Origin of the sequence: Rhizobium mayense (genome assembly GCF_030272705.1) — a bacterium.
Classification (GTDB): Bacteria; Pseudomonadota; Alphaproteobacteria; order Rhizobiales; family Rhizobiaceae; genus Rhizobium; species Rhizobium mayense.
Genome location: NZ_JARFYM010000001.1, coordinates 283950 through 399292, shown reverse-complemented (window position 1 = coordinate 399292; position 115343 = coordinate 283950). Strand labels below are relative to the sequence as shown.

Below are 115343 nucleotides of genomic sequence, written 5' to 3'. Positions count from 1 at the left end.
CTTGCCGCCCGCCTGCTCTGCGGTCGCGCGATAAGAGGCCGGCGTGCGGTTGCCGTTCGGGGTGAGCTGATCATAAGTCGGCTCATAGGCATTGAAGGCCTGCAGTGCGCCGAGATAGGTCGGCGCGGTGACCAGCGCCGTATCCTTCGGCGACAGGAAAAGCTTGCCGAGATAATCGAGACCCTGTTGCGAACCGGAGACGATGAAAACGTTCTCAAGCTCGCAGGGAATACCAAGCGCGGCCATCTGGCCGATCAGCCATTCGCGCAGCGGCTTGTAGCCTTCGCTGACCGAATATTGCAGCGCCGCATTGACGGCCGGACCGGAAAAGATGTCGGCGTAGGCCTGCTTGAATTCCTGGTCCGGAAACAGAGCCGGATCGGGAATGCCGCCGGCGAACGAGATGATGTCCGGACGCTCCAGCAGTTTCAGCAACTCGCGGATTTCGGAGGCGCGCATACGGCTCGAGCGTGTCGCAAAGATATTTGCCCAATTTAACATGGGGATTCCTCGTAATTTTTTGTCTTTGTGCCACAAGATCACGCAACAAACGATAAGTCAATAATACTGACCTAATTTGTTTGTAACGATGACATTCTCAAGGCGATTTGTAGTCAAAGGGGTTCAGAACAGTAGCGGGAAAAGTCGAAAAATCGCCGATATCGCGGGTAACGATCGTGAGATTATGAACCGATGCAGTTGCCGCTATCATTGCATCGGCAATCAGCGTCGGCGATTTGCGATGCATGAATTGCGCCCATTGGATCATGCACGGCGCATCTAGGGAAATAACCCGGATCCCGAGCTGCAAACTATCCAGCCAACGCGTGAGTTCTTTTGCCTTTTGGGGATCGGTTTCTCCAGTCAATTCGATACCGCGCTGGATCTCGCCGATCGTGATGGAGGAAATCGCAAGGTCGTCACTCCTGACACTATTTATCCAGGCAAGTACCGCACCATGGGGTTTTACCCTGCGCAATTCCGATACCACATTCGTATCAAGCAAATACAACTGTCAATTCTCACCCAAATTGATGTCCCGCCAGACCCATTCCTTGCGAGACGGGATATCGAGTTCGAATCTCGGCTCCGGTGCGAGAAGCACGTCCTTGGCGGACGGCTTGGCTCGCTTGTTCAGCGCTTCCCACTCGGACACGGAAACAAGCACAGCTTTGGGTTCGCCTCTCTTTGAAACGAGCTGCGGTCCTTCCTCCAACGAGGCGTCAAGCATTTCGCTAAATTTCGCTTTGGCATCCTGAACCGGCCATTGGCGCATGGCGTCCTCCATCTGACTAGATTAAAGACTAGTTATCTTCGAAATGCGAATCAAGATCAAACTTGCGAGACGCGACCCCGCTCCGATACTTAAGTTGATGGCCGAATTGGAACACGCATGACAAGCAATGACCCCACATCCTCATTCTATGACGACAACGCTGCCGTCTACGCAGTGCGCGACCGCAGCCTGCCGCAGCGCCGGCTCGACGCCTTTCTGAATGCACTTCCCGCCGGCGCGTCGATTCTCGAACTGGGCTGCGGCGGCGGTCAGGACGCAGCCTACATGATCTCACGCGGCTTCAACGTCACGCCGACAGACGGCTCAGTGGAAATGGCCAGGCAGGCCGAAAAGCTGATTGGCAAGCCAGTGATCGTTCGAAGGTTCGAAGGGCTGGAAGACCATCAAGTTTACGATGGCATTTGGGCCGAAGCATCCTTGTTGCATGTGCGGCGATCGGATCTTCCCGAAATATTCGGCCGCATCCACAAGGCCCTGAAGAACGACGGCATATTTCATGCCAGCTTCAAGGCGGGAGAAGCCGAGGATTACGATAGTTTCGGCCGATATTACAATTATCTCTCGGCCGGCTGGCTCAACGATCTGCTGATCTCGACCGGATGGAAGGATATTTCGCTCAACGAAACCGATGGCGGTGGCTACGATGGCAAACCGACAAAATGGCTGCGGATGAGAGCCAGGAAAGGCATTTGATCGGCTATGTGGGCCGCAAACACCCCTGAAACGTTCAGGGCCGAGGAAGTCTCCCTCCTCGGCCCTTTTCATTGCGGTATAGACCCAAAGAGGCTTAGTTGACAGCCTTGTCGACGAGCTTGTTCTTGCCGATCCAGGGCATCATGCCGCGCAGCTTGGCGCCGACTTCTTCGATCTGGTGGCTGTCGTTGTTGCGGCGGATACCCTTGAAGCGGGCAGCACCCGAGCGGTATTCCTGCATCCATTCCGAGGTGAACTTGCCGGTCTGGATGTCCTTCAGGACACGCTTCATCTCGGCCTTGGTTTCAGCCGTGATGATGCGCGGGCCGGAGACATATTCGCCCCACTCGGCGGTGTTGGAGATCGAGTAGTTCATGTTGGCGATGCCGCCTTCATAGATCAGGTCGACGATGAGCTTCACTTCGTGCAGGCACTCGAAATAGGCCATTTCCGGAGCGTAGCCGGCTTCAACCAGCGTTTCGAAGCCGGCGCGGATGAGCTCGACGAGACCGCCGCAGAGAACGACCTGTTCGCCGAAGAGGTCGGTTTCGCACTCTTCGCGGAAGTTGGTTTCGATGATGCCGGAACGCCCCCCGCCGACGCCGCAGGCGTAGGAGAGCGCGAGTTCAAGCGCATTGCCCGAAGCGTTCTGATGAACGGCGACGAGGCAGGGAACGCCACCGCCCTTCTGGTATTCGCCGCGAACCGTGTGGCCCGGGCCCTTCGGAGCGATCATGACGACGTCGACAGAAGCCTTCGGCTCGATGAGGCCGAAGTGAACGTTGAGGCCGTGCGCGAAAGCGATCGCAGCGCCGTCACGGATATTCGGAGCGATGTCAGCCTTGTAGATGTCGGCCTGCAGCTCGTCCGGAGTTGCCATCATCATCAGGTCGGCCCAAGCGGCAGCTTCGGCAACGGTCATGACCTTGAAACCATCGGCTTCGGCCTTCTTGACGGTCGGCGAACCAGCCTTCAGCGCGATCGCTACATTCTGCGCACCGCTGTCCTTCAGGTTCAGCGCATGGGCGCGGCCCTGCGAACCATAACCGATAACGGCGACCTTCTTCGACTTGATGAGGTTGAGATCGGCATCACGATCGTAATAGACGCGCATTGTTTGTCCTTCCCTTTGCTTGTCTGGGTACAGATTTCGAATCGTCAGACGGTCGCTGTCGCTTCCGCCAATACCTTTTCCGTGCCGTAAAGCCTGAGGAAGGCGCTGACCGCCTTCTCCGCCTGACGGCTGGTATCTTTCAAACCGGGCTCGCCGAGCAGCATGCGAACGTGCAGATCGGAAACGATGAGCCCATAAAGCGTATGATAAGCCTCGTCGGCATTCATGAAGCGCAGCAGCCCTGCCCGCTTGCCGGCATCGATCAGCGCCATCGCACGGCGGTCGATCTGCCGTCGGCCGCGCTCGAGCAGAAGCTTGCCAAGCTTCGAGCCGTCGCGGTTCGATTGACCGATCGCCAGACGGTTCAACGCCAGCGACACGTCGCCGGCCAAAACCTCCAGAAGATCGCGGGCGAAAATGACGAGATGGTCATGCAGGCTCGCCGCCGTCAAACGCTCGCCGTTGCGCTCGAATGTGCGCACCTTGCTCGCCTGATAGGCAATCATCGCCGATAGCAGACCGTCGCGGTCGCCGAACCATTTATAGAGACTTTCCTTGGAGCAATTGGCAGCGCGCGCGACACCCGAGGTCGTCAGCGCCTTTTCGCCGCCATCGACGAGCAGACGCAACGCCTGTTCCAGAACGGCGTTCTGGCGCGGCGAAAACTCGCTCGACTGTCCTGCTTCGCTGAGCACGATGGCCTCTCCCAAATGCGTACCGTACGGTACGGTTCGCGGCCGGTTATGACTGAGGGCGAAGCAGGCGTCAAGCGGAATTCGTTGCTGCACCGCGTCAATAAGATGAATGGATTATTCTGCGGCGACTGGACTCCGCATGCTTTCGACGTCCTTCAGCGGCGGCAGACCATAGAGGCGGCTATATTCGCGGCTGAACTGCGACGGGCTCTGATAGCCGACACGATGGCCGGCGGAGCCGACATCCAACTGCTCGACGATCATCAATCGCCGCGCTTCATGAAGCCGAAGCTGCTTCTGATATTGCATCGGCGACATCGCGGTCACCGCCTTGAAATGATGATGTAGCGAGGAGACGCTCATGCCGACGCGCTCCGCCAGCTCTTCGATGCGCAGTGGCTGGACGAAATTGCCGCGAATCCAGGCCACTGCCCGAGCGACCTTGTTGCTCTGGCTCTCCGCCATGGCGATCTGCAACAGCCGCGGCCCATCCGGACCTGTCAGCAGGCGATAGAGGATTTCCTGCTCGATCAGCGGCGCCATGGCCGGAATATCGTCCGGTCGGTCGAGCAGCCTCAGCAGGCGCAGTGCGGCATCAAGTAGTTCCGGCGACGCCTGATTGACCGCCAGTCCGCGGATGCCTTCCGTTGTCATTGCCTGGCGCGGAACACTGACGCGCGACAGCAGCTCATTCAGCCGTTCGCTTTCGAGCATCATGGAGAAGCAAAGATAGGGCGTATCATTGGCCACACCGGTAATCTGCGTCGAAACCGGAAGGTCGAGCGCCGTCAGGACGTAGTGGCCAGCGCCGTAATGATAAGTATCGGCGCCGACGGTCAGGCTCTTGCGTCCTTGAACGACGACTGAAAAGGCCGGTCGGTAAGCCCGATGCTCCAACGGGGTCTCCATCGATTGCCGGTGTAGGGTAAGGCTGGCGATCGGCGTGGTTGATTCTCCATCCCGCGCGGCGAAACGGGCAATGATGGACGCGAGTTCCTGATTGGGATTGAAGGCAAGAGTCATACGCAACCAACTGTTTTCGGGGGCTTGTCGAGGCTTATCTAGGTGTCCGTCCATCCCTGCGAAAGGGCGCCCGTCAATCAGATTCGCAGAATCGTACACAAAGCTTGCAGGATCGCTCTAACGCTCTCGCCCGGTTCCGGTGCATAAGTCGGCCACCCACTTTTCCATCCCTCACCCAAAGCCAATCCTAACAAAAAGGAAGTCTCCCATGGCTATTGCAAAGGGCTATGCCGCAACCGACGCGTCCAAGCCGCTCACCCCCTTCACCTTCGAGCGCCGCGAGCCGAACGAAGACGACGTCGTCATCGCCGTCCAATATTGCGGCGTCTGCCACTCCGACATTCACCAGGCGCGCAACGAATGGGGCGGCTCGAAATACCCGATGGTGCCGGGCCACGAAGTCGCCGGCCTCGTCACCGCCGTCGGTTCCAAGGTAACCAAGTTCAAGATTGGCGACCGCGTCGGCGTCGGCTGCTTCGTCAATTCCTGCACGACCTGCGCCACACGCGATCTGGACTATGAACACTACATGCCGGGCCTGGTCCAGACCTACAACGACGTCGAAGCCGACGGCGAAACGCCGACCTATGGCGGCTATTCCGACTCGATCGTCGTCAAGGAAGGCTATGTGCTGTCCTTCCCCGACAATATTCCGCTGGATTCGGGCGCTCCGCTGCTGTGCGCCGGCATCACGCTCTACTCGCCGCTACGTCACTGGAAGGCCGGCCCCGGCAAGAAGATCGCCATCGTCGGCATGGGTGGTCTCGGCCATATGGGCGTCAAGCTGGCGCACGCCATGGGCGCTGACGTGACCGTTCTCAGCCAAACATTGTCGAAGAAGGAAGACGGCTTCAAGCTCGGCGCCAACCACTACTACGCCACCAGCGACGCCGAAACCTTCAAGACGCTTGCAGGCAGCTTCGACCTGATCATCAACACGGTCGGCACCGCCATCGACTGGAACGCCTACCTGAACCTTCTGAAATACGACGGCAGCATGGTGCTCGTCGGCGTTCCGGAACATGCCGTACCGGTTCACGCCTTTTCGCTCATCCCCGGCCGCCGCAGCCTCTCGGGCTCGATGATCGGTTCGATCAAGGAAACCCAGGAAATGCTCGACTTCTGCGGCGAGCACAATATCGTCGCCGAGATCGAGAAGATCAACATCCAGGAAATCAACGAAGCCTATGAACGTGTTCTGAAAAGCGACGTTCGCTACCGCTTCGTCATCGACATCGCCTCGCTGGCCTAAGTCTGATAAGGGTGGCGTCCTGCCGGGCGCCGCCCTTTTTCATTCCTCGCGCATGGTTTCCCTTTGCGTGATCAGCCGGGCGCTGTGCTGACGGCTGATATAGATCCACAGCCAGCTCCAGGCGACGGCGAAGCGCCAGCGCGTCCCGATCAGGAAGTAAATGTGGGCGAGGCCCCAGACCCACCAGGCGATCCAGCCCCTAAGCTTGATCCAGCCGAAATCGATGATTGCAGCACTTTTGCCGATCGTCGCAAGACTTCCCTGATGATAATAGTGAAATGGCCCTGGCGCCGGCTGGCCCGATAGCTTTGCCCTTATCACCTTGGCGACGTAAGCGCCCTGCTGCTTGGCGGCCGGCGCGATACCCGGCACCGGGGTGCCATCCTGGCGCATCACCGCCGCCGTGTCGCCGATGATAAAGATATCCGGCTTACCTGGCGTCCTCAGTTCCTTGTCGACCACGACGCGACCGGCGCGATCGGCGGGAACGCTCAGCCACTTCGCTGCCGGCGAAGCCTGCACGCCAGCGGCCCAGACGATCGTGCGGCTTGGGACGAAGGTCTCTCCGATCGTCACGCCCTCCTCGGTGCAGGATGTAACAGGCTTGCCGGTGCGGACTTCGACGCCCAGCTTTTCCAGCGCCTTATGAGCGTAGGCGGACAGCCCCTCGTCAAAGCTTGGTAGAACGCGCGGCCCGGCTTCGACAAGGATGATCCTGGCCTTTGTGGTGTCTATATTGCGGAACTCCTTCGGGAGAGTCGTTCTGGCCAACTCGGCAATGATGCCGGCAAGCTCGACGCCGGTCGGCCCGGCGCCGACGATGGTGAAAGTCAGCAGAGCGTCGCAAGTGGCGGGATCACTCTCCAGTTCCGCCCGCTCGAAGGCCAGCAGAACGCGCCGGCGGATCGTCGTTGCGTCCTCAAGCGTCTTCAATCCCGGCGCCACCGGTTCCCATTCGTCATGTCCAAAATAGGCATGGGTCGCGCCTGTCGCCAGCACAAGCGTATCGTATGCTATCGTCTCGCCGCCTTTCAGCGTCACCACATGTGCCTGGCTGTCGACCCCGACGACTTCCGCCAGCAGTGTCGTCACCTCCGGACGATCGCGGAAAAAGCTTCGGATCGGCCAGGCGATCTCGGACGTGGCGAGCAAGGTAGTGGCGACTTGATAGAGCAGCGGCTGGAACAGGTGATGGTTACGCCGGTCGATCAGCGTGATGCGGACCGGAGCTCCCTTGAGATCGTTGACGAGCTGCAAGCCGCCAAACCCACCTCCGACGACGACAACGTGATAATCCTGCATAACGACACCCCGCATCCGTTTTATCTTCGCGAACGTAGGGTTGAAGACGATAGCCAGCAACCATCTTTTATGCATGGCACCCGTGCGGGCGCGCGAGCCAAATGACCGGAATTTGGTAGTAGAATGGCGGCTTTCGGGCGCAAAGCGGACAGGTGATTGACTACTCGCAAGTCGGCCATATTTGGGTCCTTCACCGTCGATGTGATCCAAACGATCTGGAATGGGCTCAAATATATACGAGGCAGGAATATGGTACCAAACTACTGAGGCCGCCCAATCGATTGGGCGGCCTCACATGATAGAGCGGCCAAGCTGAGGCAGTTACTTGGCGAGTGCAGCCTCTTCGATGACGGCTGCAATCTCCTTGGGGAATACAACCAGTGACGCATGACTCCCAGGAACCTCGGTTACCTTGGCCTTTATCCGCGCCGCCATCATTCGCTGAGCCTCTGGAGCATTCACGCGGTCCTTCGTGCTGATGACGAAATAGTTCGGCTTGAAGTGCCATGCGGCTGTGTCCACTGGGGCTTCGAACGCCGTGTGGTTCAGAGGTAGCTGATTGGCGGCAAGTTTCTCGGCAATTTTCAGCGGCAGTTCGGGGGCGACGAATTCCGGAAAGGTCTTTTGATCCAGATAGAGGTTACCCTTGTCGTCCGGATGAATGGACTTCGCGCCCTCAGTTGCCGGACCGGACTTGGCGAGCGTTGCAAGGGACTCGCCGACATCCGGGGCAAACGCCGATACGAATACCAGCGACTTCACCTTGGGGTCGTTACCCGCTTCGGTAATGACAACGCCGCCCCAAGAGTGACCTACCAGAACGGTCGGACCGTTCTGTTCTGCTATCGCTTTTTTCGTCGCGGCCACTTCAGCGGCAAGGGACGTAAGCGGATTTTCGACGAGGGTGACCTTATAGCCCTTGGCGGTAAGAATATCGGCGACGGGCTGCCAGCTTGTCTGATCGACGAATGCGCCGTGAACGAGAACGATGTTGTGTGCCGCCCCCTTCGGAAGTTCGCTTGCGGTGGCGGACACGGCAAAAGCAGCGCCGGCGAGCAACGTTGCTGCAGCAGTCATAATGAGAGAACGCATTCTATTTTCTCCAGGAATAATGGAACCGACGCACGCTTCCAGAGGAAACAGGCGTTTCAGCAAAGTCGCGATACTGCTGTTGCGGTCGATTGCGAACTCGATCCAATGAGCGCCGATGCCCGAGACAGAAAGCAATTTTCGTTGTATCGCTACATTTGAGAACTAGAGGAAAATATCTTGTCACCCCATGACGGCAACAACGGAGTTTTTGCTCCAGCGTCCGATGTTGCAACGCCGACAGACCTGTTGTCAGATATCCTGCGTTTCGTGCAACTGAAGGGCGAGCGAGTATTTACAGCCGAATGCGCGCCCGGATTCAATATCGTTTTTCAACCCAGTTCAGCATGTCTCCACGTCGTCCAGGAAGGCGACATTGACGTCTATATCGAAGACGACCCACCGCTGCGATTGTCCCGGGGTGACGTTTTCGTGCTGCTACGTCCGATCAGGTACGCCTTGGCCTGTCCCAGCAAAAGTTGGCGCCAGGCCAGGCATGAACTTGTAGTCGACGGATCGGGCGTAAGAGTGGACGTGCTTCGAGATGGTATCGGGCCAGTGCGTGCAAGAACGCTCAGCGCGACGTTTCAGTTCGAGAACGGTTGTGGCTTGCAGCCTGCCATGAGCTTGCTGCCGAACTATATCCATGTCGAGAAAAACACCGATCAATCCGCCGTTCTCATCCGCGACGTCGCCCAATTCCTGGTTTATGAAAAGGAGGCGCAGGAGCCGGGCGCGGCCCTTATGATCTCACGCGTCATCGATATTCTGGTTATCCGATGTATCCGTACGTGGTCGAAATTACAGGGCGGAAAGCAGGGCTGGATCGGTGCGTTGGCCGATGCCAGGGTAAGCCGTGCACTGTCGGCGCTTCATCGAAACCCAAGCCGACCCTGGTCGGTGGGGGACTTGGCTTCAATTGCTGGAATGTCACGCTCTCGGTTCGCAGAGGTGTTTCTGGCTGCTGTTGGCGAACCCCCTCTACGATACCTTCATGGTTGGCGTCTGGCTGTCGCGTCAGACCTATTGCGTAAATCGAATGTACGCATAGGAGATATTGCTCGCCATGTCGGCTACGACTCCGAGGCGGCGTTCAGCCGGGCATTCAAGACATTATATGGCCTGTCGCCGAGCCATGTGCGTTCAAGCAGAACGAATTGATAGGCTAATGCAGGTGATTGTCCCGTTGCCGAGTAGACTCTCGCACAATGACATCCATCCGCCCGAATGACCGCAATTGGCGCAAAGTTTCCGTCATTATGCTTCGCTAGACTTGGAGGCAGTTGTTACATCGTTCCACAAACGAGATCGCTTCACTATTCGGCATAGCCGACCGGGATCGTTACGCCGCTTTTCAACACTTCCATGGAGATCGACGCTGAAACGTCGAAGAGCTCCACTCGGCGCACGATCTTCTTATAGATGACGTCGTAGTGCTCGACACGCGGCAGCACGATTTTCAGGATGTAGTCGTAATTGCCCGTCAGCCGATGCGCCTCGACGATTTCGGGAATGTCACTGATCGCCTTCCGAAAAATTTCGATCCATTCGTCGGCATGATGCGCGGTCTTGATCAGCGCATAGAGCGTGGTCGGCACTCCCATTTTCTCGCGGTCCAGTACGACAATGCGCCTGGCTATATGGCCGCTTTCCTCAAGCCGTTGGATACGCCGTGAGCAGGCAGAAACCGAAAGCGCCACCCGATCGGCAAGGTCCGTCACCGAGATGCCGGCGTCGGTCTGCAAAAGATCGAGAATCTTCCGATCGCGTTCGTCAAGCATTGGCGCCCATCTCCATAGTGACGCGGAAATTTTGTGCATTATCGCACATATACGCAAAACTTTGCATCACTGATCGAAAGAAAGACAAAGATTGCAAACACCAAGCGGGTGAAATGTCTCAATATTCTGCTATTCCTTATTAAGAACGGAGAACAGCAGCATGCGCACTATCGGCCTGATCGGCGGTATGAGTTTCGAGAGTTCGGCGGTCTATTATCGCCTTATCAATGAGATGGTTCGTGACAGACTGGGAGGCCTCGCCTCGGCTGAAGTGCTGATGTATTCCGTCAATTTCGAAGAAATCGTCGCCCTCCAGAAGGCCGGACGCTGGGACGACGCCGCCGCCCGTCTCGGCGATGCAGCGCTTCGCCTGCAGATCGCCGGCGCCGAATGCGTGCTGATCTGCACCAACACCATGCATCTGATCGCTCCGGAAGTTGCCGCTCGCGTCTCCATCCCGTTGATCCACATTATCGACGAGACGGCCGCCGCGCTGAAAGCCGCCGGCCGCTTCAAGCCGCTGCTGCTTGCCACGCGCTACACGATGGAGCACGGCTTCTACACCGATTGCATGGCCCGCAACGGCGTCTCCGTCATGGTGCCGGGCGCTGAAGACCGAACAGTTACCCACGACATCATCTTCAACGAACTCTGCGCCGGCATCGTCAAGGACGAGTCGCGCCGGAAACTGATGGTGATCATCGAGCGCGCCAAAGCTGAGGGCGCCGATAGCGTCATCCTCGGCTGCACCGAGATCTGCCTGATCCTTGACCCGAACGCGCTCACCCTGCCGGGCTTCGACACCACGGCGATCCACGCACTGAGTGCCGTCGATTTCGCTCTCGGCAGCGAAAAAGCGGCCGCTAGCCGGGCCGCTTGATCAAGCCAAATTTACTTGACTGAGTCAAATAAATGGTGGACATCGTCTCTTATATTTTAAGGAGATGATGTCCATGCTTGATATTATGGAATTCGCGACCATCGACGCAGTCCGCGACTTTAATCGCTTCTATACCAATTTCCTCGGCGTCCTGAACAAAGCCTATCTCGACAGCCCTTACGCCTTGACCGATGTCCGCGTGTTGTTCGAAATCGGTTCCCGTGGGGGCGTCGCCGCCTCGACACTGACGCGGGACCTGCATCTTGACCCCGCCTATCTCAGCCGCATTCTGAAGCGCTTTCGCGAAGACGGCCTGGTCGAAACCAAGCCCGATCCGGAGGACCTGCGCAGCCAGATCATAACGGTCACCGGCAAGGGACGGGCGCAGTTCCATGAATTCGTCCGCCGCTCGCGCGCCGAGATCGCCGGGCATTTCGACGCACTGGCCATCGGTGAGCCGGAACGTGTCGTCGAGGCGATGCAGACGATACGGGCCGTACTCAACTCAAGCGCCAACGCCATGCCCGCCGCCATCATCCGCGCCCATCGTCCCGGCGATATCGGTTGGATTGTGCAAAGTCAGGGGCGCTTCTATTCCGAAGAATTCGGTTGGGATATGCGTTTTGAAGGGTTGGTCGCCGAGGTCGCCGGGAAATTCCTCTCCAATTTCAACCCGCAGAAAGATCGATGCTGGATCGCCGAGCGGGGGGGACTGAATGTCGGCTCCGTCATGGTTGCCGACGGCGGTGACGGGATCGCAAAGCTCCGATTGCTTTACGTCGACAAGGCGGCGCGAGGTCTCGGCCTTGGCAAACTGCTGGTCGGCGAATGCATCCGTTTTGCCCGCGACGCCGGTTATCGCCAACTGTCGCTGTGGACCAACGACATCCTCGACACCGCCAGAGGCATCTATATTCAAGCCGGTTTCCGGCTCGTCTCCGAGGAAAAGCATCGCATGTTTGGCCCGGAATTGAATGGCCAGACGTGGGTTCTGGATCTTTGAACCAGATTGCGCGGCATCACGTCTTGTTGCACTGCAAAAATTCCTCTTGATTTGGAAACGATCATTTCCTAAACAATCTGCATGACGACACACATGCAGGACATTTCCCCGAAGCTTCGCGGTCGCCCGCGGGAATTCGATGTGGACGCAGCGCTCGATGCGGCGCTGCGGGTCTTTTCCGAGCGCGGTTACTATGCCGCCTCGATTAGCGAATTGACCGAGGCCATGGGACTGACCGCAGGCAGCGTCTACAAGGCGTTCGGCGACAAACGCGGCGTGTTCCTGGCCGTGTTCGATCGCTATCGCCATGTGCGCCAGCAATTGATTGATGAGTCTCTTGCCAAGGCCCCAAACGCGCATGAAAAGCTGCGTTCATTGGTGGCGTTCTTCGCTGAGGCTTCATGCGGCGAAATCGGCCGCAGAGGCTGTCTCGTGGTCGGCAGTGCGATCGAGCTTGCGCTTTTCGATAAGGAGGTCGCCAGCCGTGTCAGCGTAGCTTTCGATTTCGACGAGCGGCGCATCCGGGACCTCATTCTTCTGGGTCAGGCGGATGGGTCCGTGTCAAAGCATATCGACCCTGAAAGCACCGCCTGCACCTTGCTTGCCCTTACGAAAGGCATGCGCGTGATCGGAAAGACCGGTCGCAAAACCGAACATATGCTCGCCGTCGCCGAGACGGCCATGAAACTGCTGAACTGATTTTTCACAAGAATTTTGGGGGATCGCCTCCCCTGCCCGCATCAAGGATCATGACATGCCCGCAACCGCCGCCGCCAGACGGGAGAGCGCCTCGCTCCCCGAAAAGACCATTTCGCCGTTGATGACGTTCATGTTTGCCGCCGCTTGCGGGCTGGTGGCCGCCAATCTCTATTATGGCCAGCCGCTGGCCGGCCCGATCAGCCAGGCGCTCGGCTTCACGCCGGCGGCGACTGGTCTGATCGTGACGCTGACGCAGATCGGTTATGGCCTTGGTCTGCTATTGATCGTCCCGCTCGGCGATCTCGTGGAAAACCGCAGGCTGGTGTTGACGCTGATCGGCCTTTCGGCCGTAGCGCTCATCGGCGCCTCCTTCGCGTCGTCACCGTCACTTTTCCTGCTTGCCTCGCTCTGTATCGGCATTGCTTCCGTTGCAGTCCAAGTCCTCGTGCCGTTCGCGGCCCATATGGCGCCGGACGCCAGCCGCGGCGCGGTTGTCGGCAATGTCATGAGCGGCCTGCTTTGCGGCATCATGCTGGCCCGTCCGGCGGCGAGCTTCCTGTCGGAGCTCTCCTCCTGGCATGCGGTCTATATCCTCTCCGCGGGCGTCATGATCGGGCTTGCCGTTATCCTCCGCGCGGTCCTGCCGACCCGCATTCCTCATACCAAGCTGCACTATGGCCAACTGCTCTCGTCCATGGGCCATCTCGCACTGCGCACGCCGGTGCTGCAGCGCCGCGCCCTCTATCAAGCCTGCATGTTCGGCGCCTTCAGCGTCTTCTGGACAACGACCCCGTTGCTGCTCGCAAGCCCGGCTTTCGGCCTGACGCAGAATGGCGTTGCCCTCTTCGCACTCGCTGGTGCCGCAGGCGCGGTCGCTTCGCCGATAGCCGGCCGTGTTGCCGATCGCGGCTGGACCAAGCTTGCCACCGCCTTCGCCATGGTGCTCGCCATCCTCGCCCTCCTCATCGCTCATGCCTCCGGAAGCGGCTCGCTGCTGGCACTTGCGACATTGACGCTTTCCGGCATCCTGCTCGATTTCGGCGTGCAGACCAATCTCGTGCTTGGCCAGCGCGCCATCTTTGCGCTGAGCGCCGAACATCGCAGCCGCCTGAACGGTCTCTACATGGCGACATTCTTTACTGGCGGCGCGCTCGGCTCCGCAATCGGCGGCTGGGCCTATGCCACCGGCGGCTGGAATCTCGCCTCGTGGATCGCCGTCGGCTTCCCTGTCGTGGCGCTGCTCATCTTCTTGACGGAACGGCAGAAGTGATTCGGCAGCGAAAGGGCGCGACCCGGCTCCGATGGGGCCGCGCTTAGTCCTGCGATTGATCGAAACGGACGCGTGCTGCGCGCACGGCGTCGTGGTTGGCTTCAGCCCAATTCAGGAGCTGCGCCAGGGGCCCATAGAGCGAACGACCGAGATCGGTCATGCGATATTCAACGCTTGGCGGTTTGGTCGGAAACACCTCGCGGTCGATATAGCCGTCGCGCTGCAGGTCGCGCAGCGTCTGGGTTAACATGCGCTGCGAAATATCGGGCACCATGCGCCGCAGCTCACCAAAACGGTAAGGACGCTGCGCCAACGCTTCCAGCAGCAGCACCGACCACTTGCCACCGATCTGCGAGATCAAATCCCGCACCGGGCAATTGGTAAAATCGAGTTTGCTGATATCGACGACGCGCGGCGGAGCCTCTGTATTGCGAAGATTGACGACGGTGCGGGCGCTCATGGCGGGGCGGTTCCCTTTTGGTAACGTAGAGCCAAAAAACTGCCTTCTTTACAGGCCGAAGTCAATTCCTATTCTAGCGCTAGTCTCTTTTTGAGAGTAACAAAACCCTCGCAAGTCCGCGGCGGTAGAACAAGGATAAAGACATGAGCAGCACCCTTCTCGTCACCGGCGCCGCGGGCCACCTCGGCCAGCGCGTCATTCATCACCTGCTGGAGACATACAAGCTTGCGCCCGGCCGCATCATTGCCGCCACCCGCAGCCCGGAGAAGCTGGCAAGCCTCGCCGCCAAAGGCGTCGTTACCCGCAAGGCTGATTTCGATGACGCCGCCACCCTGCCGGCAGCCTTTGCCGACGTCGATCGCCTGTTGATCATCAGCACCGACGCGCTCGCCGTCCCCGGTCAGCGCCTGAAGCAGCACACGACGGCCGTCGAGGCCGCTAAGCAGGCTGGCGTTAAACACATCCTTTACACCTCGATGCCGGCACCGGAAAACTCGCTCGTCAGCTTCGCACTCGACCATCTCGGCACGGAAAATGCCATCAAGGCCAGCGGCCTCGGCTATACGATCCTGCGCAACGCCTGGTACTTCGACAACTACTTGATGGGCCTGCCGCACAGCCTCGAAGTCGGCAGGTGGTACACCGCGACCGGTGGCGGTCGCGTCAGCAACATCAGCCGCGAAGATTGCGCCCTTGCCATTGCCGCCGCCTTAGCCTCCGACACGACGGAAAGCGCCACCTATACGCTGACGGGCTCGACCGCCGTCACCATCGAGGACGTCGCGAGCGTCGTCAGCAGGATCACCGGTCGTCCGCTGGAAGTCGTGCAGGTCAATGACGAACAGTTCGCCGCCGGCCTGACCGGCGCTGGCCTGCCGAAATTCGTGGTCGACATGCTCGTCTCCGCGGATGCCAATACCCGCGCCGGCAATTTCAACATCCTCACGAACGACTTCAACAAGCTGACCGGCAAGGAGCCGCAGACGCTGCGCAGCTTCGTCGAGGAACACAAGGCGGCGTTGCTCGGCTGAGTTTTGGAAAGGTCAGGCAAGATGATCCTCGCCGCACCTTCAAGCATGGCCCCTCGCCCCAACCCTCCCCCCCCGAGCGGGGAGAGGGAGTCTCATGCCTCGAACACAGCCCTAACCGAATGTCCGGGCTAATAGTTTTGCTCCGTCGTCCCTTCTCCCCGCGATGCGGGGAGAAGGCTAGGATGAGGGGCCAGGCGAAAGAGCACGGCAAAGGCAAACTCGCCTGACTAGCTGCAGAGCCGGATGCTTAAACCGCCTGCCCACAAGCCCGGCGGAAGCGCCGTACAGTCTCCGCCATGCCATATTCCAGCGCATCGGCGGTCAGCCCGTGGCCGATGGACGTTTCGGCAAGTGCCGGAATGCGCTTGATGAGCGCCGGCAGGTTGGCAACCGTCAGGTCGTGACCGGCATTCACGTCAAGTCCATTGGCAAGCGCGGCATCGGCCGTCTTGCCCAAAGCATCGAGAATGACAGCGGCCCGCTCCGGCGCGTCGTAGCAGCCGCCATAAGGGCCGGTGTAAAGCTCGATGCGGTCGGCACCGACCTCCCTGGCGATCTTCACCGCTTCGGCATCGCCGTCGCCGTCGGCAAACAGCGAAACGCGGCAGCCGATCTTTTTGTATCTGGCAACGACATCGACCAGCAGCTCGCGGTTCTTGCGGAAATCCCAACCGTGATCCGAGGTCGCCTGCGACGGATCGTCAGGCACCAGCGTCACCTGTTCCGGCTCGACGCCGGCGCAAAGATCGAAGAACTCATCGGTCGGATAACCCTCGATGTTGAACTCCGCCTCTGGAAACTCATCGTCGATCAGCGCCCGGATATCGGGCAGATCGGAGAAGCGGACGTGCCGCTGATCGGGCCTCGGATGCACCGTCAGGCCGCTCGCGCCGGCGGCAAGAGCGATCCGTCCAAGCCCGGTTACACTTGGCCAGGGAAGGTCGCGCCGGTTACGCAGCATGGCGATGGCGTTGAGGTTCACGGAGAGCTTGGCGGGCATGATCGAAATCCATGATTTTTAAAGAGGATAATACCCTCCGTTTTATGCGATTGCACGCCGCAAGACCAACGAGATTCGAACATCGACTCATGCAAAAGATTGATGGTCTTCCCCTCTTTTAACGCCCCACCTCACCGACGATACGCCCTTCGGGCAACTTATAATTTCGCCGAAACCGGTTAGCGTCATTGTGTCGGGTGCCCGATTTCGGTCATCCCGGGGGAACGAGGGAGCACAAGCTCACCCAAAGTAAATTTGTCCTTATGAAACCTAAGAATTTTCATCGGCGACATCTGCGTTTGTTGGTCGCGTCATTGTGAAAACGAGTTGGGCGTAGCAGCGGCCTCCTCCTTCAACCACACAAAAGAAGAGACACTCAATCACGGCGTGGGGCGCCGGGACAAAAAGGGGATGGACAGAATTATGGAGGGACTCATGTCTGACGGTTCCAAACGTCTGTTTGCTGCCGCCAATCTTATATCGGAGGCGCACGCCAAGTACCGGTTCTTGCCGGAGTCAGCACTTCCTTCCAACCTGCCGGAAGGGGCGGTCGCCATTGCGGATATGGCCAGCGCTTTCGGAGTCACCCACAGGACGCTGCACTTCTACGAGGAGAAACGACTGATCTCGGCTGACCGCCATGGGCTGATGCGAATCTACGGCACCGACGATGTGCTGCGCATGGCAGTCATCACCGTCTGTCGCGAAACCGGCATGTCGATCGCCGTCATCCAGGAGGTCATGGAAAAGCTCGATGATGCGGAAACGCCTAACCATGCCGAGATCATCTTCCGCACGGCGCTCAACCACCGCAAACGCGAACTCATTGTTGAAATGTCGGCCTTGAACCGGCAGATGCAGAAAGTTGCCGATCTCCTCGACTACGCCAATACCTCCGAGCCCCCCGACGCGCACGGCGACGATCTCTGATCTCGACAAGCGCACTGCCAGTTGCACAGCGGAGCATCTATCCCCATCGACGATACAAGCGTGAAAAACCTTAGCGGACGATCGTCAGCCTCTCGGCCGCGCGCGTGATCGCCGTATAGAGCCAGCGCTCGCGTGTATCACGAAACGCCCAGCTTTCATCGAACAGCACCACATTGTTCCACTGCGAACCCTGCGCCTTATGCACGGTCAGCGCATAGCCGTAATCGAATTCATCGTAGCGCTTGCGTGTCGACCAGGGGATTTCGCCTTCGACATCCTCGAAGGCCTGCTTCAAAAGCTTGATCTTCGCAGCACCCCGATCCATGTCGTCATCTTCCGGCCGCACAAGCAGATTGATGCCGGGCTTGGTCGTTTCCCGGGAAGATGTCATCACCTGCCAAAGTGAGCCGTTAAGCAAGCCCTTGGCGGGATCGTTGCGGAGGCAGACCAGCTTATCGCCGGATTGCGGATACTCGGCCGTAAATCCTTTGAGCTCGCGCAGACGCTGATTGTAGCGCCGGCGGGTACGGTTGGTGCCGACCAGCACCTGATCGGCCTCCAGCACCAGCGGCTGCGTGACCTCGTTCTTCGAAATCACCTGCGCCGTGCCGAAATCGCCGTGCATGATTTCCTTGCCCTCGCGCACGTGCATCGCGAGCTGAATGATCGGATTGTCCCGTGCCTGGCGATGAATGTCCGTCAGCAGATAGTCCGGCTCCTCATTGGTAAAGAAACCGCCGCCTGAGACCGGCGGCAACTGACCGGGGTCGCCGAGTACCAGTATCGGCGTACCGAAGCTCATCAGGTCCTTGCCGAGCGCTTCATCCACCATCGAACATTCGTCGACGATGATTAGCGCTGCCTTGGCGACCGGGCTTTGCCTGTTGATGGTAAACATCGGCGCGATCGATGTTTTGCCGGTCTCCTCGTCCTCGACAGCCTCCTCGCCGCGCGGGCGATAGATCAGCGAATGGATGGTCTTGGCATTGCTGGCGCCGCGCGAACGCAGCACCTGCGCTGCCTTGCCGGTGAAGGCAGCAAACAGCACATCGCCGTCGACATGCTCGGCAAAATGCCGCGCAAGCGTCGTCTTGCCCGTGCCGGCGTAGCCGAACAGGCGAAACAGCGGCGAGCGTCCCTCCTTCAGCCAGTTGGCAACGGCCTTGAGCGCTTCGTCTTGTTGCGGCGCAAATTGCATGGCGCGACTTGGCAGGATTCGGCCGGCAGAAGCAAGCGGTAAAAAAACGGGATTTGCCGGGAATAAAATCGAGGCAAACCGTGTCTCATGTCCGGCAACGCAAAAACGTGGGGCCTGGACCATTGGTGTCTACCACTTCGAGGAGAAAAATCATGAAAGCCGCGAAATTTCTGCCGATCCTGATCATGGCATCGGCTGCTGCGACATCGGCCTTTGCCGCCGCCCCGGTAAAGACCGCCGAAAGCGCCAAGGGCAAGGTTCTCACCGGCGAAAACGGCATGACGCTCTACACCTTCAAGAACGACAAGAAGGATGTCTCCAATTGCAACGACGATTGCGCCAAGGCATGGCCCCCGCTGATGGCCGATAGCAATGCCAAGGCAGAAGGCGCATATTCGATCATCACCCGCAAAGACGGGACGAAACAATGGGCGAAGGACGGCATGCCGCTCTATTTCTTTGTCAAGGATGCCAAGGCAGGCGACGTTGCCGGCGACGGCTTTAAGGGCGTGTGGGATGCCGCACGGCCCTGATCGGACTAACGGGGACGCGGGGGAAGCCACCCCCGCGCCCGACAGCTTCGAGGCTGAGGTGCTGGCGCTCCTTCCCTCGCTGAGGCGCTATTCGCGCAGCCTCACCCGCTCCGACGCCGATGGCGAAGACCTTCTTCACGATTGTGTGGAAAAGGTGCTGGCGCGGCGTAGCCAGTGGCGCGGGCTGAACCTGCGCGGCTGGGTGCTCACCATCATGACCAATCTCTACCGAAACGGTCTGCGCCAGCAAAACGGCCGCAACTTTGTCGATCTCGACGACAGCGCCGATCTGCCGGCAGCAGAAACCAACAATGATCCATTGGAACGCTCGCAACTGGAAGCGGCGCTGAACAGTCTTGGGGAGGATTATCGCGCCGTGCTGATGCTGGTCGTGGTCGAAGGCTACAGCTATCAGGACGTCGCCACCACGCTGGATATTCCTGTCGGCACCGTGATGTCGCGACTGTCGCGAGCGCGCCGGAAAATGACCAGCCTGATGAATGCCGATAATGTCATTGCGCTTCGGAGACCGAAATGAGCGAACGTAACCCGACCGTGACCGAAGCGGATCTCCATGCCTTTGCAGACGGGCTGCTGCCGCCGGACGAGCACGCCCGGCTGGAGGCCTGGCTTGCCGAAAACCCCGAACAAGCGGAGATGGTCGCCGCCTGGCAGGCGCAAAACGCCGGCATTAAGGCGTTGTTTGCGCCATACGAAACCTCGAAGGAAAGCGACCGTGAACTGGTATCGCCTACTCCTACGCCGGCGCCGGCCGCAACGTCACGTCGGCTTCGCTGGCTGTCGACGGCCGCGGCGTCTCTGGCGATCTTCCTGGTGGGCGCCGCCGTCGGCCATTTCGGCCCGCCTCTTCTGACGCCGCTGGATCTTCGCCTGACCGGTATCGAAGCCCTGCCGCGGCAGGCGCAATCGGCCTTCACCGTCTACGCCAGCGATGTCCGCCACCCGGTGGAGGTCGGCGCGGATCAGGAGGCGCATCTCGCGACCTGGCTCGGCAAGCGCATGAATGTCGCCGATCTCAAGGTGCCGAGCCTGCAAAGGCTCGGTTTCCAGCTCGTCGGCGGCCGGCTATTGCCTATCAACGGCACGCCTGGCGCTCTCTTCATGTATGAGAATGCTGCCGGCCAGCGTCTGACCGTGCTTGTCGGCAATAACAGGGAAAACACCACGACGAGCTTCCGCTTCGCCAGCGCAGGTTCGGTCCAGACCTTCTACTGGATCGACGGCCATCTCGGCTATGCCGTCACCGGCGAAATCTCGCGCGACATGCTGAGGCAGGTGGCCGACGAATGCTATAAGCAGTTCTCGTCCTAATGCCTGTCGCGCAAAAGTGTGCGGCGGTTTTGCGAAAACGACATGCACAAACAACGAGCTAAAGCGTCGGAGGGAATCTGAAAGATCGCGACGAGCTTTAGACCGCTCAGCGCTCCGGATCGTTTTCCAGCAAAATCGGCTTGCCGTGCGGCGTCGCTTCCGCCGCGCGCTGCCAGCTCTTTTGCAGATCGAGGATCACGCCAGCATCCGCGATACCGCGACTGACCAGCAGACCGGAAAGTGCCGCTACCCAGCAGTCGAAATAATCACTGCCGTCCTCAGCCCGGCCAGGCCTGTGCAATTCGGCAGAAAGCTGCTCTGCCCATTCGCTCCAACTGAACAAGCCCTTCTCGTGCAGATGCACAGTCATGGCAAAAGCTTCGGCTGCCCAGGGTTCGGGAAAGACCGGTTCTCCATCAACAGATTTCGGCAACTGCGGCGACTGTGCCAGCGGCGACACCGTCTCACACGCGCTCAAGATAGCTCTCCCAGGCATCGATGGAGACGGTCAGCGCGGGATCTGCGCCCTCGCCCCAGATTTCCGGGGCATCGAAAACAACGGTATAGATCCATTGCGGATTCTCGCCCTTGCCGTGCGCGTTGTCATCGGGGAAGACGAACGAGCCCTGTACGGCTTCCACCACGCCCTCCTTGGCTCGCGCGTAGCGTGGCAACCGGGTATGCCCTGTCGGATTGATATTCTTCGTCCGAACGCGATCGCCGGCTGCAAAAAGCGGCGCCGTATCGACCGGTCGGTCACAGGGGCCGCCCTTGGCGAGAGCACCGGCGACCATATCCGCCTTCAGGACGCGCTTCGGCACGGCTCCTTGCTGTAGCGAATGGCCGGATCGCAGCTCCTCGTGCGTTGCAAAACCATGCCGTTCCAGCAGCATCTCAAGCCCACGCGTCCAGATCTCATAATAGCTGGCAGCGAGATATTCGGCGGGACGGATATTTTCGCGCGCGTGCCGGCTTTCATCGATGCTCCAGGCGCCGAAAGCACCGCAGGAGAGCGTAACACCGAGCGCCCGCTTCTCCCATTCCGCATGGAAGACCGGTTCGTCCGGCTCCGGCGCCACCGGACCGAAGCCCATCTGCCCGCCGAGATCGTGGGGGCCGTTCATATCGTCACCTCTGGTGCCTTGGCGATTGCCGTACCGATCATGGCATCGCGGCTGACGAGATCCGCCAGAGCCGACTCGCTCATGCGTTCCGTTCCGGCCGGACGCTCAGGGATGACGAGATAGCGCAGCTCCGCCGTCGAATCCCATACGCGAATCTTCTTGCCCTCCGGCAAGGTCAGGCCGAATTCGGCTAGCACGCCGCGAGGATCGATGACTGCGCGGGAGCGATAGGCCGGCGCCTTGTACCAGACCGGCGGCAGGCCGAGCACCGACCAGGGATAGCAGGAGCAAAGCGTGCAAACGATGAGATTATGCATCTCAGGCGTATTGAACACCGCCCGCATATGCTCGCCCTGTCGGCCGGCAAAGCCGAGGCTGGCGATCGCCGCCGTCGCGTCACGCTTCAGCCACTCCGCAAATTCCGGATCGCTCCAAGCTTTTGCGACCACCTGCGCCCCATTGCGCGGCCCGACCTTGGCCTCATAAGTCTCGACAATGACATCGATCGCCGCCGGATCAATCAGCCCCTTTTCCGTCAGCAACGTCTCCAGCGCCTTCACCCGCGCCTGCATATCGGAATAATGGTTGTCATGATCATGGTGATGATGGCCGTCATGATCGTGCATAAGGAATCTCCCCGTCGAATAAGCCTCAAACCTAAGCCTTTGCCATACCGCCGCCAAGCCTTCTTTGCGGATTACAACCGCAATCAGATGCCGGGACCCTCCCCTTGCCAGCGCTTTTGGATAGTCTGCCCACCATGAAGATTTTGATTCTCGGCGCAACTGGTTTCATTGGCTCTGCGATCGCAGCGCGATTGCGCAGAGACGGGCATATGGTCACCGGTCTCGCCCGCCATCCCAATCGCGCGCGGGTAAAACACCCGTCGATCGCCTGGATCAAAGCCGATTTGGCCGAAATGACCGATCCATCAGACTGGCGTACGGTGCTGAACAGCCATCAGCTTGTCATCAATTGCGCCGGCGCCCTTCAGGACGGGCTTTCTGACGATCTCGGCGCCACGCAGGAAAAGGCGATGCTGGCGCTCTATGCCGCCGCCGCACAATCGGCAATCGAGCGCGTCGTGCAGATTTCCGCCCGCACGGAAGGCGGAGGCCAGGACCAGCCGTTCCTGGTGACGAAGCGCAAGGCTGACAAGGCGCTGGCCGCAAGCGGTCTCAATCACGTTATCCTGAGACCGGCGCTCGTCCTCGGCCGCAACGCGCATGGCGGTACGGCATTGCTGCGCGCGCTTGCTGCCATACCTCACGTCCTGCCTCTCATCTATGCCCAAAGCCCCGTTGAAACGGTCTCGGTCGATGATGTCGCCGCGATCGTTTCAACGGCGGTTGCCGGCGAATTCCAATCCGGCACCGACATCGATCTTGCTGCCAGCGAGGCATTGACGCTCCGCGAACTCGTCATCCTTCATCGGAACTGGCTCGGCCTCCCGCCGGCGCGGATCGTGCCGATACCGACCGGCTTGGCAAAGCCGCTGACCTGGGCGGCCGATATCGCCGGCAGGCTTGGATGGCGCTCGCCGCTGCGATCGACCGCGATGGCCGTGATGTCCGAAGGAGTTCTGAGCCGCAGAAGTGCACAGCACCTGCCAAGCCAACGGTTGGCAACGGCCGTCGAAACGCTGGAAGCCAACCCCTCCGGCGTTCAGGATCTATGGTTTGCCCGCCTCTACCTGTTGAAGCCATTGATGATCGGCGGGTTGGCACTCTTCTGGTTGCTGTCGGGCATCATCCCCATGATGGCTCCGACAGCCGCAAGCCGCCACTTCCTGCCGTTCATGCCGGACGGCATAGCAATGGCGTTGACCCTGGCCACCTGTTTGCTCGACATAATCCTTGGCGCCTTTGTTCTTGCGCGGCCGTCCGCACTGTCGGCCTTGCGCGGAATGCTCGCTGCCACCCTCGGCTATCTCGCCGGCGGCACGGTGCTCGAATCGTCGCTTTGGCTCGATCCTCTCGGACCATTAGTCAAAGCACTGCCGTCAATCCTGCTGACGCTTGCCACGCTTGCAGTATTGGAGGAGCGCTGATGCTGGTAGAGGAGCTTCTTCGCCTTGTGCATGTCATCGGCGCCACGGTACTTTTCGGCACTGGCGCTGGCATCGCCTTCTTCATGGTTATGGCGCATCGCACCGGCGACCCTAAGCTGATCGCACATGTCGCCGGAACAGTCGTCATCGCCGATGCCATCTTTACGGCAACGGCCGTCGTCCTTCAGCCGGTGACCGGTTATCTGCTCGCGCGATCAATCGGCTGGTCGCTCGAAGAAGGATGGATCGCCCTGTCCTTGATGCTCTATGTGTTGGCCGGAGTTTTCTGGCTGCCGGTGGTTTGGATACAAATGCGATTGCGCGATCTCGCCCGAACGGCATCCGAGACCGATATGCCGCTGCCGGCAGCCTATCACAGTCTCTATCGCATCTGGTTTGCCTGCGGCTTTCCTGCTTTTTTTGCAGTCATTGGCATCCTCTGGCTGATGCTCAACAAGCCGTCCGTATAGCTACTTCAGCATCGGCCAAAGGCTGAGCACCAGCAGCACCGCCATGGTGATGTTGAACCATTTGAGGCGAACGGGGTCGGAAAGCCAGTCGCGCAGGGCCGAGCCGAAGCCCGCCCAGGTCGAAATACTCGGCACATTGACCGCCGCAAAAGCAAGGCCGACGAGCAAGACGCTGACCAGATAGAGCTGCGGATTGGTGTAGGTCGCCATGGCGGTCACCGCCATCACCCAAGCCTTGGGATTGACCCATTGGAAGGCCGCAGCACTCAGGAAACTCATCGGCTCCACGCCGCTTTCCTTCTCGCTGAGGCTGCGGGAGGTTGCGATCTTCCAGGCGATCCAGACGAGATAGGCCCCGCCGGCGAACTTCAGGATAGTATAGAGCAGCGGCACGGTATGCAGCAGCGCGCCAAGCCCCAGCCCCACGCCGAGCAGCAGCGACAGAAAGCCGGCGCCTATACCGAGCATATGCGGGATCGTGCGGCGGAAACCGAAATTCACGCCCGATGCGAACAGCATCATATTGTTAGGCCCCGGAGTGATCGATGTCGTGAAAGCAAACAATAATAGAGCCAGAAATGTGTTCAGCGCCATAAAACCTCTCCGGACGCCGCTCTCGGGAGAAAGCAGGCGTCTATTCGCCGTGACGCGCATCTTTCGCAGCGGCGCGTGTGTAACGCAACCCTAATTCGCCTAGGATTTTAGTGCCATGGCATGATTGTCATGGTGACATGAAAGGCGTCGATTGAAATCCCGATGAATGCACTTATCCTTCGCCTCTCCAGCAGCGAGGACAGGCCATGCACGACCCCATTCCGACCGTCACTCTTCCCTCCGGCCTCACGGTACCGGCACTTGGCCAGGGTACGTGGAACATGGGCGAAAAAGCCGCCCGAACCAAGGAAGAGATCGCCAGCCTGCGGGCGGGGCTCGATCTCGGCATGACACTGATCGACACCGCCGAAATGTATGGCGAAGGTGGCGCGGAGGAAATCGTCGGCCAGGCGATCCAAGGACGGCGCGACGAGGTATTCGTCGTCAGCAAGGTCTATCCTCACAATGCAAGCAGCAAGGGGACGATCCAAGCTTGTGAGCGGAGCCTGAAGCGGATGAAAATCGACCGCATCGACCTCTATCTGCTGCACTGGCACGGGGAACATCCGCTGGCCGAAACGGTGGCGGCCTTCGAAGCGCTGAAAGCCGCCGGCAAGATCGGCGCCTGGGGCGTTTCGAACTTCGATGTCGATGACATGGAGGAACTGCTGGCCGTTCCCGACGGTGCCAACGTCGCCACCAACCAGGTGCTCTACAATCTCGGCCGGCGCGGCATCGAATATGATCTGCTGCCCTGGTGCCAGGAGCGCAATATCCCGATCATGGCCTACTCACCGATCGAGCAGGGCCGGCTGGCGCATCATCCGGAGCTGATCCACATCGCCAAGACCTATCAGGCAACGCCGGCGCAGGTGGCGCTTGCGTTTCTGCTCGAGCGCGATGGCGTGATCGCCATTCCCAAGACCTCGAACGTGCAACGAGTCGCGGAAAACCGTGACTCCGTCTCGCTCGACATCACCGACGAGGATTGGGCTACCCTCGACGCCGCATTTCCACCGCCGTCGCGAAAGAAGTCTCTAGAAATGCTCTAAATGCGGGCTCCCGCGCGCTGCTGCGCAACGATCAATTCGATTGCCTGGAAGACATCGATCTGGCGCCAGTCCGCCGGATCGCGATAGGTGGGATAAAGCGAGAAGGCGGCTGCAGCGATCTGATCGATAGTCCGCAGCTTGGCTCGACGCCCTGCAAGCGACGCCTTGGTGTAGACACCGAATTGATCTTCCGTCAGCCCCCAGCCGGCATAGAAGGGCGCGGCATAACAGCGAACCGGCATACCGCGCAGCAGCGCATCGAAGCCGAACTGGCTAGAGACGGTCCAGACCTCATCCACAACATCAAGAATTGATGCGACTGATATGGCATCATGGAGAAATATCGCTCCACCCTTGCCGGCAGTTTCGGTGGTCAGATATCCCTTGCGGTGGCCAGCCATGACGTCCGGATGCGTCCGGATCAAACATTGCGCCCCGCTTGCCTGCGCATCTGCGAGCATCCGCTCGAACGAGGCGTGCGAGCCGAGCGCCTTGCTGACCGAGATATCGCCGACGACCTGATCGACCAGAAGGATGCGGCGCCTCGTCTTCCGCTCGATCACAGGCGCCCGATGCGGCAGGTGATTGTATTTGGAGATCCGATTGCGGACGATCTGTTCGCGGATAGCCTTGCCCAGTTCTGCGGCATCTTCCGCGCCGGCGATCAGGCGTTCAAGGCGCGAGGGTCGGCTTGCGTCCACGGGTAGACCGAGATCGTCGACCACGATGGAAAGAGGGATGGAGCCGGCCTTCCCAAGGCCGACTGAGCGCAGAAAACCGTCTTCCAGATTCCAGCGTGGCAATCCACGCAACCGCGCGATCGCCGCAGCCGTCTTTGCCGGTGCACGGCCACCCCAGGCAAGCACGCCGCCAATACCTGGCGATAGCGTAGATGCTATCTTCTGACCCCCAAAATATTGGCCGAGCCAGGGAAAGGCATTGCGGACATAAAATGTAGCGCCGAGACGCATTCCTGCCGGAGGATGCCAGCTCTTCTCGCCGATATCAGGCCTATACTCTTCGGTCGAAAACGCCAACTATGCCACCTGCGTAAGATGGGGCCCGCCTCGCACGTGCCCCGTGCACCGCGAACCTACGCGACGCCCGAAAACCGGTCAACGCAGCAGGTTCGTCACATTCCCTGCGGGCCGCGGTTCATCGCGGCGATGCCGGTGCGGCAGACTTCGATCAGACCGAGCGGCTTGATGATGGCGATGAACTGATCGATCTTCGATGACTTGCCGGTGATCTCGAGAATGAAATGTTCGACGGTCGCATCCACCACCTTGGCATGGAAGGCATCGGCAAGCCGCAGCGTTTCGGCACGGGTCTCGCCGCTTCCGGTAACCTTCAGCAGCGCCACTTCGCGCTCGATCGGCCGTTCCTGGCCGAGATCGCGGGCGCGCACCGTCAAGTCGACGACACGATGAACGGGCACGATGCGCTCAAGCTGAGCCTTGATCTGCTCCAACACCGCCGGCGTGCCGCGCGTGACGACCGTAATGCGCGACAGATGCGCCTGATGCTCGGTCTCGGAAACAGTGAGGCTTTCGATGTTGTAGCCACGGCCGGAGAACAGGCCGATGACGCGGGCAAGCACGCCGGGCTCGTTGTCGACCAGTACCGAAAGCGTATGGCTCTCGGCCGTGGCGGTCTCGGGCGAAATGAAATAGGCAGAGCCCGTGGGCTGAAGGTGTGCGGTCATAGTCCTTGTTCCGTTTCCTCGGTTCTTATGGTCAGGATGCCGGCTCGATGCTGATCCGGATAACGATTTGGTCCAGCGGCCCGGGACACGGCAACTCTACCGTGTCCCGGTGATCCGATCAAACGAGCTGCCGACCCTTGGCGTCGATGGCGTTGGCGACGGCTTCGTCGGTGGCTTCGTCCGGCAGCAGCATCTCGTTATGCGCCTTGCCCGAGGGGATCATCGGGAAGCAGTTGGCGAGATTGGCGACGCGGCAATCGAAAATGACTGGCTTCTTCACGTCGATCATTTCCTGGATCGCAGCGTCGAGATCGCCAGGCTTTTCACAGCGCAGACCGACGGCGCCATAGGCCTCCGCCAGCTTGACGAAATCCGGCATCGCTTCGGTATAGGAGTTCGACAGGCGGTTGCCGTGCAGCAACTGCTGCCATTGGCGCACCATGCCCATATACTGGTTGTTCAAGATGAAGATCTTGATCGGCGCGTTGTGCTGGATCGCTGCCGACATTTCCTGAATGCACATCTGGATCGAGGCATCGCCGGCAATATCGATGACCAGGCTTTCCGGATGGGCGATCTGCACGCCGAGAGCTGCCGGCAGTCCGTAACCCATGGTCCCGAGGCCGCCCGAAGTCATCCAGCGGTTCGGCTGTTCGAAGCCATAGAATTGCGCCGCCCACATCTGGTGCTGGCCGACTTCGGTCGTAATGTAGGTATCGCGATGCTTCGTCAGCTCGTAGAGACGCTGGATCGCATATTGCGGCATGATGACATCGTCATGCGGCTTATAGGCGAAGGAATTGCGTGCTCGCCAGCGCGCAATGTTTCCCCACCAGTCGCCAAGACGATCCGCCGCGGGCTTATGGGGCAGCGCCCGCCACAGGCGAACCATATCTTCCAGAACATTGCCGACATCGCCGAGGATGCCGATGTCAACGTGAACGTTCTTGTTAATCGAGGACGGGTCGATGTCGATGTGGATCTTCTTCGAATTCGGCGAAAAGGCATTCAGGCGGCCGGTAATGCGGTCGTCGAAGCGTGCCCCGATGCAGACCATGACGTCGCAGTCATGCATCGCCATATTGGCCTCGTAGGAGCCGTGCATGCCGAGCATGCCGAGCCAGCTCTTGCCGGATGCCGGATAGGCGCCGAGGCCCATCAGCGTCGAGGTGATCGGAAAGCCCGTCAGATCGACCAGCTCGCGCAACAGTTTCGAGGCTTCCGGACCGGAATTGACGACGCCGCCGCCGGAATAGATGATCGGCCGGCGCGCATTTGCCATCAGCTCGACAGCCTGTGTGATCCTGTTGAGATCGCCCTGAACCTTCGGCTGGTAGCTCTTCTGGACGTCGTGGGCTTCCGGCGGCGTATAGGTGCCGGTGGCGAACTGAACATCCTTTGGAATGTCGACGACGACAGGACCCGGACGGCCGGACTGGGCGATGCGGAAAGCCTCATGGATGACGGCGGCGAGCTTGTTGACATCCTTGACAAGCCAATTGTGCTTGGTGCAGGGCCGCGTGATGCCAACCGTATCGCATTCCTGGAACGCGTCCGAGCCGATCAACGTCGTGGGAACCTGGCCGCTCAGGCAAACCAGCGGGATCGAATCCATCAATGCATCCTGCAGCGGCGTGACAGCATTCGTCGCGCCCGGACCGGAGGTGACCAGCATGACGCCGACCTTGCCGGTCGAGCGGGCATAGCCTTCCGCCGCGTGGCCAGCGCCCTGCTCGTGACGCACGAGGATGTGCTGGATGTCGTCCTGCTGGAAAATCTCGTCATAGATCGGCAAAACCGCGCCGCCCGGATAACCGAAGATGTGTTCGACGCCGTTGTCCTTGAGCGCCTGCAACACGATCTCCGCGCCTGTCATCTGATTGCTGCTCGCCTGATTATCTGTGCCGGTCATACGTTTGTTCCGCTATCTACTGAGGGTTTGGGAAAGATTAAATCGCGATTTCGGGCATAAAAAAAGGCTCCTTGGGAGCCTGTCGTCTAGCGCATGGGTGGCTATCGCCGGATGGTTACACCATCCTGCCCATGCGCCGTCCCACCACGATAAGAACCGTCGATTTTTTCATGGGGCGAAGTGATAGACAGAAAATTTCTAAGCGTCAACGCATTCCGCAATAAAAAATCGCGGCCGTTCTCGATCCCTTTAAAATGTTGAGCGGCTCGAAAGGGTTTTATTAAGGCGCCCTCCTTATGCTTTACCGTCTAACGCTGGGAGTAGCCGTTTGCTCAACAATGATTTGCAGACGTCCGGCAAAGCTGGGGACCTTGATCGTCGTGACAATCTGAAGCCGGGAAATCGCTTCCTCGGCCGTGTTGTTGCGTGTAGCGGTTCCAGGGCAACCATCGCCGCGGTCGCCGAGGATGGCGCCACGGATCTGACCGAACTCTGGTCCGTTGGCAAACTGATCTCCATCAGCGTCGGCGCCAATCGCGTTGCCGCACTCGTCTACGCCATGAACACCGGCAACACCGGCTGGGGCGAAGGTCAGAACAATCTTTTCCGCATCGAAGTGGAATTGCTGGGCGAAGTCCGCGTCGGGCCAAACGGCCGCGAGGAATTTTCGAGCGGCATCTCCGCCTACCCCTATCTGGGCGCAGTCGCTCACCGCATCCGCGCCAGCGACCTCATGCGCATTTTCGATGCCGGAAAGGACAGTAGCTGCGTCATCGGCAAGCTGACGCAGGATGAAAGCATCGACGCCGCCATCCATATTCCTTCGATGCTGGCGAAGCATTTCGCCGTGGTCGGCTCCACCGGTGTCGGCAAATCGACCGCTGTCTCGTTGCTCTTGCACAAGGCGATCGTCTCCGATCCCAAATTGCGTGTGCTGATCCTCGACCCGCATAATGAGTTCGCCGCCGCCTTTCCGAAACATTCCGTCGTCGTCGACACTGATACGCTAGACCTGCCGTTCTGGCTGATGCGTCTCGACGAGTTTGCCGAGGTCGTCTTCCGCGGCCGGACACCCATCCCCGACGAACTGGACATGCTGCGCGACATTATTCCGGAGGCAAAACGCGCCTTTCGCGGCGGCGACTCGCCCCTGATGCGCCGTCAGACGGAAAAGAGCTCGGTAACGGCAGATACGCCGGTTCCCTACCGCATGGCCGACCTGCTGGCCCTGATCGACGAGCGTATCGGCCGGCTCGAAGGGCGGCAGGAAAAGCCGCATCTGCGCTCGCTGAAGATGCGCGTCATCTCGGCGATCAACGATCCGCGTTATCATTTCATGTTCTCCAACAATACGATCAGCGACACGATCATGGAGATGATCGCGCAGATCTTCCGTATTCCCGGCGACGACAAGCCGATCTGCACCTTCCAGCTCGCCGGCATCCCATCCGAAGTCGTCAATTCCGTCGCCTCCGTCCTTTGCCGGATGGCCTTTGAACTGGCGCTCTGGAGCGAAGGCGCGATCCATATGCTCGTCGTCTGTGAGGAGGCGCACCGCTATATCCCCGCCGACCCGACCCTCGGCTTCTTTCCGACACGGCAGGCGATTGCCCGTATCGCCAAGGAAGGCCGCAAATACGGCGTGTCGCTTGGCATCATCACGCAGCGACCGGGCGAACTCGACCAGACGATCCTGTCGCAATGCTCGACGCTGTTTGCCATGCGCCTCGCCAATGACCGCGACCAGGACATCATCCGTTCGGCAATTCCGAACTCCTCAATTTCGACGACGAGCTTCCTGTCGTCGATCGGCAACGGCGAAGCCATCGCCTTCGGCGAAGCGATCGCAGTCCCCATGCGCATGCGCTTTTCCCGCGTCGAAGAGCACCTGTTGCCGAAGGCCAGCGGCAGCGTCACAAGAACGAGCGAGGAATCACCCGATACTGTCGACCTGCGCACCATCGTCAGCCGGATGCGTTCAGTCTCCGGCCCCGATATCTCCGCCTTCCAGCAGAGCTATGCGGCCTCGAGCAGTACAGCGATCGATATGGACGATGATTTTGACGACGATCTCGGGCAGCCTGTCGCCGCACCCGCGCCAGAACCCGTGAGGTCTGCCAATCCGCCGATGGAGCCCTATCGGCCCGACATGCTGCCGCGCACCCCAGCGCCGGCTTCGGCGTTCGGTACGGCGCCCCAGACATCCATCGATAGCCGACTTGCCGAGCTGCGTCGCGACTTCAGGGGTGATGATGGTTCGGCGAAAGAGGTTTCACCTTCGGTGCGGCGCGAACCCAGCCTGTCCTTGCGCGACAGCATCTTGAAGAAGCCACTGAGCAACCTCTACAACAAGGACTGATGCGGGCTAAGAGCTGATGCGCTCCCAGCTCTCGTCCATCTGGTTGCGAAACCAGGTCATCTGCCGTTTGGCATATTGCCGCGTCGCGGCAGCGCCGGTTTCAAGAACCTCTTCGCGCGTCATCTCGCCCCGCAGCATCGCGGCAATTTGCGATACTCCGATCGCCTTCATGACCGGCATCTCTTCCGGCAGGTCCAACGCCAGCAGAGCCCGCACTTCATCTTCAGCGCCCATGGCGAGCATCTTCTCGAAACGGCCGTTAATGCGCTGATGCAAAACGGCGCGATCAGGCAGCACGACGATCTTTCGCGCTCGATCGCCATCGACAATGACAGGTCCGGTCTTGCCCTGGAAAGCAGCGATGGATTGTCCCGTCGCTTCGATCACTTCCAGCGCACGCACGATACGCTGGCCATCTTGAGACTTGAGGTTTTCCGCCACGGCGGGATCGCGAATAACGAGCTCACCGTGTAGCGCCCCGGCGCCCTCCACCAACAGCCGCCCCCGCCAACGGTTGCGAACTTCAGAGGGGATATCAGGCATGTCGGAAAGTCCGCCGGTCAGAGCCTTGAAGTAAAGCCCAGTACCGCCGACAAATACAGGCAGCCGTTTCTCCTCACGTAATTGCGCCACCAACGCTGCTGCCTCGCGCAACCATGCCCCGGTGGAATAGGCTTGCCCCGCCGGAACATGGCCGTAAAGATGATGTGGGATGCCCTGCATATCCTCTTCGGATGGCCGCGCCGTCAGCACGCGCAGCGTGTCGTAGACCTGCATGCTGTCGGCGTTGACGACCACACCGTTATTCGCGCGCGCCAATTCTACCGCAAGCGCGGACTTGCCGCTGGCGGTCGGCCCGGTTATCAGGATCGCGTCGATGTCGCTTATAGGATTTCCGATCATGGCCTTCGTTGCCACGCTTATTGCCAGTCCGTCAAACCCTGTTCTCGTTCCGGCAATCGCCGAGCAAGCGGCAGATGTCGTCAAGGCGTTGGGACTCTACTGGCTGGCCGACGGTATCGCCTGCGATATTGCGCTGCGCGACGGCGCCGACCTGCAGGCCGCAGAAGCCAACATTCGCGCCGTTATTGCCGGGGCTCCGATCGATCTGGTCATCCAGGAAGCGGAAACGCGTCGGAAAAAGCTGCTGATCGCCGACATGGATTCCACCATGATCGGCCAGGAATGCATCGACGAACTGGCGGCTGAAGTCGGACTGAAGGAAAAGGTCGCCGATATCACCGCCCGCGCCATGAACGGTGAAATCTCTTTCGAGCCCGCTTTGCGCGAGCGCGTGGCGCTGTTGAAGGGCTTGCCGATCGCCGTTGTCGATGACGTCATCGCCAAACGCATCACTCTGACCCCCGGTGGGCCGGAACTGATCGCCACCATGAAAGCCAAAGGCTATTACACCGCTCTCGTCTCCGGCGGTTTTACCGTCTTTACGAGCCGCATCGCAGCCACCCTGGATTTCGATGAGAACCGCGCCAACATCCTGCTGGAAGACAACGGCATCCTGACCGGCCTGGTCGCCGAGCCCATCCTCGGCAAGCAAGCAAAGGTCGATGCGCTCAACGACATCGCGGAAAAGCTCGGCATCTCCACCGACGACGCCATTGCTGTCGGTGACGGCGCCAACGATCTCGGCATGCTGCAACTCGCGGGCTCCGGTGTCGCCCTGCATGCCAAACCGACCGTGTCGGCTCAGGCCAAGATGCGCATCGACCATGGCGACCTGACCGCGCTGCTTTACATTCAGGGCTATCGGAAGACTGATTTCATCAGGGCGTAAGGAATACAACCACAGATATTGACAATACAGCCATAGGAAGCGACCATCTGCATTGAAAATCATTGCAAAAATAGTATATATTCTATGGCGTGGTCAGTCGAGTTTCTTGATAGAGAAGTGAAATCCGCGCTGTATGCCCTGCCTCACGATATGAGAGCAGTCTTCGAACGAATTTCAAATCTTATTATGGATCATGGTCTTGCGGGTATGCGCGAGCCATATGTGAAACATCTCGAGGGCCCGATATGGGAAATGCGCTTAAAGGGGCGCGATGGAATAGCCCGCGCTGCATACGTGACCGTTAGGGAACAGAGAGTTGTTGTAGTCCACGTTTTCAGAAAGAAGACGCAGAAGACGCCACGTCGTGAAATCGAAATTGCTCTTAAGAGAGCTAAGGAGGTCAAGTGAAAGAAAAAGAAAGCCTTCTAGCAAAAGACGCGTTCGCGGAGTGGCGCCTCGATCCGGCGTACGTGGTCGCTTACAACGAACTAGAAGAAGAATTTGCCCTTGCGGAGGCATTGATCCGAGCCCGCGCCGAAGCTTCCATGACTCAAGAGGACGTTGCCAAGGCGATGGGGACGACACAGGCAGCCATTGCCAGGCTCGAGAGCGGCCGCTCCATGCCGTCAACCCGCACGCTGCAGCGTTTTGCCGAGGCAACAGGCACCAAGCTACGCATCCGCTTCGAAAAGCCCAAGTCGTCACGATCGACGTCTTAATCCAAAGCGATTTTCTGGCCATAAGCAGGAAACCTTGCAGGATGATTATTGCCGAAACCGAACGTCTCATCATCCGCAACTGGCGCGACCAAGATCGTAATCTGGTCTTCGAGATCAATTCCGACGATAGAGTGATGGAGTTCTTTCCCTTTCGCCGCAGTCGGGCGGAAGCGGATGCGTTTTTCGATCGGGTCCAGTCCATGATCGCCGAGACCGGGCTCGGCTTCTACGCGTTGGAGCTCAGAGGAAGTGGCGAGGCGATCGGCTTTTGCGGACTGGCGCGGACGAACCATCTGGAGCCGTTCGTACCGGCAGGCACCGTCGAAATCGGATGGCGACTGGCGACGCGATATTGGGGCAAGGGGCTGGTCAGCGAGGCGGCGCGTGCACTCCTCGCCTACGGTTTCGAAACGCTCGACCTTGATCAGATCGTTTCCTTCGCAGTTCACAGCAATCTCAGGTCGACGTCGGTGATGGAGCGAATCGGCATGCATCGGGTCGACGGCGGTGATTTCGACCATCCGGGTGTGCCCGATAGCTACCCTCACCTGCGGCGACACCTGCTCTACCGTCTGACCGCAGCCGAATGGCGCGCCCGTCAATGACGGTCGTCGAGACACCACGGCTGATCCTGCGCCCTTGCCAGGAGAGCGATCGCGATCTCTTCTATGAACTCAGTTCCGATCCCCTCGTCCTCGAATTCTTTCCTTTTCGCCGCAGCCGTGAAGACGCCGATGCCGTCTTCGACATCATCATCGGATTAACGCCGGAAGAGGGTTTCGAACTTCTTGTGCTGGTACTGAAACAGAGCGGCGAGTCGATCGGCTTCTCCGGACTTTCAAAGCCGAAGCTGGAAACGTTCCTGCCCGCAGATGCCGTCGAAATCGGCTGGCGACTTTCGGCCCGCCATTGGCGCCGGGGCTATGCCAGCGAGGCTGGCGTCGCCTTGCTGCGCCATGGTTTTGAGGCCCTGGGACTCGATGAGATCATGGGCGTTGCCGTGCACGACAACGATCGTGCTCTGGCTGTCATGCAAAGGATCGGCATGCGCCGCGAACCTACCGGAGATTTCGATCACCCCGATATACCTGCCAGCCATCCGGAGTTAAGGCGCCATGTGCTCTATCGTCTGAGCGCGGCAGATTGGCGCCGGCAACAGATCCAACCCGCTGAGGGTTGAAACGGTCTATTCCAACGCCACCGCGATGAAACGCAGATCGCCATTCGGAGAGGCGATCATCATCTGCGCGTTGCGGCGGCCTTCCCGCTTCAGCGATGCAACCTTTTGCGCGGCCGCGGTCGGCGTCTGCACGAATTCCTGCGCCACTTCAACGACGACTTCACCGGGCTTCAGCCCCTTGTCCGCCGCGGCCGAACCGGGCGAGACCTGGGTGATCACCACACCGTCGACGCTATCGGCAATGCCGAAGCTCTTGCGGTTTTCAGCATTCAGCGCGGCAAGTTTCATGCCGAGCACATCCTGGCTGGCCTGCGGCTGCGGTGCTTGCTGTTGCTGATCGTCATCCGGCTCCTGCTGGCCGTCCGCACCGTCGTCGTTGCCATCTCCCTCATCGGGATTGATGACGCCGTCGCTGCCGCCATTGTTGCCATTGTCGTGGTCGTTGGGCGCGAGCTGAGGCGGCTTGTCCTTGTTGTCGCCGTTCTTACCGCCCTGATTGTTGTCACCGCTCGCCGCAGCAGCCTGATCGCTATCCTCAAGCCGACCGAGCGTGACCTTGACGGTCTGCTGCTTGCCGTCGCGCATGATCACAACATCGACTTCCTTGCCGACAGGGCTCTCAGCCACGACGCGCGGCAGATCGCGCATTTCCTCAACATCCTTGCCGTCGAATTTCAAGATGACGTCGCCGGCCTTGATCGAACCGTTATCTACCGGTCCGCCCTTGATGATGCCGGCGACCAGCGCGCCCTTGGCACTATCGAGGCCGAGGCTGTTGGCGACATCGTCGGTTACCGGCTGAATACGTATGCCGAGCCAGCCGCGGCGGGTTTCGCCGAAGTCCATAAGCTGCTTGACAACGCCTTCGGCCAGTTCGGAGGGCACTGCGAAGCCGATGCCGATGGAGCCGCCGCTCGGCGATATGATGGCCGTGTTGATGCCGATCACTTCGCCCTTCATGTTGAAGAGCGGCCCGCCGGAATTGCCCTTGTTGATCGCCGCGTCGGTCTGGATGAAATTGTCATAGGGCCCGGCATTGATGTTGCGGCCACGGGCAGAGACGATGCCGACCGTTACCGAGCCACCGAGGCCGAAAGGATTGCCGATCGCCATCACCCAATCGCCGATTCGCATTCTGGAAGAATCGCCGAATTTCACTGCAATCAACGGACGCTTCGGCTCCACTTTGAGCACCGAAAGGTCGGTCTTGGTGTCTGTGCCGATCAGCCTTGCCTTCAGCTTGGTGCCGTTCGGGAAGATCGCCTCGATATCGTCGGCGCCTTCGATGACGTGGTTGTTGGTGACGATATAGCCGGATGGATCGATGACGAAACCGGAACCGAGCGAGCTGACCTTGCGGTTGCTGTTGTCGTTGTTACGGTTCTTGAAGAAGTCGTTAAAGAAATCCTGGAATGGCGAATTGTCCGGCACCTTGGGTGCCGCCGGGCCATCGCCCTCATCCTTGACCTTTTGCGAGGTGGAAATGTTGACCACCGCGTCCAGCAGACCAGATGCCAGATCGGCAACCGAGGCCGGACCGGCATTCATTGCCGGATTGCCCGCGGTCGGCGGCGTCGGGTTGGTGGGTGGCGCTACGGGTGGATTCTGGGTCGTCGCAGTCGAGCCGCCCAGCGGCGCCTGCGCGGGATTGGTTGCGGTGGCCGGCGTCTGCTCATTGGTGGCCGCGGGCGCCTGCGTGCCGGACGCGGTATTGCCGTTGGGTGCAATCGTCGAGCCCGCGGCGGGAGCCTGACCCGTTGCGCCGGCCGTTGCCGGCGCTGTCGTTCCGGAGTTGGCTGGCGCTTGCGTCCCCATCGCTGCTTCGCCGCTCGGCGCTGCAGTCGAACCGGCCGCTGGCGCAGGAGTGGCAGGCGAACCGACCGCGGGCGTATCCGTCGCGCTATTCGAATTGGCCGGGAGCTGCGTGCCTGTCGTTGCGCCGCCGTTCGGCGCCGGCGTGTCGGCGGAAGGCGTCTGTGTCGTCTGCGCATACACGCGGTCGATGCCGCCCAACGTTGGACCGGCAATCAGCGCCACACTGGCCAGGAGAGCGAACGAACGTCTGAAAGGCAGGCGATTGGTCGAGGCCATCAGGCATCCTCATCGAGAAAGTAAGTCTTGTATAAGCATCAACATAAGGCGGAATGATGAAGCGCGAAATCACCTTTTTGGGAAATCCCCGCGCGTCTGATCAGCCTCTGGGATTACATTGAAAATGACGCGAGGCACCATAAAAACAAGAGGCCGCCGACGGCAGCCCCTTGGACTTCATTAGGTTGCCGCGTATCAATTCGCGGGTTTCGTTGTCGATGGCGCTGCCGGCGCCGGTGTACCCGGCGCTGAAGGCCAGCCGGTAGAACTTTCGAAATATTTGAAGAATTCCGACTGGTTCGGCGGCAGCACCAGCGTCTTGCCGCCCGAGGCGAGCGACGCGCGATAGGCGGCCATCGAGCGATAGAATTCGTAGAAGCTCGGATCGCGGGAGGACGCATCGGCGAAAATGCGGTTGCGCTCGGCTTCGCCCTGACCACGCAGGATTTCCGAATCCTTCTGAGCATCCGCGACGATCTCGACCACCTGCCGATCGGCAATTGCGCGGCGGCGCTGACCTTCTTCGTTGCCGCGCGCGCGGATGAGCTCCGCCTCGGCCAAACGCTCGGCCTTCATGCGGTCAAAGGTCTGTTGCGACACTTCCTGGGTAAGGTCCGTGCGACGAATGCGAACATCCTCGATATTGAGGCCGAGGGACTCGGCATCGCGATGCAGATCGTCGCGCACTTCCGTCATCATCGAGGCACGCTCGTTGGACAGAGCGGCTTCGAAGCCTCGCAGGCCGTATACGCGGCGCAACGATGCATCGAGGCGCGTCCTGAGGCGCGATTCCGCAGCATCGCGATCGCCCGAAACGGTCTCGCGGAACTTGCGGGCATCGGTGATCCTGTAGACGACGAAAGCATCGACCTCATAGAACTTGCCGCCCGAAACCTGAACGCGGATATTGTCCAGATCGAAGCGCAGCGCCTGGTCCTGGATATATTGCACCCGATCGGCATCCATGAAGGCAAAGGGCAGCTTGAAGTAAAGGCCGGGCTCGGTCTTGACCGCGCGTATCTGGCCGAAGCGCAAAACGATCGCCTGTTCGCGGGCATTGACCACGAAAACCGAGGAATAAACGATCAGCAGCAGCACCGCGAGCGCGATGAGAATGGCTGGCAAACGGCTGGACGACATTATTTGGCCTCCGGCTGAAGTGCGGTCGCGGGCTTGTCGGACTGGCCGCCCGTCTGGGTCGTGGACTGCTTGCCGAGATCGTTCAATGGTAGATACGGCACGACGCCCTGCTTGTTATCGATGATGATGCTGTTCGAATTGCCGATAACGGACTCCATGGTTTCCAAGAATAGCCGCTTGCGGGTTACTTCCGGCGCCTTGACGTATTCTTCAAAGATCGAGATGAAACGCTGCGCCTCGCCCTGGGCCTCCTTCACGATGCGGTCCTTGTAGGCAGCCGCATCTTCGCGGATTTGCGCCGCGCGGCCACGGGCCTGACCCAGCTTCTGATTGGCGTATTGGTTGGCCTCTTGTACCTGCTGGTCTTCATTCTGCTCGGCGCGCTGCACCTCATCGAAGGCGTCGGCCACTTCGCGGGGCGGTGACACATCCTCGATCGGCACGGCATTGATGGAAATGCCCGAGCCGTAGCGGTCCATCGTGTCCTGGATGATGCTCCTGACTTCGACCGCGATTTCCTGGCGATTGTCGCGATAGATGTCCTGCGCCGGACGGCGGCCAACGACTTCGCGCATGGCGCTCTCGGCAACCTGCTGTAGCGTCTCGTCGGGAGTTTCAAGGTTGAAGAGGTAGGCTTGCGGATTGGTGATGGTATAGAGCACCGAGAACTGCACATTAACAATGTTCTGATCGCCCGTCAGCATCAGGCCGGCATTTGAACCGGAGCTCGAGCGGCCGCCGATATTGCGCTGCTGTTCGGTGACCTTGACGATCTCGACGCGATCCATTGGCCAGAAATGGAAATGCAGGCCGGGCATGGACACGTCGGCGCGAGGCTGGCCGAAGCGGGATTCGACGCCGCGCTCGTCCGGCTGAACCGTATAGAGACACTGGATAAGCCAGAAGATACCGATGACCGCCGCGACGATGACAAAGGCGCCCCCGTTGAAGCCGCCGGGTACGAGCCTTTTCAGCCGATCCTGACCACGGCGAATGATGTCCTCAAGATCCGGCGGTCCGCCGCTGCCGCTTCCCCGCGACCGGTTCGGTCCCTGCCCCCAAGGCCCCTGATTATTTCCGCCGCCACCGCCGCCCCATGGGCCGCCGCCGCCATTCTGATTGCTCCAGGGCATCAAAACCTCTTTGTCTATGGACTCCCAGCATCGCGCAGACTTTGAAATTCGCAGGCGGCGGCGATTGTCCTCCGTTATAGGTATCGGCGCATCTGCTTTCAACGCAACTTCAGGAAGTTCGTCGGATTTATTGGAAAATAGTTGATTTTTGCGCGCAGCTTTTATGCTCTTCGTCTGAAATAGCTGACGAAACGCGTCGCATAGTTGTCCTTTTCGCCCGCCGGCACGGCGAGTTCGCTTTCAACCTGCCATAGGGCCGGATCGATCGCCGGAAAGGATGTGTCGCCATCCACCTCGGTTTCCACATGCGTGATCAATAGCCGATCGGCAAGGCTGATCGCCTGCCGATAGATTTCGCCGCCACCGATGACGCAGATCTCATCGACACCGCTTTCTGCAGCGAGGCGGCTCGCGATATCGATGGCTTCGCTTAGCGAATGCGCCATCTGTACGCCTTCGGCGGAATAATCGGGATCGCGGCTGATCACTACGTTCGGCCGGCCGGGAAGCGGCTTGCCGATCGATTGAAAGGTCTTGCGTCCCATGATGACCGGTTTGCCGATCGTCATGGCCTTGAACCGCTTGAGATCGGACGACAGCCGCCACGGCATATCTCCGTCACGGCCGATGATGCCGTTGCGCGAGACGGCGACGACAATGGTTGTTACCGGTTCGGCCATATTTCCCCTCAGACGGCGATCGGCGCCTTGATATGCGCATCCGCCTCGTAGCCTTCCAAAGTGAAATCCTCGAACTTGAAATCGAAGATGTTCTTCACCGCCGGATTGAGGCGCATCACCGGCAATTTCTTCGGAGTACGGGTCAGCTGCAGCCTGACCTGCTCGAAATGGTCGGAATAAATGTGGGTATCACCCAGCGTATGCACGAAATCGCCAGGCTTCAGCCCCGTGACCTGCGCCACCATCAACGTTAGCAGCGCATAGGAGGCGATGTTGAACGGCACGCCGAGGAAGGTGTCGCCGGAACGCTGGTAAAGCTGGCAGGAAAGCTTGCCGTCGGCAACGTAGAACTGGAAGAGGCAATGGCATGGAGGCAACGCCATTTCGTCAACCTCCGCCGGGTTCCAGGCCGAAACGATATGGCGGCGGGAATACGGGTTGGTCTTCAGCTCCTCGATCAGATTGGCGATCTGATCGATATGGCGGCCATCCGGTGCCGGCCAGGAACGCCACTGATAGCCGTAGACCGGGCCGAGATCGCCGTTTTCGTCGGCCCACTCATCCCAGATCGAAACGCCGTTTTCCTTGAGATAGCGGATATTGGTCTCGCCCTTCAGGAACCATAGCAGCTCATGGATGATCGAGCGCAGATGCAGCTTCTTCGTGGTAAGCACCGGAAAACCTTCGGAGAGGTCAAAGCGCATCTGATAACCGAAGACAGAGCGCGTGCCTTTGCCGGTGCGATCGCCGCGGTCGATGCCGTTGTCCATCACATGCTTCAAAAGATCCAGATATTGCTTCATCGCGCCCGCCGCCGATTCCATTTCTCGCCAATTTAATGGCAAGTCGGCACGAAACCAACTACGGCAAAGCATAATCCCTGCAATTCTCGCACCGGGGCGGTCGGTTATCGCGGCAAACGGGTGCTCAAGCGAAGCATTTATGACAAATCCCCTTCCCTTCGCCTGAGGAAAACACTATATCAACCTAGCCGGTCTTCGGGCCGGCTATGGCGATAAACGAGCGGTGTAATAAACCTATTGGACCCGGGGGCGGTACCCGGCGCCTCCACCAAAAACCGGCCAGGCCAGACTGGCTTCAGACCGGCTTTTGATGGGGGCGAAACAGGATCGACAAGGGTGTAAAGATCGACTTTTCGCTCGGCATTGTACCACCGTTATCGGGCTAAAATTGTAGTTGCAAACGACAACTATGCGGAAGCTCGTCTCGCTGCTTAATCGCAGTGTGGCACTTCAAATAAAGTCCTAAGGGGTCGCACTCTTAGGCGGGGTTCGAAGGCACCTGGCAACAGAAGCCTTCACCTTCTCCCTCTCTTCGATATTATGTATGATCAGGCGTTGACTCGCGCGCGGGGGTTTCCCGTCGGCGCTCGTCGTGGCATAAGCCTTAGAAAAAACATGGCCAACGAAAGACAGGAAAGTATGGGGCAGGATCATATCCGCTACGACATTTTGGCACAGGACGCCCTGCGTGGGGTCATCCGCAAGGTGTTGACCGAAGTCGGCGCCACCGGCCGTCTGCCGGGTGACCATCATTTCTTCATCACCTTTCTGACGGGTGCGGCCGGCGTGCGCATTTCCCAGCACCTGAAGTCAAAATATCCGGAGCAGATGACCATCGTCATCCAGCATCAATTCTGGGATCTGAAGGTCACCGAGAGCCAGTTCGAGATCGGCCTTTCCTTCTCCGACGTTCCGGAAAAGCTGGTAATCCCGTTCAACGCGATCCGGGGCTTCTACGATCCGTCCGTGAATTTCGAGCTGGAATTCGATGTTCCGCTCGCCGACGACGAGGAAATACCCTCCGGCGAGATCACCGCCTATCCGGTATCGGCCGAGAACGGCGAAGAGCCTGCGGCCGCTAAGGATGGCGAGGAGAAGAAGCCGGGATCAGTCGTTTCCCTCGACGCGTTCCGCAAGAAGCAATAGCAGCGGGAAGCGTAAGCTTCCCCTTTCGCATCGACAGTTGGGGGGAAACATCGATGAGCGCCGAGATCGTCAATCTACGCCAGTTTCGCAAAAAGCAGACCCGCGCTGAAAAAGAAAAACAGGCGGAACAGAATCGCATTACCTTCGGCCGCACCAAGGCGGAAAAGCACCTGACCAAGACGCTCAACGACAAGGCCGCAAAAACACACGAGGCAGGCCACATCGAAGCGCCGAAGACGGACGATTAAATTGCCGAAGTAGGATCGAAATTCCCCCGAAATCAGCCAGTTATTCCAGCATTTTGAATCATTCCTAGAATTACCTCTCCTGTTTCCGAACTTTTGATCGATCCACCGATGATCCGTAAACATTCCGCGACGCTCCACGGCCATCGCACGAGCTTTTCCCTTGAAGACGCCTTCTGGACCGAACTGAAGGCGATCGCCAACGCGCGTGGCACGTCGCTTGCGGCGTTGATCTCCGAAATCGACGACGGGCGTGATCCGGCAAGCAACCTTTCCTCGGCGCTTCGGCTCTATGTGCTGAAATGGCTGAAGGATCGCGGCTAGAGCAGTTCCAGGAAAAGTGCGAAGCAGCTCTCCGTCCGGGATACGCAAAAACAAGAGATAAAGCGGGAAGGCGATTCCTGAGACGCTGAACCGGCGCCGTATCAGAACGAGCGCGATCGATCTTTTATTCTTTTGTTCAAGAACATCTCCTGCCTCCGACATTTCATCTAAGGACGAAGGACGGCTCCGCCATGGCCGGGCGTACGGATCTTACCGGGCAATGCCGGGAAGACCATTGAAGTTCAGCGGTGCCCCCGTCTGCGGGGGCTGCCCGTTGAGCAATGGCACCTGCTGTGCTTCCGCCTTCGCGCGGGCTTCCGCGTCAGCCTTTACCTTGGCCGCGGCTTCCGCCTGTCTTTCCGCTTCGGCCTGGCGCGCCAGTTCCCTCAGGCGCTTCTCTTCGGCACTGCGCTGCTGCTCGGTTGCCGCATCGCGCTGACGCTGCGCTTCACGCGCAGCGGCGGTATATTTGTAGAGCGCCACTTCGCGCCGCAGCCGCTGTTTTTCCAATACGCTCGACTGAAGCCGCTCGACGCGCCGGCGCTCACGTTCAAAGGCGCGCAACGACAGGAAGCTGGTGATGTCGGTGACATCCATCGTCCGGCCCGGCGCCGCCAACGGCCCGGCGAAATCGAGGCGCAGCGCCGGTTCGGCGCCGTTCAGCGCCTCGTTGCCGGCTTTGAAATCGATGCCGAGCGAGCCCCGCATGCGCTGATCCGGCAGGCTGATTTCAGCATTGCCCGAAAGCTTAGCCAGATCGTTGCCGGCATTGATGTTGGTGGCGCGGATAACACCGGTCGAAATGTTGAACGGTATGCTCATCGCCGACAAGGCGGCCTCGCCGTTGTTGAGCAAAGTCTGCACGATCGGCAGCACCTTGTCGGCCGTGATGTCACCCTGGATCTGGTCCGTGGCCGACAAGAGCGGTGGCAACACAGCGAGATTGAGGCTGCGCACATGTGTGTCGCCAAGCTTGATCTCACCGGAGCCGCTGGCATTAGCGGCAAGCTCTCCCAGGCTCTTGCCGCTGGCCTCCATGCTCAGCCCCAAGCCGAAGCGGCCATTGGCAAGTGGTGCACCATCCCGCTGCCAGGCGACGGCGGTGAGGTCGCCATTGGCGAGATCGAGCTTCGTCTGCATCAGCCCGGTACCGTCGGAATTCGCAAACATCAGACTGCCGCCAAGAGCACCGCCATTCCAGGCGCCGGCCATGTCGTTCAGCCGCAGCTCCTCGCCCTTATAGGCGGCATTCGTGCTGAAATTCGAGATCGGACCGAAGATGCCCGGCCACAACTGCTTGGCCGAAAGCTTGATGTTGATATCGAGCCCACTGAACATCGGTAGCCCAAGTTTGGCTTTGGTAAGGTTGCCCGTTGTCGCATCCATCACCGGCCCGTAGATCGCCTCGCCGAACCAGCCGAGATCGGCCTTGTCGAGCGCCAGCTCGCCGATTGCTTTGACATTCTGAGCCTTGCGATCGAAAGTCAGCGCGCCCGAAACGTTATTGTCGGCAAGCTGGCCCTTCATACCCGACAACACGATCTTGTCGGGATCGAGTGTGGCATTTGCCTGGAATTTAACCGGCAAGCCCGTCCCCGTCAGCGGTACACCGATACCATTCATGACGAAATAGGGATCGAGATCGGCACTCTCCAGCGACAGCGCGATATTGCCGTTGAGGAAGTTATTGGGACGCACGTCCACCTTGCCATTCGCGGTGAACGAAGTCTTGTCGGTGGCAAAGGTTAGCGCCGCATCCGCCGGATCGGTGCCGTTTGCCGTTACCTTCAGCGTCAGACGGCCGTTGGCATCGGCTTCGACGGGCAGCGGATCGAGCCCTGCCTGTCCGAACAGGATCGATGTCACCGAATTTTCGAGCGTCGCCTCCAGCGTCGTCGTCCCCTTGCCTGTCAACGCCAGCAGGTCGGACATGCGGTAATCCAGATTGACGCGGCTGCCGTTGGAAACGCCGGCAAGCGTCACCGTCAGCCCATCGCCCTGATCGCCGCCAAGCGTCAGTGCGCCGCGCAGAGCAGTATTTCCATACCAGGCGGCATTACGCACCAGCCGGTCCATGGCTGGGTGATGCGGCAGATGTTGGCTCAGCATTTCGAAGAACGGTCCGGGATCGCCGGCTTTGAAGGTGATTTCGCCTGACCCCTTGTAGTCCAGCAGCGAACCCTCGGCACGGCCCGTCGCGGTAATTTCGGCGCCGGCGACATTGCGCACAGCAAGCTTGTCGAGCGTCAGCGCGCCATCGGCAATCGAAAAGGACGTCTCGACATTGTCGGCCTGCACGCCGAAAGCGGCAAATTTATCCGCTCTCAGATGTGCCGTAATCCGGTGGTCGAGCAGGGTTTCACCGGCATCCTGGCCGGTGAACAAGCTTGTGAGCGCCCTCAGAGCATCGAGATCGAGCGCATCGCCGCTGAGATCGACGGCAAGCTTCGGCGCCTGGTTGTCAACCGGCGCCAGCCGATCGAGCTGGCCTTTGAGCGTTGCCGAACCGATGGCAATTTCAAGATTTTCGAAGCGCTGCTCCTCGTGGCGCAGGCTGACGTCGGCGGAGAAGCCAGCCTGTCTCAACTGCCGGATCGCGGGATCGACCGAGCCCACCAGCCAGGACGCCAGGCCGGATGGCTGATTGGAGGCAACGACGAGATTGCCGATGAAATTCGGTTCTCCCTGCAGCATCAAATTGCCTGTGGCCTCGACCTGGGTGCGGCCCGGCAACGTGCCGATCGCATGGTCGACCTTCCAGCCGGTTCCGGCAGGCTCCAGGTCGAGCTGTACATCGCGGATGGTCGTATCGCCGGCAACGATCGCCGGCAGGCGGAAAGTCGCCTTGCCAGGCACCTGCGGTATCGGGACTTCGGCTGCGATCGCAATCAGGTTGTTGAGCCGTTGGCGCGCCGAAATGGCGGGATTGCGGTTGGTCTTGCCATTTGTACCCTGGGTATTGCCGATGCGGTTGACGTCGATCTGCTGGCCGTCGGCGGTCAACAGAAATTCCGGCTTGGTGCCGGTGTCCAGCGTCGCCTCCCCAGTCACAACGTATGGATCGTCCGCAGCACCCACCTCCAGACGATATTCGGGGACCCGTATGCGTTCGTTCGTCAGCTCGAAGCGACCTTTGACGCGTGGCTGAGCCTGTTCGTCTGCCGGTTTGTGCGTCTGTTTGTCTTCAACCCCTGCCGTAAACAGGCCGCTATAGTTCGGCTTGCTGTCGACCAGCTTCAACTCGCCATCGAGATCGATATTGAGTGGATGGCGCTCCGGCAGCAAACGGGTGCGAACCCGTAATACGCCGTTATCGTCAGGCTGGCTGCTGGAAATGCTGAAATTGCCGTGCTCGCCGTCGAGCGCTGCATCGCCATCGATTCGCCAGGGCCCTGCGAGCGAGCGCGCGGACATTTGCGCGTTGAGACCGGTGATATGCCGGGTGCGGCCGGATTGCTCATCGATGAACTGGATATCGCCGCCATCGACGTGCACACCTTCAAGCACGACCGACTTTGCGGGAATTTCCGGCCGGCTGCCGCGCATCCAGTCGAGCGTGCCGTCCTTCAATAGCCGCAGGCGCACTTTCGGCTCGGAAACGCGCATGTCGAAGATCAGGGCTTCGCCGGACAGGAATGGCGCTAACTCGGCGTCCATAGAGAACTGGGCGATCTGCACCAAAGGCGTTCCGTCGGCGTCCTGACCGACGCGCACGTCATGCAATGTCACGGAAGGAAAAGGCAAAAGGCGAGCGTCGACGGTGCCATGAACGGTCACCTTCTTACCGATGATCCGACTTGCTTGATCTTCGAAATTTTTCCGAAAATCTGTCCAGTCTATGAAGAGCGGAGCAAGCAGCGCCACGAATAGCACCACCACGAGCACTCCCCCCAGGAAAACCAGGACCTTACCTAACAATGCGCACCGTCTCCATTCTGCATTCCAATTACGATATCAAGGCGCCATGCATCCAGACGGACACACAAAAGACGCCCTGGATCGTCAGCTTGAGCATGGGTTCCAATTGATAACCGCGTCGCAGTTCATGGACCATACTGAAGATCTAGCGCACCTTAGCCGCTTTCCATGACGCCATCTGAAAACGGGATACTCTAGCCTAACGCCATTCATGTCCGGAGCAAGCCAAGATCATGGCAATATTCCATTTTTTAGTTGGCGTGGAATATTTTGCCGGGATTGAAAATTGCATCGGGATCGAGCGCCTGTTTGACCTGGCGCATCAGATCGACGGCGCCGCCGAGCTCCTGTTCGAGAAACAACATCTTGCCCTGCCCTACACCATGTTCGCCGGTGCAAGTCCCGTCCATCGCAAGTGCACGTGCATTCAGCCGGGCGACGAAGGCCTCGATGATGGCGATGCCTTCCGGAGTCTGGTCGTCGAAAAGCGCCAGGACGTGGAAATTGCCGTCGCCGGCATGGCCGACGATCGGAGCCAGCAATCCGTGCTCTTCGATATCGGCCTGGGTGGCGGCAACGCATTCGGCAAGTCTTGAGATCGGCACGCAGACATCCGTCGATAGCGCCGCCAGTTCCGGCGCTAAAGCCCGCGCCGCCCAATAGGCATCATGGCGGGCCTTCCAGAGCCTGTTGCGCTCTTCCAGATTGGCGGTCCAGAGGAATTCCCCGCCGCCGCATTCGGCCGCGATTTCACCGAACTGGGCCGATTGCAGCGCAACTGTCTCGTCCGTGCCGTGAAACTCCAGGAACAAGGTCGGCTGCTCGTCGTAGGTCAGGCCGGAATAGAGATTGCAGGCCCGCATCTGGACGGCGTCCAGGAGTTCGATACGGGCGACCGGAATGCCCATCTGGATCGTCATGATGACCGCATCACAAGCTGCCTTGACGTTCGGAAAGGCACAAGCGCCGCCGGCAATCTTCTGCGGTATGCCCTGCAGGCGCAGCGTCACCGACGTCAGGACACCGAGCGTTCCCTCGGCACCGACAAAGAGCCGGGTTAGATCATAGCCAGCGGACGATTTCTTGGCGCGGCGGGCGGTACGAATCTCCTCGCCATTGGCGGTGACCGCCGTAACGGCCAGAACATTGTCCTTCATCGTGCCGTAGCGCACCGCATTGGTACCCGAAGCACGTGTCGATGCCATACCGCCGATCGAGGCATTGGCGCCGGGATCGATCGGGAAGAACAGGCCGGTATCGCGCAGGTAGGTGTTGAGCTGCTCGCGTGTGACGCCAGGCTCGACGGTGCAGTCGAGATCCTCGGCATTTACTTCAAGCACCCGATTCATCCGGCTGAAATCGACGGAAATTCCGCCCTGCGGCGCGTTCACCTGCCCCTCGAGCGAAGAACCGGTACCGAAAGCGATGATCGGCACTTTGTATTCGGCGCAGGCCCTGACGACCGCGTGCACGTCCTCGCTCGTCTCGGCAAAAACAACCCCGTCCGGAAGTTGCGCCGGGATATAGGTAGTCGTGTGGGCATGCTGGGCGCGAAAGCTCTCGCCGGTCTGGAAACGCTCGCCGAAGGCCTGCTTCAGGATGCCGAGAACGGCGACAATGCCTGCCTCGTTACGCCTCCCCGCCTTCGCATCAGCCAGAGCCATCTTTCCTATCTCCCATCACAAGTGCCGCAAAAGGTGTTAACCTTTTTTCGGTTCTATGAGACATCGGCGCGACGCTGTCCAGTCATGAAAATAGCCTGCAGCTTCCGTCAAGCGGCTGCATCGGCTACTCCAAATCGTACGGCTTCAATTGCTCCCGGCAAGCGGCCGCATCTGCAGATCGAAACTCGACTTCACCACATTGTTGGAGATGATCGCCAGCGCGCTTTTTCCCTGCCTGCAAAGGTCGCTCGAAAGACGATATTCGTAGCCGTTGTTGAGGAAAGAAAACTGGCCAGCCATCACGCCGGTCTTGCAGAGATCAGCACCTGCTGGCGCTGCAGCCAAGGACGTGAAGTGACCGCCGATCTGGATGGCGTTCGACGTCTTCTTGTCGACGCCGATATAGTTCAGATCGCAGGAGGTCGCGATGCCGGCAATACTGGTCGCCCCATCGGCATTGCAGGTGCTGTAGACATAGACGTAGTTCTTGTCCGATTCGAACGCGACGCCATTGTTGAATTTCACCTCGGTAGACTTGCCGTTGAGCTGCGACGGCATCCCGTCCTGGGATATGCTAAGATTCCCGCCATTGTATTTGAACGCATAGCCGGAAACATGGCTCGGCGTACCATCTGCCTCGTGGCCGTTGAGTTCGCCGCCACTGTAGATATCCGCTTTGTCGTGCTTGTCGTTGAGCACCACCAGCTTCACGTCCTTGCAATCATAGTCGCCACCGCAGCGATCAACGATGAAGGCTTCATGCCCTTCGACCTGCAGGGAAAAGGCGGGGTTGCTTGCAAGAAGCGCGGCGCATGACACGGCGACGGCGAGCATATAGTGCGGCCTTAAACCAGCACGAAATATCACCGGTACGATACCGGCCTCGCGTCCCTTGCCTGCCATTAGATCCATTGAAGCCATCGCACCGATCTCCCTCGCCTTCGCAGGTTGTATGGGCAATAGGGCCGACCTGTCCAGCCAGGGAGATACAAGGATATAAAACATGACCGGCCGAAAGACCTGCCGGTTAATCTCGCGGCGGCGAGCGCGCGGTTTCAAGCATTCCACCCCATGCGCCCGGCGCCATGCCGAACGCTTTCTTGAAATGCCGCGTCAGATGGCTCTGGTCGGCAAATCCGGTGGCGGCGGCGACTTCGGCGATCGGCTCGCCATCGGCAATCATCGCCTTGGCCCGTTGCAGCCGTCGCATCAGCAGGAAGCGATGCGGGCTGGTTGCGAATGCGGCGCGGAAATGACGAGAGAGCGCAAAGCGGTCGAGGCCCGTGATACGCTCCAGCTCCCGCGAACGAACACCGCGCATGGCATGCTCTTCGAGATAATCGCGGGCCGTTTTCACCTGACCCCATGCAATACTTCCCAACGGCCTTTGCGGCAGGCGCGCGTGTGAAACGAGCCCGGTCGCCACGCGCGAGACGAAATCGTCGACGAAGAGTTCATCCAGTTCCCGATCGAGTTCGCCGAGCGCCGCCAACAGCAGGCCGGCAAGACGATCGTCCGCGACGACGGGATCATCGACGAAGGGGAGCCCGATGCGCGCCTGCTCCAGGCACTGCATCAGCATCGACGGCTCAAGATAGAGCATGCGGTAGAGCAACCCATCGTCGGTCGCGGCGCCGCCGTCATGCAGCTCATCCGGATGAAGCACGATAACCCGCCCCGGCAGGCTATAGCGCCGCTCGCCACGATAGCTGAAGGTCTGCACGCCGCGGATGGTGACGCCAAGTGCATAGGTGTCGTGACGGTGCGGTTCGAACGCATCACCGTGGAATTGCGCCTGGATTCGCTCGATGCCGGGATAAGCAGGTGCGGATACGATGCGGTTTGCCTCCGGCATCGTGCACAAACGTTCAAGACCTTCGAAGATCTGGCCGGCTACATCCTCTCGCAACGGATCATTCCCAGACTGCGTGAAAGTGACTACCGATGTTTGATACCAAAATCGCGATCGTTGTGCGAAACAATCTTCAATCGTGGCAGAAACTGAACGTAACTGCCTTCCTGTCGACCGGCATCGTGGGACAGTTTCCCGATATCATCGGCGAACCCTATCGTGATCGCGCCGGCAACACCTACAACGCGTTGTCGATCCAGCCGATGATCCTGCTATCCGCCGACGAAGCGACGATTGCCGCGATCCATCGCCGCTCCCTGGAGCGAGGCGTCATCTCCTCGATCTTTATCGAGGAAATGTTCTCTACCGGCCACGACGTTGCCAATCGCGCCGTCTTCTCCGAATTTGCACCCGAGGATGCCAAGGTGGTCGGCATCGCGCTTCGCGCCGACAAGAAGATCGTCGACAAGATCACAAAGGGCGCAACGATGCATTCGTGAATGCGCTGCAGACGAACGGAACGGCCGGGTCGCAAAACCCGGCCGTCGCCATTTGAATGGTGATCTCAGATCAGCCGTTCTGGGTAATGGGCGCGATCTGGATTTCGACGCGGCGGTTCTGTGCGCGGCCGGCTTCGGTGGCGTTGGTGGCGACCGGCTGGCTCGGGCCAAAGCCGACAGCAGACATGCGGCGCTGGTCGATACCCTGGCTGCCGAGATAGTTGGCAACCGAACCGGCGCGGCGCTCGGACAGATCCTGATTGTGCTGCAGGCTGCCGGTCGAATCCGTATGGCCGTTGACGTCGATCAGCGTGCGGTTGAACTTGCGCAGCACGATCGCGACCGAATTCAGCGTCGGATAGAATTCCGGCTTGATCGCATCCTGGTCGATGTCGAAGGTGATGGCCGACGGCATATTGAGGATGATGCGATCGCCGACGCGCGTCACCGAAACGCCGGTGCCCTGCAACTGCGCACGCAATTCGGATTCCTGCTGGTCCATATAATTGCCGATGCCCGCGCCCGCGAGCGCGCCTACGCCAGCGCCGATCAGCGCTGCATTGCGGCGCGAGGCCGGCGAATGGCCGATGAGGAGGCCGGCAACCGCGCCGACGCCCGCGCCGATCGCAGCGCCGCCAGCTGTGTTGGATACTTTCTGTTCGCCCGTATAGGGGTCTGTGGTCGTGCATGCATTGAGAAAGGCTGCCGAGACGGCAAGGATGGCAAATTTCTTGATCATAGAATCGTCGCTCTCCGGTTCGATGGTCCGCAGCAGATATGAAGCATTGCGGCAATATGATGAAATGGAATTTGCGTCTACTTGCCGACGGTCTCTCCCGCCATAGCGCCAGAGCGCCTTCCCTCGAGACCGACGGCTTCGGAGAAACGGGAAGCGCCCAGCCGATCTCTGCCGATTTCCCTTGAAATTCAGGCGCTGCGCGATCAAAGATTTTGGAATAGCTGCCTGACGGTATCGTAACTCGCATTGGCAATCGACAGGGATTGCAGCCCCAGTTGCTCCTGAGTTTGCAGCGCCAACACCCGGCTTGATTGCTTCTCCATGTCGGCGTCGACCAGCTTGCCGACGCCGCTGGTGAGCGAATCACCGAGATCGCTGGCGAATTGGTTTTGGAGGCTGACACGCGTCTCCAGCGAGCCGAAGGCAGATCCTATCGTGTTCAGCTGATGCAGCATGGCGGTGACGGTATTGACCATATCCGTCAAACCGCCCTGTGTCGTATTGGCATCGAGCGAGATTTCCACCTGTCCGCTCGTGTCGCCATTCTTGCTGCTGATCAGCACATAGTTCTTTGCTGCCCCCGCCTCCGTCGCAAAGGCAGTGGAGGTGAGCACGCCATAGCCGCCGGTGCCGCTTGATTGATCGTCGATCAGGTATCGTGCATCTGTCGACACGATGGCGCCGCTGGTCGAGCTGGCACCCTCATAGTTCAGCATGCCGATCGAAACCGTGCCATCGGCATGGCGGATGAGCGAGCCCGGGATGCGATGCGGCTCGGTAGGATCCTCACCGTCCTGGAGCACGACCCAGTTGACGCCGTTGAAGCTCGTCGATTCGCCGACACTGCGAAGCTGGTCCTTGAGTTGGCTGATTTCCTCGTTGAGTTTGGTCTTGTCGACGCTGCCTTCATAGGCGGTGACCAATTTCGACCTGATCTGAGTAACGATGTCGATGGCGCTGTTGATGCCAGTGGAAGCGGTGCTAACCGTGGCTGCGGCAAGTCCGAGCGCATCCTGTACCGCCGAGACCGCACCGATGTCGGAGCGTGTCAATGTCGAGATCGTCCAATAGGTGGCGTTGTCCTTAGCCGTCTGCACGCGCAGACCGGACGACATCTGACGCTGCGCGACATTCAGATTCGTCTGGGTGTTTCTAAGGACCTCCAGGGCTGTGGTGACAGGGGAACTAACCCTTACGAAGGTCGAAAAAATACTCACGACACATGAACTCCGAACACAACAATACGCAACAAATACAAGGAGACATTGGAACCATGCCGCAGGCCTTCATGCGTGCGGACCGACCGTGTCGGCAAACGATGAGTCCGGCAAAAACAACGCCTGAACTCGAGCGGTTACAGGCACCTATGATTATCAAGCATACTTAATAAAGGGATAATCGAAACGTGCGATTTACCACAAATCGCCGTTGAACCCAGAAATGATCCATCATGCTGTGATTGTAGTCATTCCGCCGCCCTAAGCTTGGCCACCTTCGCCCGCAAGGCCGCCTGCGACATCTCCTCGTGCAGCCGCAGTTCCTCATGTGCCTGCGGCTTGGCGAAGCGAGCGATCAAGAGATAGGCGACCGGGGTGACGTAAAGCGTTACCAAGGTCGCGAAGCCGAGGCCGCCGACGATCACCCAGCCGAGCGCGATGCGCGCTTCCGCACCCGCACCATGGGCGAACACCAAGGGCACGCCGCCGAGTATGGTAGCGATCATCGTCATCATCACCGGACGCAGACGCAGTGCGCAGGCTTTTTCGATCGCCTCCCGCACGCTCTCGCCCTTGTCGCGGAGCTGGTTGGCGAACTCCACGATCAGGATGCCGTTCTTGGCCATCACCCCGACAAGCAGCACCAGGCCGATCTGGCTGTAGATATTGAGGCTGGATCCGGTGATGACCAGCGCGAAAACCGCACAGGCAAGGCCGAGCGGCACCGTCGACATGATGATCAGCGACGACAGCACGCTTTCGAACTGTGCGGCAAGCACCAGGAAGATGATGACGATGGCAAAGCCGAAGGTCAGCGCCATGCCGTTGGAATTCTCCTCCAGCGTCGCCGCCTCCGCCAGAGGGATGAGCCGCGCACCGGGCGGCAGGAGCGGCGCGGCGATCGCCGTCACCTGCTCGACCGCCTGACCGAGCGACATGCCGGGCTTCAGGCCGGCAGTAATGGCGACGGAGGCAAGCTGTTGCTCGCGGGTGAGCTGCGGCGCAACCGCCCCCTCCTTCAGGCCGGCGATGACGGACATCGGTACGATCTTGCCGTCACCCGTCTTCAGGAAGACGTTTTCGAGATCGGTCGGATCGTCGATCGGCCGCATGGTCGATGTCAGAAGCACCGGATAGGCCTCGCCCGCAACGAAGACATCGACGACTGAACGCCCTTCGAGCAGCGATTGCAGCGCCATCGACAGGCCGGTGATGTCGATGCCAAGGTCGGACGCTCGCTCGCGATCGATCGCGACGGAGACCTGCGCCTGCGTCGGTTCGTTGTTCAGGCGCGGCGTATCGAACTGCCCGGTCGCATCCAACGCTTGGACCAGCTTCAGCGCTGCCTGTGTGAGCGCCTCGTGGTCGTTGCCGGTCAGCGCCATCTGCACGCCGCTGCCGGCACCGCGGATGCGCAGGCTGTTCGACTGGAAAACATTGCCACGGACCGCCGGCACCCGGTCCATCGCCCGGTTGATATCGGCGACGATTTCGGTCTGCGTGCGATGGCGCTCGCTCCAGGGCGCGAGCGTTAACACCATGAAGCCCGTATTGGCAGCGCCGTTCTGGCCGGAAATCGCATAGATATTGCGGATGTCGCCGCTATCCATCAATGGCTGCAGGTTCTCTTCGACACGCTGCAACTGGTCCCTGGTGTAGTCGAGGCTGGCGCCCTGCGGCGTGGTCAGCCTGAGCGTCACCATGGCACGGTCTTCGTTCGGGGTCAGCTCGCTCTTGACGCCCATGAAGGCGAGGACCGCAGCGGCGGAAAAGATCGCGCAAAAGGCCATGACCACCAGCGGCGCGTTCAGGCAGGCCCGAAGCGTGCGCCGGTAGACGCCGGAAAACATCTCGCCGAAGCGGCCGAGCATCCCGTGATCCTCGCGCATCTCCTTGGTGAGCATGCGCGAGGCGAGCATCGGGCACAGTGTCAGCGCCACGATCGAAGAAAGGCCGACGGAAAAGGCGAGCACGAAGCCGAATTCACGAAACAGGCCACCCACCTGCCCTGGCAGGAAGGATAGCGGGATGAAGACAGCGGCTAGGGTCGCCGTCGTCGCGATGACCGCGAAGAAGACCTCGCGCGTGCCAAGAACGGCAGCAGCGCGTGGTCCCATCTTTTCCGACCTGCGCCGGACGATGTTTTCGAGAACGACGATGGCGTCGTCGACCACGAGCCCGGTTGCGAGCACGATCGCCAGCAGCGTGAGGATGTTGACGGAGAAGCCGACCATATAGAGCGCCGCCAGCGTGCCGGTCAGCGCAACCGGTATTGTAACGGCCGGGATCAGCGTTGCCCGCCAATCCCTAAGGAAGAGGTAGATCACGACCGTCACGATCAGCGCCGACAGCACCAGCGCCAGCACCACCTCATGGATTGCGCCCTGGATGAACACGGCATCGTCGCTGGTGATGGCGATGCGGGTACCTTCCGGCAGCGACTTCGACAATTGCGCCGCCACGGCTTTCACGCCGTTGGAGATGTTCAGCGTGTTCGACTGCGCCTGACGGATGATACCGAGACCGACGCCCTGCACGCCGTTTGAGCGCAGCGCCGTCGTCCCGTCGCGAGGGCCAAGCGTCACGGTCGCAACATCGGCCAGCCGGACGCGGTCCTTGATGATCAGCCGTGAAAAATCCTCGGGCGTCTGCAGCGCGGCCGTAGCGCGCACAACGATATCTTGCCGCGTGCTTTTCAGCGATCCCGCCGGCACATCGAGCGCGGCCGTCGCGAGAGCCGTCGTCAGATCGCCGATCGTCAGCCCGCGTCCCGCAAGCGCCGCCTGGTCGACGTCGATACGGAAAACCTTCTCCTGGTCGCCGTAGAGCTCGACATCGGCCACACCATCAACGGAGGCAAGCCGGTCGGTGATCTCGTTGTCGACCAGTTGCGTGAGGTCGTCCATGGTCAGCGTGTTGGAGGTGACGGCAAGCCGCATGGTCGGCTGCGAATCCGAATCCGCCTTGACGATCTGCGGCGCGTCCGCCTCATCAGGCAGTTGCTCTGTGATGCGGCCGATAGCGTCGCGGACGTCGTTTGCCGCGACGGAAAGATCGGTGGCATCGGAAAACTCGAGCGTCACGCGGCTCTGGCCGAAAGAAGAGCTCGAGGACACCGATTTCAGGCCGCTGACGCGGGCGACCGCACCTTCGATAACCTTGGTCAGCTCCTGGTCAATCGTCTGCGGCGCGGCACCGTCGAACATGGTCCGCACGGTCACCACCGGACGGTCGACGTCGGGCAATTCGCGTACCTCGACGCCGAAATAGGCAGCGAGGCCGGCAACAACCATCAGCGTATTGAAAACCAGTGCCAGCACCGGCCGGCGCACGAAGAGAGCGGTGAAAGTTTGTTTGCCGCTACCGGTTTCGGCTGCATCGCCGGCGTCGTTGTCATGCCCCGTCATTCCGTGACGACCTCCGCCGCCGCGGCAACATCGCGGGCAAAGCGCACTGAGCCGCTCTCGGTCACGCGCTGCAATCCCTCGGTGACGATCAGGTCACCATTCCTAAGATCGGCCTTGACCAGCACCGCATCCGGATTGCGCTGCACGACATTGACGCGCACCTTGGACGATTTGCCGTCGGTGATGCGCCAGACATAGGAGCCCTCACCGTCCCATTGCACGGACAGCGGATCGACGGAAGGATAAGTTTCGCCGGCAAAACGCATGCCGACATTGAAAGACATGCCGGCGCGCAGCTCGTCTGATGCATTATCGATACGGGCGCGGATTCGCAGGGTCCGGCTCGTGCCATCGACACGGTTGTCGACTGCCTCCACCACGCCTGAAAACAGTCGGCCCGGCAGCGCCACCGATGTCGCCTCTACGGGCTGGTCAAGCTTGACCGTATTCGCGAAACGCTCCGGTACCCAGTAGTCCACCAGGATTTCCGAGCGGTCGTCGAGCGTGACGATATTGGTGGTGGTCGTGACATTGTCGCCGATGACGACGGGCACGATGCCGACAATGCCGTCGATCGGCGCGACGATATCGCGGCGCGTCAGCGCCAGCTCGGCCGACTGCAGCGCCAGCTTTGCACCTTGCTCGGCGATCTCGGCATCGAAGACGTCCATGCGCGACACGCTGGATTTGATGTTGTGATAGAGCTGCGATTTCTCGGCCGCGCTCTTCAGCGTCACTTCCGCCTGGCCGCGGGCGATGATCTGCTCGTCATTGTCGAGACGGGCAAGGACCTGGCCCTGCTTCACCCGGTCGCCGGATTTGATGAGAATTTCCCGGACCGTGCCCGCCGCCTGCGGCGTCACCACGACGGAGCGGATGGCATCGCCGGTACCGATGGCGCTGAGACGATCATTGACCACGCCACTCACGACGGCCTCAGTCACCACCAGTGGCCCATTGGTGCCTTGCCGTTTGTTGCCGGCCGTGGCGCCATTAGCCTCTCCAGCATCGTTACCGCCGGCGGCCGGCGCAACCGCCGCCACCCAATGCTGAGGAACGCCGATTTTCGTCAGCAATCCGGCCGTGCCGGGCACGAAAGCCAACGCGGCGGCGCATCCGGCCACAAGTACGATGAGGGAAAGGAAAAGCTGCTTCCAGGCGGTCATGCACGTCTCCGGCTCGGTTTGTCAGAGGCGATGAAATCGCGTCGTAAGTCCAGGGTGGCCTCTCCAAGAATCCTTCAAGTTTCTTGAGGCCACGCCGTCGGCGAAGTGGCGATATGCCGCACGATTCCGCCCTGCTTTCAGCAATATCGATGCTTTGCCGTTCTGCGGCAAGATTTGCGCGGCATTATGACAAAGTTGTAATCTTGTCCGGGAACAACGGCACGTTTCGATGCCCGCCAGTAACCGGCCGCAAATATGTGCGGGGCGAACTGTTCAAAGGCTTGCACACGAAAGAATGTGCACTTTTTGTTCTATTTCCCGGCCGTTTCTTTTGCCTTTCAGGGCAGAATCATTACATTGAGCCGCATGACCATCGGACATGACGACATTCCCTTCTTTGACGAGGAGCCGGAGCACCTTGCTCCGCGCGCGGCGCCACACCGGCCCGCGCCAGCACCTGCCCCCGGCGGTGGCGGTATTGCGGCCCGCGCCATGGCGGCGCGCGATGGCGGCCGCCGGCCCGACTACCTCGCCGGCCTCAACCCGGAACAGGCGGAAGCGGTCGAGACGCTGGATGGCCCCGTACTGGTGCTGGCCGGCGCCGGCACCGGCAAGACGCGCGTGCTGACGACCCGCATCGCCCATATCTTGTCCACCAACCGCGCTTTTCCCTCGCAAATCCTCGCCGTCACCTTCACCAACAAGGCGGCGCGCGAGATGAAGGAGCGCATTGCGCTGCTCGTCGGCGGTGCCGTCGAGGGCATGCCCTGGCTCGGCACTTTCCACTCGATCGGCGTCAAGCTGCTGCGCCGCCATTCAGAGCTGGTCGGCCTCTCCTCGAGCTTCACCATTCTCGACACCGATGATGTCGTGCGCCTGATCAAGCAGTTGATCCAGGCGGAAGGGATAGACGACAAGCGTTGGCCCGCCAAGCAATTCGCTGGGATGATCGACACCTGGAAGAACAAGGGACTCGGTCCGGCGGACATTCCCGAGGGCGACGCCCGCGCCTTCGCCAACGGCAAGGGCCGCGAACTCTATACCGCCTATCAGGCTCGCCTGAAGACGCTGAATGCCTGCGACTTCGGCGACCTTTTGCTGCATCCGATCAATATGTTCCGACAAAACCCGGATGTACTAAAGGAATACCACAAACGCTTCCGCTACATCCTCGTCGACGAGTATCAGGACACAAATACCGCGCAATATATGTGGCTGCGTCTGCTGGCGCAGCGGCCGAAGGGCGAGCTGCAGAATGTCTGCTGCGTCGGCGACGACGACCAGTCGATCTACGGCTGGCGCGGCGCGGAAGTGGACAACATCCTGCGCTTCGAAAAGGATTTTCCAGGCGCCAAGGTGATCAAGCTGGAGCGCAACTATCGCTCCACCGAGCATATTCTCGGCGCCGCCGCCCATCTCATCGCCCATAACGAGGGCCGGCTCGGCAAAACGCTGTTCACCGACCGCTCCGATCCCGACGACATCAAGGTGCAGGTGCACGCTTCCTGGGATTCCGAGGAGGAAGCCCGCGCGATCGGCGAGGAGATCGAGCAGCTTCAGCGCAACAAGCACAATCTCAACGACATGGCGATCCTCGTGCGCGCCTCTTTCCAGATGCGCGAATTCGAAGATCGTTTCGTTACGCTCGGCCTCAACTATCGCGTGGTCGGCGGCCCGCGCTTCTACGAGCGCCTCGAAATCCGCGACGCCATGGCCTATTTCCGCCTCGTCTGCCAGCCGGCCGACGATCTCGCCTTCGAGCGCATCATCAATACGCCGAAGCGTGGCCTCGGCGACACCACGGTGCGCGCGCTTCACGACTACGCCCGCGTCCGCGATATCCCCATGCTGGCAGCGGCAGCTGATATCATCGAAACGGACGAGATGAAGCCGAAAGCGCGCAAGGCGCTGTTCGACGTCGTGCAATCCTTCCGCCGCTGGCAGGGCCTGCTCGAAAACACGCCGCATACCGAGCTTGCCGAGCAGATTCTCGAAGAGTCGGGGTATACCGACATGTGGAAGAACGACAAATCGGCGGAAGCACCGGGTCGCTTGGAAAACCTCAAGGAACTCATCCGCTCCATGGAAAGCTTCGAATCCATGCGCGGCTTCCTCGAACATGTCGCCCTCGTGATGGACGCCGAGCAGAACGAAGATCTGGATGCGGTCTCGATCATGACGCTGCACTCGGCGAAGGGCCTGGAATTCGATACGGTCTTCCTGCCCGGCTGGGAGGAAGGCCTTTTCCCGCACCAGCGCTCACTCGATGAATCTGGCCGCGCTGGCCTCGAGGAAGAACGCCGCCTCGCCTATGTCGGCCTCACCCGCGCCAAGCGCCACTGCCACATCTGGTTCGTCTCCAACCGCCGCATCCACGGCCTTTGGCAATCGACCATCCCCTCCCGCTTCCTCGACGAGCTGCCGGAAACCCATGTCGAAGTTGCTGAGATGGAGCAGTCCTACGGCGGTTACGGCCGCGGCGGCTACGGCCAGTCACGCTTCGACAAGGCCGATCCCTTCGCCAACACCTATTCCACCCCCGGCTGGAAACGTGCGCAAGCCAACAAGAACGACGCCACCCGCGACAACTGGGGCTCCCGCTCCGGTCATGCGGTCGAACGTATCGGCTACGGCGAAAGCGGCCCCAAAACCCGTACCATCGACGGCGAACTCGTCGCCAAATCCACCTCCTCCGAACCCTCCCGCTTCTCGGTCGGCGACCGCGTCTTCCACATGAAGTTCGGCAACGGCAATATATCGGAGATCGAGGGCAACAAGCTGACGATCAACTTCGATAAGGCGGGGCAGAAGCGTGTGCTGGATGGGTTTGTAGAGCGGGCGTGAGAGGTGCCGGCACCGCTCGGCCCCAACGCGCACACTTCGAGCCTTGGCGGCGCTCGGCTTTTGACCAAGTAAAATGGCTTGCATGGACTGGAGAAAAGCGGATTGCCTCTTAGTTCAAGAGGGGAAACGAGGAGCGAAGGGACTACGCAATGGCAAAGAACACGATCTGCGTGTGGTACGACAAGGACGCTGAAGCTGCCGCCCGCTTTTACGCCGAAACCTTTCCGGACAGCGCAGTGGGCGCGATCACCCGTGCGCCTGGAGATTATCCGAGCGGTCAGCAGGGAGATGTATTGGTTGTTGAATTCACCGTTGCGGGTATTCCTTGTATCGGTCTGAACGGCGGCCCCACGTTCAAACACAGCGAAGCCTTCTCGTTTCAGATCGCCACCGACGATCAGGAAGAAACCGACCGCTACTGGAACGCCATTGTCGGCAATGGCGGCCAGGAAAGTGCTTGCGGCTGGTGCAAGGACAAATGGGGTGTGTCCTGGCAGATCACGCCGCGCGTGCTGACGGAAGCGCTCGCGGTAGGCGGTGACGAGGCCAAGCGTGCTTTTGATGCGATGATGACCATGCGGAAGATCGACGTTAGTGCGATCGAAGCAGCTCGGCGGGGCTGAGGCCTCATTGCGTCTCCGCCGCCGCTAGGGAATGTCGCGCAAAATCAAGAACCTAAAGTGCGAGGAGCGAATCCGGGCAATCGCGATACGCTTCAAGGCACATGCTCCATCATGATCTGCGTGTGCAACATCGGCGCGTCGCTACCAAAATAGCTTTGGAGCAGCGGCAGGAAACCGTCCGACAGATAGAAATCCGTCAACGCGCGGTCGACTACCAGGCGGAAATCGCCATCGTCGCGCCTCAGAGCGATTGCATAGGGTTCATGCGTGAACAGACGATCGCCGACCTCGAGCGAGGACGGATTGCGCGCGCGCTTGGCAAGACTCATGAGTAGCACCTGATCAGCGAAATAGGCGTCAATCTTGCGTTCCTCCAGCGCCTTGAGCCCATCCTCATGCGTGTCGAAATCGGCGATCCGTGTTTTCGAAATCTCGGTGCTCTGCGCCTTGCGCAAAATTGCGTCCGTCGTCGTGTTTGCGCGCACGCCGATGACGCTGGTGGATGCGAGGTGCTGGCTAACGGGGCGAGGAGCGGCGGGTCTGTCCAGAAAAAGGGCCTGCAGGTAATCGGGCGAGTCCCTGCGCAGCAGCGCGCTCGCTCCGGTCAGGAAGATTGGCTGCGAGAAGTCGACGATTTCCCGCCTCTCCAGATTAACGGTGACCGCGCCGCAAAGCAGATCCACTTGACCGCTCTTGACGCCGTCGAAGCCGTTCGCGAGCGTCATCTCGACATATTCGCGCTTCAATTGCGGGACGACATGTTCGATTTCGTCAGCGACCTTGCCGCAGAGATCGACGGCGTATCCCGTCGGTTTTGCATCGGGCTTGCTGGAGGAGAACGGCGCCTCGTCGACGACATAGCCAATGCGCAGGGTTCCACGCTGTCGCAACGTGTCGAGCGTCCCGGCGCTCGCGGCGGAGGCCGACATGCAAACGGCAAGACCGACGAGCAGCAGCCACCTCATGCGCTTGGCCATTTCTGCATGCAGGACGACGGCACCAGCATATCCTCGTCTCCGTAAAGCGGATGATCACAAGGGCTCAACGCAGATTATGGCCTCGCGACCATTTGTCAATCGTAGATTGCTTAATAAAGGAGTAGCCGATGCGGTTTGATGTCTTCCTAAGCGCGCAAGTCAAGGGTCAACGGTCTGCACGAGATGCCCGGCATAAGATACGCCAACTCGTTGAAGCGCTTCGATTCATCGACAAGATAAGGCACGATTAGCCGCCGCCAACGGCGGAAGAGCGACGAGGAAGCCACCGCGAAACACTGCCAGTCTCCCGGTGACGCCATTCAATACCGCGCTACCTCTGGCGATAGAGGATCATGCCGCCGTGATGGAGCAGGCCGTCAATGAAGTCTCCATCGGCGGTGAAGCCGGTATCGTCCCAATAGTCGATGTGATTGCCGCGAACTTCATATCGCCCCTGATAGGCGCTTTCGCGCCGGCCGCGTGCCTCGTCATAGCGGCCGCTCGGCAGCAGGTTGTGACGCACTAGGCCATCGGCAGTAACCCACATACCGACATAGGGATGGCTTTGCTGCCTGGTCGCAGATGCGTCGGGCTTGTTGTTCATGATGGCGTAGACCTCGGATGACGAATGTAGCGCAGGCTGCAAGAGCCAAAGCGAGACTTTGGATAGATATTTACCTTGGCCGCTAAGCGCTGGCCGTGGGGCGCACGACGATCTCGTTGACATCGACATCCTCGGGCTGTTCGACGGCAAAGCGTACGGCGCGGGCGATGGCATCTGGCTTCAAGGCGATGGCGCGATAGGTCTTCATCGCTTCCGCGGCGACAGGATCAGTGATCGTATCGGCAAGCTCGCTTTCGACGACGCCGGGATGGATGCAGGTCACGCGCAATGTCTTGTGCTCTTGTCGCAATCCATCCGAGATCGCCCGCACCGCATATTTCGTGGCGCAATAGACCGCCGCTGTCGGGGAAACGGCAAGCGCTCCGATCGACGCAATGTTGATGATCTGGCCGGAATTGCGCGCGATCATCTCAGGCAGAACTGCCGCGATGCCGTAAAGCACGCCCTTGATGTTGACGTCGATCATCCGGTCCCACTCCTCGGCCTTGAGCGAAGCCATCAGCGACAGCGGCATCACGCCGGCATTGTTGACGATGACGTCGACGCGCCCCCATTTCTGCCGGGCGGCATTCACAAAAGCATCGAAGCTCTGGCGGTCCGTCACATCGAGGGGATGGGCAAGTACCGTGCCGCCCGCTGCACTCAATTCGTCGGCCAGCGCCTCCAAGCGCTCCATCCGCCTCGCGCCCAACGTCACTCTCGCGCCGGCGGCAGCAAGTTCGCGGGCAATGCCCTCCCCGATCCCGCTCGAAGCACCTGTGATCAGAATGACTTTATCCATCGGCATGACCTCATCCTTTCCTGGTCCGTATCATGAGGCCTTGACTGTACGGATTGGCTATTGTTTCGATAAGCCATCACTTTCTTGCCAGATTGGAAAGAAAAAATAACCAATGGATCCGGATCTGAATGCGCTCGCTGTCTTCGCACTCGTAGCAGAGGAAAGAAGCTTCCGGGCGACGGCAACACGGCTTGGCGTGACGCGCTCCGCCGTCAGCCAGACGATCCGTCGCCTCGAGGAAAACCTAGGCATCGCGCTCGTGCTGCGCACAACGCGCAGCGTCAGCCTCACCGAAGCCGGCGAGCGGCTCTATGAGAGGGTCGCTCCCGCTGTTGCTGAAATGCGCTCAGCGCTGGAGAAGACCGCGGCATTGACGGCGCATCCGCGCGGACGCTTGCGGCTTGCGGTATCCTCGATTGCCGAACGTTTCCTTGCAGGGCCGCTCCTTGCCGCCTTCGTCCACAAATATCCCGAGGTGGAACTGGATATCACCGTCACCGACGAGGAGTTCGACATCGCCGCCGAAGGCTATGACGCGGGCGTACGGCTGGGAGAGGTCATCGCGCAGGACATGATTGCCCTGCCGATCGCAGGTGCCGAGCGACAACTGGCCGTCTGCGCTCCATCCTACCGTGATCGTTTCGGCGTGCCGTCACATCCAGCCGAACTCGCCGGCTATGCCTGCATCGGCTGGCGTCCTTCACCGAAATCGGCACCCTATCGCTGGGAATTCGCTGAAGCAGGCAAGGAATTCAGCGTAGCGGTGCCGTCGACGATCACCACCAACGACATGAGCTTGATGATCAAGCTTGCAGTGGCCGGCGCCGGCATATCCTTCGGAATGGAGGAGAGCTTCCGCCCCTTCATTGGCCGCGGCGAGCTGATACCGATCCTCGAGGACTATTGCCCCTATTTTGCAGGCTTCTACCTCTACTATCCGAGCCGCAGAAACACCGCTCCGAAGCTTCGTGCCTTGATCGAGCACGTCAGGCGCGTTCCAGCCGGCGAAGATAATTAATTGGTAGAGGCGCGCCGTTATCGGCGGCCTGGAAGCGATACCCAGAGATTCCACATCCGCCAAAAGCTGGCCACCCCTCTCCGTCAATCGCATTGCTGCATTGCAAAATCGGCATCGCTAGCACGCTACCAATCTCGAACCAATCGCTTATATCGAGTATCGCGGCTCCGAGTTACAACGGCTCCGGCGCGCTCCCAGGAAGCCGCTGCCGGCCTGCCGTTCGGCACACCAAAGGGAACTCCACCCTTATCTGGCAAGACTAAAATTCGAGGACAAAGAAATGGCTGGCATAGCAACAAGCTCTGCGCCCGCTAGCGGTCGTGCGTCCACGCACCAGGGCCAGGGCAACTATCAATTCGCGCTCGTCGCACTGACCTCGCTCTTTTTCATGTGGGGTTTCATCACCTGTCTGAACGACATTCTCGTCCCGCATCTGAAGAGCGTCTTTCGGCTCAACTACACCCAATCGATGCTGATCCAGCTCTGCTTTTTCGGCTCGTATTTCATCGTCTCGCTGCCAGCGGGCGCGCTGGTCAAACGCATCAGCTATAAATGGGGCATTGTCGTCGGCCTTGTCATCGCTGCCATCGGCTGCGCCCTGTTCATCCCGGCCGCCAGCTTCCGCGTCTATGCCCTCTTCCTCGGCGCCCTCTTCGTCCTCGCCGCCGGCATTACCATCCTTCAGGTTGCGGCCAACCCCTATGTCACAGTGCTTGGTCCTCCGGACACCGCCGCAAGCCGCCTGAATCTGACACAGGCCTTCAATTCGCTCGGCACCACTCTCGCTCCCCTCCTCGGCGCCATGTTGATTCTCTCGGCCGCGACCGTCGCCGCCACCAACGCCACGCCGGAGCAGCTCGATGCGATGCGGCTTGCCGAAGCCGGTGCGGTGAAATTCCCATACCTGCTGCTCGCCTTGGCCTTCCTTGTGCTTGCCGCCGTGTTCGCAGCATTGAAGCTACCAGAGGTCGAAGACGAGGAGACGATCGAGCCCATGCGCGGCGGCGGATCGGCATGGCAATATCGCCACCTCGTGCTGGGCGCGGTCGGCATCTTTCTCTATGTCGGCGCGGAAGTCAGCGTCGGTAGCTTCCTCGTCAATTTCCTGAGCCAGCCGGATATCGCCCAACTGTCCGAACCCGATGCCGCCCATTACGTCTCCTATTTCTGGGGCGGCGCCATGATCGGCCGCTTCATAGGCTCGTTGGTCATGCGCCATATCGACGATGGCAAGGCGCTGGCCTTCAATGCGGCGATCGCTGCCATCCTGCTGCTGGTAACCGTGCTCTCGACCGGCCATGTCGCCATGTGGTCGGTGCTGGCAATCGGCCTTTTCAACTCCATCATGTTCCCGACAATCTTCAGCCTCGCGCTGCACGGTCTCGGCAAATATACCAGCCAGGGCTCCAGCATCCTTGTCCTCGCCATCGTCGGCGGCGCCATCCTGCCGGTCATCCAGGGTACGCTTGCCGATACCATCGGTATCCATCTCGCCTTCCTGATGCCGATCCTCTGCTATGCCTACATCGCCTACTATGGCCTTAAGGGCCACAAGCCTGCATAACCTTTGGAAAACCATCGCGCCCCGTCTGGCCGCCAGGCGGGGCGCAAAAGGCTTGATCCGGGGCGCAACGCTTGGCATCGTTGCAATGCGAGAAAAACGGGAGGACGGGGCATGAAAGCGCTGCTGTTGATCGACATCCAGAATGGTTTCTGCCCCGGCGGCAATCTGCCCGTGCCCGACGGAGATCAGGTGGTGCCTATCGCCAACAGGCTGATCGACAGTGGCAAATACGACATGGTGCTCGCCTCCCAGGATTGGCATCCCGCCGGCCACGGCAGCTTCGCCTCCTCCCATCCCGGCAAGAAACCCTTTGAAATGGGCATGCTCTCCAGCAAGCCGCAGATGATGTGGCCTGATCATTGCGTCCAGAACACCGAAGACGCCATGCTTCACCCTGATCTGAATGTCGATGGCATCGACTTCATCCAGCAGAAGGGCCAAAACCCGACCGTCGACAGCTATTCCGCCTTCCGCGACAATGATCAGGCCGCCCTTACAGGCCTTGCCGCGCATCTGCGGGCCGAGGGTGTTACCCAACTCGACCTCTGCGGGCTGGCGACGGATTACTGCGTGAAATTCTCGGCCCTGGACGCCATTGAAATGCTGCCCGGCGTTACCGTTCGCTTCATCGAGGACGCCAGCCGCGGCATCGATCCCAATGGCGTCAAGGCCGCGATCAACGAAATGCGGACGCGTGGCGTCGCCATCATCGACAGCAAAGAAGCGCTTGCCTAAAATTCCCCCTATCAGGCTAAACCTTCCCTAAAGAAAATAGCGCAAGCTGTTCCCGGTATTGAAGATATTGGGACATTTTGCGTGCAGTCGATCACCATCAACGGCCGTTTCCTCAGTCAGCCTTTATCGGGCGTGCAACGTTTCGCCCGCGAGCTGACGTTGGCGCTCGACCGCAAGATCGCTGCAGGCGCCGTGCCCGCTGCGCTGAAGGGCATCAACTGGCGGCTCGCCGTTCCGCGCGATACGCCGGTCGATATTGGACTTTCGGCCATATCGGTTGACGCGTTCAGCTCCGGTCCCGGTCATGTCTGGGAGCAAACGGCGTTGCTCGCCCATTCCCGCGGTGGCCGGTTGATCGGCTTCGGTGGCAGCGGCCCGCTGCTGCATCGCCGCCAGGCCGTGGTCATTCATGACGTGACGATCTTCCGTCATCCGCAATCGTTCAAGCGCAGCTATCGGCTGTTACACGGCGCGCTCGGCTCGGTGCTGACCCGCACCGCCAAGATCGGCACCGTGTCGGAATTCTCGCGCCAGGAACTCGCCTCCGTCTTCCACGTCCCTTCCGACGGCATCGATGTCGTCTACAACGCCGTCGATCATTTCGCCGCCATCGAGCCGGACGAAACGATCATCCGGCGCCTGGGCCTCAAAACCAATGGCTTCTTCCTGCTGGTCGGCACTATGAAGCCGAACAAGAACCTCGATTTCGCTATCCGCGCCTTTGAAGCTCTGCGCGATCCCGATCAGAAACTGGTGGTCGTCGGCGGCACTGCGCCGACCGTGTTCAAGTCGGATGGTCCCGAATCAAACGATCACATGCTCTTCCCCGGCCGGCTGAGCGATGCGGAAGTCGCCGCCCTCGAGCGCCATGCCACCGCTTTCGTCTTCCCGAGTCTCTATGAAGGTTTCGGCATCCCGCCGCTCGAAGCCATGACGCAGGGCTGCCCGGTGCTCGCCGCTGATATCCCCGCAGTACGCGAGGCCTCCGGCGCCGCCGCGCTCTATTTCGATCCGACGCGGCAGGATGAACTGGTTGCGGCCATGCGCCTGATCGCCGGCGACGAAAAGCTGCGCGAGGACCTGCGCAAAAGAGGCCGCGAGAATGTCGCCCGTTTCTCGTGGGACCACAGCGCCGACCGGGTGCTGACCATGCTGGAAGATCTCTAACTCAGGACACGGCCTGCCGGCGGAACATCGTGACGAAATAGCTGTGGAGGCCGAGCAGACAGAAGGCCGCGCCGCCGGCGATCCCAGCGCCGACCGAAATCCACAGCGAATAATCGAAGCCGGCGGTCGCCAGCACCGGTACGGCGAGCCCTGCAGCGGAAAGCACGACTGGCTGCCAGACGAAATCGAATGGCAGCGCCATCAGCACTTTCACGCCGATCACCATTGCGATCAGCGCGCCCACCATGCCGCCCGCCATCAGCGCGCCATCGCTGAAGGAGACAAGATAACCGCCGGCAAGCGCGCCTGCATTGAGCAGCGCGCAATCCACCACCGCCAGCAGAAAGATAGCCAGCAGCCGATGGCGCAGATGCGCCGGCGTCGGCAGCATGTTGAGCGTCAAGGCCCGGCAGACCGATAGGCCGGTAACGAACGGTGCCGCACTCAGAAACCCATCGCGCAGGCCCTGCGCAATGACGAAATGACCAACCGGTTGCAGCAGCGCAAAGATCCCCGCCGCCGTCATCAGCGTGAAACCCGTGAGCAGCGAATAATAAGCGCCAAGTTGCCGCCTGAATGCCGGTGTCGCCCCCTCGCGGTCGTAGGTTGCGACCACATCGGGATACTGGATGGCCTGCAGAGCCGAGACGATGAGCACGAAAGGCCTCTGCAGCAGGTCGAGCGCCAGCAACGCGCCCGCTGCCCCTCCTGCCCCCAATGCCGCCGTCAGGATCGACTTCAGCCCCAGCGGCGCCAAAAGCCCGATGACAGAAGCACCGGCCGCGACACTGCCATAGACAAAATGCTTCCGCACCAGCGGCAGTTCGATACCGGCCGCCTCGCGCAGACTGTTGCGGGTAAGGTACATCGCTAGCGCACCATAGGCGATATAGCCGGCGAGCAGGCCGGCCACCGCAGACGCAAAATTCGGCATGATCGCCGCACCGGCCAAAGTGCCGACCGCCAGGATGGTGGCCCGCGACCCCTGCAGCCGCGAGAAGGCACGAAACTCTTGGCGGAACCGCAGCATGGTCAGATGCAGGTCGCTGCCACCCTGAAAGACCGCCACCAGACCCCCGAGCACTGCGATCTCCGCCGGCACGGCGAAAAGGGTCGACGCGACCGCAGCCACGAGACAGATCACAGCGCAAGCAGCAAATTCGGCGGTTAATGCTGTACGCTCCGCCGCCTCGCTGCCCGGCGCCTGGCCCGGATAGAAGCGGCTGCAGGCGAAACGGACCCATTCGAAACAGAAGATCGCTGCGAACTGGCTGATGGAGATGAACAGCGAATAGGCCGCATAATCCGCCGGCGACAACAAATGCGCGACCGCGATCAGCAGCCCGAAGGCCACCGCCGCCTGATAAAAATATGCCGCCAACGCTACGATCTTTGCCATGGCGGCACCTAACATCAAAAAGCTGAGAAAAGCGCTAAGCTATATGCGCAACAGATAAAATGGACTATCGCCATAGGCGTCCTTGAATTGCTTTTTTGCACCGCACACGTTAGAAGGACCCGCCAAATCAGAGCGGTCGGAGGCGGCGAGGCGTTGGATGGCGCCGGTCCGTGGAGGAGTGTCAGCATGGAAACGATCGGCACGATAGCTGCATTGCGCGAACACCTTGCTTCCTACCGCAGAGCGGGAAAAAGCATCGGCCTGGTGCCGACCATGGGCTATCTGCATGCCGGCCATATGGAACTGGTTGCTCGCGCCAGGGCTGAAAATGACATCGTCGTCGTGTCGATCTTCGTCAACCCGCTGCAATTCGGCGTCAACGAGGACCTTGCAAAATATCCGCGCGATCTCGAGCGCGACAGCGATATGCTGCGCGATGGCGAAGTCGACTTCCTCTTCGCGCCCGGTGTGACCGACATGTATCCGCGACCGATGGCGACGCTCGTCGACGTGCCGAAGCTCGGTATGGAACTAGAGGGCGCAGTTCGCCCCGGCCATTTCTCCGGCGTCTGCACGGTCGTCACCAAGCTTTTCAACATCGTCCAGCCCGACAGAGCCTATTTCGGTGAAAAGGACTATCAGCAGGTGGCTATCATCCGCCGCATGGTGGACGATCTGGCCCAACCGGTCCGCATCGTGGCGGTGCCGACCGTGCGCGATGCCGATGGCTTGGCGCTGTCCTCACGCAACACCTATCTCTCGACGGAAGAACGCGCCGCCGCAGTCATCGTGCCGAAGGCGCTGGCAGAAGCCGAACGACTCTATGCTGAAGGCGCCGATGATCCTGCCGCTTTCGAGGCGGCCCTGCGCGCGTTTATCGCCAGCGAGCCGTTGGCAACGCCCGAAGTCGCCGCAATCCGCAATCCCGATACTCTGGAGCCGCTGACGAGCCTGCAGGGCCAGCCCATCCTCATCGCCCTCTTCGTCCGTGTCGGCACGACCCGACTACTGGACAATCGCGTCATCGGTCTCAAGCAGACCACCAACTACAAGGCCACCTGAGATGAGCACGATCGGACAGACCAAGCGGACCACCACGGCTCAGATCGAAGCCATGAAGGGCACACGCCCGATCGTCAGCCTCACGGCCTACACGACGCCGATCGCCCGTCTTCTCGACCAGCATTGCGACCTGCTGCTGGTCGGCGATTCCCTTGGCATGGTTCTCTACGGCATGGAATCGACGGTCGGCGTGACGTTGGAAATGATGATCGCCCATGGTCAGGGCGTCATGCGCGGCGCAAAAAAAGCCTGCGTCATCGTCGACCTGCCCTTCGGCTCCTATCAGGAATCGAAGGAACAGGCCTTTCGCAATGCGGCACGCATTTTGAAGGAAACCGGCTGCAACGGCGTCAAGCTGGAGGGCGGCGAAGAAATGGCTGAGACCGTTGCCTTCCTCACCCAACGTGGCGTGCCGGTCTTCGGCCATGTGGGACTGATGCCGCAACTGATCAACACCACCGGCGGCTATCGCTCGCTCGGACGCTCCGACAAGGAAGCCGACAAGATCCGGCGGGATGCAAAAGCAATCGCCGAGGCCGGAGCCTTCGCCCTTGTCGTTGAAGGTACGGTGGAGCCGGTCGCCCGCGAGATCACCCAGTCAATTGCGATCCCCACCATCGGCATCGGCGCGTCAGCGGCCTGCGACGGCCAGATTCTCGTCTCCGACGATATGCTCGGCCTCTTCAACGATTTCAAACCCCGCTTCGTGAAGCATTTTGCCGAGCTGGCGCCGGTGGTTTCAAAGGCGGCCGAGGCCTATGCGGAAGAGGTCAAGGCACGGACATTTCCGGGCGCGGAACATGTATTTCCGGTGAAAAAATAGCGGGCATGCCGCCGGCCCACGCCAACTTTGCTCTTCCGCTCGAAGTTCCGATAGAATGCTCGTAAGGCAGCAATCGAAACGAGGCCAGCTCGATGGTTTGTGTGGAACAAGGAAGCCTCCTCGGTGTCGGTAAAGAGGCGGAGGTCTACGAGAACGGCCAGCTAGTCCTGAAGCTATATAAGTCATCCAAGACTTCAGCCTTTCGGGAGGCGGCGATCCTCGCAATTCTCGAGGATCTCGGAGTAGACGCTCCAAGGGTACGGGATGTTGGCGAAATCAGAGGCCGCTGGGGCTTGACCATGACGCGAGCCGAAGGCGGGACGTTCGGCGAAGCAATTGCCCTGCAGCCGCTGCAGGCCTCAACTTATCTCGATGCGCTGGCGTCTATGCATCGCAAAATCCACGACCATAGCGGCGTCAGGCTTCCAAGCATGAAATCGCGCCTGTCTCATAATATTGAGCGCGCGGTGCGATTGGACGAAATCCGGCGGCAGCATCTCTTGTCCGGGCTTCGTCTCCTGCCTGAAGGTGACAGGCTTTGTCACGGCGATTTTCATCCCTGGAATGTGCTTGGATCTCTTAAGCGGCCAGTCACCATTGATTGGCTTGATGCTTGCAGCGGAGACCCGCTCGCCGACGTCTGCCGAAGCTACGTTCTCATGCATCATTATGACCGCGACCTGGCGACAGCCTATGTGGATGCATATGCACGCCTAACCGGTCGGAACCCTAGGGACACCCTCACCTGGCTTCCTTATGTTGCGGCGGCTCGATTGTCAGAGGGCGTTCCGGATGAGGTCGACAGTTTGATGGGACTGATCGAGGGCAGCGCACTGATCTGAGTCACCGCTTCCCCGGCGGCGAGTGGCTTATCGCTTCCTTCTCCAACAGATAGATCGCCTCGCCGAAATCCTCCATCTTCGTCATCAGCGCCGCATGGGCGTCGCGCAGGCCCTGATTGTAGAAATGCGGGCCGATCTCGGTGGTGAAGAAATCGAGCAGGAATTCCGCCGGCAGCGCGCCGATCGTCTGGTCGAGTTCGTCGGAGAAATAGTGCTGAATCCGGGCCACGATCGCGGCCTTTTCCTCTTTCGAAAAGCTAATCTTTTTCACGGCTTGCGCTCCGACGTTTCCGAGCAAATCCAATCGGCCAGATCAACGAAATCAATTGTCCCATCAAGGAAATTGAATTGCCGACGCTGCGCGCGCAGCTTACAGGGCGAAAGGTTTTCCATAAAGGACAGAGCGGACGATGGGTCGCGCGGAATTTTTTGAGGGGTTGAAGGGTGGCATTCCCGTCGGCCTCGCGGCAGCGCCCTTCGGCGCATTGTTTGGCGCCCTGGCGCGCGACCAGGGCATGTCGCTTGGCGAGCTGACCCTGATGAGCGGTACGGTCTATGCCGGCGCCAGCCAGATGGTGGGCCTCGATCTTTTCGGCCACAACGTCCAGGCATGGCTGATCGTGCTGTCGATCCTGGCGGTCAACTTTCGCCATGTGCTCTACTCGGCGGCAATCACCCGTTACATCAGACATTTCTCGCCTGTCGAAAAATTCTTCACCTTCTTCCTGCTGGTCGACCCGCAATTTGCCGATACGGTGAAGCGCGGCGAGAGCCGCAAGCCGGTTACCTTTGCCTGGTACCTCGGTTTCGCAGCAATGGTGTACATCCCCTGGGTGGTGCTGAGCTTCGTCGGCGGCCTGCTCGGAAGCCTGATCGGCGATCCCAGGACGATCGGCCTCGATATTCTGCTGCCGGTCTATTTCCTCGGCATCGTCATCGGCTTCCGCAAACGTGACAATTTCCTGCCCGTGGTCATCGCCAGCACCGCTGCCTCCGCCATTGCCTTTCGCTATGTGGGTTCGCCCTGGCACGTCAGCATCGGCGCGCTTGCCGGCGTTGCCCTTGCGGCCGCGCTGCCGCCGGTCAAGTCGAACCGCAAGCCCGACCTCGCCACCGAAAATCACGAGGTCTGAGCATGACCGATTTCAATCCGCATATGGTCCTGCTGATCTTCGCCGCCGCCGTCGTGACCTACCTCACTCGCATCGGCGGCTACATCCTCATCACCAAGATGACGCGCATTCCTCCACGCGTCGAAGCCGCACTGAATGCCGTGCCGGCCGCCGTACTTACGACACTCGTCGCACCCGCCTTTTTCATTGGCGGCTGGGATACGAAAGTGGCGATGGCTGTGGCGCTGGTGGTGGGTCTGCGTTTCTCGCCGACATACATGCTGATTGCAGGATGGGTGGTCGTAATGGCGTGGCGGCACTTTGCCGGGATTTAATACCTTCTCCCTCAAGGGGAGAAGGGTAAGTCTCCTCAATGGCTCAGTTCCAGCGTCGCGTTCTCCAGCCAGGCCTGGACATCCGGATCGTGGATCAGTGGCAAGAGCGCCTCCCGGGTCTTGGCGTGATATTCGTTCAGCCAGTGCAGCTCGTCATGCGTCAGCAGTTCCGGAAGAACGAGACTGCGGTCGATCGGGCAGAACGTCAGCGTTTCGAAGCCGAGCATGGGCATATCGCCGCCTTCGATCTCTTCAGGATCGCGAATATAGACCAGGTTCTCGATACGAATGCCGAAATGGCCGGGACGATAGTAACCGGGCTCATTCGACAGGATCATGCCGGGCAGCAGTTCCTGCGTCGATAGCCGCGAGATGCGCTGCGGTCCCTCATGCACGGAAAGATACGAGCCAACGCCATGGCCAGTACCATGGGCGAAGTCCACACCGGCTTTCCAGAGCGCGATGCGCGCCAACGGATCAAGATCGCAGCCGCGCGAGCCCTTAGGGAAACGCGCCGTGCTGATGGAAATCATGCCTTTCAGCACCAGCGTGAACAGGCGCTTCTGTTCTTCGGAAACCGCGCCGATACCCACCGTGCGGGTGATATCGGTAGTGCCGTTGATATATTGCGCCCCGGAATCGATCAGAAACAGTTCGCCGGCCTGGATCAGCCGGTCGGTGGCCGTCGTCACGCGATAGTGCATGATCGCCGCATGCTCGCCGGCACCGGCAATGGTGTCGAAGGAGATATCCTTCAGCGGGTTCTGCATGCTCTGACCGACGCGCGCGCGGCTCGCCTCCAGCCGCTCGGCGGCGGCTATTTCCGTGATCGTGCCGGGCTTGCCGGTATCCAGCCAATAAAGGAATTCGACCATGGCGGCGCCGTCCTGCAGATGAGCGGCGGCCGAACCGTTGATTTCTGCGGCATTCTTGCGCGCCCGCGGCAGTCGGGCCGGATCGGTGCCCTCCACCACCTCGCCGCCTTCGCGGCGGATGATGTCCGTCAGCGCGTAGGAGGCTAGATCGGGATCGACGAAAATGCGCCGGCCATTGACCGACGCGGCGGCCAGCTGCTTGACGAAATCGGAAGGCGGCAATTGCGTGCAGATCTGCGCCAGATAGGCCTCGGCTTCGACATTGGTCTTGCGCTTGTCGAGGAAGAGCTGCGCCTCACCCTCGGCATAGACGATGGCGCGTGCAAGGGGATGCGGCGTATGAGGTACGTCGTTGCCGCGAATATTGAAGGTCCAGGCGACCGACGACGGATCGGTGATCAGCGCCGCCTTGAGGTTCTTTGCCTTGAGCTCGGCCGCCATGGTTGCCAGCTTCTCTTTGGCCAGCACGCCGGCCTGTGCGATATCCTGGATGATGACGGCACCCAGCGGCTCGGCCGGCCGGTCGCTCCAAAGCTTGTCGAGCGGGTTATGCGGCAGGAAGATGAGCTCGCCTCCGATTTCCGCCAGCGCCTTTTCCAGCCGCCGGACTTCAGCGCCGGTATGCAGCCACGGATCGATACCGAGCTTGAAACCTTTAGGCGCATGGCGCGGCAACCAGACATGCGGCGGCTCGTCGACCAGATCGCCGCCGGTGAACACGGATTTGTCCACCTGCTCGGCAAGCTGCGTCACATAGCGACCATCGACAAAAACCACGGCTTGAGACTGCGTCACAAGTGCAACACCCGCTGAACCAGTGAAGCCCGTCAGCCAGGCCAAACGCTCCGAACACTTCGGCACATACTCGCCCTGATATTCGTCGGCGCGAGGCACCAGGAAGCCGTCTATGCCGAGATCGCCGAAGGCGGCACGTAGACCGGTGACACGTTCGCGGCCGAATTGCGGGGTGGAGGTGACATCGAAAGACTGGAACATGGCTTAATCCGAAATTGATCGAGAATCCGTGAAACTGAGTGCTGACAGCATGTTAGAGCATGATCCCTCGAAGTGTGAAACGATTTTCGGGCCGAATTACCCACTATTGATCCGATGGAGAACCCCGACCGGCAAACACCCAAGCGAGGCGAGTAGCGCGTTAACGAATTCGCCCATTTCGTGAGCAGCGGGTGTCGATTGTGACATCATCACGGCGCATAACATGCACGAACTGCATAGCTCCCATGAAGCATGCCCCCTGCCACGTAAGAGGGCGAGTCGCTATATCAACACCATCAAACGGGTTCGCGGCGAACCCACTCGAAAAGGACTATGACAATGACTATCTCTCGCTCCGCATATGTTAGCCCGGCGCTGGCAGGCGAGCGTCGCACCGTACGCCACTCCATCGGCGCGCTTCGCCAGCTCGAAGTCGAAACGTCGAAGGCAATCGGCGCAAACCGTGGCGGTCGCCACTAACAGTTACAGAGCTACGCGTTCGTATTGTCGCGGTCCGGAACTCCTCCTCCCTCCCCGGATCGTGGCCTGAACGGTAGAGCCCGCTTGAGCACTCCTCCTCCACACGCTCGCGGGCAGGATCGGTCAAATACCGATCTGCAAGGCGGTGCTTCGGCACCGCCTTTTGCATTTTAAGCCCCGGCAAACACGCCCCCTAGAAATGAACCGGCTTAAGGCCGGTCGAGATGGATCGTGACCCAACCATTGCGCCAGATGGTGCGCACATGCCGCATCTTCGCGCCGTTGTAGGCGGCCAGCACCTTCCAGCGCTGCTCGGCGAGGATGCCGGAAAGGATGACCGAGCCACCAGGAGCGAGATGAGCGACCAGTTGCGGCGCCATCCTGATCAGCGGCCGCGCGAGAATATTGGCGATGATCAGATCGAAAGGCCCGCGGCGGGAAAACGCTGTGGAGTGAAAGCCGGGCGCGGTCTCCAGCGCAAGACCGGAGGCAATGCCGTTGCGGCGGACATTTTCCCGGGCGACGCGGACGGCGACCGGATCGATATCAGTCGCGAGAATCGGAATATTGCGCAATTTGCGCACACCGATCGCCAGCACGCCGCTGCCGGTACCGAGATCGAGCGCATTGCGCACTCGCCGGCTGGCGAGCACTTTTTCGATCGTCTCCAGGCAGCCCGCCGTCGTGCCGTGATGACCCGTCCCGAAAGCCTGGCCGGCATCGATCTCGATAGCGATATCGCTGGGACCCACCTTGTCGCGATCATGCGAGCCGTGCACCAGGAAGCGCCCTGCCCGAACCGGCTTCAATCCCTCCAGCGACTTGGCAATCCAATCGACATCGGGAATCACTTCCTTTTCGATGACGAGCTCGGGAAAAGCCGGCTTCAGCACGTTGGCAAAACGGGCGCGCACGTCATCTTCATCGACTGCATAAAGATAGATCGAAGCCTCCCAGATATCCTTCTTCTCATCGATCTCGGTGGTGGCAATCGGCAGTTCTTCGTCTTCGAACACCGGCGTCATCAGATCGAGAATCTGCTCGGCCTTTTTCTCGGTCGTCGTCACATAGAGGCGGATTTCACTCAAGTCTTCGGTCTCTCTTACTTCTTATTCGGCCCAGTCGATCCATGGCGGCGTTGGCGTGTCATAGCCGGCTATACTATGAAGCAACTGACGCCGCACCGGCCCGAAACGCAGAAGCAGCGGTGCGAACAGATTGCGCGCGGCAATCGCCAGCGGATTTTTCATGGTGACCAGGCGGGTCAGGCCGTAGGTCTGCTTCAGCACCTGTTTCACGGCTGGAATTCTGAGCGCCGAATACTCCTGTTCGCGGCCTTCCGCAATGAGCCAGGCGAGCCAACAGGCATCCTCTATGCCGAGATTCATGCCGCGGGCTCCCGCCGGCGAATGAATATGGGCCGCATCACCCGCCAGGAAAACGTTGCCCTTGGCCATCGGCTCGACATGGCGAAAATGGATGCGGAACTGCGAGGCCCACGTCTTCTCGGCGACCACCTCCGGATGAACGATTCGGCTTTCGAAATCTTCCAATGTCGAGATGTAGCGCAGGACATCGGCAGACACGGGCAAACGTCCGAGCATACCGGGATCGCAAAGCGTGATTTCGGCGAAATGTGCATCGACCGGTTTCTGATACCGAAAATCGGCGAGATAGAAATGAGCCTCCAGCGCCTCACCGGGAAAACCGGCCCCAAGCGCCTTGCGAATGGCCGAGTGCGCACCGTCGGCACCGACGAGGATATCGGGGCGAACCGTTTCCATGGTTCCGTCGGCGCGCCGCAGCGTCACCTCCGGCTTCAAGGGATCGGCGATCGTTTCCGGCTCGACGGCCGTCTGCCATTCCGGGGCGATGCGGTAGTCCGCAAGCGCTTCGATCAACAGCCGCTCGGTTGCGCCCTGCGCCAGGCCATGAATAGCGCAAAAGCGGCCGGGCAACCGCCTCGTATCGACATTGGCAAGAATTTTCGCTCCGGAACGGAGGCGGAAATGGGCGATCGGCTGAGCGGCCGCGACAATGTGATCGGTAACGCCAGCTGCCGAAAGCAGCGTCAAGGTGCGGGCATTGATGCCGAGAGCCCGGCTCTCCTCCAGGGGTGCTGGCCCTGGCCCATCATCGACGATGCGCGGGACAAAGCCGCGGCGGGCAAGTTCCAGCGCCGCGGTCAGGCCGGCGGGGCCTGCACCCGCAATCAGGATGGATTTGGCCTTCGCCCCGTCCCCCATCGGCGCTCCTATCCCTTCTTGATCAGGTTCTCCAGTTTCTTGACCGCTACGTCCGGATCTTCCTGATAGGCGATCGTGCCCGCGAAACGACCGGCAGAGTCGAGCAGGAAGACCGAGGCGGTGTGATCCATGCTATAATCACCATTCGGGTCCTTCTCGTCGAGCGGAACTTTCTTGGCGTAGACCCTGAAGCCCTTGACCATTTCCATCACCTTGTCGGGATCGCCCGAAATGCCGGTGATGCGGCTCGAGACATTGGAGACATACTGGTTCATGATCGCCGGTGTGTCGCGCTCCGGATCGACGGTCACGAAAAAAGCGTTGAGCTTCGTGCCATCGGGATCAACCTTCTGCATCCAGCCGTTCAACTCGAACAGGGTCGTCGGGCAGACGTCGGGGCAATGCGTGTAGCCAAAGAACAGCGCCGACGGTTTGCCGCGCAATGCCTGGTCGCTGATCGGCTGGCCATTCTGTGCAACCAGCGTGAACGGCACCCCATACGGGCCTGCACTCGCGACGTCCGGCGCCCTGGTGATCCCAAAGCTCAGCCAGCCCAACAGCCCGGCCACAATCACTACGGCTATCCAGACAACAATCCGCACGGTCTTCATCGCTGCTCTTCCTCACCACCCGCCACGGCTCGATATGTTGGCGGCGGGCATCATTGCGTGGGTGTAGCCGGTTGAAGTGGAGGAGGCAATTCAAGAAGATGTTTTTGAGCGTACCGATACATCTCGATACCAAGGTGCTGAGCGCAAAGATACGGAATCGGCCCCGTGTTAAACCAATCCTAACCACTCCGCGCCAACATCGAAACACAGAGGCGAAGTCCGACTCGCCAGCCGCCGGATATGCGGCAGATTGATCTTTTTTCAGAAGGGCATGACGCCCGCCGGTGCAGCAAAGCGTTTTTCAAGCGCCAAAGCCATCGGACGCTGTCGCAGCCCCGCGCCGCCCCAGCCGATCCCTTTTCAATCACTACCGCCGCCTGCCGCCGGCGCCAAACGGGAAGTTCTTGACCATGACGAATGCCATCAAACAATCGGGCGCCTATCTGGAGATCGTCTCCTTCCATCTCGGCGACCAGGAATTCTGCATCGACATCATGGCCATCCGCGAAATCCGCGGTTGGGCACCCGTGACACCGATGCCGCATACGCCGCCCTACGTGCTCGGCCTCATCAACCTGCGCGGCGCGGTGATCCCGGTCATCGACATGGCCTGCCGCCTCGGCATGAAAATGACCGAACCGTCCGAACGCTCCGCCATCATCGTCACCGATATCGCCGGCAAACTCGTCGGCCTGCTGGTAGAGCAGGTTTCCGACATGATGAGCATCAAGAGCGAAGATCTGCAGCCGGCGCCGGAAATTATCCCCGAAGCGCAGCGCGCGTTCTGCCGCGGTATCGTGGCGCTGGAAAAGACGATGGTTTGCTTCCTGAACCTCGACACCGTCATTGCAGACGAGCTGGCTCAGGCTGCCTGATTTTCCGGAAAATGCCGCAAATCAAAATCGCCCTGGAGCAACAGCTTCAGGGCGATTGTGTTTGTGAGACCGACGTCGGCAGGGGTGTTTGCCGGTGCGCCAGTCGAGCAGGCCGTGAACAGATGGAAGCAGCACTTCCACGTTCGCCCCTAGAACTGCACCAAAACGGTGCAGCTCGAAAGCGACCGAGAGCTATTCAGCAACCAAACAGCCGGACTTTTTTTGGTACAATCCCCTTGACGATTGCAGGTGCGGTATCCCGGTAATGCTATTCGGGCTTGCCGTTCTTCCAGGTAACGTTTTGACCGAACAGCGGAATGGTCGAAATCGCCATTTTCGCCGAACCGTCGGTCAATTCGCGCGAATGGATGAGATAGATCAGCGTGTCGTTTTTCTTGTCATAGATTCGGTTGACCACCAGCTTCTTCCAGATCAGCGACAAGCCGGCGCGAAACACTTCCTCGCCGCCCTCCGATAGGCTGATATTGCCGATCTCGATCGGTCCGGTCTGACGGCACGCAATGGAGTTGTTGGAGGGGTCCTCGAACCAGTTGCCGTTCTTCAGCCGGTCGATGACGCTGCGGTCGAAATAGGTGACGTGGCAGGTGACGCCGGATACTTCCGGATCAGGCACGGCGTCGACCAGAATATCGTTGCCGGTCCAATCCACCCCAACCTTGCCGACAATCTCGGCCGAGGCGGAAACAGGCGCCAGTGCCAGGAGCGACGCGGCAATGGCGGCATGCAATATCAGTGAAATCATCGAACATCCTCCAACATCGCCGCCGGTCGAGCCGCGGCACCGCTAAGGTAAGATGGCGGTTCGGCGATGCAAGGAGGTCGGGGCGCTCCGTAAGCGCCCCGCTATCCCTCATTTTTCTTTCAACACGACCTCCCCGGTCTCCAGGAGCGACTTGAGGTTGGAGAGAATCTTCGGCCAACCGCCGGAGACGGCACCGATGAACTTGGCGTTTTCGAGTTCCATTGTATGGGTGACGGTGAGCTTTACCGAATCCCCCAGCGGCTCGATGTCCATCACGCATTGCGACCAGCCCTCGGCCTTCAATTCGGGCATGAATTCATTTCGCCATTTGATGGCTAGACGCTTCGGCGGATCGAAGGCCTCGATTTCACCGGTGTCGGTTATCCGGCCGTCCGGGTAAGTCATCTTCCATGGTGAGCCGACCTTCCAATCGGTCTCGTGCTGGATATTGAACCAATATTTCTTGATGAATTCCGGCGTCGTCAGCGCCGTCCAGAGCTTATCCGGTGTGGTGCGGATGTAGGTGACATAAACAAAGCTGCTTCCGGTCATGATATTTCTCCTCTTGTTGGGTTTGCTGTTCACCGTGATCTGGTGGCCGCTACTGGCCGCTATCGCCCTCCAGAGCTTTCTTGAGAGCGGAAAGAGCACTCAATTGCCGGCGCTCGAACTTGTTGATCCAGCGTTCGGCGATATGGTTGATCGGTACGGGATTGATGAAATGCAGCTTCTCCCTGCCCTGCCATTGCACGGACACGAGGTTCGCTTCCTCCAGGATGGCGAGATGCTTCGCCACCGCCTGCCGCGTCATCTCCAGCCCCTGGCAGAGCTCGCCGAGCGTCTGGCCGTTCTGATCGTATAGCCGGTCGAGCAACTGCCGCCGGCTTGCATCCGCCAAAGCTCGAAAAACCGCATCGTCGTTCATACCAATCATGGAACCATTTAGTTGCCTATTAATGATCTTATAGGCAACTATTTGGTTGCATGTCAAGCGACATGTTCGGAGGCCGCGATGGGAAAAACGATCAAGGCAGAGCTTTGCTCGTCAGATAGCGATGGCGTATTGATCCTGCTCCATGCGCAGATGATCGAGCATCCGCGCGATTCCCTCCTCCAGGCTGACGCGTGGAGAGAGCCCGTAGGAGCGCTGAAGGGCCGTGTCGCCACAGCGATAGAAAACGCCCTCGGGGCGATCGCAGCGGCCGTTTACGGCAGGACTCCACCCGATTTGCCGGGCGATGGTTCCCGCCAATTCCATGAAGGAGGTAGCCCTGCCGGTCGAAAGGTTGAGGCTGGCGCCATCCGGCAGGAGTTCCTTGGTTTGCCAGATGAAATCGATGCAGTCATCGATATGGATGAAGTCCCGGCATTGTCGGCCGGACCCCCAGACGACAACTTCCGCGGCACCTCTTTCCTCAAGCAGGCGGCGGCAAATGGCTGGAAATGGATAGGCAAGATCCTGATCCTCGCCATAGCCGCTGAACGGCCGATAGGCGATGGCCCGGCTGCCATAGCGCTCGACATAGAGTTTCATCAGATATTCGCCGGTCAATTTCGCCCATCCGTAGCTAAGATCGGGCACGCCGATGGCGGCCTGGAAAGAAATCATATCCTCCGAAAGCAGCCGATGGTTCGCGACCGTCTGCAGCGAGATGGGATAGGCCGCACTGGAGCTGAAGAATACGACGCAGCCCGGTTTGGCGTGCGCGGCCCATTTCCACAATTCCGTATCCACCGCCAGATCCTCGGCCACATCGAGCGTGCGGGCCTCCAGCGTGACGCGGCCGCCGACTAGCGCCGCGAGATGGAACACATAATCGAAATGTTCCAACGGACGGGAAAAGAAAGCGCGGCAGTCCTCCTCGAAAAAACTAAAGCGCGATCCGGGAAAACGCTGCCAAAGATCGGGATGTCGCGCCCCCGTTCCTTCCACCAATTGATCGACACAAACGACATCCAGCCCCTCGGTCAATAACCGCCTGATCAGATGCCTCCCAACAAAACCACAACCACCCGTTACCAATGCCCGCGCCATGTGATGCCCCCTTTTTTATTGAATTATTGAGCGAAGAAACCGCTCCTGCCCGTATAAATATCGACCATGCGCCGTCCCCACTCCGCCTTGCTCGGCGCAATTCGTTGGCCAAGCGCAAGCGCGCCTTCGCAAAGTCCCCGCATCAGCTTGTCGTCATCGGTGCTCGCCAAACGTTCTGCCAGCGAACCGGCGTCGCCGCTTCTAAAGACCAGCCCCGCGCCGTTCCGCTCTACCTCGGCGGCAATCAGCGCATTGCTGCTGACGATGACGGGAATGCCGGACATCAGCGCCTCGGCGGCCACCAGTCCGTAGGGTTCGGGCATACGCGACGGCATGATGAAGACGCGCGCCTCCCCCGCCAGCGCCGTCACCTCCTCATCAGCCAGCCAACCCGGCACCCAACAGTGAGGCAACGCCCGCTGCATCTCGTCGAGCAGCGGGCCACGGCCGATCAGCGTCGCCGTTCGCCCGGTCTTGTTTAATGCGTCTGCGAGCGTGCGAACGCCTTTCTCCCAGCACATCCGTCCCAAGAAAACGGTGCGCCGATTGCGCCAGGCCTCCACGGGGACTGGCGTCAGGGGCTCGGTTGGCGTGCGCAACGTCAGAAAATGTTGCAGCGGACCGGAGCGCAGATAGGCTTCCATGCTCTCATGCGCCAGCACGATGCCGACGCGGCTCCAGAACTCCTCTCCAACGCCACGTTGGGTCAACGTGCGGCGAAAGCGCCAGAGTTTATGGAGGTAGTTGCGCTTGTCGCAATTGGTCGCAAGACACTCCGCCGACAGCGGGCGGACATCACAGATCGTACCGGTTTGGAAATTGATCAGCCCTCCGTTCGGACAGCTCAGGAAGAAATCATGCGCCGTGATGATGACCTTGGCCTTATGTTTGGCGAGGGCATAGAAGATCGATGGCGAGAGAATCTGCGACCAGCCGTGCACATGGACGACAGTCTCTTCATCCGTTTCCTTCAGCAGCGCGTCCAGCGCATCGTAGGCACGCTTGTTGTAGTTTTTCTCGAAGACGTCGGTGAAGCTAGGTCCGTCGCGCAGCGGTCGTTCGCCAAGGGCGACCGTACGGATGCCCGCAAAGCGTGGCTTCAGCCCTTCCCCGTCATCGCCGACCAGGATGGCGCAATTCAGCCCGGCCTGCCGGCTCGCATCGATACATTGCAACGCCACTTTGGTCGCGCCGCCGCGAATGATCGAAACATCGTTGACAAGTATTAGACGCATAGAACCCGACACTCACCAACAGCATTTGCGTGGGGCCCAACGAAAGGGATTCGCCTTTTACATCATGCCCCTGGCGGTATTCAGCGGCCTGTTAGGGTCAGAAAACAATTCATCCTTTCGAATTAAGGCGGGCAGTCGCACGGCATGCGCGAGTAGGCCTGCAACCCCTGTTACTTCCCTTAGGGGAGTTGACTTCCGGAAAAAAACTCTGAAAGTTCAGCCCATGATCGCAAACTGTGCCATCGTAATGCATCTTCTCACCACCTCGCCCCTTGCAGGGAGAGTGGGAGCAGCATTGCGTTAAGCTGACTGCGATCCCTTTCAACCCTGCCGAGGCGAGCAGGGTTCGAAGGCTCTGCTCTCCTCCTGAACCTCAAGGAGAGCAACATGGATTCCGAATCACAAGATCCAGACGAGCGACAATTTCGAGAACCGGACGCGTGCGAAATCCGCGCTGCACGACCATCCGACGCCGAAGCGGTAGCCCTCATCGCCAATCTGCCCGGCTACCGCGCCGGCACCCTTCGCCTACCCTTTCAGAGCGTTGAAGAAACAAGGCAATGGCTGGAAAAGCCCGCTGCCGATTCGATCAATCTCGTTGCTGTCCTCAGTGGACAAGTCGTCGGCAATGCCGGCATGCGTCGCCACTCCGGCCGACAGATTCACACCGCCCACCTCGGCATGGGCGTCCACGACGAATTTACCGGCAGGGGCATCGGCTCGGCGCTGCTTGCCGCCCTGGTCGACACCGCTGACAATTGGCTGGCGATCAAACGCCTGGAATTGACCGTCTATGTCGACAACGGACCTGCGATCCGGCTTTACGAGAAATTCGGTTTCGAAACCGAGGGCAGACTCAGAGCCTTTGCGTTTCGTAACGGCGAATACGTGGATGCGTTCACGATGGCGCGTGTGAGGATGTAAGTAGCGACGCGCGGCGGTCCTTCGATCCGCCGCCGTCGATCATCCCCCGATCAACGCCAGCCACTCATCCTCGGTCATGACCTGCACGTTGAATTCCCGCGCCTTGTCCAGCTTCGAACCCGCGCCCGGTCCGGCGACGACGATGTCGGTCTTTTTCGAAACCGAGCCGGAAACCTTGGCACCGAGACTTTCGGCCTTGGCTTTGGCTTCATCCCGGGTGAATTTCTCGAGCGATCCGGTGAAGACCACCGTCTTGCCGACAACGGGACTGCCCGATGTGGTCGGCTGCTCTGCCTCTTGCGGCCGCACTTCTTCAAGCAGCTTCGAGATCACGGCGATGTTGCGCGGTTCCTTGTAGAATTCGACGATGGCGCGCGCCACGACTTCGCCGATGCCTTCAATATTGTTGAGGTCGTTCCATGCGTCTCCCGCAAGAGGCGCCGCCTCCTTCATCCCCACCTCGAAGGCTTCGTAACTGCCGTAGGAGCGAGCCAGCAGCTTTGCCGTGGTCTCGCCAACATGGCGGATGCCGAGCGCAAAGATGAACCGGTGCAGAGCGATATCGCGCCGCTCGTTGATGGCCGCATAAAGCTTGGAAACGCTGACCTTACCGAAGCCGTCGATATTCTCCAGCTTGGTAAGCGAGGACTGCTGGCGTCTTTCCAATGTGAAAATATCGGGCGCGGTGCGCACCAGAAGCGCCGGATCCTCGTTCTCGAAGAAGAAATCGATCTGCTTGGAGCCAAGGCCCTCGATGTCGAAGGCATTGCGCGACACGAAGTGCTTCAGATGTTCCGTGGCCTGCGCCCTGCAGATAAAGCCGCCGGTGCAGCGCGTAACCGCATCGACCTTGCCGGTCTTTTCATTGATGTCACGCACCGCATGGCTGCCGCAGACGGGACACACTTTGGGAAATTCGTAAGGAACGCTCGACGCTTCCCGCTTATCCAGCACAACGTCGACGATCTGCGGAATGACATCCCCGGCGCGCTGCACGATCACCATGTCGCCGACGCGGATATCGCGGCCATCTCGGATCGGCTCGCCCTTGTTGCCGATGCCCTTGATGTAGTCGGCATTATGCAGCGTCGCGTTGGTCACGACCACGCCGCCGACGGTAATCGGCTCCAGCCGCGCGACCGGCGTCAGCGCGCCCGTGCGGCCCACCTGGATATCGATGCCCACCAGTCGGGTGAATGCCTGCTCGGCCGGGAATTTATGCGCGGTCGCCCAGCGCGGCGAACGCGAACGGAAGCCGAGCCGCGCCTGCAGCTCAAGGCTGTCGACCTTGTAGACGACGCCGTCGATGTCATAATCGAGGTCGGGACGCTGGAGGCCGATTTCGTCATAATGCGCGAGAATGTCGGCGACCGAATTCAGCCGCTCCATCAGCGGATTGATCGGAAAACCCCATTTGCCGAAGGTCTGCACCATGCCGAGCTGCGTGTCGGCCGGCATGTCGGACATCTCTCCCCAGGCATAGGCGAAAAATTTCAGCTTGCGGCTGGCTGTGATCTTCGGGTCGAGCTGGCGCAGCGAGCCGGCCGCGGTATTGCGCGGATTGACATAGGTCTGCTTCCCCTCCGCTTCCATCTGCGCATTCAGCGCCAGGAAATCGCTCTTGGCCATATAGACCTCGCCGCGCACTTCCACGACCGCGGGGGCGCCGGCGGGCAAGGTCTGGGGGATTTCCTTGATGGTGCGGATATTGGCGGTGACGTTTTCGCCGGTCGTGCCGTCGCCGCGCGTCGCAGCGTTTACCATGCGGCCGTTTTCATAGCGGATCGACATGGAAAGCCCGTCGATCTTCGGCTCGGCGGTAAAGGCGATCGACTGATCCGGCAACCGGCCAAGGAAACGATAGACGCCAGCGACGAAATCCTGCACGTCTTCCTGCGAAAAAGTATTGTCGAGCGACAGCATCGGCCTTGCGTGCACAACGGGCGCAAAGGTTTCGGAGGGCGCAATGCCGACCCGACGTGATGGGCTGTCGGCGCGAATCAACGCCGGGAAACGAGCTTCGATGGCATCGTTGCGCCGTTTCAACGCATCATACTCCGCATCCGAAATCTGAGGCGCGTCCTGGCCGTGATAGAGCGCATCATTTCGCGCAATCTCGGCTGCCAGGTGGGCCAGTGCCGCGGCCGCTTCTGCTTCGGTCAAATCCTCGACTGGCTTCTGTTCAGTGCTCATGAATCTACACTCCCCGAATTCGGAGATGTTTTAGAGCAGTTCCCGGAAAAGTGCGAAGCGGTTTTCCATTCCGTGCACGCAAAAACAAAGAGAAAAATCTGGTATCCGGTGGCAGACGCAACCTGCCGTGATGCTGGCGTTCACGACAACTTTGCGCGACAAGCAGTCATTCGCGGTGTTACGCCTATAGAAAGCAATTTGACGTAAGGTATCAATGGGAGCCAGCTCCTCGGAAACGATGGGCTCCTCAGCAAAAATTCGAAATCACGTATGAAGCATCGTCCCGCCGTTCTCTCTATTTCTCTCGTTATTGTCGTTATAATCATGAGCTCATTCGTCAGCCGCTCTGCTTTGGGGCTGGTCGTTAGAGCCTGCGAGATTAACGCGACCATGACAGGATCGCCGTATCCGTGCCTCAAGATTGTCCAGGCGCGGGATCCCTTGTCTTCCTATGCCGTTCTTCGCGAGCCGACCGACAAGGAGCGCACCATTCTTGCGCCACTAGCCGACGTGCCGGGCATCGAAGACCCCCGGCTTCTGACGGCGGGAGCGCCGAACTATTTCGACGCTGCGTGGAAAGAGCAATCGGCCGCAATCGGCTTGCGCGCATCGAAGGCTCCGCCGCAGGATTTTGCGTTGGCGATAAATGCCGCCAGTTGGCGCACGCAAGATCGGCTTCATATCCATATGGGGTGCGAGACACCCCGCTTTCGCGCCCTGCTGAAGACCCATAGCACGGAGATTGGAAGCGGCCGGTTTACAAACCTGAAGACCAACGCCGGTTGGTGGGCAACCTTCCATACGGCCGATGACCTCTCAAATTTGAACCCGCTGAAGCTTGTCGCAGACGGTGTCGACGGAGCCCGCTCCAACATGCAAAACGTGGTAGTCGGCGTCTTTGGCTCTACGTTGCCGGACGGGCAGCATGGCTTCTACATTTTGGCGAGAATAATCGGGGCAAACAAATTCCGCGGATCCGCAGAGGATATGATTGATCCTAAGTGCCAGCCCTAGGGCGGTCCGCTTCGGGCCGAAAACAGCCATCCCTGGCATCTGCTGGAGCAGACCGGAAAAATCGGACGACAGGACGTGGATACCGATCAGCCGTTGCCAGCCAGCAAGCGCTTGGCGGCCGCCCTCGCCTCTTCGGTCACCGAAGCGCCGGCGAGCATGCGGGCGATTTCCTCCGTGCGGTCCTTCGGTTCCATTGTGGCAACCCGCGTGGAGATCTTTTCGGAATTATCGGCGACAGGCCCCTTGGAGATCAGCAGATGGGTTGCGGCGCGTGCGGCGACCTGCGGCGCGTGGGTGACCGAGAGCACCTGAACACGCTCCGAGAGGCGCTTCAGCCGCTGGCCGATGGCGTCTGCCACCGCACCGCCGACGCCGGTGTCGATTTCGTCGAAGACCAAGGTCGGCGCCGAACCACGATCGGCAAGCGCCACCTTCAGCGCCAGCAGGAAACGCGACAGCTCACCGCCGGAGGCGACCTTCATGATCGGCCCCGGCCGCGTCCCCGGATTGGTTTGCACATGGAATTCGACGACATCGATGCCCTCGGCCGTTGCTTCGTCGGCGTCGGTGGTGATCTCCACCATGAAGCGCGCCCGCTCCAGTTTCAGCGCCGGCAGCTCTGCCATGACCGCGGCGGCAAGCGCTTCGCCGGCGTGACGGCGCTTGTCCGAGAGGCTGCGCGCGGCGGCATCGTAATCAGCCTTGGCAACGGCGAGCTCCGCATCGAGGCGCTCCAGCCTTTCTTCGCCGGCGTCGAGATCGACGAGCTCGGCGATCATCCTCTGAGCCAGCGCCGGCAGGCCTGTAACCGGCACAGAATATTTGCGCGAGGCGGCGCGCAGCGCAAACAGCCGCTCTTCGACGCGCTCCAATTCTCTCGGATCATATTCCGTCTTACGCAGCGCCGCCTCTACTTCCATCTGCGCATTCGAGAGCTGATCGAGCGCCGCATCGAGCAGCGCCACAGTATCTTCCAGCAAACCAGGCGCCTCATGGCTCTTGCGCTCCAGCCGGCGAACCAGCGAGGCAATGTGCGGCACAGGCGACGCGTTGCCGTTGAGGAACTCCGAGGCCTCCGAGATGTCGCCGGCGATGCGCTCCGCCTTCATCATCCGTGAGCGCCGTTCAGCCAGGTCGTCCTCTTCGCCATCTTGCGGCGACAACTTCTCCAGCTCCTCTACCGAGGCCCGGAGATAATCAGCTTCCCGCGCGGCGTTCTCTACCTGCTCGCGTTGCTTCTTCAGCGTCCGCTCGGTGTCGCGCCAGATCTTGTAAAGCCGTCCGACAGATTGGGTTTCCTCGGCGAGGCCGGCGAAAGCATCGAGCAGCATGCGGTGCGCATCGGTATCGACCAGGGCACGGTCATCATGCTGTCCATGAATTTCGACAAGAAGCTGTCCCGCCTGACGCATCAGTTGGACGCTCAGCGGCTGGTCGTTGACAAAAGCCTTGGTGCGGCCATCGGCGGATTGGGTACGACGGAAGATAAGGTCGCCGTCGTCATCGATGCCATTTTCGCGCAGAAGCTTGCGGGCGGCATGCTGCATGCCGACATCGAAAACGGCCGTCACCTGGCCGCGATCTTCGCCATGACGCACGAGGCCCCCGTCGCCGCGCCCGCCGAGGGCCAGCGAAAGACTGTCGAGCAGGATGGATTTGCCCGCACCGGTCTCGCCGGTTAGGACCGAAAGACCGGTTTCAAAGGCAAGATCCAGCCGCTCGATCAGAACGATATCGCGGATCGAAAGCTGGACCAGCATGTGCGCTCAATCTCACGTCCCAAGAAGAAGTTTCTTGCCCGCTCTCGAAATCCAGGAGCCTTCATTTTCATTCGGCGAAACACCACCGGTCTTCAGAAGCTTATAGGAATCAGCATACCAGCGGCTGTCCGGATAGTTGTGGCCGAGAACGGCGGCTGCCGTCTGCGCCTCCGGAACGATGCCCATGGCGTAGTACGCTTCGACCAGGCGTGCCAGCGCCTCTTCGATCTGATTCGTCGTCGGATATTGCTCGACAACAATACGGAAGCGAGCGATGGCTGCAAGGTAATCCTTGCGCTCGAGATAGTAGCGGCCGATCTGCATCTCCTTGCCAGCGAGCTGGTCGCGGGCAAAACGAATTTTGGCCTGAGCGTCGCTGACATATTGCGAGTTCGGATAGTTGCTGACGACCTTGGACATCGCTTCGATCGTCTGCTGCGCGGCGCGCTGATCCTGCGTTACGTCGACGATCTGCTTGGCATAGGACGAACCGACGAGATACTGAACGTAATCCGCATCTTCGGAGCCGGGATACTGCTTGAGATAGCTGTTGCCCGTCTGGACGGCATCATCGTAGGCGCCGGTACGATATTTGACGAAGGTGCTCATCACCATCGCCTTGCGCGCCCATTCGGAGAAGGGCTGCTGCTGGTTGATGGCATCGAACTTCTTGCCGGCTTCCGTCATATTGCCGGCCTTGATGTTGGCAAGGCCCTGATTGTAGAGGGTTTCCGGGGGATCGGTCTCGACGCCGAGCTTGGTGATGTCGATATCCTTGTCCGTATTGCAACCCGTTACCACCGCACCGGTACCGGCCAGGAGAAGCGAGACGAGCAAAGCCCGTGTTGTAATCTTCATGCTTTCAGACCCTGCAAAACCCATCGGATGACTGTCCCACTAGCCGTCGTTGCGGAAACGGCGTTCTTTCGCTGGCGTTTCTAGCCGCAAAAGCACCATCAGGGCAACGCAATGATGAAGCATTAACGCATTTTTGTGGCAAAGACCGCGAGATTACAGGCTTTAGCCGCTGTATTGACAAGAGATTTCGTTTTCGGCCTGCCCTAACACGACGCCCTGCCCCCAGCTTTGAAGCACTGTTGACGAATCTCCTGTCAAAAAAAGAGCCGCCCCCTTTCGGGGGCGGCGACTTTGCCACCTGGGTTCCTGGAGGTCACGCAGACCAGGGGGCGAATTCGGGAGCGTTGATGGCAACGAATTCGCGGCTATGCGCACGCTGACGCGGTGCGGAAGTCTCGACGACATCGTAAGCCGAGGGATCGCTCAGCAGGGCCTTCAAAGCATTGGCATTCATGCGGTGACCGCCGCGATAGGAGCGGTAGCAGCCGATGAACTGAGCACCAGCCAGCGCCAGATCGCCGACGGCATCCAGCGTCTTGTGGCGGACGAATTCGTCCTTGGCGTAACGCAAGCCCTCGACATTGATCACCGTGTTGTCGTCGGAGATGACGACGGAATTTTCAAGCGAAGAGCCGAGCGCATGCCCGGAAGCCCAGAGACGTTCGACATCACGCATGAAGCCGAAGGTGCGAGCGCGCGACAGCTCGGTCTTGAAGGTCTTGGCAGTCAGATCGCCTTCCCACTTCTGCCGGCCGATCAACGGGCATTCGAAGTCGATCTCGACTTCGAAACGCGTACCGTCATAGGGGCGGAACTCGCACCAGGAACCGCCAGCTTCGATTCGCACAGGCTTGGTGACGCGAATGTAACGGCGCTTGACGCCGAGCGAAACGATACCCACCTGCTCGATCGCTTCGATGAAGGGATGGGCGCTGCCGTCCATGATCGGCATTTCCGCGCCGGATACTTCGACAATGACATTGTCCAGGCCGATCGCGTAGATCGCCGCCATGACATGTTCGACGGTCGCAACGGAGCGTGCCGGCGAGAAGCCGAGAACCGTACAGAGATCGGTGTTGCCCACCTGCGAGGAAACTGCGCGCAACTCGGTCACGTCGCCATTGTCGTGCATGCGCTGGAAGATCACGCCCGTGCCGGCTTCAGCCGGATAGAGCGTAATCGACACGTTGGCGCCGGAATGAACGCCGATACCCGAAAGTGTTACAGGGTTTGCAATGGTGGTTTGAAAACCCAGCAATCCGATTGCCATATAAATTCTGCCTTCGTCTATCTGTCCCAGACCGGGCGGTCATCTTCGGACCCTTACCCTCTTTGCTGGTTCAGTCTGTTACCTACTCCGCGAATTCACATGCAACAGTTGTTGAATGTGATTCCACAGGTTCGCTTGTTACTTACATACGCGCCGGGGCATCGCATTCCAAATCACTGTTTCTTTCGCTTTGTTACGAAAGCAGATGTTTGAATTTGCTGGGTAATTTTAGAATTAAAGACAGGCCGAAAATAAAGAAATCCGGGGCCGATGAGCCCCGGATTCAATAAACATGGTTAGTATCCTATTAATAGGATGGTCTAAATCAGATCAGTTCGACTGGCGGCGCAGGAAAGCCGGGATTTCGAGCTGGTCGTCTTCCTGGGTCGTCATGCGCGCCTGCGGAACCTGACGGCCCTGCTCATCGAGCTGGCCACGACGCGGTGCGTAGAGGCTTGCTTCCGGCGACAGCGGACGGCGCTGCTGCGACGCGGCGTTCGGAGCCGAAGCGGTCATGTCGTTGAAAGCTGGGTCCTCGTCACGGCGGCCGAGCGAATTGGTGATTCGCTTCAGCAAGCCCATCGGACCACGCTCTTCCGAAGCCTGGGCGGCAACCGGCTGAGCACGATGTTCCATCTCGGCCTTAACGACCGGCGGGAAATCTTCGACCTTCGGCATGCGGACCTGCTCGGGAGCCTGTCGGATGATCGGCTCCTGACGGACCGGCTGCTGCATCTGCGCAGGCGCCGGCTGATGCTGCATCACCGGCTGCTGATGCATGACCGGTGCCGGCTGATGCTGAGCCGGAGCCTGACGCATCGGCTGTGCTTCCGGCGCGGCCGCGAAGATACGGCTCTGCGGACGGAAGGTTTCTTCCTGGGCGACCGGCTGCTGCATGACCTGCTGCTGCTGGCGGGCGATCTGGAATTCCAGCTCACGCTCCATTTCGGCTTCCGACATGCGGATGGTCTGTGCGATCGGATCGACGGCGGCCTTCGGTGCCTGCGCGACATGGGCAGGCTGAGCTGCGGCCACTGCCGGAGCAACGGCCGCGGAGGGACGGACAGCCGGCTTCGCGACCGGACGGAATTCCATGGCCTTGTCGGCGGCCTCGTTCATTGCGCGATCGATGCCGGTTGCGACGACCGAAACGCGGATGATGCCTTCCAGCGATTCGTCGAAGGTGGCGCCGAGGATGATGTTGGCGTCAGGATCGACTTCTTCGCGAATCCGGGTCGCAGCTTCATCGACTTCGAACAGGGTGAGGTCACGGCCGCCGGTGATCGAGATCAGCAGGCCCTGCGCACCCTTCATTGAGGTTTCGTCGAGCAGCGGGTTGGCAATGGCAGCTTCAGCAGCCTGCATTGCACGGCCCTGGCCGGAAGCCTCGCCGGTACCCATCATAGCGCGGCCCATTTCGCGCATGACCGAACGGACGTCGGCGAAGTCGAGGTTGATGAGACCTTCCTTCACCATCAGATCGGTGATGCAGGCAACGCCCGAATAGAGAACCTGGTCGGCCATCGAGAACGCGTCAGCGAAGGTCGTCTTGTCGTTGGCGATACGGAACAGGTTCTGGTTCGGAATGACGATCAGCGTGTCAACCGACTTCTGCAGTTCCTGGATGCCCATTTCAGCGAGACGCATGCGGCGACCGCCTTCGAAATGGAAGGGCTTGGTAACGACGCCAACAGTCAGGATGCCCTTGTTGCGAGCGGCCTGTGCGACGACCGGCGCAGCACCCGTACCAGTGCCGCCGCCCATGCCGGCGGTTACGAAGCACATGTGGGTACCGTTCAGGTGATCGATGATCTCGTCGATGCACTCTTCAGCGGCGGCGCGGCCGACTTCCGGCTGCGAGCCGGCGCCGAGACCTTCCGTGACGTTGACGCCGAGCTGGATGATCCGCTCCGCCTTCGTCATGGTCAGTGCCTGCGCATCCGTGTTGGCGACGACGAAATCGACGCCCTGCAAGCCTGCCGTGATCATGTTGTTGACGGCATTGCCGCCACCACCACCGACACCGAACACGGTGATACGCGGCTTCAGCTCGGTGATATCTGGCTTATGCAGCTTGATAGTCATGGTACCCGTTCCTTCTCTTTATGGCCGCATCGCCACGCCGGCCAATTCACTATATTTCACTCGCCTGACCCCTGCCCGGAAAGCGCTTGCCGCGATCCGGGATCAGGCACTCAGAAACTCTCCTTCAGCCATTGGCCAACGCGGCCGATGCGGCTGTTGTTACCCCCAAGCGACGAGAGCAGACCGCTGCCCGCCGCATGTGTCTCCATGTCCGCAACTTGCGGATAGATCATCAGTCCCACTGCCGTCGAAAAGGCGGGGCCCTTGGCCGCCGTCGGCAAGCCGGACACGCCCATCGGGCGGCCGATGCGGACGTTGCGAGCAAGGATGCGGCGCGCCACATCCGGCAGGCCGGTCAGCTGGCTGGCGCCACCCGTCAGAACGACGCGCTTGCCAACGATCGGGCTGAAACCCGAGCGCTGGATACGGTCGCGAATCAACTCCAGCGTTTCCTCGATGCGGGCCTTGACGATGCGCGACACAAGCGCCCTTGGCACCTGGGTCGGCTGATCGCGTTCATCCTCGCCGATCGGCGGGATGGAAATCAGTTCGCGCTCTTCCGAAGAATTGGCGAGCGCCGACGCATGCACCACCTTCAGCCGCTCGGCATCCTCGATGCGGGTCGAAAGGCCGCGGGCCAGGTCGGTGGTCACGTGATGACCGCCGAGGCTGACGGCGTCCGTGTGTACAAGCTTGCCCTCGGCAAAGACAGAGATCGTCGTCGTGCCACCGCCCATATCGATCGCGGCGCAGCCGAGCTCGACTTCGTCGTCGACGAGAGCGGCAAGACCGCTGGCATAAGGCGTCGCGACCATACCCTCGACAGAGAGATGCGCACGATTGATGCAGAGCTCGAGATTGCGAAGGGCTGCGCGCTCGGCGGTGACCACATGCATGTCGACGCCCAGCGAGTCGCCGAACATGGCAAGCGGATCGCGAATACCACGCTCGCCGTCAAGCGAGTACCCCGTAGCGAGCGAGTGCAGTACAGCACGATCCTGGCGCAGCGATTGCTGGCAAGCGGCGGCAAGCACCTTCTTCAGATCGTTGGATTCGACTTCTTGACCGCCCAGATCGATCGTGGCCGTGTAAATGTCGCTGCCGAGGCGGCCCGCGGACACATTGACAATCAGACTGTCGACAGTGAGGCCAGCCATGCGCTCGGCGGCATCAACCGAGAGACGGACCACGTTTTCCAATGCATCGAGGTCGGCGATCACACCGGTCTTGATGCCGCGCGACCGCTGATGGCCGATGCCGATAATCTCTATATTATGCGTGCGGTTCGGAAGAACCTGGCTTTCCTCGCGCGGCGTCAGCCGACCGATCATGCAGACGACTTTCGTCGAGCCGATGTCGAGGACCGATACGATATGCGACCGCTTGGATGACAGCGGCTTCAGGCGCGGCAGACCGAAATGGGACGAACTGAATAAGCTCATGTATCCTGCCCTGCTTTCTTCAAAGCCTTGGTTCTTGCATCCAACGCCGCCTGGCGGCGAAGCGCTGCATCCGGTGTCAATTCGATTGCGGTACGATCATCGAGGCGAAGATCGACGGCTGCGATGTCGCGCTGCAGCAAGCTCTCATCCTTGTCGAGCTTGGTGAGCCGTGCGAGCGCGCCATCAATGTTGTCTTCCGGCAATTTCACGATCACGCCATTGTCGAGATAGAGGTCCCAACGGCGGCCGGCGACACGCACGAACGCCTTCACATGGCTGCGAACATCCGGCCAGCTGGCAAACTCATCATCGATCGACGCCGCAGCGGTTTCGGCATCACGGCCGACGAAAAGCGGCAGCTTGGCGAATTTGTTGTCGCGCAGCGGCGCAATCACGCTACCGTCCTTCTGGATCAGCGACAGTTCGGAGCCGTGCTGCCAGATGGCATAAGCCTTGCGCTCCGTAAGCTTCACCTCGACCGTCTTCGGATAGACCTTGCGGACTTCGACGCTCTGCACCCAGGGCAGGCTCGCGATCTTCTGGCGAGCCGCATCGGCATCGAGCGCCACAAGCGACGTCGTACCGTCTAGGCCAAGAAGCTGCAGGATTTCGATTTCTGAGGTCTGGTCGTTGCCGGAGACTTTCACGTCTTCGATGGCAAAGCCCGCAGCCGAGGTCGTCGCCTGCGCGACATCCTGCGTATGGCCGCCGATTGACATTCCATAAAGGCCGGTCGCAGCCAGAAGAGCGAGAGCGGAGACCGTGCCCGTGTGGGCCGGAATGTTGACGCGCCCGGAACCGAGGCTCACGAGGAAACGCACGGCACGACGCATTGGCCGCGGCAGCACGAACGCATCCTCGACATCGTCGATCGCGAGCGGGACACGGTGGCGGGACCGCCTCATATTTTTGACCGTCAGCGCAAACAAGACGCGTCCTCCACCATCCACCGGAGAAATTCGCCAAAGGAGTAGCCGGCGTGAGCGGCCATTTCGGGCACCAGCGAGGTAGGCGTCATGCCGGGCTGGGTGTTGATTTCCAACCAGATAAGCTCGCCCTCTTCGGCAAAGCGATCGTCATAACGGAAGTCAGACCGACTGACGCCACGGCAGCCGATAGCTTGATGCGCCCTTAACGCTAATGTTTGTATCTTTTGGTAAAGATTCGGTGAAATTTTAGCAGGGATGACGTGTTTTGATCCACCCTCCGCATATTTGGAATCGTAGTCGTAGAAGCTATGACCCTGCGGCACGATCTCGGTCACGCCGAGCGCCTTATCACCCATGACGCCGCACGTCAGCTCCCGGCCATAGACATAGCGCTCGACCATCACCTCGTCGCCATAGCGCCACTCGGAAGAGGCAATGATCTGCGGCGGATGCGCTTGACCTTCCTTGACGATCACGACACCAAAGCTCGAACCTTCCCGCACCGGCTTAACGACATAAGGCGGCCGCATCGGGTGCTCGCCGACAATGGCAAAACGGTTCATCACACGCGAATCAGCCACCGGAATGCCGGCGCCATCAGCGACCTTCTTGGCGCGCGACTTGTCCATCGCGAGCGCGGACGCAAGCACACCGGAATGAGTGTAAGGGATCTGCAGATATTCAAGGATGCCCTGAATGGTGCCGTCCTCACCGAAAGGACCGTGCAGAGCGTTGAAGACGACATCAGGCTTCAAATCGGCAAGGCGCGCGGACACGTCGCGCTCCACATCGACACGCGTGACTTCGAAACCCTCGGACTCGAGAGCATCGGCGCATGCTTTTCCCGAGGACAGGCTAACTGGCCTCTCCGAGGAAAATCCGCCCATAAGGACAGCCACATGCTTGCCACCCATCAATACCCCCAATTCACCAACTTCTATCGACGCCTGCTGGACCGCTAAGCTGCGATTCTCGCTACGTCTTTTGCGGCTCCATTAGAACTACATTAAGGTTAATGAAGCGTTTACTTTCGTTAACTTCCGATCGCTTTCGCCGACATGGATTTCCTCGAATCAAATCAGCTTGAAGAATTCTGCCATTAGAATCATAGAGTTGCTACTTTTGAATATCGATCTTTAGAAATTTTTAAACAAATAGGCCCGCGCCGGGGTGTTCGGCGCGGGCCTTTCTGAGGCTTATTTCAACACTGAATCAGTCGCGATCGCCGAGAAGTTTCCAAGCGAGTCCACCAAGCGCACCACCCACGATCGGGGCCACCCAGAACAGCCATAGCTGCTGCAGCGCCCAGCCCCCGACGAACAATGCCTGGCCGGTGGAACGGGCCGGATTGACCGACGTATTGGTGATCGGGATCGAGATCAGGTGGATCAGCGTCAGCGCGAGGCCGATGGCAATCGGCGCGAACCCGGACGGCACCCTGCTGCTGGTCGAACCGAGAATCACGATCAGGAAGAACAGCGTCAGCACGATTTCGGCAATCAGCGCCGATACCATCGAATAGCCGCCCGGCGAATGCTCGCCGTAGCCGTTGGCGGCAAAAGTGCCGAGTTGGAAATCAGCCTTGCCGCTGGCGATCAGGTAAAGCACGGCCGCGGCGACGATGGCGCCGACGACCTGGGCAACGACATAGGGAATAAGCTGCGAACCGGGCAAGCGACCCGCAACCGTCAGACCGACTGAAACAGCCGGATTGAAATGGCCGCCCGAAACACCGCCGACCGCAAAGGCCATGGTGAGTACGGTCAACCCGAACGCGAACGCAACACCTAGAAAACCAATACCAAGGCCCGGGAACGCTGCCGCAAAGATTGCACTTCCGCAGCCACCGAACACAAGCCAGAACGTTCCAAGAAATTCTGCAATAAGTTTTTTCTGCATAAAATCTGTCTCCTCAGCCCTCAACCAGAGCGATAGTCAGCCATTTATGAAAAAAAGATTCCGGTCAAGACACGCCGGACAAACGCCCATTAAAACAGCAAACGTTCGCTCAAATGCCCTCGACTCAACGATTGCCGCAAAAGATTAGCACGCATTTATTGGTTTATTGCTTTTCAAACGTTTGCGCCGAACAAAAATTGCGCTAAGGACACACGTTCCCCGCTAAGTTAACCTTGGCATATTCTAAATTGGTAGGACCATGACCGACGCGATATCCCCCTTATCGCCGACCCCCTCGTCATCGAACAGCGTTGTTGCGAATTCTCCGGCGCGCGTTCTGATCGCGAGCCTTATCGGCACAACGATTGAATTTTTCGACTTCTACGTTTATGCGACGGCAGCGGTCATCGTCTTCCCGAAGCTGTTTTTCCCGGCAAGCGACCCGACTTCGGCAACGCTGCAGTCGTTCGCGACCTTCTCCATCGCCTTCTTCGCCCGACCGATCGGCGCGATGATCTTCGGTCATTTCGGCGACAGGATCGGCCGCAAGGCGACGCTGGTGGCCGCCTTGATGACCATGGGCTTTTCGACGGTCGTGATCGGCCTCCTTCCGGGCTATGATTCGATCGGCATTCTGGCACCGCTGCTGCTAGCCCTCTGCCGTCTCGGCCAGGGCCTTGGCCTCGGCGGCGAATGGGGCGGTGCAGTGTTGCTCGCCACGGAAAATGCCCCCGAAGGCAAGAGGACCTGGTACGCCATGTTCCCGCAACTTGGCGCGCCCATCGGCTTCATCCTGTCGGCTGGTCTCTTCCTGATCCTGCGTGAAAGCATGCCGGATGCCGACTTCCTGAATTATGGCTGGCGCATTCCGTTCCTCATCAGCCTGGCGCTGGTCGCGATCGGCCTCTACGTGCGTCTGAAGATTACCGAAACACCGGAATTCCGGCGCGCGATCGAAAAAGAAGAGCGCGTCTCCGTTCCCATCGCCGTCATCTTCCGCTCGCATCTGCGCAGCCTCATCCTCGGAACGATCATCGCCGTCGCGACCTTCGTGTTGTTCTACCTGATGACCGCGTTCACGCTGAGTTGGGGCACCAGGCCGCTTACGGCTGTCCCCCCGGGTCTCGGCTTCTCGCAGGGACAGTTCCTGGTCGTCCAGCTCGTCGGCGTCGTCTTCTTCGGCCTGACGATCCCGCTTTCCGGCCTATTGTCGGATCGTTATTCGCGCCGGCTGGTTCTGATCCTGACGACGATCGGCATCCTGATCTTCGGCCTGTACTATTCGACGCTGCTGACCGCGGGCCTTGCCGGCGCGTTCGCTTGCTCGATCATCGGCCTGGCCTTGATGGGCTTCACTTATGGTCCGATCGGCGCCGCACTTGCCGCCCCTTTCCCGACGGCCGTGCGCTACACCGGCGCCTCGATGACCTTCAACCTCGGCGGCATCGTCGGCGCCTCGCTGGCCCCCTATATCGCCACCTGGCTCGCGTCGAACTACGGGCTCGTCTATGTCGGCTACTATCTGGCGCTGGCCGCCGCTCTGTCGCTGATCGGCATCCTGTTGTCGGGCAACGACGAAGTTTAAGGAAGTTCCGAGGACCTCCCCATAACCAATTGAAAAGGCCGGGCGAAAACCCGGCCTTTTTGTTGAATCGTTGCACAAACGGAAAGGCGGCGGAAAGCTTATTCCGTCGTCACCCCCTGAAACGGCCGGACCTCGCGGCCGGGCATGAAGCACCCGAGACGCTTGATTTCCCATTCCAGCTTGATGCCCGATTTCTCGAAGACCTCACGCCGAACCTGCTCGCCGAGATATTCGAGATCGTAGCCGGTCGCCTGCCCCATATTGATCATGAAATTGCAGTGCAGCGACGACATCTGCGCGCCACCGATGACGAGGCCGCGGCAGCCGGCTTCGTCAATCAGTTTCCAGGCGGAATGTCCCTCGGGATTCTTGAATGTCGAACCACCGGTCTTCTCGCGAATCGGCTGCACCGTCTCGCGATGCGCACGCACGGCGTCCATCTCGGCCCGGATCTTGGCTCGATCCTCGGGATAGCCCTCGAAAAGAACATGGGTAAAGATCAGATCGTCCGATGCCGTCGAATGGCGATAGGAGTATCCCATCTGTGCATTGGTCAGTACATGCTTCTTGCCCTTGCGATCGACCGCATGCACCTCGACAACGCGATCGCGCGTTTCGCAGCCATTGGCGCCGGCATTCATGCGCGCCGCGCCGCCGATGCCGCCGGGTATGCCGTAGAAGAAGTGGAAGCCGCCGATGCTGTTATCCATGGCCATGGCGGCGACGTGCTTGTCCGGGCAAATGGCACCGGCCAGGATGCGGTTCTCACCGGCAAGCTCGACCGAACCGAAGCCCTTGGCGGACAGGCGCAGAACAACGCCAGGAATGCCGCCGTCGCGCACCAGGATATTCGAGCCGACGCCGACCACCGTCAACGGCACTTCGGCCGGCAGGATCTTCAGGAAAGCGATCAGATCGTCCGTATCATGCGGCTGAAACATCAGCTCCGCCAACCCGCCGGCACGAAACCATGTGACGCGATCCATCGGCGCATCCGGCGTTAACCGGCCGCGAATGTCTTTAATGCTGTCGCCGAGCGACGCCAGAAGCTTTTCCCCATTTACCTGTTTCATGCGGACTTACCCGAAAGGCCTTCCAATTCCTTTGGCAATGAAGCTGCCCAATAAGTGATGCTACCAGCCCCCAAGAGAACCACAAAATCACCCGGTCGCGCAATCTCTGCAACCATACGGGCAAGATCCTCTTGAGACGGCAGATAGCGTGCATCGCGATGGCCACCTGCCTTGATCCGCGACACAAGCGCCTGCGAATCCGCACCCTCGATCGGATCCTCGCCGGCCGCGTAGACCGGTGCCAGGAAAATGCTGTCGGCATCGTTGAAGCAGGCGGCGAATTCCTCGAACAGGCTCGACAGGCGCGTATAGCGATGCGGCTGGTGGACGGCGATGATGCGGCCTTTGCAAGCCTCACGCGCCGCCTTCAGCACAGCTTTGATCTCGACCGGATGATGACCGTAATCGTCGAAGACCTTGACCCCGTTCCATTCGCCGGTCAGCGTGAAGCGACGTTTGACACCACCAAAGGAGGCGAGGCCTTTCGCGATAGCCTCGTTGGAGATGCCGAGCCGGTTGGCGACGGCGATCGCCGCTGTCGCATTGGAAATATTGTGCCGGCCGGGCATCGGCATGACGAGATCCTTGATCTGGATCACCTTGCCTGTCCGGCGCCTGCGAATTTCGATGTCGAACAACGAGCGCGTTCCGTCGATGCGCACATTCATGAAGCGCACATCGGCCTGCGGATTTTCGCCATAGGTGATGACCTTGCGGTCCTCGATGCGAGCGACCAGAGCCTGCACTTCCGGATGGTCGAGGCACATGACGCCGAAGCCGTAGAACGGCACGTTCTCGACGAACTGCCCGAAGGCGGCGCGCACGGCGTCGAAATTGCCGTAGTGATCGAGATGCTCCGGGTCGATATTAGTAACGACCGCGACGTCGGCGGGCAGCTTCAGGAACGTGCCGTCCGATTCGTCGGCCTCCACCACCATCCACTCACCTTCGCCCATGCGGGCATTCGTGCCGTAAGCGTTGATGATGCCGCCGTTGATGACGGTCGGGTCTAGCCCACCGGCTTCAAGCAGGGTGGCAACCAGCGAGGTCGTCGTGGTCTTCCCATGCGTGCCGCCGATGGCGATGGCGTTGCGGAAGCGCATCAGCTCGGCCAGCATCTCAGCGCGGCGCACGACCGGCAGCAGCTTTTCGCGCGCGGCGACGAGTTCCGGATTGTTCTTCTTGATGGCCGTGGAAACCACCACGACTTCGGCGTCGCCGAGATTCTCCGCCTTGTGACCGATATGAACCGGGATTCCTTTGTCGCGCAACCGCTGCACGTTGGCGCTCTCCGACTGGTCGGACCCCTGCACGCGATGGCCAAGATTATGCAGCACCTCGGCGATGCCGCTCATCCCGATACCGCCAATACCGATAAAATGCACAAGGCCGATAGCCTTCGGCAGCTTCATGCGCCCGCCCCCTTGAATTCCTGAATTGAACGTTTTGCGGCAATAGCCTCTACCATATCGGCGAGCAAGCTCGCCGCATCCGGTTTGCCCGCCTGCTTGGCCGACGCCGCCATCTTTGCGAGCTTCTCCGGCATCGTCATCGCGCCGCGCAGGATCGTCGACAACTTCTCCGCCGTCAGCTCGGCTTGTGCGATGACCTTCACCCCGCCCGTCGCCGCAAGAGCGGCCGCATTGGCCGCCTGGTCGTGATCCAGGGCGTAGGGATAGGGCACGAGGATCGCCGGGCGACCGATGACGGCGAGTTCAGACACCGTCGAAGCGCCGGACCGGCAGAGAACGAGATGCGCAGCACCGATACGCTCGGCCATGTCGGTGAAGAAAGGCGCGACATCGGCGTCCATCTCCAGCCGCCTGGTGCAGCTATTGACCGTCTCCATGTCCTCAGGACGCACTTGCTGCGTGATCCGCAGCCGCTTGCGCAGCGGCTCTTCCAGCAGGCTGATCGCCGTCGGCACCGCCTTGGAGAAATATTGCGCACCCTGGCTGCCGCCGAAAACGACCAGATTGAAAGGATCATCCGCGCCGGATGGCACATAGGGCCGCTTTGCCGCTTCGATGACGGCGGGACGCACGGGATTACCGGTCGTCACCGTCTTCTCAGGAAACGCGCCGCCCTTCTCCGGCAGGAAGCCGCCGGCGATCGCCTGGACGCGCCCCGCGAGCGCCTTGTTCGCGCGGCCCATGACGGCGTTCTGCTCGTGAATCATCGTGGGCACGCCCATGCGGGTGGCGGCAAGCAGCGGCGGCACGGTCGGATAGCCGCCGAAGCCGACGACGCACAGCGGCTTGATATTGCGGATGAGCTTGCGCGCAGCGCGCATGCCCGTCCACAGCGTCCACAGCGACCTGGCGACCTTTATGGGGCTCTTGGAGCCGATCGTTGCCGACGGCACGACATGAATCTCATCGGCCGGGAACTTGCCGGCATAGCGTTCGGCACGGCTGTCGGTGACCAGGTGCACGGAATAGCCGCGCTCCCTCAGCTGATAGGCCAGCGCCTCGGCAGGAAATACGTGGCCGCCGGTTCCGCCGGCGGCAAGCAGGATAATACCTTTACTCATGATCTTCGCTCCCGCGAATACCCCTCTACACAGGGCATCTCCCTAATATAGGAAGCCGCCATCCCCGCGTCACTGACGTACGTCAAGCGTCCTTCATAGACCCCCATCCTTGCGAAAGCGAACAAAGAATAGGCGTCGTCCGGGAAATGCGGGGGGAGTGTAGACGAGTCCAACACGATCACTCCGCCGGCAATCCATGCGTCACGCGGAAGAGCGTGCGATCCTGAGCCCTCTTTTCCGGCCTATGGCGCGTGAGCGCGAGAATGAAGCCTGCGGTTACGCAAATGGCGGTCATCGACGATCCGCCATAGGAGATCAGCGGCAAGGTCATGCCCTTGGCCGGCAGCAGCTGCAGGTTCACGCCGACATTGATGATCGACTGAATACCGATCTGCAGCACCAGACCCGCGACGGCAAAGCGGTTGAAATCGTTCTTTTCCCTATAAGCATGCGACAGGCCGCGCAGCACCAGGAAGGCGAATATGCAGACGAGCACCATGCAGAAGACCACACCGAACTCCTCGGCAGCCACCGAGAAGATAAAGTCGGTGTGAGCATCCGGAATGATGCGCTTGACGATGCCTTCGCCCGGGCCGACGCCGAACCAGTTGCCGTGAATGATCGCTTCCTTGGCGGTATCGACCTGGAACGTATCGCCCTCGCCTGTCATGAACTTGTCAACGCGAAGCGCCACGTGGGGGAAGACGTAGTAGGCAGCCACGAAGCCGCCGGCACCGAGACCGCCGAGTACCCCGATCCACAGCCAGGGCATGCCGGCCATGAAGAACATGCCGCCCCAGACGGCGGTGGTGAGAATCGTCTGCCCAAGGTCGGGCTGTGCAACGAGAAGCGCCGCAACGATGCCGAAGAGGATGATGGCAAAGAGATTGCCCGGAATTTCCGGCTGGCGCGCATGCTCGGCGAACAGCCAGGCGCAGACGACGACGAAGGCGGGTTTCATGAATTCCGACGGCTGGACAGAGAGCGCCGCGATGTTGACCCAGCGCCGCGACCCCTTGACCTCGACACCGAAGAACAGGGCAAAAAGCATCATCGCCAGCGACACGATCAGCAGGATGACGGCCGTGCGCCGCACCTGCCGCGGCGACATGAAGGAAATGCCGATCATCGTCGCGATCGCCGGAACGAGGAACAGAGCGTGACGCTTGACGAAGTGGAAGGGTTCGAGCCCAATGCGCTCGGCGACTGCGGGCGACGCCGCGAAGGAGAGCATGAACCCAATACCGATCAGGAGAATGAAAAGTGCCAGGAACACACGGTCGATGGTCCAGAACCAATCGGCCAAGGCCCCACGCTCAACGCGGCTTACCATATCAATTGCCTCCAGTTGCTGAACCGACCAGCATGGTGACACCTTCGATCGCAGCCACATGGCTGACGAAGGCATCACCCCTGACCTCGAAATTCTTGTACTGATCGAAGCTTGCGCAAGCCGGTGACAACATCACCGCCGACACCGCATGTTCATCCCTGTCCGCATCGGCTGCCGCGTGGGCGACGGCTCGCTCCAGCGTGCCTGATATCTCGTAGGGCACCTGCTCGCCGAGCGTCGCCGCGAACGCGGGGGCCGCTTCCCCGATCAGATAGGCCTTGGCGATGCGGGGAAAGAGCGGCGCCAGCGTCGTGATCCCTCCTTCTTTCGGCAAACCGCCGGCGATCCAGTAGATATTGTCGTAGCTCGAGAGCGCCGGTGCGGCGGCGTCCGCATTAGTCGCCTTCGAATCATTGACGAAAACGACGCGGCCACGTCGGCCAACCGGCTGCATGCGATGCTTGAGACCGGGGAAGGATTTGAGCCCCGCGCGAATCTGATCCGGCGATACACCGACCGCAAGGCAAGCGGCGATTGCAGCCGCAGCGTTTTGTGCATTGTGCCCGCCGCGCAGCGTCTGGATACCGTCGAGATCGGCTATCTCCGAGGCCGCCGCGGTCGACGCCTGGATAATACGACTGCTCTCGGCATAAAGTCCGTCGGCCAACGGATGCCGCCGCGAGATGCGTGTTACCTTAACACCCGCCCGCTCGACACGATCGGCAATCAGCGAAGAATGACTGTCGTCGATGCCGATGACGGCAACGTCGCTGCCCGCCACCAGCCGTTCCTTGATATCGGCATAGTGCTGCATCGTGCCGTGCCGGTCGAGATGATCGGGCGTCAGATTGAGCAGAATGCCGGCGGAAGGATTAAGTGTCGGGGCGAGATCGATCTGATAGGAGGAGCATTCAACGACATAGTAGCGCTCCGCCTTCGGCGGCTCCAGCGTCAGGATGGCCGTTCCGATATTGCCGCCGAGCTGCGTGTCGCGGCCGCTCGACTGCAGGATATGGGCGATCAGTGCCGTCGTGGTCGATTTGCCGTTAGTGCCGGTGATGGCGATGAAAGGGCAATCCGGCGCATGCGCGCGCCGCTCGCGGACGAAGAGCTCCACATCGCCAATGACCTCGACGCCGGCAGCATGAGCGAGGTCGACGGTCCAGTGCGGCCTCGGATGCGTCAGCGGCACGCCGGGCGACAGCACGAAGGCAGATAGCCCGTTCCAATCGATGGTTCTAAGATCGGCGACGGGAATGCCCTCGGCGCCGGCCTTCGCCACGCTGTCGGGATTGTCGTCCCAGGCGGTCACCTCGGCGCCGCCGGCGACAAGCGCCCGCGCGGTGGCAAAACCCGAGCCGCCAAGGCCGAAGAGTGCGACCTTTTTCCCCTTGAGCGTGGTGACAGGGATCATCGCCGCCTCACCGGAGCTTCAGGGTCGAAAGGCCGACCATCGCCAGGATGACCGCAACGATCCAGAAGCGCACCACGACTTGGCTTTCTGTCCAGCCCTTTTTCTCGAAGTGATGGTGGATCGGCGCCATCAGGAAGACGCGGCGGCCGGTCATCTTGAAGAAGCCGACCTGGATGATGACCGAGAGCGCCTCCAGCACGAAAAGGCCGCCGATGATTGCCATGACGATCTCGTGCTTGGTGGCAACCGCCACCGAACCGATCATGCCGCCGAGTGCGAGAGAACCGGTGTCACCCATAAAAATAGCCGCCGGTGGCGCATTGAACCAAAGGAAGCCCAGACCGGCGCCGATAACTGCGCCGAGCACCACGGCCAATTCGCCGGTGCCAGGCACAAAGTTGATCGCCAGATAGTCGGCGAAGACATAATTGCCGGCAAGATAGGCGATAATGCCGAAAGAGGCAGCGGCAATCATGACCGGCACGATGGCAAGCCCGTCGAGACCGTCTGTCAGGTTCACTGCATTACCCGCGGAAACGATGACGAAAGCGCCGAACAGCACGAAGAATATGCCGAGATTGAGCATAAAATTCTTGAAGAACGGGAACGCGATCGACGAACCGAAGGTCGAACCGGCGGTGCCGGAAGACAGCGCCGTGTTCATCATGAAGTAAACGGCGATGGCGGCTATGAGGAATTCGATGCCGAGGCGCGCACGGCCGGAAAAGCCCTTGTCACTCTGCTTCGTGACCTTGAGATAGTCGTCATAGAAGCCAATGGCACCGAAGCCCAATGTAACCAGCAGCGTTGCGACCACATAGACGTTGGCAAGATCGGCCCACAGCATTGACGACACGACGATGCCGGCCAATATCATCAGGCCGCCCATGGTCGGCGTACCGGCCTTCTTGAAATGTGTTTGCGGACCGTCAGCGCGAATCGGCTGTCCCTTGCCCTGGCGTACGCGCAGGGAGGAGATGATTCGCGGCCCGAAGAGGAAGACGATCAACGCCGAAGTGAACAATGCGCCGCCGGTGCGGAACGTGATATATCTGAACAGATTGAGAAATCTGAAATGAGTACTGAAAAAATGAACGTGGTCCGACAGTTCGGCAAGCCAGATCAGCATAAGAGCCCTTTCTAAAGCCCCTGATGGGAATGGGGCTCCGTGTCGGGGAATGCTGGAAACTTGTCAAGCAAAGCTGCCACGATCTTCCCGAACCCTATCCCCAGCGATGATTTCACCATCAAAACGTCGCCTGGGGCGACCGAGTTGAGCACGAATTCCGCGAGTTCCTCCGTAGTCTCACGATATTCGACATGAACACTTTCCGGCAGCGCATCCCTCAACGCCGCCATCTCCGGACCTGCCAGCCAGACATGCTCGATGCCGGCCGCCAGCAGCGGACCGGCGAGATTGGCATGCACTCGCTGGGCATAATCCCCCATTTCCAACATGTCGCCGAGAATGGCGATCCGCCTGCCCGCTCTGCTGCCGACATTCGCATCCGGCGACGACGTCGCCAGCAGCGCGATAGCCGCGCGCATGGAGGCGGGATTGGCGTTGTAACTCTCATCAATCAGCGTGAAATAGCCGTTGCCGATAGCGCGCTTGTGGCGCTGCCCTCGGCCTTTTTCCGCCCGCAGCGTCGCCAGCGCGTCGACCGCCTTGTCGAGATCGGCCTCGACCAGCATCACCGCGCCGAGAACGGCCAATGCGTTTTCTGCGATATGCCGACCGGGCGCGCCGATCGCCACTTCCATCGTCTCGCCGCCAATCGTCAGCCATAGCGTCGAATTCTCTTCCGATGCGTTGAATTCTGCCAACCGCACGTCCGCCTTGGCATGCTGGCCGAAACTGTGCACATGCTCGACGCCAGCGGCCAGCGCGGCGCGCTCCAGAAAATCGAACTGGTCGTTGTCGCGGTTGAGGATGACATGACCGCCCGGCACGACGCCGTCGAAAATCTCCGCCTTGGCGGCGGCGATCTCGGTGATGTTCTTGAAATTGCCGAGGTGAGCCGGGGCGATGGTGGTGATGATGGCCACATCCGGCTGCACCATCTTCGTCAGTGGCCGGATTTCCTCCGGATGGTTCATGCCGATCTCGAAGACACCGAAATCAGTATCCTGAGGCATGCGCGCCAAGCTCAGCGGCACGCCCCAATGATTGTTGAAGGAGGCGACGGAGGCATGCACCTCGCCCGATGGCGACAACGTCCGGCGCAGCATCTCCTTCGTGGTGGTTTTGCCGACCGAACCGGTGACGGCGATGATGCGCGCATGCGTGCGCAGGCGGGCGGCAACGCCCAGCCTGGCAAGTGCTGCCAATACGTCGTCGACAACGATCTTCGGCACCGTCAGCCGGCCCATCGCCGGCAGCCGCGCCTCGCTGATCACGATCAATGCAGCGCCGTTCGCCATCGCCAGATTGGCATAGTCATGGCCATCGACGCGATCGCCCTTGATCGCGAAGAAGGCTTCGCCTGGCTTGATCGAACGGCTGTCGATGGAAATCCCCGTAACGCCCTCAGGCAGCGCTCCGAAAGAGCGGCCCGCAATGGCGGCGATCATGTCTTCAGTTGTCCATAGCCAGCTCAAGACTTTCCCTCCTCCAGTGCTTTGCGCAGTTCGGCATGGTCCGAGAAAGGCAGCGTAACGCTGCCGATCGTCTGACCTTCCTCATGCCCCTTGCCCGCGACGATCAGCGTATCGCCGGATGTCAACATGCCGACCGCCTCGCGGATCGCCTTGGCGCGATCGCCGATCTCCGTGGCGCACGGCGCCGCCGTCATGATCTCCGCACGAATCGCCGCCGGCTCTTCCGATCGCGGATTATCGTCGGTAACGACAACCACATCGGCCAGACGGCAGGCGATTTCGCCCATGATCGGGCGCTTGCCGCGATCGCGGTCGCCGCCGCAACCAAAAACGACGATGACGCGGCCGGTGGTGAACGGCCGCACTGAATTCAGCACGTTTTCCAAAGCATCCGGCTTGTGTGCATAGTCGACATAAGCAAGTGCGCCGTCATGGGTATGACCGACAAGCTCCAATCGACCGGAAGCGCCGACGAGCTTCTCCAGCGCACCCATGGCAAGCGGCGCGGCAACGCCGGTGGAAATGGCAAGACCCGCAGCAACGAGCGCATTGGCGATCTGGAAATCGCCGGCAAGTGGAATATGAACCTCGAAAATATCGTCACCGATATGAACTTCGGCGACCTGCTTATGACGGAAATGCTCGACGCGCTTCAGCGTCAGGAAATCTCCCTTGCGCCCGACGGTGCGTATTTCTTGCGCGGCGTCGCGTGCAGCCGCGATAGCCTGTTCCGACCATGCATCGTCGGCGAAGATCACCGCCGGCGAGCCCTTCGGCAACAGATCACGGAACAGCCGCATCTTGGCGGCCATATAGTCCTCGACCGTCGGATGATAGTCCATATGATCGCGACCGAGATTGGTGAAGGCAGCCGCAGCGAGCCGGACGCCATCAAGACGGAATTGGTCGAGGCCATGGCTAGAGGCCTCCATCGCCGCATGGGTAATACCTTCGTTTGCAAGCTCGGCAAGCAGTTGATGCAGTGACACCGGATCGGGCGTCGTCAGCGAGCCGTAATCGTTGCGCGTCGGCGAGACAACGCCGGTCGTGCCGATCATCGCGGCCGGATGACCCGCATGCGCCCATATCTGACGGGTGAACGACGCGACCGAAGTTTTACCGGCCGTGCCGGTAACGGCAACCATCGTCTCGGGCTGCCGGCCGTAAAAGCGCGAAGCCGCGACTGCGAGGAAACGGCGCGGCTCCGCAACGGTCAGCAGCGGCACGCTAGTGGCAACGGCACCATGGCCGGCGACAACGACGGAGGCACCACGCGAAACGGCGTCGGCAATGAAACTAGCGCCATCGGCCTTCGTGCCGGCGACGGCTACGAAGGCCATGCCGGGTGCAACCTTACGGCTATCGGCGGAAAGGCCTGTTATCTCAAGATCGCCAAGTGTCCCGCCGACTTGTTCGTTGAGTTCCGGAAATGCTGTTCCGGCAATGTCCCGCAAGTTCATCGAATATACTTTTCGCCTTCTTGATCAGTCCGCCCCTCGCGAATCGACCCGTGTATTCTTTCACGCTTAATAAGACACCAGCAAGGCCGAGTTGCCGTTTCCGAAGCTGGGTTGGATTCCGAGGATGGGTGCGGCCCGAGCGATGATATCACGAGCGATCGGCGCTGCCGTATAGGCCGAGATCGTGCCGCCGTGCTCACCGGTCTTCGGCTCGTCGCAGAAGGTCATGATGACATATTGTGGATTGTCGATCGGGAATGCGGCCAGGAAGGTGTTGAAATTCAGCGTGTGCGAGTAGCGGCCGTTGACGACCTTGTCGGCCGTACCGGTCTTGCTGCCGACGTCATAGCCGGGTACGCGGGCGGCACGGCCGGAGCCCTTGGAGCCGTTGAAATCGAGCAGGAAGCGGATGTCGTCGCTGGTGCTCTTCTTGACGACAATCTTGGCGATCGCATCGGCCTGCTCGCGGGTGCGCGGCAGGAAGGTCGGCTCGATCAGCTTGCCGCCGTTGACGAGAGCCGCACCAGCGACCGCCACCTGCAACGGCGTGGTGGAGACACCGTGGCCAAAGGAAATGGTGATCGAGTTGATCTTCTTCCACACATGCGGCTGGCTCGGCATCTTCACTTCCGGCAGCTCGGTATCCATCTTGGTGAGCAGCCCCATCTTGGTCAGGAATTCCTTGTGTGCATCGATGCCCACGAGATCGGCGATCTTCGCCGTACCGATGTTGGAGGAATACTGGAAGATTTCCGGAACGGTCAGCACACGATGCTGGCCGTGGAAGTCGTGAATGGTGAACCCGCCTATACGGATCGGGTTGGTGGCGTCGAAGGCGTCACGCAAGGTCACCTTGCCGGAATCGAGCGCCATCGCCATGGTGAAGGTCTTGAACGTCGAGCCCATTTCGAACGTGCCGTTCGTCATGCGGTTGAGCCAGCCTTCCGCAGCGCCCTCGTTCGGATTGTTCGGATCGAAGTCGGGCGCAGACGCCATGGCCAGCACCTCGCCGGTGCGAGCGTCAAGTACCGCCGCACCCGCACCTTTCGCTTGGAAATTATTGACGGCGTTGACGACGGCATCATGGACGATGTCCTGCACGCGCAAATCGATCGAAAGCTTCACCGGCTGCAGCGGCTGGTCACTGGTCATGCCGGCAGCCGCGAGGTCGGCGAGACCCTGGTCGTCGATATATTTCTCCATGCCGGTAACGCCGCGGTTGTCGATGTTGACGTAGCCGAGAATATGGGCGGCGGTCGAGCCGCCCGGATAGAAGCGGCGCTTTTCCGGACGGAAGCCGATACCGGGAATGCCGAGCGCCAGAATCTGGCTCTGCTGTTTCGGCGTCAGCTGGCGGCGAAGCCAGGCGAAATGCGAGGTTTTGACGGCGAGCTTCTTATAGGTGCCCTTGGTGTCGAGGTCGGGCAGGACGGTGCGTAACTGCTCGACCGCCTCATCGGGATCGATAATCTTGTTCGGCTCGGCAAACAGCGACACCGTGCGAATATCAGTGGCAAGCAGGGCGCCGTTGCGGTCGATGATGTCAGGGCGCGACGCCATGAGCCGGTCCGGCGGCAGGATACTCGACGTCGTATCCGGCGGTGTCATGGCAAACTGGGCAAGACGGCCGCCGATGATGCAATAGACGACAGCAAAGCTCGCGACCAACAGAACGACACGGCTCTTGGCCTGGTTGGCTTTGCGTTTGCGGGCACCTTCGAAGGTCGAGCCTCTGAAACCGTCATTCGGGCGATTGTTGCCGTCGGTGGAGAAATGCGCCTTGCTTTTCAAGACCATGATGCGCGAAAGAAAAGACATCACTCGTCCACCGATCCAGTTGCGATATTGTCGACTTCTTGTTTCTTGCGCTTCAGCAAGGACGGCGCCTTGGCGACCGGACGCGGCGCAGGAGCGGCGGCGACATCGGCAATTGCCTTCCTGATTTCCGCATCGGTCGTGTCGCCATTCTTCGACGCCGCCACGGCATTCTTGCTGCCAGGCGGCTTGGCGCTGCCGCCCTTCGCGCCATCCTTGGTATCGGCAACGATTTCGGGCGGAAGCTGCGCGCGCGGCATCGGCAATTCGTTCGGCTGCACGATCGCCGTCGACAGCGTCGGCTGCAGCTTGAGTTCATTGCTATAGTTATTGACCAATCGCTCCAGGCGGTTGGGCTGCACAACCAGCGCCCAGTCCGCCTTCAGAAGTTCGATCGTGTCCCTTTCCAGCTTGATCTCCGATTCGAGGCGATGGACCTCTTCGAGCTTCAGCTCGGCACGATGCTTGATGGTGTAGGTAACGGAGGCCATCGCCGTCATGACGCCAATCAGAACGATGTCAAAAGTCTTCAGCATATCAACCTCCGAGCTTTCCGAGACTGGCGAGATTGGGCAGATCGAAGATCGAAAGATCGGCAACCTCGGCTGGGACAGCCGTGCGAAGACCCGCGCGCAGCTTTGCCGAACGCGCCCGCGGATTGGCCTCCGCCTCGGCATCACTGGCTGAAACCATCGACTTGCCGATGGGATCGAAGGTCGCCAGTCGCTCATGCACCATGGGCATGTGACGCGAGCCCGCGGCGCGGCCGGAGCGATCAGCGAAGAACTTCTTGACGATCCGATCTTCCAGGGAATGAAAGGTCACGACGACCAGGCGCCCGCCCGGCTTCAAGACCCGCTCAGCGGCAAACAGAGCCTGCGCCAGTTCGCCGAGCTCGTCGTTGACGAAAATACGCAGCGCTTGGAAGACACGGGTCGCCGGATGAATCTTGTCCTTGGCCTTACGCGGCGTGACGATCTCGATCAGTCCGGCGAGATCACGGGTGGTGGCGAACGGCGCTTCCGCGCGCCGCTTTTCGATCGCATGCGCAATGCGCGGCGCCTGCTTTTCTTCCCCAAGGAAAGCGAAGATGCGAATGAGATCGGCCAGCTTGGCGCGATTGACGACATCGGCCGCCGATACGCCGCTTGCCGACATCCGCATGTCCAGCGGCCCATTCTTGCTGAACGAGAAGCCGCGCTCAGCCTCGTCGAGCTGCATCGAAGAAACGCCGATATCCAGCACGACACCGTCGAGCCCACCCTGCGGCGCATGATCAGCAAGCTGAGAAAACTGCGAATGAATGAGAGAAAGATGGCCGGCATGGGCGGCAACCATTGGCTCGCCGGCCGCAATCGCCGTTGGATCGCGATCGAGCGCAATCACATCCGCACCGGCCGCCAAAATAGCCGAGGTGTAGCCACCGGCACCGAACGTGCCATCCAGAATGACCTTGCCGGCAGCCGGCGCCAACGCCTCGAGCACTTCCGCAAGAAGAACCGGAATGTGGCGAACCGGTCCGCCACCGGCATCAGTCGAGCCTCCGCCAGGATTCGCCACCATTCCGTTTCCCCGTTCTATTCCGAGCGCCTGCCCGCCAGCCTGCGCTCCTCTCGTGCCTGCGCCTGCAAGGCTTGAAAAGCCTCCGGCTGCCACAATTGAAAATGATCCGCCCGCCCGACGAAGGTTACCTCGTTGGCGATACCGGTGAAATCGCGGATGAAATCCGTGACCATCAGCCGCCCTTCCGCATCGAGCTTCATGAAGACCCCGCCGCCGTGGATCAGGAGCGACATCTGGTTCGCCGCCGGCGAAAAAGGATCGTCCGCCGCGATTTGCCGCTCGAACCGATCGAGCAGATCGAGGCCGCCGACGCTGATCGCCGGGAACACAAAATCCTGGAAACAATACAGCTCCTGGATATTGCGCTCTGCCAACACGGAACGGAATACCGCAGGCACGGACACCCGGCCTTTGGCATCTATTCTGTTGGTCGCATTTGACAGGAAGCGGTTCATGACGCGAAACACCCGTTTCCCATGACATACGGGCGATCACTTGCCCGCAGACACAGCCAAAATCGGACACAGCTTCGCAAGCCGAAAGAGAGAACACCCCTCCGACACCTCCAAGAAAGGAGGGATCACGGCTTTGCGATAAATGGGCGATGATTTGCCCTTGTGCAGTGTGCTTTTGGGATACCATGGGACCATATGGGCGTCAATGGGATGAAGCCACACAGACGTGGCCACAGCCTGAATATTCATAAGCTGTTAAGTTTAACGAAAGGTTAGGATCGCTCTAAGCCAAGGTGCCAAAACGGATTGTTTTCACGGACGAAAACGCCTCCCCCCGACACAATGGAGCGGCTCAAAAACCGGGCGTTTCGGCGGCCTGAAAAAATGTTTCCACAGGGCAAACGATGAGCATCGGCCTCATCGAAGGACAGTTTGCCAGTTGGCCTGTAAGCCGGGTTCTGTATGGCTCCGACCGAGGCCGGAACGTGGCAGCCATTCATCTTGGACGCCGCTTGCGCGGCGCCTCATGCAACCCACCCGGATGACCGGCCCGGAAACAGGCTGGACCGCTTGCGCGATCCGCGTCATCCCTATTCGGTTTTGCTCCCGGTGGGGTTTACCGTGCCGCCGCTGTTGCCAGAGACGCGGTGGGCTCTTACCCCACCCTTTCACCCTTACCCGATCCGAGGACCAGGCGGTTTGCTTTCTGTGGCACTTTCCCTGAGGTTACCCCCGCCGGACGTTATCCGGCACCGTGTTTCCGTGGAGCCCGGACTTTCCTCACCCCACCGCCTTTCGGCATTGGTGAGGCGCGGCTGCCCGGCCAACTGGCAGGGGCTCCATTAGCCGAGAGTGCCGGCAATTGCCACCGAAATATGCAGCTTTCTCTTCCCATCGGCCTAAGCGCGGAAATGCGCAGAGAAATCCGTATGGTAGCCGTCATCCTTGATTCGACCTTCGAGCAACAATTCGGCCCCGAGTCTGCCGATCTCGTCGGAACTTTTCGCCGCCGTGCCACAACCGCCGGTCAGAACGGCGGCGCGCGATGACGACGTGTAACCGATCATCGGATAGGTCGTCGGCGAATAGGAAACGGCGCAGGAATTGGTAAAGGCCGCCGGACCCGTCACGCTCGGAACCAGCTCGTGGATAATCCGCGTGAGGTGATCGCGCGCCTTGTCGCGACCGGCGGTTCGAAACCACGTGCGCAGTTCCGTCTCGCTGTCGAGCTGGAGGTCATCCGGATCGCCGCCGATCTTGATATAGTATTTTCCATCCGGGTAGCGGATCGGGGGCAGCAGGTAGATGCTGTCGATATCGTCGGGCTTGGAAGATATCAGCGACGGCATGGCCGAAAGTGTCTCGGCCTCCGCCTCGCTCACCTCGAAGAAGGTCACCGTGCGACCATAAACCTTCATCTCAACAGGCCGCGGCAACAGATTCTCGGCAATGGAGAAACAGCCAGCTGCGAGGAGGACTTTCTCCGCCCTGAACGTCTCACCTTCCGCGGTGGTGACGGTCACCAGAGCACCCTCGTCGCGGATCGAGAC

Annotated in this window: 110 protein-coding genes, 2 other RNA genes and 1 pseudogene (2 of these 113 cut by a window edge); 42 read left to right on the top strand and 71 right to left on the bottom strand. The window is 60.1% G+C overall.

The features are described 5' to 3' along the window. From PY649_RS01965 to PY649_RS01955, 3 genes are all read right to left on the bottom strand, one after another. Window positions 1–501: the beginning of an aminotransferase-like domain-containing protein gene (locus tag PY649_RS01965; protein ID WP_285866398.1), read on the bottom strand. It extends 729 nt beyond the left edge of the window; the window shows 501 of its 1230 coding nt (coding positions 1–501); the start codon lies at window positions 499–501; the stop codon falls past the left edge of the window. Window positions 502–598: 97 nt separating this feature from the next. After that, window positions 599–1012, bottom strand: coding sequence for a type II toxin-antitoxin system VapC family toxin (locus PY649_RS01960; protein ID WP_285866397.1), 414 nt, complete (start codon window positions 1010–1012; stop codon window positions 599–601). Between the two features lie 3 nt (window positions 1013–1015). Next, a complete protein-coding gene (locus PY649_RS01955; protein ID WP_285866396.1) occupies window positions 1016–1276 on the bottom strand; it encodes a type II toxin-antitoxin system Phd/YefM family antitoxin in 261 nt (86 codons plus the stop codon). A gap of 117 nt (window positions 1277–1393) precedes the next feature. Between PY649_RS01955 and PY649_RS01950 the strand changes: the two genes are divergently transcribed. Further along, complete coding sequence (locus tag PY649_RS01950; RefSeq protein WP_285866395.1) at window positions 1394–1990, top strand: class I SAM-dependent DNA methyltransferase; 597 nt, start codon at window positions 1394–1396, stop codon at window positions 1988–1990. A 94-nt stretch (window positions 1991–2084) separates the two neighbouring features. Here the strand turns inward: PY649_RS01950 and ilvC are convergent, their stop codons facing one another. The 3 genes from ilvC to PY649_RS01935 all read right to left on the bottom strand — a co-directional run bounded on the left by ilvC (window position 2085) and on the right by PY649_RS01935 (window position 4822). Continuing rightward, complete coding sequence (gene ilvC / locus PY649_RS01945) at window positions 2085–3104, bottom strand: ketol-acid reductoisomerase (protein WP_133705579.1); 1020 nt, start codon at window positions 3102–3104, stop codon at window positions 2085–2087. 44 nt (window positions 3105–3148) lie between these two features. Further along, window positions 3149–3799, bottom strand: coding sequence for a TetR/AcrR family transcriptional regulator (locus PY649_RS01940; RefSeq protein ID WP_285866392.1), 651 nt, complete (start codon window positions 3797–3799; stop codon window positions 3149–3151). Window positions 3800–3913: 114 nt separating this feature from the next. Next, a complete protein-coding gene (locus PY649_RS01935; protein WP_285866567.1) occupies window positions 3914–4822 on the bottom strand; it encodes an AraC family transcriptional regulator in 909 nt (302 codons plus the stop codon). 208 nt (window positions 4823–5030) lie between these two features. Between PY649_RS01935 and PY649_RS01930 the strand changes: the two genes are divergently transcribed. Continuing rightward, window positions 5031–6074 (top strand): NAD(P)-dependent alcohol dehydrogenase, encoded by a 1044-nt coding sequence (locus tag PY649_RS01930; protein WP_285866391.1) that lies wholly within the window; start codon window positions 5031–5033, stop codon window positions 6072–6074. 39 nt (window positions 6075–6113) lie between these two features. On the opposite strand, the gene PY649_RS01925 is transcribed toward PY649_RS01930, so the two are convergent. Continuing rightward, a complete protein-coding gene (locus tag PY649_RS01925) occupies window positions 6114–7376 on the bottom strand; it encodes an NAD(P)/FAD-dependent oxidoreductase (RefSeq protein WP_285866566.1) in 1263 nt (420 codons plus the stop codon). Window positions 7377–7697: 321 nt separating this feature from the next. Further along, on the bottom strand, window positions 7698–8468 hold the full coding sequence (locus PY649_RS01920) for an alpha/beta hydrolase (protein ID WP_285866390.1): 771 nt from the start codon (window positions 8466–8468) through the stop codon (window positions 7698–7700). A gap of 177 nt (window positions 8469–8645) precedes the next feature. On the opposite strand from PY649_RS01920, the gene PY649_RS01915 reads away from it, so the two are divergent. Then, window positions 8646–9626 carry an AraC family transcriptional regulator gene (locus tag PY649_RS01915; protein ID WP_285866389.1) on the top strand — a complete coding sequence of 327 codons (981 nt, stop codon included), beginning with the start codon at window positions 8646–8648 and terminating at the stop codon, window positions 9624–9626. Between the two features lie 155 nt (window positions 9627–9781). Here the strand turns inward: PY649_RS01915 and PY649_RS01910 are convergent, their stop codons facing one another. Further along, entirely contained in the window at window positions 9782–10246 is a 465-nt protein-coding gene (locus PY649_RS01910; RefSeq protein ID WP_285866388.1) for an Lrp/AsnC family transcriptional regulator, read from the bottom strand. 160 nt (window positions 10247–10406) lie between these two features. Here PY649_RS01910 and PY649_RS01905 point away from each other — a divergent pair, with 160 nt between their 5' ends. The 4 genes from PY649_RS01905 (at window position 10407) to PY649_RS01890 (ending at window position 14098) form a co-directional block, all read left to right on the top strand. Continuing rightward, the gene (locus tag PY649_RS01905) at window positions 10407–11126 is read left to right on the top strand and encodes an aspartate/glutamate racemase family protein (RefSeq protein ID WP_285866387.1); all 720 of its coding nucleotides are present in this window, start codon (window positions 10407–10409) and stop codon (window positions 11124–11126) included. Between the two features lie 85 nt (window positions 11127–11211). Next, window positions 11212–12129: a bifunctional helix-turn-helix transcriptional regulator/GNAT family N-acetyltransferase gene (locus PY649_RS01900; RefSeq protein ID WP_432761317.1), complete on the top strand. Its 918-nt coding sequence runs from the start codon at window positions 11212–11214 to the stop codon at window positions 12127–12129. Window positions 12130–12210: 81 nt separating this feature from the next. Continuing rightward, window positions 12211–12828, top strand: a complete 618-nt coding sequence (locus PY649_RS01895; RefSeq protein WP_285866386.1) for a TetR/AcrR family transcriptional regulator — start codon at window positions 12211–12213, stop codon at window positions 12826–12828. 55 nt (window positions 12829–12883) lie between these two features. Beyond that, complete coding sequence (locus PY649_RS01890) at window positions 12884–14098, top strand: MFS transporter (protein ID WP_285866385.1); 1215 nt, start codon at window positions 12884–12886, stop codon at window positions 14096–14098. A gap of 43 nt (window positions 14099–14141) precedes the next feature. Here the strand turns inward: PY649_RS01890 and PY649_RS01885 are convergent, their stop codons facing one another. Further along, window positions 14142–14558, bottom strand: coding sequence for a winged helix-turn-helix transcriptional regulator (locus PY649_RS01885; RefSeq protein WP_285866384.1), 417 nt, complete (start codon window positions 14556–14558; stop codon window positions 14142–14144). A 143-nt stretch (window positions 14559–14701) separates the two neighbouring features. Between PY649_RS01885 and PY649_RS01880 the strand changes: the two genes are divergently transcribed. Continuing rightward, a complete protein-coding gene (locus tag PY649_RS01880; RefSeq protein ID WP_285866383.1) occupies window positions 14702–15589 on the top strand; it encodes an SDR family oxidoreductase in 888 nt (295 codons plus the stop codon). Between the two features lie 247 nt (window positions 15590–15836). On the opposite strand, the gene PY649_RS01875 is transcribed toward PY649_RS01880, so the two are convergent. After that, window positions 15837–16589, bottom strand: a complete 753-nt coding sequence (locus PY649_RS01875) for a pyridoxine 5'-phosphate synthase (RefSeq protein WP_285866382.1) — start codon at window positions 16587–16589, stop codon at window positions 15837–15839. Window positions 16590–17024: 435 nt separating this feature from the next. Here PY649_RS01875 and PY649_RS01870 point away from each other — a divergent pair. Further along, window positions 17025–17495: pseudogene (locus tag PY649_RS01870) on the top strand (MerR family transcriptional regulator); the annotation flags it as partial. A gap of 94 nt (window positions 17496–17589) precedes the next feature. Here the strand turns inward: PY649_RS01870 and PY649_RS01865 are convergent. Then, the gene (locus tag PY649_RS01865; protein ID WP_285866381.1) at window positions 17590–18717 is read right to left on the bottom strand and encodes an ATP-dependent DNA helicase; all 1128 of its coding nucleotides are present in this window, start codon (window positions 18715–18717) and stop codon (window positions 17590–17592) included. A 152-nt stretch (window positions 18718–18869) separates the two neighbouring features. Here PY649_RS01865 and PY649_RS01860 point away from each other — a divergent pair, with 152 nt between their 5' ends. From PY649_RS01860 to PY649_RS01850, 3 genes are read left to right on the top strand one after another with little or no spacing between them, the layout of a single operon-like run. Then, the gene (locus PY649_RS01860; RefSeq protein WP_285866380.1) at window positions 18870–19250 is read left to right on the top strand and encodes a COG4315 family predicted lipoprotein; all 381 of its coding nucleotides are present in this window, start codon (window positions 18870–18872) and stop codon (window positions 19248–19250) included. Further along, complete coding sequence (locus tag PY649_RS01855) at window positions 19234–19788, top strand: RNA polymerase sigma factor (RefSeq protein ID WP_285866379.1); 555 nt, start codon at window positions 19234–19236, stop codon at window positions 19786–19788. The genes PY649_RS01860 and PY649_RS01855 overlap by 17 nt, the downstream gene beginning before the upstream one ends. Beyond that, a complete protein-coding gene (locus PY649_RS01850) occupies window positions 19785–20582 on the top strand; it encodes an anti-sigma factor family protein (RefSeq protein ID WP_285866378.1) in 798 nt (265 codons plus the stop codon). The genes PY649_RS01855 and PY649_RS01850 overlap by 4 nt, the downstream gene beginning before the upstream one ends. Before the next feature lie 106 nt (window positions 20583–20688). On the opposite strand, the gene PY649_RS01845 is transcribed toward PY649_RS01850, so the two are convergent. The 3 genes from PY649_RS01845 to nthA are packed head-to-tail and all read right to left on the bottom strand — an operon-like array spanning window position 20689 to window position 22332. Further along, window positions 20689–21060, bottom strand: coding sequence for a nitrile hydratase accessory protein (locus tag PY649_RS01845; protein WP_285866377.1), 372 nt, complete (start codon window positions 21058–21060; stop codon window positions 20689–20691). After that, complete coding sequence (gene nthB, locus PY649_RS01840; RefSeq protein ID WP_285866376.1) at window positions 21047–21706, bottom strand: nitrile hydratase subunit beta; 660 nt, start codon at window positions 21704–21706, stop codon at window positions 21047–21049. Before nthB ends, PY649_RS01845 begins: the two co-directional genes overlap by 14 nt. Continuing rightward, window positions 21703–22332, bottom strand: a complete 630-nt coding sequence (gene nthA, locus PY649_RS01835) for a nitrile hydratase subunit alpha (RefSeq protein ID WP_285866375.1) — start codon at window positions 22330–22332, stop codon at window positions 21703–21705. The genes nthB and nthA overlap by 4 nt, the downstream gene beginning before the upstream one ends. A gap of 134 nt (window positions 22333–22466) precedes the next feature. On the opposite strand from nthA, the gene PY649_RS01830 reads away from it, so the two are divergent. Both PY649_RS01830 and PY649_RS01825 read left to right on the top strand, forming a co-directional pair. Beyond that, window positions 22467–23756 carry an SDR family oxidoreductase gene (locus PY649_RS01830; RefSeq protein ID WP_285866374.1) on the top strand — a complete coding sequence of 430 codons (1290 nt, stop codon included), beginning with the start codon at window positions 22467–22469 and terminating at the stop codon, window positions 23754–23756. 2 nt (window positions 23757–23758) lie between these two features. Next, window positions 23759–24226 (top strand): DUF2269 family protein, encoded by a 468-nt coding sequence (locus tag PY649_RS01825; protein ID WP_285866564.1) that lies wholly within the window; start codon window positions 23759–23761, stop codon window positions 24224–24226. On the opposite strand, the gene PY649_RS01820 is transcribed toward PY649_RS01825, so the two are convergent. Then, window positions 24227–24820, bottom strand: coding sequence for a LysE family translocator (locus PY649_RS01820; RefSeq protein WP_285866373.1), 594 nt, complete (start codon window positions 24818–24820; stop codon window positions 24227–24229). A gap of 206 nt (window positions 24821–25026) precedes the next feature. Here PY649_RS01820 and PY649_RS01815 point away from each other — a divergent pair, with 206 nt between their 5' ends. Then, window positions 25027–25872: an aldo/keto reductase gene (locus tag PY649_RS01815; RefSeq protein ID WP_285866372.1), complete on the top strand. Its 846-nt coding sequence runs from the start codon at window positions 25027–25029 to the stop codon at window positions 25870–25872. On the opposite strand, the gene PY649_RS01810 is transcribed toward PY649_RS01815, so the two are convergent. From PY649_RS01810 to PY649_RS01800, 3 genes are all read right to left on the bottom strand, one after another. Next, window positions 25869–26843 (bottom strand): capsular polysaccharide export protein, LipB/KpsS family, encoded by a 975-nt coding sequence (locus PY649_RS01810; protein WP_285866563.1) that lies wholly within the window; start codon window positions 26841–26843, stop codon window positions 25869–25871. The genes PY649_RS01815 and PY649_RS01810 overlap by 4 nt on opposite strands. Window positions 26844–27004: 161 nt before the next feature. Beyond that, window positions 27005–27577: an acetolactate synthase small subunit gene (gene ilvN, locus PY649_RS01805; RefSeq protein WP_285866371.1), complete on the bottom strand. Its 573-nt coding sequence runs from the start codon at window positions 27575–27577 to the stop codon at window positions 27005–27007. 118 nt (window positions 27578–27695) lie between these two features. Then, window positions 27696–29489: an acetolactate synthase 3 large subunit gene (locus PY649_RS01800; RefSeq protein ID WP_285866370.1), complete on the bottom strand. Its 1794-nt coding sequence runs from the start codon at window positions 29487–29489 to the stop codon at window positions 27696–27698. 328 nt (window positions 29490–29817) lie between these two features. On the opposite strand from PY649_RS01800, the gene PY649_RS01795 reads away from it, so the two are divergent. Then, window positions 29818–31848 (top strand): ATP-binding protein, encoded by a 2031-nt coding sequence (locus PY649_RS01795; protein ID WP_285866369.1) that lies wholly within the window; start codon window positions 29818–29820, stop codon window positions 31846–31848. Between the two features lie 6 nt (window positions 31849–31854). Here the strand turns inward: PY649_RS01795 and miaA are convergent, their stop codons facing one another. Then, window positions 31855–32751: a tRNA (adenosine(37)-N6)-dimethylallyltransferase MiaA gene (miaA, locus tag PY649_RS01790; protein ID WP_285866368.1), complete on the bottom strand. Its 897-nt coding sequence runs from the start codon at window positions 32749–32751 to the stop codon at window positions 31855–31857. On the opposite strand from miaA, the gene serB reads away from it, so the two are divergent. The 5 genes from serB to PY649_RS01765 all read left to right on the top strand — a co-directional run bounded on the left by serB (window position 32750) and on the right by PY649_RS01765 (window position 35539). After that, the gene (gene serB / locus PY649_RS01785; protein WP_285866367.1) at window positions 32750–33640 is read left to right on the top strand and encodes a phosphoserine phosphatase SerB; all 891 of its coding nucleotides are present in this window, start codon (window positions 32750–32752) and stop codon (window positions 33638–33640) included. The two genes, miaA and serB, sit on opposite strands and share 2 nt — an antisense overlap. Window positions 33641–33724: 84 nt before the next feature. Next, window positions 33725–34048: a type II toxin-antitoxin system RelE/ParE family toxin gene (locus PY649_RS01780; RefSeq protein WP_285866366.1), complete on the top strand. Its 324-nt coding sequence runs from the start codon at window positions 33725–33727 to the stop codon at window positions 34046–34048. Beyond that, window positions 34045–34359: a helix-turn-helix domain-containing protein gene (locus PY649_RS01775; RefSeq protein WP_285866365.1), complete on the top strand. Its 315-nt coding sequence runs from the start codon at window positions 34045–34047 to the stop codon at window positions 34357–34359. The genes PY649_RS01780 and PY649_RS01775 overlap by 4 nt, the downstream gene beginning before the upstream one ends. Window positions 34360–34400: 41 nt before the next feature. Then, window positions 34401–34964 carry a GNAT family N-acetyltransferase gene (locus tag PY649_RS01770; protein WP_285866364.1) on the top strand — a complete coding sequence of 188 codons (564 nt, stop codon included), beginning with the start codon at window positions 34401–34403 and terminating at the stop codon, window positions 34962–34964. Next, complete coding sequence (locus PY649_RS01765) at window positions 34961–35539, top strand: GNAT family N-acetyltransferase (protein ID WP_285866363.1); 579 nt, start codon at window positions 34961–34963, stop codon at window positions 35537–35539. The genes PY649_RS01770 and PY649_RS01765 overlap by 4 nt, the downstream gene beginning before the upstream one ends. Before the next feature lie 6 nt (window positions 35540–35545). Here the strand turns inward: PY649_RS01765 and PY649_RS01760 are convergent, their stop codons facing one another. The 5 genes from PY649_RS01760 to PY649_RS01740 form a co-directional block, all read right to left on the bottom strand. Further along, window positions 35546–37354 (bottom strand): Do family serine endopeptidase, encoded by a 1809-nt coding sequence (locus PY649_RS01760; RefSeq protein WP_432761316.1) that lies wholly within the window; start codon window positions 37352–37354, stop codon window positions 35546–35548. Between the two features lie 471 nt (window positions 37355–37825). Continuing rightward, a complete protein-coding gene (hflC, locus tag PY649_RS01755) occupies window positions 37826–38770 on the bottom strand; it encodes a protease modulator HflC (protein WP_285866361.1) in 945 nt (314 codons plus the stop codon). Next, window positions 38770–39903, bottom strand: a complete 1134-nt coding sequence (hflK, locus tag PY649_RS01750) for an FtsH protease activity modulator HflK (protein WP_285866360.1) — start codon at window positions 39901–39903, stop codon at window positions 38770–38772. The genes hflC and hflK overlap by 1 nt, the downstream gene beginning before the upstream one ends. Window positions 39904–40064: 161 nt before the next feature. After that, window positions 40065–40583, bottom strand: a complete 519-nt coding sequence (locus PY649_RS01745; RefSeq protein ID WP_285866359.1) for a dihydrofolate reductase — start codon at window positions 40581–40583, stop codon at window positions 40065–40067. An 8-nt stretch (window positions 40584–40591) separates the two neighbouring features. Further along, window positions 40592–41386 carry a thymidylate synthase gene (locus PY649_RS01740; RefSeq protein WP_285866358.1) on the bottom strand — a complete coding sequence of 265 codons (795 nt, stop codon included), beginning with the start codon at window positions 41384–41386 and terminating at the stop codon, window positions 40592–40594. 148 nt (window positions 41387–41534) lie between these two features. Here PY649_RS01740 and ssrA point away from each other — a divergent pair. The 4 genes from ssrA to PY649_RS01720 all read left to right on the top strand — a co-directional run bounded on the left by ssrA (window position 41535) and on the right by PY649_RS01720 (window position 43101). Beyond that, window positions 41535–41906: a transfer-messenger RNA gene (gene ssrA, locus PY649_RS01735) on the top strand. 119 nt (window positions 41907–42025) lie between these two features. Then, complete coding sequence (locus tag PY649_RS01730; RefSeq protein ID WP_285866562.1) at window positions 42026–42532, top strand: SspB family protein; 507 nt, start codon at window positions 42026–42028, stop codon at window positions 42530–42532. Between the two features lie 53 nt (window positions 42533–42585). Next, window positions 42586–42780, top strand: coding sequence for a DUF4169 family protein (locus PY649_RS01725; protein ID WP_285866357.1), 195 nt, complete (start codon window positions 42586–42588; stop codon window positions 42778–42780). Window positions 42781–42888: 108 nt separating this feature from the next. Continuing rightward, the gene (locus tag PY649_RS01720; RefSeq protein WP_120706391.1) at window positions 42889–43101 is read left to right on the top strand and encodes a ribbon-helix-helix domain-containing protein; all 213 of its coding nucleotides are present in this window, start codon (window positions 42889–42891) and stop codon (window positions 43099–43101) included. A 210-nt stretch (window positions 43102–43311) separates the two neighbouring features. On the opposite strand, the gene PY649_RS01715 is transcribed toward PY649_RS01720, so the two are convergent. From PY649_RS01715 to PY649_RS01700, 4 genes are all read right to left on the bottom strand, one after another. Then, a complete protein-coding gene (locus tag PY649_RS01715; RefSeq protein ID WP_285866356.1) occupies window positions 43312–47019 on the bottom strand; it encodes an AsmA family protein in 3708 nt (1235 codons plus the stop codon). A gap of 251 nt (window positions 47020–47270) precedes the next feature. Then, complete coding sequence (locus PY649_RS01710; protein ID WP_285866355.1) at window positions 47271–48683, bottom strand: FAD-binding oxidoreductase; 1413 nt, start codon at window positions 48681–48683, stop codon at window positions 47271–47273. Between the two features lie 144 nt (window positions 48684–48827). Further along, entirely contained in the window at window positions 48828–49604 is a 777-nt protein-coding gene (locus tag PY649_RS01705; protein ID WP_285866354.1) for a hypothetical protein, read from the bottom strand. A gap of 106 nt (window positions 49605–49710) precedes the next feature. Then, window positions 49711–50592, bottom strand: a complete 882-nt coding sequence (locus tag PY649_RS01700; RefSeq protein ID WP_285866353.1) for an AraC family transcriptional regulator — start codon at window positions 50590–50592, stop codon at window positions 49711–49713. 35 nt (window positions 50593–50627) lie between these two features. On the opposite strand from PY649_RS01700, the gene PY649_RS01695 reads away from it, so the two are divergent. After that, window positions 50628–51035, top strand: a complete 408-nt coding sequence (locus PY649_RS01695; protein WP_285866352.1) for a DUF2000 family protein — start codon at window positions 50628–50630, stop codon at window positions 51033–51035. Between the two features lie 70 nt (window positions 51036–51105). On the opposite strand, the gene PY649_RS01690 is transcribed toward PY649_RS01695, so the two are convergent. The 4 genes from PY649_RS01690 to PY649_RS01675 form a co-directional block, all read right to left on the bottom strand. Next, window positions 51106–51774, bottom strand: a complete 669-nt coding sequence (locus tag PY649_RS01690; RefSeq protein WP_285866351.1) for a YiaD family glycine zipper/OmpA-like lipoprotein — start codon at window positions 51772–51774, stop codon at window positions 51106–51108. Window positions 51775–51977: 203 nt separating this feature from the next. Then, window positions 51978–52991 carry a flagellin N-terminal helical domain-containing protein gene (locus PY649_RS01685; protein WP_285866350.1) on the bottom strand — a complete coding sequence of 338 codons (1014 nt, stop codon included), beginning with the start codon at window positions 52989–52991 and terminating at the stop codon, window positions 51978–51980. A 248-nt stretch (window positions 52992–53239) separates the two neighbouring features. Beyond that, window positions 53240–56398, bottom strand: a complete 3159-nt coding sequence (locus tag PY649_RS01680; protein ID WP_285866349.1) for an efflux RND transporter permease subunit — start codon at window positions 56396–56398, stop codon at window positions 53240–53242. Continuing rightward, the gene (locus PY649_RS01675; RefSeq protein ID WP_285866348.1) at window positions 56395–57564 is read right to left on the bottom strand and encodes an efflux RND transporter periplasmic adaptor subunit; all 1170 of its coding nucleotides are present in this window, start codon (window positions 57562–57564) and stop codon (window positions 56395–56397) included. Before PY649_RS01675 ends, PY649_RS01680 begins: the two co-directional genes overlap by 4 nt. A gap of 366 nt (window positions 57565–57930) precedes the next feature. Between PY649_RS01675 and PY649_RS01670 the strand changes: the two genes are divergently transcribed. Then, entirely contained in the window at window positions 57931–60408 is a 2478-nt protein-coding gene (locus PY649_RS01670; protein ID WP_285866560.1) for an ATP-dependent helicase, read from the top strand. A 149-nt stretch (window positions 60409–60557) separates the two neighbouring features. After that, window positions 60558–61031: a VOC family protein gene (locus tag PY649_RS01665; RefSeq protein WP_285866347.1), complete on the top strand. Its 474-nt coding sequence runs from the start codon at window positions 60558–60560 to the stop codon at window positions 61029–61031. A gap of 92 nt (window positions 61032–61123) precedes the next feature. On the opposite strand, the gene PY649_RS01660 is transcribed toward PY649_RS01665, so the two are convergent. The 4 genes from PY649_RS01660 to PY649_RS01645 form a co-directional block, all read right to left on the bottom strand. Continuing rightward, a complete protein-coding gene (locus PY649_RS01660; RefSeq protein ID WP_285866346.1) occupies window positions 61124–62008 on the bottom strand; it encodes an amino acid ABC transporter substrate-binding protein in 885 nt (294 codons plus the stop codon). A gap of 146 nt (window positions 62009–62154) precedes the next feature. Then, window positions 62155–62328, bottom strand: a complete 174-nt coding sequence (locus tag PY649_RS01655; RefSeq protein WP_349644400.1) for a winged helix-turn-helix transcriptional regulator — start codon at window positions 62326–62328, stop codon at window positions 62155–62157. Between the two features lie 11 nt (window positions 62329–62339). Further along, the gene (locus PY649_RS01650; RefSeq protein ID WP_285866344.1) at window positions 62340–62612 is read right to left on the bottom strand and encodes an Atu4866 domain-containing protein; all 273 of its coding nucleotides are present in this window, start codon (window positions 62610–62612) and stop codon (window positions 62340–62342) included. Between the two features lie 82 nt (window positions 62613–62694). After that, on the bottom strand, window positions 62695–63420 hold the full coding sequence (locus tag PY649_RS01645; RefSeq protein ID WP_285866343.1) for an SDR family oxidoreductase: 726 nt from the start codon (window positions 63418–63420) through the stop codon (window positions 62695–62697). Window positions 63421–63526: 106 nt separating this feature from the next. Between PY649_RS01645 and PY649_RS01640 the strand changes: the two genes are divergently transcribed. From PY649_RS01640 to PY649_RS01625, 4 genes are all read left to right on the top strand, one after another. Then, window positions 63527–64432 carry a LysR substrate-binding domain-containing protein gene (locus PY649_RS01640; protein ID WP_285866342.1) on the top strand — a complete coding sequence of 302 codons (906 nt, stop codon included), beginning with the start codon at window positions 63527–63529 and terminating at the stop codon, window positions 64430–64432. 280 nt (window positions 64433–64712) lie between these two features. Further along, a complete protein-coding gene (fucP, locus tag PY649_RS01635; protein ID WP_285866341.1) occupies window positions 64713–65996 on the top strand; it encodes an L-fucose:H+ symporter permease in 1284 nt (427 codons plus the stop codon). 111 nt (window positions 65997–66107) lie between these two features. Then, window positions 66108–66731, top strand: coding sequence for a bifunctional nicotinamidase/pyrazinamidase (gene pncA, locus PY649_RS01630; protein ID WP_285866340.1), 624 nt, complete (start codon window positions 66108–66110; stop codon window positions 66729–66731). A gap of 81 nt (window positions 66732–66812) precedes the next feature. Continuing rightward, complete coding sequence (locus PY649_RS01625; protein ID WP_285866339.1) at window positions 66813–67898, top strand: glycosyltransferase family 4 protein; 1086 nt, start codon at window positions 66813–66815, stop codon at window positions 67896–67898. A gap of 1 nt (window position 67899) precedes the next feature. Here the strand turns inward: PY649_RS01625 and PY649_RS01620 are convergent, their stop codons facing one another. After that, the gene (locus PY649_RS01620) at window positions 67900–69297 is read right to left on the bottom strand and encodes a hypothetical protein (protein WP_285866338.1); all 1398 of its coding nucleotides are present in this window, start codon (window positions 69295–69297) and stop codon (window positions 67900–67902) included. A gap of 186 nt (window positions 69298–69483) precedes the next feature. On the opposite strand from PY649_RS01620, the gene panC reads away from it, so the two are divergent. The 3 genes from panC (at window position 69484) to PY649_RS01605 (ending at window position 72024) form a co-directional block, all read left to right on the top strand. Further along, entirely contained in the window at window positions 69484–70359 is an 876-nt protein-coding gene (gene panC, locus PY649_RS01615) for a pantoate--beta-alanine ligase (protein WP_285866337.1), read from the top strand. Between the two features lies 1 nt (window position 70360). Beyond that, the gene (panB, locus tag PY649_RS01610; RefSeq protein WP_285866336.1) at window positions 70361–71182 is read left to right on the top strand and encodes a 3-methyl-2-oxobutanoate hydroxymethyltransferase; all 822 of its coding nucleotides are present in this window, start codon (window positions 70361–70363) and stop codon (window positions 71180–71182) included. A 101-nt stretch (window positions 71183–71283) separates the two neighbouring features. After that, window positions 71284–72024: a phosphotransferase family protein gene (locus PY649_RS01605; protein ID WP_285866335.1), complete on the top strand. Its 741-nt coding sequence runs from the start codon at window positions 71284–71286 to the stop codon at window positions 72022–72024. A 1-nt stretch (window position 72025) separates the two neighbouring features. On the opposite strand, the gene PY649_RS01600 is transcribed toward PY649_RS01605, so the two are convergent. Continuing rightward, complete coding sequence (locus tag PY649_RS01600; protein ID WP_285866333.1) at window positions 72026–72295, bottom strand: DUF2164 domain-containing protein; 270 nt, start codon at window positions 72293–72295, stop codon at window positions 72026–72028. 139 nt (window positions 72296–72434) lie between these two features. On the opposite strand from PY649_RS01600, the gene PY649_RS01595 reads away from it, so the two are divergent. After that, window positions 72435–73157 carry an AzlC family ABC transporter permease gene (locus PY649_RS01595; RefSeq protein WP_285866332.1) on the top strand — a complete coding sequence of 241 codons (723 nt, stop codon included), beginning with the start codon at window positions 72435–72437 and terminating at the stop codon, window positions 73155–73157. Window positions 73158–73159: 2 nt separating this feature from the next. Further along, window positions 73160–73471, top strand: coding sequence for an AzlD family protein (locus tag PY649_RS01590; RefSeq protein WP_285866331.1), 312 nt, complete (start codon window positions 73160–73162; stop codon window positions 73469–73471). Window positions 73472–73506: 35 nt separating this feature from the next. Here PY649_RS01590 and PY649_RS01585 read toward each other — a convergent pair whose 3' ends face one another. Then, entirely contained in the window at window positions 73507–75342 is a 1836-nt protein-coding gene (locus tag PY649_RS01585) for an aminopeptidase P family protein (RefSeq protein ID WP_285866330.1), read from the bottom strand. A 339-nt stretch (window positions 75343–75681) separates the two neighbouring features. Here PY649_RS01585 and PY649_RS01580 point away from each other — a divergent pair, with 339 nt between their 5' ends. Then, window positions 75682–75822 (top strand): hypothetical protein, encoded by a 141-nt coding sequence (locus PY649_RS01580; protein ID WP_162950096.1) that lies wholly within the window; start codon window positions 75682–75684, stop codon window positions 75820–75822. 209 nt (window positions 75823–76031) lie between these two features. On the opposite strand, the gene PY649_RS01575 is transcribed toward PY649_RS01580, so the two are convergent. Genes PY649_RS01575 through PY649_RS01565 form a run of 3 tightly spaced genes read right to left on the bottom strand, consistent with a single transcriptional unit; the run spans window position 76032 to window position 78679 of the window. Next, window positions 76032–76910, bottom strand: a complete 879-nt coding sequence (locus PY649_RS01575; RefSeq protein WP_285866329.1) for a 50S ribosomal protein L11 methyltransferase — start codon at window positions 76908–76910, stop codon at window positions 76032–76034. Between the two features lie 21 nt (window positions 76911–76931). After that, window positions 76932–78068 (bottom strand): FAD-dependent oxidoreductase, encoded by a 1137-nt coding sequence (locus tag PY649_RS01570; protein WP_285866328.1) that lies wholly within the window; start codon window positions 78066–78068, stop codon window positions 76932–76934. Window positions 78069–78076: 8 nt separating this feature from the next. Continuing rightward, window positions 78077–78679 (bottom strand): SCO family protein, encoded by a 603-nt coding sequence (locus PY649_RS01565; protein ID WP_285866327.1) that lies wholly within the window; start codon window positions 78677–78679, stop codon window positions 78077–78079. A gap of 410 nt (window positions 78680–79089) precedes the next feature. Between PY649_RS01565 and PY649_RS01560 the strand changes: the two genes are divergently transcribed. Beyond that, complete coding sequence (locus tag PY649_RS01560; protein ID WP_285866326.1) at window positions 79090–79554, top strand: chemotaxis protein CheW; 465 nt, start codon at window positions 79090–79092, stop codon at window positions 79552–79554. A gap of 268 nt (window positions 79555–79822) precedes the next feature. Here PY649_RS01560 and PY649_RS01555 read toward each other — a convergent pair whose 3' ends face one another. From PY649_RS01555 to PY649_RS01535, 5 genes are all read right to left on the bottom strand, one after another. After that, on the bottom strand, window positions 79823–80317 hold the full coding sequence (locus PY649_RS01555) for a CreA family protein (protein WP_432761312.1): 495 nt from the start codon (window positions 80315–80317) through the stop codon (window positions 79823–79825). Window positions 80318–80425: 108 nt separating this feature from the next. Beyond that, entirely contained in the window at window positions 80426–80869 is a 444-nt protein-coding gene (locus PY649_RS01550; RefSeq protein WP_285866325.1) for an SRPBCC family protein, read from the bottom strand. A 49-nt stretch (window positions 80870–80918) separates the two neighbouring features. Then, window positions 80919–81242 (bottom strand): ArsR/SmtB family transcription factor, encoded by a 324-nt coding sequence (locus PY649_RS01545; protein WP_285866558.1) that lies wholly within the window; start codon window positions 81240–81242, stop codon window positions 80919–80921. 120 nt (window positions 81243–81362) lie between these two features. Continuing rightward, window positions 81363–82352: an NAD-dependent epimerase/dehydratase family protein gene (locus PY649_RS01540; RefSeq protein WP_285866324.1), complete on the bottom strand. Its 990-nt coding sequence runs from the start codon at window positions 82350–82352 to the stop codon at window positions 81363–81365. 23 nt (window positions 82353–82375) lie between these two features. Then, entirely contained in the window at window positions 82376–83587 is a 1212-nt protein-coding gene (locus tag PY649_RS01535) for a glycosyltransferase family 4 protein (protein ID WP_285866323.1), read from the bottom strand. A 387-nt stretch (window positions 83588–83974) separates the two neighbouring features. Between PY649_RS01535 and PY649_RS01530 the strand changes: the two genes are divergently transcribed. Next, complete coding sequence (locus PY649_RS01530) at window positions 83975–84511, top strand: GNAT family N-acetyltransferase (protein WP_285866322.1); 537 nt, start codon at window positions 83975–83977, stop codon at window positions 84509–84511. A gap of 39 nt (window positions 84512–84550) precedes the next feature. On the opposite strand, the gene ligA is transcribed toward PY649_RS01530, so the two are convergent. Then, complete coding sequence (ligA, locus tag PY649_RS01525) at window positions 84551–86704, bottom strand: NAD-dependent DNA ligase LigA (protein WP_285866321.1); 2154 nt, start codon at window positions 86702–86704, stop codon at window positions 84551–84553. 270 nt (window positions 86705–86974) lie between these two features. On the opposite strand from ligA, the gene PY649_RS01520 reads away from it, so the two are divergent. Further along, on the top strand, window positions 86975–87718 hold the full coding sequence (locus PY649_RS01520) for a CDP-diacylglycerol diphosphatase (protein WP_285866320.1): 744 nt from the start codon (window positions 86975–86977) through the stop codon (window positions 87716–87718). 86 nt (window positions 87719–87804) lie between these two features. Here the strand turns inward: PY649_RS01520 and recN are convergent, their stop codons facing one another. The 8 genes from recN to aqpZ all read right to left on the bottom strand — a co-directional run bounded on the left by recN (window position 87805) and on the right by aqpZ (window position 97961). Beyond that, on the bottom strand, window positions 87805–89478 hold the full coding sequence (gene recN, locus PY649_RS01515) for a DNA repair protein RecN (RefSeq protein ID WP_285866319.1): 1674 nt from the start codon (window positions 89476–89478) through the stop codon (window positions 87805–87807). Between the two features lie 12 nt (window positions 89479–89490). After that, the gene (locus PY649_RS01510) at window positions 89491–90360 is read right to left on the bottom strand and encodes an outer membrane protein assembly factor BamD (RefSeq protein ID WP_285866318.1); all 870 of its coding nucleotides are present in this window, start codon (window positions 90358–90360) and stop codon (window positions 89491–89493) included. Between the two features lie 289 nt (window positions 90361–90649). Next, window positions 90650–91606: a UDP-3-O-acyl-N-acetylglucosamine deacetylase gene (gene lpxC / locus PY649_RS01505; RefSeq protein ID WP_285866317.1), complete on the bottom strand. Its 957-nt coding sequence runs from the start codon at window positions 91604–91606 to the stop codon at window positions 90650–90652. 330 nt (window positions 91607–91936) lie between these two features. After that, a complete protein-coding gene (gene ftsZ / locus PY649_RS01500) occupies window positions 91937–93691 on the bottom strand; it encodes a cell division protein FtsZ (protein WP_285866316.1) in 1755 nt (584 codons plus the stop codon). 110 nt (window positions 93692–93801) lie between these two features. Beyond that, window positions 93802–95133 (bottom strand): cell division protein FtsA, encoded by a 1332-nt coding sequence (gene ftsA / locus PY649_RS01495; RefSeq protein ID WP_285866315.1) that lies wholly within the window; start codon window positions 95131–95133, stop codon window positions 93802–93804. Further along, entirely contained in the window at window positions 95130–96062 is a 933-nt protein-coding gene (locus tag PY649_RS01490) for a cell division protein FtsQ/DivIB (RefSeq protein ID WP_432761311.1), read from the bottom strand. The genes ftsA and PY649_RS01490 overlap by 4 nt, the downstream gene beginning before the upstream one ends. Then, window positions 96050–96976 carry a D-alanine--D-alanine ligase gene (locus tag PY649_RS01485; RefSeq protein ID WP_285866314.1) on the bottom strand — a complete coding sequence of 309 codons (927 nt, stop codon included), beginning with the start codon at window positions 96974–96976 and terminating at the stop codon, window positions 96050–96052. The genes PY649_RS01490 and PY649_RS01485 overlap by 13 nt, the downstream gene beginning before the upstream one ends. A gap of 298 nt (window positions 96977–97274) precedes the next feature. Next, a complete protein-coding gene (gene aqpZ / locus PY649_RS01480; RefSeq protein WP_285866313.1) occupies window positions 97275–97961 on the bottom strand; it encodes an aquaporin Z in 687 nt (228 codons plus the stop codon). A 259-nt stretch (window positions 97962–98220) separates the two neighbouring features. Here aqpZ and PY649_RS01475 point away from each other — a divergent pair, with 259 nt between their 5' ends. After that, a complete protein-coding gene (locus PY649_RS01475) occupies window positions 98221–99546 on the top strand; it encodes an MFS transporter (RefSeq protein ID WP_285866312.1) in 1326 nt (441 codons plus the stop codon). A 98-nt stretch (window positions 99547–99644) separates the two neighbouring features. Here the strand turns inward: PY649_RS01475 and murB are convergent, their stop codons facing one another. From murB to PY649_RS01405, 14 genes are all read right to left on the bottom strand, one after another. After that, window positions 99645–100619, bottom strand: coding sequence for a UDP-N-acetylmuramate dehydrogenase (gene murB / locus PY649_RS01470; RefSeq protein ID WP_285866311.1), 975 nt, complete (start codon window positions 100617–100619; stop codon window positions 99645–99647). Continuing rightward, complete coding sequence (gene murC / locus PY649_RS01465) at window positions 100616–102031, bottom strand: UDP-N-acetylmuramate--L-alanine ligase (protein WP_285866310.1); 1416 nt, start codon at window positions 102029–102031, stop codon at window positions 100616–100618. Before murC ends, murB begins: the two co-directional genes overlap by 4 nt. Next, window positions 102028–103152, bottom strand: a complete 1125-nt coding sequence (murG, locus tag PY649_RS01460) for an undecaprenyldiphospho-muramoylpentapeptide beta-N-acetylglucosaminyltransferase (RefSeq protein WP_285866309.1) — start codon at window positions 103150–103152, stop codon at window positions 102028–102030. Before murG ends, murC begins: the two co-directional genes overlap by 4 nt. Window positions 103153–103330: 178 nt before the next feature. Beyond that, window positions 103331–104485, bottom strand: coding sequence for a putative lipid II flippase FtsW (gene ftsW, locus PY649_RS01455; RefSeq protein WP_285866307.1), 1155 nt, complete (start codon window positions 104483–104485; stop codon window positions 103331–103333). Between the two features lies 1 nt (window position 104486). After that, entirely contained in the window at window positions 104487–105899 is a 1413-nt protein-coding gene (gene murD / locus PY649_RS01450) for a UDP-N-acetylmuramoyl-L-alanine--D-glutamate ligase (protein ID WP_285866306.1), read from the bottom strand. 7 nt (window positions 105900–105906) lie between these two features. Beyond that, window positions 105907–107028, bottom strand: coding sequence for a phospho-N-acetylmuramoyl-pentapeptide-transferase (mraY, locus tag PY649_RS01445; RefSeq protein WP_285866305.1), 1122 nt, complete (start codon window positions 107026–107028; stop codon window positions 105907–105909). Between the two features lie 11 nt (window positions 107029–107039). Then, window positions 107040–108500: a UDP-N-acetylmuramoylalanyl-D-glutamyl-2,6-diaminopimelate--D-alanyl-D-alanine ligase gene (locus PY649_RS01440; protein WP_285866304.1), complete on the bottom strand. Its 1461-nt coding sequence runs from the start codon at window positions 108498–108500 to the stop codon at window positions 107040–107042. After that, on the bottom strand, window positions 108497–109960 hold the full coding sequence (locus PY649_RS01435) for a UDP-N-acetylmuramoyl-L-alanyl-D-glutamate--2,6-diaminopimelate ligase (protein WP_285866303.1): 1464 nt from the start codon (window positions 109958–109960) through the stop codon (window positions 108497–108499). Before PY649_RS01435 ends, PY649_RS01440 begins: the two co-directional genes overlap by 4 nt. A 66-nt stretch (window positions 109961–110026) precedes the next feature. Beyond that, on the bottom strand, window positions 110027–111778 hold the full coding sequence (locus PY649_RS01430; protein ID WP_285866302.1) for a peptidoglycan D,D-transpeptidase FtsI family protein: 1752 nt from the start codon (window positions 111776–111778) through the stop codon (window positions 110027–110029). Continuing rightward, entirely contained in the window at window positions 111778–112311 is a 534-nt protein-coding gene (ftsL, locus tag PY649_RS01425; protein ID WP_285866301.1) for a cell division protein FtsL, read from the bottom strand. Before ftsL ends, PY649_RS01430 begins: the two co-directional genes overlap by 1 nt. 1 nt (window position 112312) lies before the next feature. After that, window positions 112313–113338 (bottom strand): 16S rRNA (cytosine(1402)-N(4))-methyltransferase RsmH, encoded by a 1026-nt coding sequence (gene rsmH / locus PY649_RS01420; RefSeq protein WP_285866300.1) that lies wholly within the window; start codon window positions 113336–113338, stop codon window positions 112313–112315. Between the two features lie 14 nt (window positions 113339–113352). Further along, window positions 113353–113793, bottom strand: a complete 441-nt coding sequence (gene mraZ, locus PY649_RS01415; protein WP_285866299.1) for a division/cell wall cluster transcriptional repressor MraZ — start codon at window positions 113791–113793, stop codon at window positions 113353–113355. A gap of 431 nt (window positions 113794–114224) precedes the next feature. Then, window positions 114225–114624, bottom strand: an RNA gene (rnpB, locus tag PY649_RS01410) — RNase P RNA component class A. A 68-nt stretch (window positions 114625–114692) separates the two neighbouring features. Beyond that, on the bottom strand, window positions 114693–115343 hold the 3' portion of the coding sequence (locus PY649_RS01405) for an NAD(P)/FAD-dependent oxidoreductase (protein ID WP_285866298.1). 543 nt of this gene lie beyond the right edge of the window; 651 of the gene's 1194 nt are visible here — the last part of the coding sequence; the start codon falls outside the window, past its right edge; the stop codon is at window positions 114693–114695.

Coding starts and splice junctions, on each gene's coding strand:
- PY649_RS01955 (WP_285866396.1), bottom strand. CDS start 1,276: ATGCGCCAATGGCCGGTTCAGGATGCCAAAGCGAAATTTAGCGAAATG.
- PY649_RS01950 (WP_285866395.1), top strand. CDS start 1,394: ATGACAAGCAATGACCCCACATCCTCATTCTATGACGACAACGCTGCC.
- ilvC (WP_133705579.1), bottom strand. CDS start 3,104: ATGCGCGTCTATTACGATCGTGATGCCGATCTCAACCTCATCAAGTCG.
- PY649_RS01935 (WP_285866567.1), bottom strand. CDS start 4,822: ATGACTCTTGCCTTCAATCCCAATCAGGAACTCGCGTCCATCATTGCC.
- PY649_RS01930 (WP_285866391.1), top strand. CDS start 5,031: ATGGCTATTGCAAAGGGCTATGCCGCAACCGACGCGTCCAAGCCGCTC.
- PY649_RS01925 (WP_285866566.1), bottom strand. CDS start 7,376: ATGCAGGATTATCACGTTGTCGTCGTCGGAGGTGGGTTTGGCGGCTTG.
- PY649_RS01920 (WP_285866390.1), bottom strand. CDS start 8,468: ATGCGTTCTCTCATTATGACTGCTGCAGCAACGTTGCTCGCCGGCGCT.
- PY649_RS01910 (WP_285866388.1), bottom strand. CDS start 10,246: ATGCTTGACGAACGCGATCGGAAGATTCTCGATCTTTTGCAGACCGAC.
- PY649_RS01905 (WP_285866387.1), top strand. CDS start 10,407: ATGCGCACTATCGGCCTGATCGGCGGTATGAGTTTCGAGAGTTCGGCG.
- PY649_RS01900 (WP_432761317.1), top strand. CDS start 11,212: ATGGAATTCGCGACCATCGACGCAGTCCGCGACTTTAATCGCTTCTAT.
- PY649_RS01895 (WP_285866386.1), top strand. CDS start 12,211: ATGACGACACACATGCAGGACATTTCCCCGAAGCTTCGCGGTCGCCCG.
- PY649_RS01890 (WP_285866385.1), top strand. CDS start 12,884: ATGCCCGCAACCGCCGCCGCCAGACGGGAGAGCGCCTCGCTCCCCGAA.
- PY649_RS01885 (WP_285866384.1), bottom strand. CDS start 14,558: ATGAGCGCCCGCACCGTCGTCAATCTTCGCAATACAGAGGCTCCGCCG.
- PY649_RS01880 (WP_285866383.1), top strand. CDS start 14,702: ATGAGCAGCACCCTTCTCGTCACCGGCGCCGCGGGCCACCTCGGCCAG.
- PY649_RS01875 (WP_285866382.1), bottom strand. CDS start 16,589: ATGCCCGCCAAGCTCTCCGTGAACCTCAACGCCATCGCCATGCTGCGT.
- PY649_RS01865 (WP_285866381.1), bottom strand. CDS start 18,717: ATGCAATTTGCGCCGCAACAAGACGAAGCGCTCAAGGCCGTTGCCAAC.
- PY649_RS01860 (WP_285866380.1), top strand. CDS start 18,870: ATGAAAGCCGCGAAATTTCTGCCGATCCTGATCATGGCATCGGCTGCT.
- PY649_RS01855 (WP_285866379.1), top strand. CDS start 19,234: ATGCCGCACGGCCCTGATCGGACTAACGGGGACGCGGGGGAAGCCACC.
- PY649_RS01850 (WP_285866378.1), top strand. CDS start 19,785: ATGAGCGAACGTAACCCGACCGTGACCGAAGCGGATCTCCATGCCTTT.
- nthB (WP_285866376.1), bottom strand. CDS start 21,706: ATGAACGGCCCCCACGATCTCGGCGGGCAGATGGGCTTCGGTCCGGTG.
- nthA (WP_285866375.1), bottom strand. CDS start 22,332: ATGCACGATCATGACGGCCATCATCACCATGATCATGACAACCATTAT.
- PY649_RS01830 (WP_285866374.1), top strand. CDS start 22,467: ATGAAGATTTTGATTCTCGGCGCAACTGGTTTCATTGGCTCTGCGATC.
- PY649_RS01820 (WP_285866373.1), bottom strand. CDS start 24,820: ATGGCGCTGAACACATTTCTGGCTCTATTATTGTTTGCTTTCACGACA.
- PY649_RS01815 (WP_285866372.1), top strand. CDS start 25,027: ATGCACGACCCCATTCCGACCGTCACTCTTCCCTCCGGCCTCACGGTA.
- PY649_RS01810 (WP_285866563.1), bottom strand. CDS start 26,843: ATGCGTCTCGGCGCTACATTTTATGTCCGCAATGCCTTTCCCTGGCTC.
- ilvN (WP_285866371.1), bottom strand. CDS start 27,577: ATGACCGCACACCTTCAGCCCACGGGCTCTGCCTATTTCATTTCGCCC.
- PY649_RS01800 (WP_285866370.1), bottom strand. CDS start 29,489: ATGACCGGCACAGATAATCAGGCGAGCAGCAATCAGATGACAGGCGCG.
- serB (WP_285866367.1), top strand. CDS start 32,750: ATGGCCTTCGTTGCCACGCTTATTGCCAGTCCGTCAAACCCTGTTCTC.
- miaA (WP_285866368.1), bottom strand. CDS start 32,751: ATGATCGGAAATCCTATAAGCGACATCGACGCGATCCTGATAACCGGG.
- PY649_RS01780 (WP_285866366.1), top strand. CDS start 33,725: ATGGCGTGGTCAGTCGAGTTTCTTGATAGAGAAGTGAAATCCGCGCTG.
- PY649_RS01770 (WP_285866364.1), top strand. CDS start 34,401: ATGATTATTGCCGAAACCGAACGTCTCATCATCCGCAACTGGCGCGAC.
- PY649_RS01765 (WP_285866363.1), top strand. CDS start 34,961: ATGACGGTCGTCGAGACACCACGGCTGATCCTGCGCCCTTGCCAGGAG.
- PY649_RS01760 (WP_432761316.1), bottom strand. CDS start 37,354: ATGGGGACGCAAGCGCCAGCCAACTCCGGAACGACAGCGCCGGCAACG.
- hflC (WP_285866361.1), bottom strand. CDS start 38,770: ATGTCGTCCAGCCGTTTGCCAGCCATTCTCATCGCGCTCGCGGTGCTG.
- hflK (WP_285866360.1), bottom strand. CDS start 39,903: ATGCCCTGGAGCAATCAGAATGGCGGCGGCGGCCCATGGGGCGGCGGT.
- PY649_RS01745 (WP_285866359.1), bottom strand. CDS start 40,583: ATGGCCGAACCGGTAACAACCATTGTCGTCGCCGTCTCGCGCAACGGC.
- PY649_RS01740 (WP_285866358.1), bottom strand. CDS start 41,386: ATGAAGCAATATCTGGATCTTTTGAAGCATGTGATGGACAACGGCATC.
- PY649_RS01730 (WP_285866562.1), top strand. CDS start 42,026: ATGGGGCAGGATCATATCCGCTACGACATTTTGGCACAGGACGCCCTG.
- PY649_RS01725 (WP_285866357.1), top strand. CDS start 42,586: ATGAGCGCCGAGATCGTCAATCTACGCCAGTTTCGCAAAAAGCAGACC.
- PY649_RS01720 (WP_120706391.1), top strand. CDS start 42,889: ATGATCCGTAAACATTCCGCGACGCTCCACGGCCATCGCACGAGCTTT.
- PY649_RS01710 (WP_285866355.1), bottom strand. CDS start 48,683: ATGGCTCTGGCTGATGCGAAGGCGGGGAGGCGTAACGAGGCAGGCATT.
- PY649_RS01705 (WP_285866354.1), bottom strand. CDS start 49,604: ATGGCTTCAATGGATCTAATGGCAGGCAAGGGACGCGAGGCCGGTATC.
- PY649_RS01695 (WP_285866352.1), top strand. CDS start 50,628: ATGTTTGATACCAAAATCGCGATCGTTGTGCGAAACAATCTTCAATCG.
- PY649_RS01690 (WP_285866351.1), bottom strand. CDS start 51,774: ATGATCAAGAAATTTGCCATCCTTGCCGTCTCGGCAGCCTTTCTCAAT.
- PY649_RS01680 (WP_285866349.1), bottom strand. CDS start 56,398: ATGACGGGGCATGACAACGACGCCGGCGATGCAGCCGAAACCGGTAGC.
- PY649_RS01675 (WP_285866348.1), bottom strand. CDS start 57,564: ATGACCGCCTGGAAGCAGCTTTTCCTTTCCCTCATCGTACTTGTGGCC.
- PY649_RS01670 (WP_285866560.1), top strand. CDS start 57,931: ATGACCATCGGACATGACGACATTCCCTTCTTTGACGAGGAGCCGGAG.
- PY649_RS01665 (WP_285866347.1), top strand. CDS start 60,558: ATGGCAAAGAACACGATCTGCGTGTGGTACGACAAGGACGCTGAAGCT.
- PY649_RS01660 (WP_285866346.1), bottom strand. CDS start 62,008: ATGGCCAAGCGCATGAGGTGGCTGCTGCTCGTCGGTCTTGCCGTTTGC.
- PY649_RS01655 (WP_349644400.1), bottom strand. CDS start 62,328: ATGGCGTCACCGGGAGACTGGCAGTGTTTCGCGGTGGCTTCCTCGTCG.
- PY649_RS01650 (WP_285866344.1), bottom strand. CDS start 62,612: ATGAACAACAAGCCCGACGCATCTGCGACCAGGCAGCAAAGCCATCCC.
- PY649_RS01645 (WP_285866343.1), bottom strand. CDS start 63,420: ATGCCGATGGATAAAGTCATTCTGATCACAGGTGCTTCGAGCGGGATC.
- PY649_RS01640 (WP_285866342.1), top strand. CDS start 63,527: ATGGATCCGGATCTGAATGCGCTCGCTGTCTTCGCACTCGTAGCAGAG.
- fucP (WP_285866341.1), top strand. CDS start 64,713: ATGGCTGGCATAGCAACAAGCTCTGCGCCCGCTAGCGGTCGTGCGTCC.
- pncA (WP_285866340.1), top strand. CDS start 66,108: ATGAAAGCGCTGCTGTTGATCGACATCCAGAATGGTTTCTGCCCCGGC.
- PY649_RS01620 (WP_285866338.1), bottom strand. CDS start 69,297: ATGGCAAAGATCGTAGCGTTGGCGGCATATTTTTATCAGGCGGCGGTG.
- panC (WP_285866337.1), top strand. CDS start 69,484: ATGGAAACGATCGGCACGATAGCTGCATTGCGCGAACACCTTGCTTCC.
- panB (WP_285866336.1), top strand. CDS start 70,361: ATGAGCACGATCGGACAGACCAAGCGGACCACCACGGCTCAGATCGAA.
- PY649_RS01595 (WP_285866332.1), top strand. CDS start 72,435: ATGGGTCGCGCGGAATTTTTTGAGGGGTTGAAGGGTGGCATTCCCGTC.
- PY649_RS01590 (WP_285866331.1), top strand. CDS start 73,160: ATGACCGATTTCAATCCGCATATGGTCCTGCTGATCTTCGCCGCCGCC.
- PY649_RS01585 (WP_285866330.1), bottom strand. CDS start 75,342: ATGTTCCAGTCTTTCGATGTCACCTCCACCCCGCAATTCGGCCGCGAA.
- PY649_RS01580 (WP_162950096.1), top strand. CDS start 75,682: ATGACTATCTCTCGCTCCGCATATGTTAGCCCGGCGCTGGCAGGCGAG.
- PY649_RS01570 (WP_285866328.1), bottom strand. CDS start 78,068: ATGGGGGACGGGGCGAAGGCCAAATCCATCCTGATTGCGGGTGCAGGC.
- PY649_RS01565 (WP_285866327.1), bottom strand. CDS start 78,679: ATGAAGACCGTGCGGATTGTTGTCTGGATAGCCGTAGTGATTGTGGCC.
- PY649_RS01560 (WP_285866326.1), top strand. CDS start 79,090: ATGACGAATGCCATCAAACAATCGGGCGCCTATCTGGAGATCGTCTCC.
- PY649_RS01555 (WP_432761312.1), bottom strand. CDS start 80,317: ATGATTTCACTGATATTGCATGCCGCCATTGCCGCGTCGCTCCTGGCA.
- PY649_RS01550 (WP_285866325.1), bottom strand. CDS start 80,869: ATGACCGGAAGCAGCTTTGTTTATGTCACCTACATCCGCACCACACCG.
- PY649_RS01545 (WP_285866558.1), bottom strand. CDS start 81,242: ATGAACGACGATGCGGTTTTTCGAGCTTTGGCGGATGCAAGCCGGCGG.
- PY649_RS01540 (WP_285866324.1), bottom strand. CDS start 82,352: ATGGCGCGGGCATTGGTAACGGGTGGTTGTGGTTTTGTTGGGAGGCAT.
- PY649_RS01535 (WP_285866323.1), bottom strand. CDS start 83,587: ATGCGTCTAATACTTGTCAACGATGTTTCGATCATTCGCGGCGGCGCG.
- PY649_RS01530 (WP_285866322.1), top strand. CDS start 83,975: ATGGATTCCGAATCACAAGATCCAGACGAGCGACAATTTCGAGAACCG.
- ligA (WP_285866321.1), bottom strand. CDS start 86,704: ATGAGCACTGAACAGAAGCCAGTCGAGGATTTGACCGAAGCAGAAGCG.
- PY649_RS01520 (WP_285866320.1), top strand. CDS start 86,975: ATGAAGCATCGTCCCGCCGTTCTCTCTATTTCTCTCGTTATTGTCGTT.
- recN (WP_285866319.1), bottom strand. CDS start 89,478: ATGCTGGTCCAGCTTTCGATCCGCGATATCGTTCTGATCGAGCGGCTG.
- PY649_RS01510 (WP_285866318.1), bottom strand. CDS start 90,360: ATGGGTTTTGCAGGGTCTGAAAGCATGAAGATTACAACACGGGCTTTG.
- lpxC (WP_285866317.1), bottom strand. CDS start 91,606: ATGGCAATCGGATTGCTGGGTTTTCAAACCACCATTGCAAACCCTGTA.
- ftsZ (WP_285866316.1), bottom strand. CDS start 93,691: ATGACTATCAAGCTGCATAAGCCAGATATCACCGAGCTGAAGCCGCGT.
- ftsA (WP_285866315.1), bottom strand. CDS start 95,133: ATGAGCTTATTCAGTTCGTCCCATTTCGGTCTGCCGCGCCTGAAGCCG.
- PY649_RS01485 (WP_285866314.1), bottom strand. CDS start 96,976: ATGGGTGGCAAGCATGTGGCTGTCCTTATGGGCGGATTTTCCTCGGAG.
- aqpZ (WP_285866313.1), bottom strand. CDS start 97,961: ATGCAGAAAAAACTTATTGCAGAATTTCTTGGAACGTTCTGGCTTGTG.
- PY649_RS01475 (WP_285866312.1), top strand. CDS start 98,221: ATGACCGACGCGATATCCCCCTTATCGCCGACCCCCTCGTCATCGAAC.
- murB (WP_285866311.1), bottom strand. CDS start 100,619: ATGAAACAGGTAAATGGGGAAAAGCTTCTGGCGTCGCTCGGCGACAGC.
- murC (WP_285866310.1), bottom strand. CDS start 102,031: ATGAAGCTGCCGAAGGCTATCGGCCTTGTGCATTTTATCGGTATTGGC.
- murG (WP_285866309.1), bottom strand. CDS start 103,152: ATGAGTAAAGGTATTATCCTGCTTGCCGCCGGCGGAACCGGCGGCCAC.
- ftsW (WP_285866307.1), bottom strand. CDS start 104,485: ATGGTAAGCCGCGTTGAGCGTGGGGCCTTGGCCGATTGGTTCTGGACC.
- murD (WP_285866306.1), bottom strand. CDS start 105,899: ATGATCCCTGTCACCACGCTCAAGGGGAAAAAGGTCGCACTCTTCGGC.
- mraY (WP_285866305.1), bottom strand. CDS start 107,028: ATGCTGATCTGGCTTGCCGAACTGTCGGACCACGTTCATTTTTTCAGT.
- PY649_RS01435 (WP_285866303.1), bottom strand. CDS start 109,960: ATGAACTTGCGGGACATTGCCGGAACAGCATTTCCGGAACTCAACGAA.
- PY649_RS01430 (WP_285866302.1), bottom strand. CDS start 111,778: ATGTCTTTTCTTTCGCGCATCATGGTCTTGAAAAGCAAGGCGCATTTC.
- ftsL (WP_285866301.1), bottom strand. CDS start 112,311: ATGCTGAAGACTTTTGACATCGTTCTGATTGGCGTCATGACGGCGATG.
- rsmH (WP_285866300.1), bottom strand. CDS start 113,338: ATGGTGGCGAATCCTGGCGGAGGCTCGACTGATGCCGGTGGCGGACCG.
- mraZ (WP_285866299.1), bottom strand. CDS start 113,793: ATGAACCGCTTCCTGTCAAATGCGACCAACAGAATAGATGCCAAAGGC.